This window comes from Maritimibacter alexandrii (assembly GCF_005871115.1).
Lineage (GTDB): Bacteria > Pseudomonadota > Alphaproteobacteria > Rhodobacterales > Rhodobacteraceae > Maritimibacter > Maritimibacter alkaliphilus.
Genome location: NZ_SWKQ01000011.1, coordinates 444,607 through 551,029 on the forward strand (window position 1 = coordinate 444,607; position 106,423 = coordinate 551,029).

The following is a 106,423-nucleotide window of genomic DNA, read 5'->3' on the forward strand; positions in this document are numbered from 1 at the left end:
AAGCCCGCCTCGCCAAGCCCGGCGAGAAGATGGCGCTCACGCGTTTCTACCTCGACATCGACTGGGACGGCTCCGAGATGCTTCTGCAAAGCCGCGCCCATGACGAAACCGGCTATGTCCAGCCCACCAAGGCGCAATTGCGCGATGTGCGCGGGCTGAACTCGGTCTACCACAACAACTGCATCCAGACCTGGCATGTGAATACCGACGGGAGCGCAGAAAATGTCGAAGTTTCCTAAGTTTATCGCGGGAACGGCGCTGGCCACCCTGATCGCCGCACCCGCCGTCGCGGACGTCTACGGCCTTGGGCGCGAGGCTTTGCCTGAAGAAATCGCGGCGTGGAACGTCGACATTTCCCCGGACGGTTCGAACCTGCCCGAAGGGTCGGGATCGGTCGAGGACGGCGAGATCCTGTTCTCGGACAACTGTGCGGCCTGTCATGGCGAATTCGCCGAAGGGGCGGGTAACTGGCCCAAGCTCGCAGGCGGCGACGACACGCTGGCCAACGACGATCCGGTCAAGACCGTGGGCAGCTACTGGCCCTATCTGTCGACGGTGTTCGACTATGTGCACCGGTCCATGCCCTTCGGCGCGGCACAGACGCTGTCCTACGACGACACCTATGCGATCACGGCCTATATCCTGTATTCCAACTTCCTCGTGGACGACGATTTCGTGCTGTCGAAAGAGACGTTCATGGATGTCGAGATGCCCAATGCGGACGGGTTCATCATCGATGACCGGGCCGAGACGGAATACACGCAGTTCACAGAAGCCAACGCCTGTTACGAGAACTGCAAGGACAGCGTCGAAATCACGATGCGGGCCACGGTGCTCGACGTGACGCCGGAGACCGAGGAAGAAGCCTCGGTTCAGGAGGCGTCGGAGGAGGCGCCGGTCGAGGCGGCGGCGGCCGAAACCGAAGCTCCGGCAGAGGAGGCCGCAGCCCCCGCAATGGCCGAACCCGACCCGGAACTGGTGGCGGCGGGTGAAAACGTCTTCAAGAAGTGCAAGGCCTGCCACAAGGTCGGCGAAGGCGCCAAGAACGGCACCGGGCCGATGCTGAACGGGATCATCGGCCACCCCGCCGGTGCCGTGGAGGGCTTCAAATATTCGAGCGGCCTTCAGGATGCGGCGGCGGGTGGTCTGGTCTGGGATCAGGCTGCGATGACGCAATTCCTGACCAAGCCGCGTGACTTCATCAAGGGAACCAAGATGTCCTTCGTGGGCCTCAAGGATCAGGAAGATATCGACGCGGTGATCGCGTATCTCTCGACCTTCGAATAGGTCGGATGTATCCTCCCGACGGTCGGCGTTGCACGGAATGTCGTGCGGCGGCGGCCGTTATTTCATTTCATATTGCGATTTAAATACAAACACTTACGATCCATCGCTCATGCAAAAATCGTTGTGCGATCAAGTGTCGCAGAGTAAGCTGAGATCGTGATGAAACGATTGTCTCTTTTCTGCGCGGCGACCGCGATCCTCATCGCAACGGGCGCGCAAGCCAACGAATTCGGCGATGCCGAGGACGGGGCGAAAATCTATCGCAAATGCCGGGCCTGCCACATGGTCGGGTCCGAGGCGTTCAACCGGACCGGCCCGCAGCTGAACGGCATTTTCGGGCGCGCGGCGGCGTCGGTCGATGGCTTTCGCTATTCCGATGGCCTGACCCGCATGGGCAACGACGGCCTTGTCTGGGATTTCGACACGCTGGACGCCTATATCGAGAACCCCAAGGCCTTCGCCTCGGACACGCGCATGAACTTTCCGGGGGTCAAGGACGCAGGAGAACGCGCCGATCTGCTCGCCTTCCTGCGCCAGTATTCCGACAAGCCGCGTGACATCCCCGAAGCCGCGCCGACCGCCACCCCGCGTGAGGTCGACCTGTCGGACGAGATCCTCGCCATCGTCGGCGACCCCGAATACGGCGAATACCTCGCCTCCGAATGCACGACCTGTCACCAGCTCGACGGCGATAACGACGGGATTCCCGCGATCGTCGGCTGGCCGGAGGAGGATTTCGTGGTCGCGATGCACGCCTACAAGGAAAAATTCAGGCCGCATCCCGTCATGCAGATGATGGCGGGTCGGCTCTCGAACGAAGAGATTGCCGCACTGGCGGCGTATTTCGGAGGGCTCGAATAGCCCTCGTTTTCAGGGAGGAGAACGAAAATGGCTTTGAACAGAAGGACTTTCATGGGCGCCACGGCGGGCGCCGCCGCAGCGACATTGGCCGCGCCTCATGTCTATGCCGCGAGCCACGGCGGCAAGCCCAAGGTCGTCGTCGTGGGCGGCGGGGCAGGCGGTGCGACGGTGGCGCGCTATCTGGCCAAGGACGCGGGCGACGCGCTCGACATCACCTTGGTGGAACCGACGCGGGTCTATTACACTTGCTTTTTCTCGAACCTTTACCTGGGCGGCTTCCGCACGATGGAAAGCCTTGCGCATGACTACGGCAACATCGCCTCGGCGGGGGTGAACGTGGTGCACGACTACGCCGTGGGCGTGGACAGGGATGCCAAGACCGTCACGCTCGCCAGTGGCGATACGCTGATGTACGACCGACTGGTCCTGTCGCCGGGGATCGACTTCATCGACGGCGCGGTGCCCGGATGGGACGTGAGCCAGCAGAACAAGATGCCCCATGCCTACAAGGCCGGGAGCCAGACCGAGCTTCTGAAAGCGCAGATCGAAGCGATGCCCGAGGGCGGCACCTTCGCCATGATCGCCCCGCCGAACCCCTATCGCTGCCCGCCGGGGCCGTATGAGCGGATTTCGATGGTCGCGCACATGCTCACCCAGATGAACCCGACGGCCAAGATCCTTGTCGCGGACCCGAAAGAGAAGTTCTCGAAGCAGGGCCTGTTCGAGGAAGGGTGGAATACGCATTACTCCGGCATGATCGAGCGGATCGGACCGGACTTCGGCGGCAACAACGTCTCGGTGGACCCGGATGCGATGACCATCGACATCGACGGGGCGGTCGAGAATGTGGATGTGTGCAACGTGATCCCCGCGATGAAGGCGGGCGTCATCTGCGAACGGGCCGGGCTGAACGACGGCAACTGGGCGCCGGTGGACGGGGCCACGATGCAAAGCCGGATCGACGAGAACGTGCACCTGCTGGGCGATGCCTGTGCCCAAGGAGACATGCCCAAGTCGGGCTTTTCCGCCAACAGTCAGGCCAAGGTGGCGGCGATGGCCGTGCGCGCGGCCCTGACCGACAGCCGGATGTTTCCCGCCAAGTTCTCGAACACCTGCTGGTCGCTCATCGCGCCCGACGACGGGGTCAAGGTCGGCGCAAGCTACGAGGCGACCGAGGAAAAGATCGCCTCGACCGACAGCTTCATCAGCCAGACCGGCGAAGATGCGGCGCTGCGAAAGGCGACCTACGAGGAAAGTATTGGCTGGTATGCCGGTATCACCTCTGATATATTCGGATAATCGAATGTATGGCGCGGGCTGGCATCATGTCGGCCCGCCACACAGCGGGAGGACCCCATGAAACGCATTCTGATCGCGGCCATCGCCGCCGTCTTTGCCGCCACCGCAGCGCAGGCCGAAAGCCACGCGGGCGGTCAGGCGACGACCTATACCTATGACGGCAGCTTCGACGATGCGGCCTTCGCCGTCGAGAACGCCATCGTGGGGCAGGGGCTGGTCATCGACTACACCTCGCACACCGGCGAAATGCTCGCGCGCACGGCGGTCGACGTCGGCTCGGACGTGGTGCTGTTCGAAGAGGCGGACGTCTACCTGTTCTGCTCGGCGGTGGTCAGCCGCAAGGTGATGGAAGCCGATCCGATGAACATCGCCCACTGTCCCTACGGAATCTTCGTCGCCGAACGCGAGGGCGAGGTGATGATCGGTTACCGCAACTACCCCGAAGGCCCGATGCAGGAGGTTCAGGCCCTGCTCGACAGCATCGTTCAGGACGCACTGGGCAACTGACGCGACCGGGTACCGGCGGAACACTGTTCTCAGGCCGGGGGTTCTTCCGGCCTGAGGTGGAACAGTTTTGGTTTCTGCGCGCTTACTGACGGGACGACGTTCCGTCTTGGCGGCCAAAACCACAAAATAATCATTTTTTTGAATGTTTACTTGCGAACCGCGGGCTGGCCGAATAGCTAGACCCTTCAAGACGACATGAACGAGTGAGGCGAACATGGAAGTCATCGAAACGGCCTTTACCCCCTGGGCCTCTCTCATCGGGGGACTACTGATCGGACTGGGCACCGTGCTGCTCATGGCCGTGCGCGGCAACGTGCTGGGCGCGACCGGCATTCTGGCGGGGTTCATGACGCCCTCGTCCTCGTCCGACTGGGCGTGGCGGGCGGTGATGATCCTTGGCATGATCTCGGCCCCCATCGCGATCCTTCTGGCGACGGGCAGCTTCCCGACCATCGAAGTGCCCGTGAACCGCTGGATGATGATCATCGGCGGCATCATCGTGGGCGTGGGCGTGACCTATGGCTCCGGCTGCACCTCGGGCCACGGGGTCTGCGGCATCGCGCGGCTGTCGCCCCGGTCGATCACAGCCACGATCAGCTTCATGCTGACCGCCGGCATCACCGTTTACATCCTGCGCCACGTGATCGGAGGCTGAGCCATGGAAAAGCTGCTTGTCTACATTTCCGGCCTGCTCTTCGGCCTCGGCGTGTCCATCGGTGGCATGGCGAACCCGGCGAAAGTGCAGAACTTCTTCGACGTCGCGGGGGCGTGGGACCCGTCCCTGATCCTCGTCATGGGCGGCGCGCTGGCCGTGACCGCGCCTGGTTACTGGTTCCTGTTCAAGCGCGGCAAACCGATGTTCGCGAGCGCGTTCAGCGTGCCGACCAACCGGACCATCGACACCAAGCTCGTCGCCGGGTCGGCGGTGTTCGGGATCGGCTGGGGCATTGCGGGCTTCTGCCCCGGTGCGTCGATCCCGGTGCTCTCGACGCTGAACCCCGACGTGCTGATCTTCACCGCATCGCTCATCGGCGGCGTGCTGATCGCCAAGGGCGCGATGAAGATGACCGCGAACCGCAAGGCCGCCGCTCAGGCCGCCTGACGGGTCCACACAGACCAGACGAAAGGCCGCGTCCGCCGGGCGCGGCCTTTTTCGTGCCTCGGACCTAGGCCGAGCCGGTGCAAACGGGCCGCAAAACATGCGCCCCAGAAAAATAAATTCAAAAAAACGAATGTGAGGGGTTTACGCATCGCTCAGGTCCGCCTATCTCATCTTCAACGGCTTGAATGCGTGCATCGAACGCGTATTCAGGGCAAACTGGACCCGCCGGGGCTGGGCATGGCTCCCCCGGTCAATTCTGGAGGGAGTTATGAAGGACATGACCCAGAGCTATCCCGTGGACACCTCGGTCAAACCGGACGTGAAAGCGTTCTTCGATCCGGCGACGAACACGATTTCCTATGTGGTGAAAGATCCGAACTCGAACGCCTGTGCGATCGTCGACAGCGTCATGGATATCGACTATGCCGCAGGGCGCATCACCTACGACAACGCCGACGAGATCATCGCCTATGTGCAGGATCAGGGGCTCGACGTCGAATGGCTGATCGAAACCCACGTTCACGCCGACCACCTGTCCGCCGCGCCCTATATCCAGAGCAAGGTCGGCGGCAAGATCGGCATCGGCGAGAATATCGTCGTGGTGCAGGACGTGTTCGGCAAGGTCTTCAACGAAGGGACCGAGTTCCAGCGTGACGGCTCGCAGTTCGACCGCCTGTTCAAAGAGGGCGACACCTACCAGATCGGCGGCATGACCGCCTTCGCGATGCACACGCCGGGCCACACGCCCGCCTGTATGACGCATGTGGTGGGCGACGCGGCCTTTGTCGGTGATACGCTGTTCATGCCCGACGGCGGGTCGGCCCGTGCCGATTTCCCGGGTGGCGATGCCGGTGTCCTTTATGACTCGATCCAGAAGGTGCTCGCCCTGCCGGACGAAACCCGTCTGTTCATGTGCCACGACTACGGCCCGAATGGTCGCGATATCGAGTGGGAAACCTCGGTCGCTGCCGAGAAAGAGCACAACATCCATGTCGGTGGCGGCAAGTCGAAGGAGGACTTCGTCAAGTTCCGCACCGAGCGCGATGCGCAGCTCGACATGCCGCGTCTCATCATTCCGTCCTTGCAAGTGAACATGCGGGCTGGCCAGATGCCCCCCAAGGACGAGCAGGGCGACGTTTTCTTCAAAGTGCCCGTCAACAAGCTCTGATCGGGACATGAGGAGAACCGCGCGATGCATATGAACAAGCTCGACGACAAGGTGACCGTGTCGCCGCAGATCGCCGTCACGGACGTGGCCGAGATCGCGGCGCAGGGCTACACCGGCCTGATGTGCAACCGCCCGGATGGTGAGGATCCGGGCCAGCCGACATGGGCCGAGATCGAGGCGGCTGCCAAAGAGGCCGGTCTCAAGACCTATTTCCTGCCGGTGCAAAGCCGGCCGGAAGCCGAAAGCGCAGCCGAAGGGTTCGCCGCGGCGATGGACGAGAACGACCAGCTTTTCGCCTATTGCCGCAGCGGCACGCGCTGTCAGCTGATCTATCAGGCCGCCAAGGCGCGGGCCTGACCGGGCAGGGGCCGGATCGACCGGCCCCGCCGCACCGGGTTTCCGACAAAAAGGGGGGCAGCGCATGGCGCGTCTCGCATCCAAAAGCCGGGCGGCATCGATCCGGCGTTTCTTTCCTATTCTCGATTGGGGTTCGGAGTATTCGAAGGACACGTTCCTGTCGGACTTCGTGGCCGCCCTGATCGTCACGATCATGCTGATCCCGCAGTCGCTCGCCTATGCGCTGCTCGCGGGTCTGCCGCCCGAGATGGGGCTTTACGCCTCGATCTTGCCGCTGGTGGCCTATGCCATCTTCGGCACGTCGCGGGCGCTGGCGGTCGGCCCGGTCGCGGTCGTGTCGCTGATGACGGCTGCCGCCATCGGCAAGCTGGGCCTTGCCACGCCCGCCGAATACGCCGCCGCCGCGATCACGTTGGCCTTCCTGTCCGGTCTCATCCTGACCGTGATGGGGGTGTTCCGGCTGGGCTTCCTCGCCAACTTCCTGTCGCATCCGGTCATCGCCGGGTTCATCACCGCCTCGGGCCTGCTCATCGCGACGTCGCAGATGAAGCACATCCTGGGCGTGCCGTCGCATGGCGAGGCGCTGTTCGACCGGCTCGCGACGCTTATCAGCCATGTGGGCCAGACGAACCTCATCACCTTCGCGGTCGGCGCGGCCTCCATCGCGTTCCTGTTCTGGGTGCGCAAAGGGATGAAGCCGCTCCTCATCAAGCTGGGGCTGAAGCCGCGCCTTGCCGATATTCTCGCCAAGGCCGGGCCGGTGGCCGCCGTGGCCGTGACCACACTTTTGTCCTTTGCCTTCGATTTCGCGGGTCATGGGGTGTCCATCGTGGGTGACGTGCCGCAGGGCCTGCCGCCGCTGACGTTCCCGAGCTTCAACCTCGATCTCGTCGGCCAGTTGATCGGCCCGGCGATCCTGATCTCGATCATCGGTTTCGTGGAATCGATCTCGGTTGCCCAGACGCTTGCCGCCAAGCGCCGTCAGCGGATCACGCCGGATCAGGAACTCGTCGGTCTGGGCGCATCGAACATCGCGGCCTCGCTGTCGGGCGGTTATCCGGTCACGGGCGGGTTCGCGCGTTCGGTCGTGAACTTCGACGCCGGGGCCGAGACGCCCGCCGCCGGGGCGTTCACCGCCGTGGGGATCGCGCTGGCCGCGCTGCTTCTCACGCCGCTGCTTTACTTCCTGCCGACCGCCACTCTGGCAGCGACGATCATCGTCGCTGTCCTGAGCCTTGTCGATTTCGGTATCCTCAAGCGGACGTGGAAATACTCCAAGGCCGATTTCGCCGCCGTCGCCGCGACGATCCTGCTGACACTCACCTTCGGGGTCGAGGTCGGCGTGTCCTCGGGCGTCGTGCTGTCGATCGTGCTGTTCCTTTACAAGACCTCGCGCCCGCATATCGCGGAGGTGGGGCTGGTGCCGGGAACCGAGCACTTCCGCAACATCGACCGCCACCACGTGCTGACCCACCCGGAGCTTCTGAGCCTGCGTCTGGACGAAAACCTCTATTTCGCCAACGCCCGCTATATCGAGGACTACATCCTCGACCGGCTCGCCAAGGGCCAGCCCGTGAAGCACGTGGTGCTCATGTGCTCGGCGGTGAACGTGATCGACCTGTCGGCGCTCGAAAGCCTCGAGGAACTCAATCGCCGGATGGACGACATGGGGATCAGGCTGCACCTTTCCGAGGTGAAGGGGCCGGTGATGGATCGGTTGCAGAAGACCCATTTCCTCGACGACCTGACGGGACAGGTGTTCCTGTCGCAATACGGGGCGATGAAGGCGTTGGGGCCGGTGGACGGGTTGAAGCCCAAGCTGGCGGCGGAGTGAGGCCGCACCACGCCATGAGGGGCGAAGGGGGACACCTCTTCGCCCCTTTGCCTGTCCCTCCCCGCCGCAACCTGCCAGTGGCGCGCCACGCGCCGTTGGGCTAAGGGAAGGCGAAAGAAGGGGACGGGAATGGATATTGCGACACTGGCGTTGATGGGCGGTCTGCTTCTCGTGATCGGGGCGGTCGCGGGTATCCTTGCCGGGCTTCTGGGCGTGGGCGGCGGGATCGTTCTGGTCCCCGCCTTCTATTATGCCTTCGCCGGATTGGGATACGACGGGCCGGAACTGATGCAGGTCTGCCTTGCCACGTCGCTGTCCACGATCATCGTGACCTCGATCCGCTCGGTGTCTTCGCACAACAAGAAGGGCGCGGTGGAATGGCCGATCCTCAGGGCCTGGGCGCCGGGGATCATGATCGGGGCCGTGATCGGCGTGCTCGTCGCCTCCGGTCTGCGCACGCCCACGCTACAGGTGATCTTCGGCACCATCGCCATCCTCGTGGCGTTCTACATGCTGTTTTTCAAGTCCGAATGGCAGATCGCGGATCGGATGCCGGGGCTGATCGGCAGGTCGATCCTGTCGCCTCTGGTTGGCTTTCTCTCGGTCCTCATGGGGATCGGCGGCGGCAGCTTCGGGGTGCCGATCATGTCGCTGCATGGCGTGGCGATCCATCGCGCGGTGGCGACGGCGGCGGGCTTCGGCCTTATTATCGCGGTGCCGTCTGTCATCGCCTTTCTGTTCGTCGATGTGGCGGGCGCGCCGCCCTATACCATCGGCGCGGTCAACCTGCCCGCCTTCCTCGTCGTGATCGCGATGACCACGCTGACCGCACCGCTGGGCGTGAAGCTTGCACATGCGATGGACCCGAAGCCGCTCAAACGGATGTTCGGCGTGTTCCTGTTGCTCGTCGCGCTCAACATGCTGCGCAAGGCGCTGATGGGCTAGGGCGCGACACCCCGGCGCATGGCGATGCCGCCCGCCGGGGCGCATAGGAACCGAAGCAAGGAGTAGCCCGATGCAACCGCCCAATTTCGGTGTCCCACCCAAGAAACCCGGCCTCTGGCGCCGCACGCCGCCCGCGCTTTTCCCGCCGGTCTTCGGCCTCTTTGGTCTGGCTGTCGCGTGGCGTCGCGCGGCGGACGCTTTCGCGATGCCCTACTGGCCGGCTGAATTGCTGTTCGGCGCGGTGACGCTGCTCTACCTTTTCCTGCTGGTGGCATACGGCGTTAAGGTCGTGCGCCGTCCCGGTGTGGTGGTCGAGGATCTGCGGGTTCTGCCCGGACGTGCTGGGCTCGCCGCGATGTCGCTGTCGGGGATGCTGATGGCGCTGGGCCTGGTCGCGCTGAACGAAACGCTCGCCGCCGTCGTCCTCACCCTTGCCGTCGGCCTCCATGCCGTTCTGCTGTTGCTGGTCGTGCGCGGACTGCTGACGGGGCCTGCCGAGGGGCGGGTGGTCACCCCCGTCTGGCACCTGACGTTCGTGGGGTTCATCATCAGCCCCATCGCGGGCGTTCCGCTGGGCTGGGATCTATGGTCGACAGTGGTTTTCTGGGTCTCGCTCGTTATCGCCGCGGCGATCTGGGGGACGTCTCTGTCGCAGTTCGCCCGCCGCGACGTGCCTGCGCCGCTGCGCCCGCTGCTCGCGATCCATCTGGCCCCTGCAAGCGTGCTCGGCTCCGTCGCGCTGCTTCTGGGCTATCACACGCTGGCGCTGGGGCTGGGCGTGCTCGCGATCCTCATCCTCGTGGCCTTGCTCGCCCGTCCGCGCTGGCTTTTGGCCTCCGGGTTCTCACCGCTCTGGGGGGCCTTCACCTTTCCCATCGCCGCCTTTTCGTCGCTCATGCAGATGCTCGGCTCGGTCGGCGACGGCGAGGTGTTCCGCATCCTCGGCGGCCTCGCTCTGGTCGCGGCCACGCTGGGCATTCCAGTGGTGATGTGGAAGGTTGTCCAGCTTTGGGGCAAGGGCCAGCTTGCGGTCAAGACCAACGCCGCCGAGGCGTGAGGGCTTACCCCAGCGCGGCCTGCACCTTTTTCGGCAGTTTCGCGCGGATCGTGTCATAGGACACGGCAAGGCGGTGGCGAAACTCCTCCTCGCTCGTCGCCCCGAACGGCAGAAGCACCCATGATTTATGGAAATACGCGGCCTTTTGCGCGACGCCCGCATCCTTGAGCATGTCCGCCGTTTCCACATCGGGGCATTTCACCGCGACCCCGGTGCCCATCGCGCCGATGCAGGCGAACATCTTGTCGCCCACCTTCCACGCGTCATGCCCGCCGCCCCACGGGTCCGACACTTCGGCCCCGGCAAAGTCCTTGCAAATTTCGTTGACCAGTTCACGCGACATGGGGGCGAGGCTAACACGCTTGGCACACCGCGCGAAGCCTGCTATCCAGCGCATATGAACGACAACCGCAACATCATCATTTGCTGCATTACCTGCTGACATCGTCAGGCGGGCCGTTCTTCTATTCCTCATCCAGATCGAAGCTGCTAGGTCCGCCGCGGGAGAAGTGCGCGCGAGGACGCCATGGTAGAGATCAAGTTTCACAACACCGCCACCCGGTCGAAAGAGGTGTTCACGCCCATCGACCCGGACAACGTGCGGATGTACGTCTGCGGGCCGACCGTCTACGACCGCGCCCATCTGGGCAACGCGCGCCCCGTGGTGGTGTTCGACGTGCTTTACCGGCTGCTGCGTGAGGTTTACGGGCCGGACCACGTGACCTATGTGCGCAACTTCACCGACGTTGACGACAAGATCATCGAACGCGCCAACCGCGACGGCAAAGAGATCGACCAGATCACGTCGGAGACGACGCAGTGGTATCTCGATGACATGGCCGCTTTGGGGGCGTTGGAGCCGACCGCGATGCCCCGCGCGACGCAGCATATCGGTGACATGGTGACGATGATCGAGGGGCTGATCGACAGCGGCCACGCTTATCCCGAGCAGGGCCACGTACTTTTTTCCGTCGAAAGCTACGACGATTACGGCAAACTGTCGGGCCGTTCGGTCGACGACATGATTGCTGGCGCACGGGTCGAGGTCGCGCCCTACAAACGCAACCCGATGGATTTCGTGCTTTGGAAGCCCGCCCGCGAAGGCGAGCCGGGGTGGGACAGTCCGTGGGGCCGGGGTCGGCCCGGCTGGCACATCGAATGCTCGGCCATGTCCTACGAGTTGCTGGGAGAGAACTTCGACATCCACGGCGGCGGCAACGACCTGATGTTCCCGCACCACGAGAACGAGATCGCCCAGTCGAAATGCGCTCATGCGGGGGCCGGTTTCGCGAATGTCTGGCTCCACAACGAGATGCTTCAGGTCGAGGGCAAGAAGATGTCCAAGTCGCTGGGCAACTTCTTCACCGTGCATGATCTGCTGGAACAGGGCGTGCCGGGCGAGGTGATCCGCTTCGTGTTCCTTGGGACGCACTACCGCAAGCCGATGGACTGGACCGAGAAGAAGCGGGAGGAGGCGGAGGCGACACTCGGCAAGTGGCACCGGATGAGAGGCTCCAACAAGCCGGGAGCGGTGCCAAAGGCAATCGTCGATGCAGTCGCAAGCGATCTCAATACTCCCGAGGCGATTTCTGTGCTCCACAAGTTGGCAAACATTGGAGACATTGAGGGGCTGTTGGGCGGTCTCGACTTCTTGGGGCTGAAAACTATCGACACTGAAATGCTCGATCTTATTCGAGAGGGAGAACAGGAAAGGCTTTCAGAATTGGAGGCAAAGCTCACTCAACTGCGCATCGGGGCGATGGATACTAAGGACTTCTCGCAGGTGGACGCGATGAAGTCAGCTTTGATTGCGGCGGGTGTCGAAGTGCGCATGTCCAAGGCTGGGATAGAACTTGTGCCCGGAGCCGGATTCGACCGAGCCAAGCTGGAAGGGCTGTGATGGTAACGGTCTTCCCGACAGAGGGCAGCGCATGGCCGCGGGTGGGCGCATCTGCCGCCCGTGGTCGCCCGTTTATCTCAACGCCTCATCGAACCTCAGGCCGCACGCTTACGGCAACGAAGCGCCCGGCCGTCGGGGCGGCCGTGCGCTGCCCGGGCCGCGTGCGCGGCTGTTCCGGGCGGGTGCGCCGCTCGACCGTTTCCAGACAACGCGCTTCCGTCGATTGTCAGTTCAAAGGACAGGCTCATGACTGAACGTCTCTACCTCTTCGACACCACGCTGCGCGACGGGCAGCAGACGCAGGGCGTGCAGTTTTCGACGCCGGAAAAGATGGCCATCGCCAAGTCGCTCGACGAGTTGGGCATCGACTATATCGAAGGCGGCTGGCCCGGCGCGAACCCGACCGACAGCGAATTCTTTCACGTCCGCCCACAGACCCGCGCGACCTTCACCGCCTTCGGGATGACCAAGCGGGCAGGGCGCTCGGCTGAGAACGACGACGTTCTGGCGCAGGTGATGCAGGCCGATACGCCCGCCGTCTGCCTCGTCGGCAAGACGCACGATTTCCACGTGACCACGGCGCTCGGGATCACGATGGAGGAGAACCTCGAAAACATCTCGGCGAGCGTCGCTTATCTGAAACGCGAGAACCGCGAGCCGCTGTTCGATGCCGAGCACTTCTTCGACGGCTACAAGGCGAACCCCGACTATGCGTTGTCCTGCGTCTTGGCGGCCTATGAGGCGGGGGCGCGCTGGGTCGTGCTCTGCGACACCAACGGCGGGACGCTCCCGAAAGAAATCGAAGCGATCACGCGGGCGGTGATCGACGCGGGCATCCCCGGCGATCATCTGGGCATCCACACCCACAACGACACTGGCAACGCGGTCGCCAATTCGCTGGCCGCCGTCGATGCAGGCGCGCGCCAAATTCAAGGGACTTTGAACGGGCTGGGCGAACGCTGCGGGAACGCGAACCTCATCACGATCATTCCGACCCTGATGCTCAAGGAACCCTACAAATCGGCCTATGAGATCGGGGTGCCGCAGGAGGCGCTGATCTCGCTCACCCGCGTGTCGCGGCAGTTGGACGACATCCTGAACCGTGTGCCGACCAAGAGCGCGCCTTATGTGGGCGGATCGGCCTTCGTCCACAAGGCGGGGCTGCATGCCAGCGCGATCCTGAAAGACCCGACCACCTACGAACACATCGACCCGGCGCTCGTGGGCAACGAGCGCGTGGTGCCGATGTCCAATCAGGCCGGTCAATCCAACCTGAGGGCGCGGCTGCAAGCCGTTGGGATCACGCTTGAAAAGGGCGATCCGCATCTGTCCGAAATCCTCGACGCCGTGAAGGAGCGCGAGGATCAGGGTTATGCCTATGACAGCGCGGAAGCGTCGTTCGAACTCGTGGCGCGCGGTATCCTCGGCACCTTGCCCAATTACTTCGACGTGGAACGCTACCGCGTGATTTCCGAGCGTCGGCGCAACGCGAAGGGCCGCATCGTCGTGGAATCCGAGGCGATGGTGACGGTGCGCTATCCGGACGGGGTCGAAAAGACCTCGTTCTTCAAGAACGAGCACCCGCAGGAAATGTCGGACGATGGCCCGGTCAATGCGATCTGGCTGGCGTTGCAGGCGGACCTCGGCCCTTATCAGGCGTCGATCGAGCCGGTGAAACTGACCGACTTCAAGGTGCGCATCACCCAAGGCGGGATCGAGGCGGTCACGCGCGTCATCATCGACTTCACCGATGGCGAAAAGCGGTGGTCCACGGTGGGCGTGTCGTCGAACATCGTCGACGCGAGCTTCGCCGCCCTCCTCGATGCGCTGGTCTGGAAGCTTCTGGATGACGGTGTGCGTCCGGCGTGAACGGGGGCGTCGTTCATATCGGGCAGGTTTCGCGCCGCGAGGTCGCTGAATGACCGTTCAGGAATGCGCAGAGATCGTCGAGCGCGGCGACCCGGATCGGCTTGTGGCCGCGATGAGCGCGCCGGTGCCGGACCGCGAGGTGCTGTTTCCGCTTTACGCCTTCAACCTCGAAATCGCGCGTGCCCCGTGGCTGACGCAGGAGCCGTTGATCGCGGAAATGCGGCTACAGTTCTGGCGCGACGTGCTGGACGAGATCGAACAGGGCAAGACCCCGCGCGCGCATGAGGTGGTGGCACCGCTCGGCGCTGCGATCCATGCCCGCGCGATCCCGCTGGCCCCGCTGCGTGCGATGATCGACGCGCGGCGCGCCGACATCGCGCGGGAGCCTTTCGTCGCCCCTGCCGACCTGTGGGATTACATCAACGCGGGCGCCGGGTCGCTCATGTTCGCCTCGGTCGCCGCATTGGGGCGCACGGACGAGGCCGAAGCGCGGGTGTTGGGCCGGGTGCAGGGGCTGGCCGCGTGGCTCGAGGCGCAGCCGGAGCTGCTGGCCCACGGCTGGCGGGCCTTCGACGCCGGGTTCTATCCCGAAATGATCGACGTGGCGCTGGCCGACCTCAGGTCGATCAGGGGGCACGACTTCGGCAAGGCGACGCCGGCCGCGCGGGCCGCGAGCCGGGCGGGCGCGATCCTGAAACGGGCGAAAGCCGACCCCGATGCGATCATCGAAGGCCGGCTTTCGGAAAGCGAATTCGCCCGGCGGGGTCGGTTCCTGTGGAAGACCCTGCGCGGGCGATGGTGACGCCTACTTGGTCGCGTTGATATAGATCTGGCCTTCCTGCGCGCTGCCGTTCTCGCTCAGCGTCGATTGCGTGCCGAACCCGTTGAGCGTGGTGCCGCCATAGACCTTCACCCCGTCCGCATCCGCGCCGACGAACTGGCCCGCGCCTGTGCCGCCGACCTCGATCGTGTCGCCGTCCTGCGTGAGCGTGCCGGAAAATCCGACGGTGAAACGCTCGCCCGTCGAGGTGTCGGCGGTCACGTCGATCGTGCCGTCGACCGGCGAGAAATCGGCGAGTTGGGTTTCGATGTCCGCCACCGTGCCGGTGTAGATCGCCGCGTTGAACGCCTGCATATCCACGTCCTTGGCCCCGACGAAGTTCTGAAGCGTTCCGCTGACCGCTCCGCCAGCCGCGCTGAAGCGCGCGTCGAGCGTCGCTTCGCCCGCCATGACGCGCTGGTTCGCATCCGTCGCGCTGTCGGCCATCTGGATCAGCGCCGATCCGGTGTAGCTGGCCGTGCCGGAGGTGGGCATGGTCGTCGTCTCGTTCTCGAATTCGCCGACCTCGGTGATCGAGTTATAGACGACTTCGGCCAAAGACCCCTGCAATCCGGTGCCCTTGAGGCAGCCGGACAGGGCGAAAGCGGCGCAGAGCGTCAGGCCAGCGCGCAGCATCGGTTTGGTATTCATGGATAAATCCCTCGTTAGATGTGAGGGTTTTAGTCCCGACTCCCGGTCCGGGCGTATCCCCCAAACGGGGGGTCAGTCCTCATTCGGTCGCAGCACCAGCCAGATCAGCGCCGCACCGGCAAGCGCGAGGAACGGCACCATGGCAAGGTTAACGGCGGTCCAGCCGTCCTGCGGCGTGCCGCCCGAACAGTTCATGAGACCGCCGGAGGCCAGCGAGGCGAGCGTGACGCCACCGAAGACGATCATGTCGTTCATGCCCTGAATGCGGCCCCGCTCATGCGCTTGGTGCGCGCCCGCGAGCATGGTCGTCGCGCCGATGAAGCCGAAGTTCCAACCGATGCCCAAAAGCACGAGCGCGATGAAGAAGTTCTCGAGTTCCACGCCCTGTAGCCCCACGACGCCCGCCGCGGCGAGAATGACGAGGCCGGTCGCCATGATCTTGCGCACGCCGAAGCGCGCGATCAGGTGGCCGGTGAAGAAGGACGGAATGAACATGGCGAGGACGTGGGCCGAGACCACGTCGGCGGCGGTCGAGCTTTCGAAACCACAGCCCACCACCGCGAGCGGGGTCGAGGTCATGACGAGGTTCATGAGCGAATAGCTGACCATGGCGACGATGATCGCCACGGCGATGGTCGGGGTCGTCAGCATCTCCCACGTCGTGCGTCCGCGCGGGGCATCGTGGCTGGGCACCGGCGGTTTCGGGATGTCGAGCGCGAGGAAGAGGAGCGAGCCGACCACGTTGATCGCGACGATGGCGGCATAGACCCCGAGGAAGGGAATGACGCTGACGTCCACCGTGGCCTTGACCAGTTGCGGGCCGATGATCGCCGAGACGAGGCCGCCCGCCATGACGTATGAGATCGCCTTGGGCCGGAAGCTGTCCGATGCCGTGTCGGCGGCGGCGAAGCGGTAAAAACCTTGCGCGGACATATACATGCCGGTGAAGGCCGAGCCGACGATGAACAGCGTGAAGCTCGCCTGACTCAGGCCATAGGCGGCAATCGCGGCGCCGATTGTTCCGCCCAATGTGCCGGTCCAGAACCCGGCGCGGCGGCCAAAGCGCTGCATGATCCAGCTCATCGGGTTGGCCGAGAGCATCGACACCAGCACGATGGCCGAGATCGCCAGCGTCGCGAAACAGGGGTTCGGGGCAAGCGACTGACCCGCCAGCCCGCCGACGGTGAAGATCATCGGCATTTGCGCGCCAAGGAGCGCCTGCGCGATGACGAGGATCGCCACGTTGCGCTTGGCCTTGCGGTCGTCGGTCTGGGAATAGGTCGCGTCAGTCATGCAAGATCGCTTATATGTTCTGCGGGCCGCAGAAAAGGGGTCATGCGATGATATGGGCGAACGACCCGGCGACGCGCCCTTGGATCAGGCCCATGGCGGGCAGCGTGGCCCCCTCGGCATCCTGCGCGTCGAACAGGGGCGCACCGTCGGCGGCGAGCGTGGTGGCGTAATGGAACTCATGCGCCATATGCGTGCCGGGCAGGGCGGACCAGTGGCTCGTCAGGCGCCGGTAGCCAAGGTGAAGCTTGCGTTGGGCGAAGGATGTGGCGAGGCCCAGAAGCCCGGCCATCCTGTGAACCGCACCGTCCGCGTCGGTGAGCGTTTCGCCCAGCACCATATAGCCGCCGCATTCGCCGTAGATGTCGGTGGTGCTGGCGGCGTCGCGCAGACTGCTGAGGAAGGTCTGGTTCGATGCGATCCGGGCTGCGTGCAATTCGGGGTAACCGCCGGGAAGATAGACGAAATCCGCCTCCGGCACCGCCTCGTCCGCGAGCGGGGAGAAAGGAAGGATCGTGCTGCCTGCGCGGTCCCATGCCGCCAGTTGGTGCGGATAGACGAAGCTGAAAGCCGCGTCGCGTGCGATGGCGATGCGTTTCGGCGCGGAGGGCGCTGCGCGCGGCGGGGCGGTGGCCGTGTCGCGGGCCAGCGCCACCAGCGCGTCCAAGTCGAGGCGCGCGCGCACCACGTCGGCGGCGCGATCGAGAAACCCGGTCAGGTCCGGGTGCTCGGCGGCCTGCACCAACCCGAGGTGTCGGTCGGGCAGGGCGAGGTTCGGATCACGCGGCAAAGCCCCCAGCACCGGAAGACCGAGCGGCGACAGGGCGCGGCGCAGCATCGCCTCGTGCCGGGGGGAGCCGACGTTGTTCAGGATCACACCCGAGACGCGGACCTCGGGGTCATGGCTCGCGAACCCGCGCACAAGCGCGGCGACCGAATGCGACATGCTGGCCGCGTTCACCACCAGCACGACAGGCAATCCGAGGATCCGGGCGAGGTCTGCGGTTGCCCCGTCGCCATCGGGCGGCGCGCCGTCGAACAGACCCATCGCGCCCTCGACGACAAGCAGGCCGTCACCCTTGGCCAGAGATCGAATCTGATGTTTCGGCATCGCCCAGGCGTCGAGATTGACCGACACCTGCCCGCAGGCGGCATCGTGAAACCGGGGGTCGATGTAATCCGGGCCGGATTTGGCCCCCCGGACCGCGACGCCGCGCTGGCTGAGGGCCCGCAGGATGCCGAGCGTCACGGTCGTCTTGCCGCTGCCCGAGGTCGGTGCGGCGAGGATCAGACCCTTGCCGCTCATCCGTCCTCCACCGGGCGCCCGATGGCGAGCGGGTCTAGGTTGCGCATCGGGCGACCCATGGCGAGCGATTGCCAGTCGAGCGCCTGCCGCAGAAGCGCCGCGCGGCCCACGCAGATCACGGCGGGGGCGCCGATCCCGCTGTCCCGCGCATCCGCCGCGCAGGTGGCGAGAGTGGTTTCCAAGACCTGCTGGTCGGGCAGGGTGGCCTGCGCGACGATCGCCACCGGCTCCTCCGGTCCGCGTCCGGCGGAGATGAGGTCGGCGGCGATAGCGGCGAGGTGCTTCATCCCCATGTAGATCACGATGACGCCCGACCCTTTGGCGACGCTGGCCCAGTCCACGCCGCTCGCATTCCCGGTGCGGTCGTGCCCGGTGACGAAGGTGACCGCTTGGTTCACATCGCGATGCGTGACCGGGATGCCGGCGTAGGCCAGCCCGCCGATCCCCGCCGAAATGCCGGGAATGATGCGGATCGGCACGTTGTGCTGCACCAGCGTCTGCCCTTCCTCGCCGCCGCGCCCGAAGACAAAGGGATCGCCGCCCTTGAGGCGCAAGACCTTCTTGCCCGCGCGGGCGAGGTCGACCAGTTGCAGCGAAATGTCCTTTTGCTTGGCCGACGGCTTGCCGCCCCGCTTGCCCGCATAGATCAATTCGGCCGCCGGACCCGCCCAGCCGAGGATGCGGTCGTCCACCAGCGCGTCATGCACGATCACGTCGGCCTGCCTGAGCGCATTCAGGGCATGGAGCGTCAGCAGACCCGGATCGCCCGGACCCGCGCCGCACAACCAGACCCAGCCGGGCTGCATGTCGGGCCAATCGCCGGGGGGAAGGGGTGTCGAGTCGCTCATGCGCGCGTTATGCACCCCGTGACGCATGATGAGAAGCGGCGGGTTTCCTTGTCGGGTCTGGTGCCTATAGTCGCCGCGACCGGGGGCACGCCCGCCTCACCGAACGAAAGACCGAGACCGCCGCGATGAAAATCCTCCTCCTTGCAGGCACCTATGAGGCGCGCCAGATCGCGCTCAGGCTCGGTCGTGACGGGCGGATCGACCTCACCGCCTCGCTCGCCGGGGCCACCCGCGCACCTTTGCCGCTGGATGGCGAGGTTCGGGTCGGGGGGTTCGGCGGGCGGCAGGGCCAGCAGGATTTCATGGCGGCGGAGGGCTTCGACGCGGTGATCGACGCGACGCATCCGTTCGCGCACCGGATTTCCTTTCGCACGCACTCGATCTGCGCCGCGCTCGGCGTTCCGTATCTTCAGGTTCTGCGCCCCGGATGGGCGGCGACCGGGGCGGATGATTGGACCTTCGTGGCGGACGAAGCAGGGGTCGTCGCCAAGGTCGCCGCGAACATGACCGTGTTCCTCGCCACGGGGCCGGGGTCGCTCGCCGCGATCGGCCCGCTGCCCGCCGCCCGCGTGCTCTGCCGGGTGATCGACGCGCCGGAGGGGCCGTTTCCGTGGGAAAACGGCGCATGGCGCCGTGGGCGGCCACCGTTTTCGGTCGAGGACGAGGTGGAGTTCCTGCGCGACGAGGGCGTCGATCTGCTCGTGACCAAGAACGCGGGCGGGCGCGGCGGCTGGGCCAAGCTGGAGGCAGCGCGAACGCTTGGCCTGCCGGTCGTGCTGATCGACCGCCCGCCGCAACCGCCCGGAGAAAAGGCGAAGAGTGTCGAAACCGCGTTCGACTGGATCGAACGGCTGTGAGTGTCGGGCGGATCATCCACGGGCCCGAGGACGTGGCCGAAGGGGCGGCATGGCTGGCCGAGTGCGACCCACGATTCGCGCGGGCGCTGGCCGAGACCGGGGCCCTGCCGCTTCGGCGCAAACCGCAGGGCTTCGACCAGCTTCTGTCGGCCATCGTGAGCCAGCAGGTCTCGACCGCCTCCGCCGCCGCGATCTGGGCGCGGGTCGAAGCTGCGGGGCTGACGACGCCCGAGGCTGTGGCCCGCGCCAGCGAGGACGACCTGCGCGCCGTCGGCCTGTCGCGCCCCAAGATGCGCTATGCCCGTGCGCTGGCCGAGGCGGGGATCGACTATGACGCGCTCGCGCATCTGCCGGATGACGAGGTGATCGCGACCTTGGTCGCCGTGCCGGGCATCGGGCATTGGACCGCCGAAATCTACGCCATGTTCTCGCTCGGCCGGGCCGACGTATTCGCGCACGGGGATCTGGCCTTGCAGGCGGCCGCGCGCATCCTGTTCGACCTGCCGGAGCGCCCGCGCGAAAAGGCGATGCGCGAGATCGCGCGGGACTGGTCGCCGTGGCGTGGCGTTGCGGCCCGGCTGCTCTGGGCCTATTACCGGGTGGCGAAGAACAGGGAAGGGGTGCGTTGATGGCACGCGAGTTGCAGTACAAGAGCCGACCCGCCAAGTCGGGCGAGACGAAATCGGTGGTCGTGTTCCTGCACGGCTACGGCGCGGACGGGGCGGATCTTCTGGGACTGGCCGATCCGTTGTCCGTCCACATGCCCGACACTGCCTTCTATGCGCCCGACGCGCCCGAGAAATGCGCGGGCAACCCGTTCGGTTTCCAGTGGTTCCCGATCCCGTGGCTCGACGGTTCGTCGGAAGAGGCCGCGCGGGCCGGGGCGGATCTGGCGCATGAGGATATCGACGCCTTCCTCGACATGGTGATGGCGCAGGAGGGGATCACGCCCGACCGCCTGATCGTCTATGGGTTCAGTCAGGGGACGATGATGTCGCTGAAAGTGATCCCGCAGCGCGATACCGAGATCGCGGGGATCGTGGCCTTTTCCGGTCGCATCCTTCAGCCCGAGACCTACGGCGAGCACGTCAAGGTGCGTCCGCCCGTCTTGCTGGTCCATGGCGATGCGGACGAGATGGTGCCGGTCGCGCATTTTCAGGAGGCCGGTCAGGTGCTGAACGACTCGGGCTTCGCCGTCTACGGCCACATCCAGAAGGGCACCGGGCACGGGATCGCCCCCGACGGGCTGTCGGTCGCGCTGTCCTTCATGGCCGATCGGCTGGGAATCGCCCCGTCGGCTGGGTAGGGCCGTTTCGCCCACATCGCTTGCGTATTCGGGAGGTTCGGATCGGGTGAGCGTGACGGGAATGCCGCGCTTCGCGGGGCGACCGGCGCAAGTCTGCCAGCGGTGTGGTGATGTGCGTTCCGGCTGTAGCCTCCGGTCACAGGCGCGGTGCTCAGACGGGGATGACCCTTGGTGCGGACGTCAATGAACGAAAGGGCGGGAGTGCCGGATGCAAAGGCGCTCCCAGCACCGAGCGTGTCTGGAAAAATCTATTTATTTCAGACAGTAAGGTCGCGAGATCGGCGGGGCACTGGCGGTCGATGCGCGTCTCGGTCCGGCTTGTCGCGATGGCATGGAGGCACCTAGCGTAAGGCGGTGGGCGACGAGTGGAGCGGAACCGTTTTCCGTGGTCGCGCGGTCCTCAACGGCCCTCAGCGAAGAGAACGTAGAGCGAACATTCGCGGATGTTCGATTCGTCACAAGCCTGACACGTATGTCCGACAAGCTGCGCCCAGATCGTGGGGCTTGTCAGAGGTTCTGACCCATATATAGTCCTAGATTAGAAACAGACGGGGCGGGTTCCCCGCCCTGCGAGCGAGGCACAGGGCGAGGGCGGAGTCACTCCGATGGACGGCGATTTCAGGACACATTTCGTACGAGAACACAGCAACCCGAGGTCGCATCCGGCGCTCGTGTTGAACGCGGACTTCCGCCCGCTTTCCTACTACCCCCTGTCCTTATGGCCCTGGCAGGAGGCGATCAAGGCGGCCTTCCTCGACCGGGTGAACATCATCGCCGAATACGACGAGGTGGTCCGAAGCCCGAGTATGGAGATAAGGATCCCCTCGGTCGTCGTTCTGAAAGATTACGTCAAACCCCAGAAGCGCGTGGCTTTCACGCGCTTCAATCTTTTTCTGCGGGACGAGTTTCGCTGCCAGTACTGCGGATCGAAGGGCGATCTGACCTTCGATCACGTGGTGCCGCGGGCGCGGGGCGGGGTGACGAGTTGGGAAAACGTGGTCGCGGCTTGTTCCAAATGCAACCTGCGCAAGGGGTCCAAGCACCTGCATCAGTCGGGCCTGTCGTTGCGCAAGCCGCCGCGCCAGCCGGGGGCCGAGGAGTTGCGCAACATGGGGCGCAAGTTCCCGCCCGGCTACCTGCATGAAAGCTGGATGGATTTCCTGTACTGGGACGCCGAACTGGAGGCGTGACGGTCAGGGATCGAGGGATCGAACGGTGCGCGCCCTAGGGCGCGCGCTTTCGTTTGAGCGTGAGGCTTCGGGGCACGCCAAGGCCGGGATCAGGCCCGTTTTGCCAGATGCGCGGGCAGGGCGCGGGGGCGGTGGCGCGCGCCGGACCACGTGAGCGGCACGGGGGCCGTGGCAGGCGGGTGCAGCTGACCTGTGGCGAGGGCCGCGCGCGTCTCGGCCGTCGTGAGCATCAGGCGGGCGGGCGGCGTTCCGGTGACGCGGCCGCCAAGGGCGCCGATGCGCATCCAGTCCGCGCGTTCGATGCCATCGAGGCTCGCAAAGGCTTCTGGCCCCGGAAACAGGCTTTCGACCGCGATCCCGTCCGCGATGATGACCTCGTGCCGGGGCATGAGCAGGTTGAAATAGGTGATCTCACGCCGCCCGGTCAGGCGGCGGACGCGCGGCAGATGGGTGAGCGCCTTGGCGGGCGCAAGGGCGCCGAGCGGGTCGTGCAGCGCATGGCAGGGCGCGGTCTGCATGAGGACGCGGTGGTTGGGGGACAGGATCAGATCGCGGGTCGGCAGGCCCGGACCGAAGGCGCCTTTGGCGATCTGCACCGGCTGCCCCGGATGGGGGCGCGGATCGAACCGAATGCGCCGTTTTCCGATCCAGCGGATGGGCTGCGGCCCGCTGTCGAGCGTCAGAACCGCGTCCCCCCGGCGCAGGCGGTCGGTGCGCACCGGGCCATCCGGCGTCGCGACCATCGCGCCCGCGGTCAGGCAGACGAAATCGAGGTCGTCTTTCGAGTGTTGAATGACCCCGTCGAAGTTGGTCGAATTGACGGAGGTGAAGGTTACACTTTCGATCCCCTGACTTGCCAGTTCCGGCTGGGTGTCGCGCACCAGCAAAAAGGCGTTTCCGACGGTGTCCTGAACCACCAGAAGTTCCGAGGTCCATGTCGCCCCGTCATTGAAAGTCACGGTGCCGTTCAGGCTGGCGATACTGTCGATCTTGGTGGTGGCCAAGCCTGATCCGAGGTCGTAGTGGATCACGTCGCCCGTCCAGGGCGTATCGGTGCTGACCACGTCGTCGAAGGCGCCCGCATCGGTCTCGATCGTGACGATGTTCTGGTAAAGCGAATTCCCCGGCCCGCCGCCGAACGTTGTGAGAAGCGGAGAGGTATTCTCCATCCCCACGAACAGTTCGTCGTAGTCCATGTCCGGCAATGTTCCCAGAAACAGACTCGACCAGGTTACATTGTCGGCCAAGGCCACGACCCCCAGTATACCGGTTCGGGTCGGGATAGCAGCGATTGGTTAGGATCGGGTGAAGGCCGCTCAGGCCGAGCAGGAGGCCCCGCCCAGAACGCAGAATTTCGCGCAATGGGGATGGTTCAACGCGACCGGGCGCTCGGCATCCGCCAGTGTCGGGCCAAGGTCGAAGGCCTGTTCATAGGGCAGGAGCGTGCAGGACACGACCGATGGGTGCTGCCCTTTGCGTTTCACCACCATGCGGGACGAGGCGCACATGACGTCGCGCGGCGACTTGTCGAGGATGCCCCAGCAGGCCGTGGTGATTTCCGGCACTTCGACCGTCACGTCCATTTCCGGGAAAATGACGAGCTGGCCGGGGTTCTCGGCATCCACCGGGTATCCGTGTTCGGCAAACAGGGCGCCGTAGCCAGCGCGCGCCTCGGCTTCGCTTTCCTGCCAGCGTGCGCGGCCCGCAATCGCGATTTTCGCGCCCTCGTCGCGCAGCCAGTCGAGCCCCTTGAGCGTCGCGGCGAAGCTGCCCTTGCCGCGCACCGCGTCATGGCCCTCGGCGGTCCAGTGATCCATCGACACCCGCAGGGTGATCCGGCCTGCGAACCCCTTGAGAAGCTGGGCGAGTTTCGTGCGCACGAGGGGCCGCATCATCGGGGCCATCGCGTTGGTCAGCACCAGCACCTCGTAGCCCGCCGACAGGGCATCGCGCATCATGGCGGGGAAATCGGGGTTCATGAACGGCTCGCCGCCGGTGAAACCGATCTCGGTCACCGGCCATCCACGCGCCTTGATCTGGTCGAGGTATCCCGCGACCTCGCCCCGGGTCATATAGGCCAGCGCATCGTTGGTGGGCGAGCTTTCGATGTAGCAGCCCTCGCAGGTGATGTTGCACAGCGTTCCGGTGTTGAACCACAGCGTTTCGGGATGGGTCAGCGCCACAGTGGCCCGCGGGCTGCCGTCCGCCGTCACCTTGGGGTCTTCGAACTTGCCCTGATTGGCAAGCGGCACGCGTTGATCCATTCCGATACCTTTCCTTTCATTTTGGCTAAACTATCGCGTGTGAAAGAAAAAGGTCGCAGGCGCAGCGCGTGACGCAGTTGTGATGTGTGCCAACAGTGCTAGACTCGCCGCCATAGGGAGGCTATCAACCGGGCGCAGTTGGGTTAGCGCTAACAATCGGGTCTGCGGCGGGGCCGACGGACCGGAACGGAGACACAGATGGTATCGCGCGTCATTCCGGTCGACCCTTTCGACCTCGTCATTTTCGGCGGCACCGGCGATCTTGCCCGCCGCAAGATATTGCCGGGGCTCTATCGCCGGTTCTTCGATGGTCAGATGCCGGACGAGGCGCGGATCATCGGCGCGGCGCGCTCCGAAATGGACGAAGCCGGGTATCGCGATTTCGTGCGCGACGCGATCAAGGAGTTTTCCGGAAAACGCAACGATCCCAAGATGGTATCGGCGTTTCTTGAGAAGCTGTCCTATGTCGCGGTCGATGCCACCGGGACCGACGGGTGGAAAGATCTGGCCAAGACGATGCGCGCCGACGTGGTCAAGGCCTATTACTTTTCCGTGGGACCGAGCCTTTTCGGTGCCATTGCCGAACGCCTGCACAAATACAAGATCGCCGACGATGCCGCGCGGATCGTGGTCGAAAAACCCTTCGGTCACGACCGGGAGTCGGCCCGGGCGCTCAACGCCACGTTGGCCGAGCATTTCGACGAGACGCAGATCTACCGCATCGACCACTACCTTGGAAAAGAGACGGTGCAGAACTTGATGGCGGTGCGCTTCGGCAACATGCTGTTCGAGCCGCTGTGGAACGCGCAATACGTCGACCATATCCAGATCACCGTGGCCGAAACCGTGGGGGTCGGCGGGCGCGGCGAATATTACGACCGCTCCGGCGCCATGCGGGACATGGTGCAGAACCACCTGATGCAACTTCTGTGTCTGACCGCGATGGAGCCGCCGTCGAAATACGATCCCGACGCCGTGCGCGACGAGAAGCTCAAGGTGATCCGGGCGCTGGAGCCGGTGGAGCACTCCGAAATCGTGCGCGGGCAATACAAATCCAAAAGCGAAAGCTACCTGAAGGACGTCGAGAACCCGGAGTCGCTGACCGAAAGCTATGTCGCGATGAAGATCAGGATCGCGAACTGGCGCTGGAACGGCACGCCGTTCTACCTGCGCACCGGCAAGAAGATGAAAGCGCGTGTGTCCGAGATCGTCGTGCGCTTCAAGGAGCCGCCGCATTCGATCTTCGAAGAGGATACCGGCCAAAGCGCCAACGAACTGACGATCCGGCTTCAGCCGAACGAGGGCATGGATCTGACCGTGACCATCAAGGAACCGGGGCCGGGGGGGATGCGGCTGATCGACGTGCCGCTCGACATGACCTTCGCCGAGGCGCTGGGCGAAGAGGCGGCGGATGTGCCCGACGCCTATGAACGCCTCATCATGGACGTGATCCGGGGCAACCAGACGCTGTTCATGCGCGGGGACGAGGTGGAAGCGGCCTGGGCCTGGACCGACCCGATCATCGACGGCTGGACGGAACGCGAAGACCGTCCGTTTCCTTATGAGCCGGGGTCGACAGGGCCGGAAGAAGCCCTCATCCTCATGCACCGCGACGGACGACGATGGCGGGAGCTGCGCGCATGACTTATGAACTCAAGGAATACCCGGACCGCGAGTTGATGATGATGGACCTCGCGGACCGAATCGCATCGGAACTGCGGGGCACCTTGGCGCATGAGGATCGCGCCTCGCTCGCCGTGCCGGGGGGCACCACGCCGGGGCCGATCTTCGACACGCTTTCGGCCCTGCATCTCGACTGGGACCGGGTCGATGTGATGCTGACGGACGAGCGTTGGGTGCCGATGGGCAGCGACCGCTCGAACACGCGGCTTCTGCATGACCGGCTGTTTCGCGATCAGGCCGCCGCAGCCCATCTGATCCCCCTATACGGCGAGACCGCGACCCCCGAGGACTCGCTCGACAGGTTGTCGGCCGGGGTCGAGGCGGCGCTGCCGCTTTCCGTCGTGCTGCTCGGCATGGGGGCCGACATGCATACGGCGAGCCTGTTTCCCGGTGCCGACCGGCTGGCGGAGGGGCTTTCCCCCAAAGCGCCCGCCGTGTTGCCCATGCGTGCCGACGGGGCGCCCGAACCACGGATGACGCTGACGGCGCGGGTCTTGAATGGTGCAATGTCGAAACACCTCGTCATCACCGGCGCGGCCAAGCGCGAGGCGCTTGAAAAAGCGTCGAAAACCAAGGATGTGATGGCGGCACCCGTCAAATCCGTGCTCAAAGGGATGGTTGTTCACTGGGCGGAATAGGCGTTAGCCTGCCGAGGATGAGGCAACCATAACCAGCCGGACCGAACGGGCGGACGGCGGACACATGAGGTGGGGAATGTCCTGGACATCGCTGAAATCGCATCGCGCGATGCAGGGAAGCGTGACGATCGCGGATCTGTTGCAGGATCCGGCGCGCGCCTCCGGCTTTTCCGTCCGCATGGACGACATGCTGTTCGACTATTCCAAGACCACCATCGACGCCGAAGCCCGCGATCTGCTGCTCACGCTGGCCGATGAGGCGGGTGTCGCGCACCGGCGCGAGGCGATGTTCGCGGGCGAGAAGATCAACGAGACCGAGGGGCGGGCGGTGCTCCACACCGCTCTGCGCGATCCCGGCCCGCACGGTGCGACCGTCGACGGGGTCGAAGTCCTGCCGGGCGTGCACGACACGCTCGACCGGATGGAGGAATTCGCCGAGGGTCTGCGCACCGGCAAGGTGCGGCCGGTGAACGGTGGGCGCTTCACCGATATCGTGAACATCGGGATCGGCGGCTCCGACCTTGGCCCCGCGATGGCCACGCTGGCGCTTGCCCCGTATCACGACGGGCCGCGCGTGCATTACGTGTCGAACGTGGATGGCGCGCATATTCACGACACGCTTGCCGATCTCGACCCGGACACGACGCTGGTGATCGTCGCCTCGAAGACCTTCACCACCATCGAAACCATGACCAACGCCGAAACCGCGCGAAGCTGGCTGAAACGCGCGATCGGCGAGCAGGCGGTGGGCCGTCATCTGGCGGCGCTGTCTTCGGCTGTGGACAAGACGACGAAATGGGGCATCGACCCCTCGCGCGTCTTCGGGTTCGAGGATTGGGTCGGCGGGCGGTATTCGATCTGGGGGCCCGTGGGCCTTGGCCTGATGATCGCCGTGGGGGCCAAACGGTTCCGTGAATTCCTTGCCGGCGGACACGACATGGACCTGCATTTCCGCGAAGCCGAGGGGGCGGACAACCTGCCGCTCATGCTCGCTCTCGTGGGCATCTGGCATCGTCAGGTCTGTGGCTATCCGACACGGGCGGTTCTGCCGTACGACCAGCGGCTTTCCCGCCTTCCGGCCTATCTCCAGCAGCTTGAGATGGAGAGCAACGGGAAGTCGGTCGCGATGGATGGCACAGGGCTTGAGGTGGTCTCGGGCCCCGTGGTCTGGGGCGAGCCGGGGACGAATGGTCAGCATGCGTTCTATCAGCTCATCCATCAGGGGACCGAGGTGGTGCCGTGCGAATTTCTTGTCGCGGCCAGAGGGCACGAGCCGGAGCTTGCGCATCAGCACGCGCTGCTCGTCGCCAACTGCCTTGCCCAGTCCGAGGCGTTGATGCAGGGCCGGTCGCTGGACGTGGCTATGGAACTGATGGCCGAAAAGGGCCTGTCCGGGGCCGAGCAGGAGCGTCAGGCGCGCCACCGGGTGTTCCCCGGCAATCGCCCCTCGACGACGCTGATCTACCCGCTTCTGACGCCGCGTGTGCTGGGCCGGATCATCGCGCTCTACGAACACCGCGTGTTCGTCGAGGGCGTGATCCTCGGCATCAATTCCTACGACCAGTGGGGCGTGGAACTGGGCAAGGAACTGGCGGTCGCGCTGGCCCCGGTTCTGGCCGGGGAGGAGGACGCCGGGTCGAAGGACGCCTCGACCCGCGCGCTCGTGGACTATGTTCAGGCGCACCGCGACTGAGCACGCCGCGCCGTCGCGCCCTACGCCGGTTTGACCAACCCGTCGAGCCGCGCCTTGGCTGCCACGAACTCCCGTTCCAGACGTGCGACGACCTGGGCGGCGGGCGGCACGTCGCGGATCGCGCCGATCCCCTGACCGGCGCCCCAGATATCGCGCCAGGCCTTTGATTTCTCGCCTGCCGCGACCTTGGAGACGTCGCCTTTCTCGCCGCCAAGCGCCGTCGGGTCCATCCCCGCGGCCGTGATCGACGGGATCAGGTAGTTGCCGTTCACCCCGGTGAAGTGGTCGGTGTACAGGATGTCTTCGGCCCCGCTGTCGCAGATCATCTGCTTGTAGCCGTGCGGGGCGTTCGCCTCTTCGGTCGCGATGAACATGGAGCCCGCGTATCCGCCGTCCGCCCCCATCGCGAGGGCTGCGAGCACAGCGTCGCCGGTCGCCTGTGCACCCGATAGAAAAAGCGGCCCGTCGAACCATTCGCGGATTTCCTGCACCAGCGCGAAGGGCGACCATGTGCCCGCATGACCCCCTGCGCCCGCCGCCACGGCGATCAGGCCGTCGGCCCCTTTCTCGATGGCCTTGTGGGCGAATTTCACGTTGATGACGTCGTGCAGCACGACCGCGCCGACCGAATGCGCGGCTTCGTTGATCTCGGGTCGTGCGCCGAGCGAGGTGATCCAGATCGGCACCTCGTGCTTCATCAGGATCTCCACGTCCCGTTGCAGCCGCTCGTTCGTCCGATGCGCGATCAGGTTCACGCCGAAGGGTGCCGAAGGCGTATCGGGGTGGACCGCGTCATAATCGGCCAGTTCCGTCTTGATCCGCGTGAGCCATTCCTCGAGCTGGATCGGTTCCCCGTCCTTTTCACGGGCATTGAGCGCCGGAAAGGTGCCGACGATCCCCGCCTTGCACTGGGCGATGACCAGTTCGGGGCCGGAACAGATGAACATGGGCGCGCCGATCAGGGGCAGGCGCATGGTGTCGAAGATCGCGGGAAGGGTCATGTCAGGTGCCTGTGAAGTTCGGTTTGCGTTTCTCGAAGAATGCCGCGACGCCCTCGCGCGTGTCGGCGGCGGCGGCGAGGGCCGTCTGCTCGGTCGCCTCGGCCCCGATGGCGTCGGCATAGGACATGCCGTCCATCGACCTCAGAAGCCGTTTCGCGGCGGCGGTGGCCAGCGGCGGACCGGCGGCGATGCGGGTGGCGAGCGCCGTGGTCTCAGCCGCCAGATCGTCGTCCGGGTGCACCGCGTTGGCGAGGCCCAGTTCGACCGCTTCGCCTGCGGGGATCTTGCGCCCTTCGAGGATCGCCTGAAGCGCGCGCTTGTAGCCAAGGCCCCGGTGCAAAAGCCACGTATTGCCGCCATCCGGGATCAGGTTGATCGCGGCGAAGGCCATGTAGATGTTGGCGCTTTCCGCCATCACCATCATGTCGCAGTTCATCGCGACCGCCGCGCCGATCCCTGCTGCCGAGCCGTGGACCTGCGAAATCCAGATCTTTGGCGAGGTGGCGATCATGGCGAGGATCGGACGGTATTCCTGTTCGAGGAACATGCCCGTGTGGCGCGACAGCCCTTCTTTCAGGTCGGTGCCGGAGCAGAAGCCGCGTCCGTTGCCCGACACGATGATCGCGCGCACCGCGTCGTCTTCGTGCACTTTGAGGATCGCTTCGCGGAACCCGGCGCGCAGTCCGGGGTCCATCGCATTGAAGGCGTCGGGACGGTTGAAGGTGATGCGGGCGATGGGCCCGTCGGTCTCATACAGGATCGGTTCGGTCATCTGGTCCTCTCAGGTCAGAACGCCTGCGTCGCGTAGGCGCGCGATTTCGGCGTCGTCATAGCCCAGCCCGCGCAACACCGCGTCGGTGTCCGAGCCGGGGGCCGGGGGCGCGGCCACGTTGTCGGGCGTCGAGCGGCTGAAGCGTGGGGCGGGCGCCGCCTGCGTCACGCCGCCGACTTCGGTGAAGGTGCCGCGCGCGGCCATGTGGGGATGCATCGGGGCCTCGGACCACGTCATCACGGGTGTCACGCAGGCGTCGGAGCCGTCGAAGATCGCGGCCCATTCGTCGCGCGTTTTCTGTCTGAACACCCCGGCATAGGCGTCGCGCCGGTCGGGCCAGTCTTTGGCCGACATCTGCGTGGCGAGGTGATCCTCGGGCAGCCCGGCAAGCCTGACCAGCTCCGCATGGAACTGAGGTTCGAGCGGCCCGACGGCCATGAACTTGCCGTCCGCGCATTCATAGGTCCGGTAGAACGGCGCGCCGCCGTCCAAGAGGTTGGCCTGACGCTCCTCGCTCCAGTGACCGCGCGCGATGAACGTGTGGATCAGCGCCATCATCGCGCTCGCCCCGTCGACCATCGCGGCGTCCACCACCTGACCCTTGCCCGAGGTCTGGCGTTCGTAAAGCGCGGCCATGATCCCGAACAGAAGGAACATGGTCCCGCCGCCGTAATCCGCCCCGATGTTGAGGGGCGGGGGCGGGCTGCGGTCGGCCTCGCCGGTCGCGTGGAGGAAGCCGGTCAGACCCAGATAGTTGATGTCGTGCCCCGCCGTCATGGCGAGCGGACCGTCCTGACCCCAGCCGGTCATGCGGGCAAAGACGAGCTTGGGGTTCACCGCGTGACATGCCTCGGGCCCCAGTCCCATGCGCTCCATCACGCCGGGGCGGAAGCCTTCAATCAGCACGTCCGCCGCTTCGATCAGCGCAAGCGCCGCCGCAACCCCTTCGGGCGCCTTGAGGTTCAGCGCGACCGAGCGTTTGCCCCGGTTGTTGATGTCGGTCTTGTCGACGGGGCCGGATTTGCGGGTGACGAGCACCACCTCCGCGCCGAGGTCGGCAAGGAACTGGCCCGCCAGCGGGGCGGGGCCAAGCCCTTGCATTTCGACGACGCTCAGACCTTTGAGGGGTCCGCTCATGCCGCCTTGGCCTCGGTCTCGCGCAGGCGGTCGTACATGGCATCGGGCACGGCGAAGCGGTCGCCGTATTTGTCTGCGAGTTCTTTGGCCCGCGCCTTGAACCTGTCGATCCCTTCGCCCTTGATGAACTGGATCGCGCCGCCCGTGTGATGCGGGAAGCCGATGGCCATGATCCCGCCGAGGTTCGCCTCGACTTCGGTCATCAGCACGCGTTCGTCGAGGCAGCGCAGGGTTTCGATGGCCTGACGGTAAAGGATGCGGTCGATGGCGTCTTCGACGGGGATGTCGGCGTTGCCCTTGGCGAACTGGCCCAGACCGTCCCACAGCGTGCGATTGCCCTCGCCGTCGTAGTCGTAGAACCCGCCGCCGTACTGACGCCCGCCGCGCCCCATCTCGATCATCGGATCGGTGACGGCGGTGGTGGCGGTGTTGTGGTGGCCGAAGTTGCTTTCGACCCCCAGCCGCTTGTCCAGCGCCTCATGTGTCTTGCGCACCTTCTGGCTCAGGATCAGCGACACCTCGTCGAACACCTGAAGCGGGCCGACCGGCATACCGGCGAGCCATGCGGCGCGTTCGATGGCGGACGGTTTCATCCCGTCCACGAGGAGCTGGCAGCCCTCGTCCATGAAGGTGCCGAACACGCGGGACGTGAAGAACCCGCGGCTGTCGTTCACGACGATGGGCATGTAGCCGATCTGCTGGACGTAGTCATAGGCCTTGCGCAGCGTGTCCTGCGAGGTCTTTTCGCCCATGATGATCTCGACCACCTTCATCTTGTCGACGGGCGAGAAGAAGTGGAGGCCGATGAACCGCTCGGGCTCGGGGCAGCTTTCGGCGAGGATCGAGATCGGCAGGGTCGAGGTGTTCGAGCCGTAGATCCCATCCGCCGACAGCATCGGCCAGGTGTCCGCGATCACCTTGTCCTTGAGGTCGATGTCTTCGAACACCGCTTCGATGATGATGTCCACGCTGCCGGGGGCGGCGTTCTCGGTCGCCGGTTCGATTCGTGAAAGAAGCGCGTTTTTTGCGTCTTCGTCCATACGCCCACGTCCGATGGCCTTGTCGCAGAGCTTCTCGGAATAGCCCTTGCCCTTTTCGGCACTGGCCAATTCGGTATCTTTCAAACGGGTCTTCAGCCCGCGTTTGGCATGGGCATAGGCGATACCGGACCCCATCATGCCCGCGCCCAATACGGCGGCGGATGTCGCTTTCCAACGATCCCCCTCGGGGCGGACCTTGCCCGACTTGATCGCGTTCATGCCGAAGAAGAAGGTGCTGATCGCCGCTTTGGATTCCTTCGACGCCATCAGCCCGATGAACCGACGCGTCTCCATCCGAAGCGCCGCGTCGAAGTTCATCTTCATCGAGGTCACGGCCACATCGAGGATCTTTTCGGGCGCAGGCAGCAACCCACGTGTCTTTTGGTACAGCATGGCCGACGCGCCGATCATGGTCTGACGGATGCGCGGGTGCAGCGCGTCGCCGCCGGGATAGCGAAAGCCCTTTTGGTCCCACGGCTGGGTATGGCTGTCGGGGTTGGCCTTGATCCACGCCTTCGCAGCCGGGATCAAGTCGTCACGGGTCGCGACGATTTCGTCCACCATGCCGATCTTGAGCGCCTCTTGCGGTTTGACCTGACGGCCCTCCAGCAGCAGCGGCAGGGCGGTTTCCAGCCCCAGCTTGGCGGTCATGCGGACGACGCCGCCTGCGCCGGGCAGGAGGCCAAGGGTCACCTCGGGCAGACCGACGATGGCCTTGGGATCGTCCACCACGACGCGGTGATTGCACGACAGGCACAGCTCATACCCGCCGCCAAGCGCGGCCCCGTTGATCGCGGCCACGACCGGGACCGGAAGCTTTTCAAGCCGCCGATACGTGGCCTTGGAGTTCTCGATCAACTCGAATTCACGCTGGCCCGCTTCCATCGTCGCCAGAATGTCCTTGAGGTCGCCGCCCGCGAAGAAGGTGGATTTGGCGCTGGCGAAAACCACGCCGGTCAGACCCTCTTCGGCCTCCAGCTTGTCGCAGAGGTCGCGCATCCCCGGCTCGAACCGCGCGTTCATCGTGTTCGCGCCCTGACCTTGCATGTCCATCGTCACGGTGACGATACCGTCGGCGTCTTTCTCGTAGATGAAATCTTCCATGTCTTTCCCCCCTCAGAGCCGTTCGATGATGGACGCGATGCCCATGCCGCCGCCCACGCACATGGTGATGAGCGCGCGCTTCAGGTTCCGCCGTTCCAGCTCGTCCAGCATGGTCGAGACAAGGCAGCCGCCGGTCGCCCCCAACGGGTGACCCATGGCGATGGCCCCGCCGACGACGTTCAGCTTTTCGTCCGGCACGTCGAGGTCGCGTTGCAGGCGCAGGGCGACCGAGGCGAAGGCTTCGTTGATCTCAACAAGGTCGATGTCGTCCATAGTCAGCCCCGCCTTGGCGAGCGCCTTTTTCGACGCGGGGCCGGGGCCGGTGAGCATGATGGTCGGGTCGGTCGCCGTCAGGGCGATGGCCAGCACGCGGCCGCGCGGGTCCAGCCCGATATCCTTGCCGATCTTCTCGTTCCCGACCATCACCAGAGAAGCACCGTCCACGATGCCCGACGAGTTGCCAGGGGTGTGGACGTGGTTGATGCGCTCGACCTCGGGGTATTTCGCAAGCGCCACGGCGTCGAAGCCCATCTTGCCCGGCCCCTCGAACGAGGCGCGCAGGCTGCCCAGCTTCTGCATGTCGGTGTCGGGTTTGATGAAGTCGTCCTTTTCAAGCACGATCAGCCCGTTCTCGTCGCGTACCGGCACGACCGAGCGGTCGAACCAGCCGCTGTCGCGGGCGTGCGCCGCGCGCTTCTGGCTTTCCAGCGCGAAGGCGTCCACGTCGTCGCGGCTCCACCCTTCGATGGTAGCGATCAGGTCGGCCCCGATGCCCTGCGGCACGAACCCGGTGTCGAGTGCGGTTTCCGGGTCTTCGGCAAACGGGCCGCCGTCCGCCCCCATCGGGACGCGGGACATCGATTCGAACCCGCCCGCACAAACGAGGTCTTCCCAGCCCGAGGCGACTTTCGCCGCCGCCGTGTTGAACGTGTCCAAACCGCTCGCACAGAAACGGTTGAGCTGCGCGCCCGGAACTTTCTCGTCCCAGCCCGCTTTTTGCAGCGCGATCTTGGGCAGCACCGCGCCCTGTTCCATGACCGGGGCCACGCAGCCCAGCATCACGTCGTCCACCAGCCCGGTGTCGAAGTCGTGGCGCGCCGTCATCTCGTTCAGAAGCGTGGTGACGAGGTGAATGGGCTTCACCTCATGCAAAGTGCCGTCCGCCTTGCCCTTGGAGCGCGGCGTGCGAATCGCATCGTAGATATAGGCCGTTTCAGCCATAGGTCTCTCCTCCCAGTATCCCGCCCGGTTCAGGCCGCGTCGAACACGGCCAGTCGGGGCAGGGGGTCCAGTTCCGTTTGAGTGATGTCTCTTGCTTCGGCCCGGTCAATACCGACGCCACGTAGTATGACCTCGGCGGTGTCGGAACCGGCCTGTCGCCAGGTCCGTCGCCCGTCGAGGACAAGGCTCATCGCGCCGAATGTCGCGCCCCCCGCCGTGGCGGTGATCGAGGCGACCTGATCGCGGTGAAAGGTGAATCGGCCCGAAATCAGGCCGCGCCGCAACTCTTCGGCGGGCATTTCGGCCCAGAAGCTGCCAAGGCTCGGCTCCATCATCGCGTATCGCGCGATGAAGCGGCCCCAATGCGGGTCGTCGTGGACCCGGCGCACGCAAAGGCGAATCGAGGCCGACACCTTCTCGGCCGGGTCGTCCATGTGGTCCGTCGCGGCCTTGATCGAGTCGCGGAATTCGGCGGCCACGGTCTCACACACCGATGTGAACAGGCTCTGCGGGTCATCGAGGTTATTGTAGATCGTACCGCGCGACAGACCTGCTTCGCGGGCCAGATCGCTCACGGCCACAGTGGTTCCGCCTTCCACGGCGAAGATCCGCATGGCGGCCTGATGAATGCGCAGCGTGGCGGTGTTCATTTTTCCGGCGGTCCCTCGAAAAAACGTTGTTGACTGAAATTGAACACGAGTGTTTAAATCGTGTCAACAGCGTTCATTGCCGATGGGAGGAGACGGCCATGAAGGACTGCATGAGGGGCGCGATTGCGTCCGGGCTTCGCTGATGGAGCTTTTGCAGCTTATTATCGGAGGGTTGGCAAACGGCTGTATCTACGGCCTCGTCGCCCTCGGTTTCGTGCTCATCTACAAGGCCAGCGAAGGCGTGAACTTCGCCCAAGGCGACATGATGATGCTGGGCGCCTTCGTGGCGCTTGGGTTCGGCAACTCGGATCAGATGGGGCTGCCCTTCGGGGTCGCCATGATCCTGGCCATGGTCGTCATGTTCGGCGTCGGCTACGGGGTCGAGCGGGTTGTGGTGCGCCGCATCTTCGGCCAGCCGCAATTCGCGCTCGTCATCCTGACCATCGCCATGGGCTTCGTGTTCCGCTTCGTCGCCGGGTCGATCTGGGGCTACTCGCCATTGGTGCTGGAAACGCCCTTCGCCGGGCGCAACCTCTACCCCGGCGGGATCGTCGTGGGCCTTGCCGACCTCGTGACCATCGGTGTGACCATCGCGCTGACGCTCGCGCTCTGGGCGTTCTTCGCTTTCACCAAAATCGGATTGGCGGCGCAGGCGGCAAGCCAGAACCAGATGGCGGCCTATATCGTCGGCGTGCCGGTGATGCGGGTGAACAGCCTGATCTGGGGGCTCTCCGGCGTTGTCGCGACCGTGGCGGGCGTGCTTTACGCCACCAAGGGCGCGATCGACCCGAACATCGGGCTCTTGGGCATCAAGGCCTTCGCGGCGGCGGTCATCGGCGGCCTCGGCTCGCTGCCCGGCGCGCTTCTGGGCGGGCTGATCATCGGGGTCGTCGAACCCATCGCGGGGCGCTATGCGCCCGGTGAACTGGCCAAGATGTCGCCCTACATCATCATGCTCGTCGTGCTGGTCACGCGCCCCGGCGGGCTGTTCGCGCAGATCCAGATGAAAAAGGTCTGATCCATGCGCATCGTGTTCAAGAAAAGCTACGACCGCGACATCGACCTGCACGAACATGGCTGGAGCCGCGCCAAGATCGCGGTTCTGGCGGGGATCATGATCGTGCTGCCGTTTCTCGTGGGCGAATACTATCTGGCCGAGGCGACCAACACCCTGATCTGGGCGCTGGCGGGCATGGGCCTGATGGTCGCCGTGGGACATACGGGGCAGGTGAGCCTCGGCCACGCCGCTTTCCTTGCCATCGGGGCCTATGCCGACTCGGCGCTGATGAACGCGGGCCTGCCGTTTCTGCTGAGTTTCCCGATTGCGGGCCTCATCACCGGTATCTTCGGTGCGATCATCGCCATTCCGGCGGTGCGCATGTCGGGCATCTATCTTGCCATCGCCACCCTCGCGGTTTTCGTGATCGTCGAAGAGATGGTCATCATGCTGGAGCCGATCACCGGCGGCGTCGGCGGGATCATGGCGCCCTCCATCCAGATTTTCGGGATCAGTTTTGACCGCTACGGCGCGCTTCAGAACTTCTACTGGTTGATCCTCGGTGTCGTCGCGCTGGTCGCTTGGGGGTATGCGAACCTCATGCGCAGCCCGACCGGCCGATCCTTCCTTGCCGTGAGGGACAGCGAAGTCAGCGCGCGGGCGCTGGGGATCAACGTCACGCGGACCAAGTCGCTGGCCTTCGGACTGTCGACCGGCGTGACGGGCTTGGCGGGTGCGCTGATGGGGCACTACATCGGGTTCTATAACTACGAGCTTTTCTCGATCTTCATCTCGATCAACCTGCTGCTCGTGGTGACCATCGGCGGCCTTGGCTTCATTCAGGGGGCGTTCCTCGGCGCGATCCTCATCACCGCCGTGCCGCAGGCCATCGCCATCGCGCGCGACGGGTTGAACGCGAATTTCGGCATCGACCTGGGGTCGGTTCCCGGCCTCGACACGATGATCTTCGCGGTGATCCTGATCCTGTTCATCATCTTCGAGCCGACCGGGCTTTATGGCCGCTGGCTCAAGATCCGGGTCTGGTTCGAGATCTTCCCGCTCGCCCGGCGTGACATGTTCCGCCGCCAGAAGAGCTATCTGAAAACGGAGCGGATGAAATGAGCCTGCTCGACGTCAACGATCTGGCCGTTCACTTCGGCGGCGTGAAGGCGGTGGACGGCGTGTCCTTTTCGGTCGATCCCGGCGAGGTCTTCGCGATCATCGGCCCGAACGGGGCAGGGAAGTCCACGATCTTCAACCTGATCTCGCGCATCTACGAACCCACGCGCGGCACCATCCGCTTCGACGGGCAGGACATCACTGGGCTCAAGGCGCATGATATCGCGCAGCTTGGCATCGCGCGCACGTTCCAGAACATCGAGCTTTTCGATCACTCGACGGTGCTGGCGAACCTGCTCATGGGCCGGCACACGCACAAGTCGACCAACTTCGTGCAGGACATCCTGTTTCTGCCCAAGGTCCGGCGCGAGGAGCGTGAGCATCGCCATCGGGTCGAAGAGGTGATCGAGTTTCTCGAACTCGAAGCCTACCGGAACAAGATGATCGCCGGGCTTCCTTACGGCGTGCGCAAGGTGGTCGAGATCGGGCGGGCGCTGGCCTTGGGGCCGAAGCTGATCCTGCTGGATGAACCTGCAAGCGGTCTGTCGGTCGAGGAAACGCAGGACGTGGCGTATTGGATCGAGGACATGCGCCGGGACATGGGGCTGACGGTTCTGATGGTCGAGCACGACATGAGCCTCGTCAATCAGGTGTCCGACCGGGTGCTGGCCGTGGCCAACGGCAAACCATTGGCGATGGGCACGCCGCAGGAGGTGCAGGCGCACCCGGACGTGCAGGCCGCCTATCTGGGCACGGCCGTGGGGGATGCGGCATGACCGTTCTGTCCGTCCGCAACCTCGAAACCTTCTACGGCGCGATCATGGCCCTGCGCGGGGTCTCCATCGACGTCGAGCAGGGCGAGATCGTCACGATCCTCGGCGCCAACGGGGCCGGGAAAACCACGCTGATGAAGACCATCGCGGGGCTGATGGACCCCGAAAAAGGTCAGATCACCTTCATGGGCGACGCCATCGCCGGGCTCGACCCCGACCGCGTGGTGTCCAAGGGCATCAGCCTCGTCCCCGAGGGGCGCGAGGTGTTCCCCTATCTCTCCATCGAAGAGAACTTGAAACTCGGCGCGTTCACCCGCCGGGGCGATCTGTCGAACGATCTCGACCTCGTCTACACCTATTTCCCAATCCTCAAGGAGCGCAGGCGTCAGGCCGCGGGGTTCCTGTCCGGCGGGCAGCAACAGATGCTCGCCATCGGTCGGGGCCTCATGGCCGAACCCAAGCTCATGATGCTGGACGAGCCGTCGCTTGGCCTCTCGCCGCTTCTCACGCAGGAGATTTTCGGGATCATCGCGCGGCTCAATGCCGAGGAGGGCGTGACCATGCTCCTCGTCGAACAGAACGCGCATATCGCACTGGAAACCGCGCATCGGGGCTATGTCCTGGAGATGGGTCGGATCGTGATGACCGGGCCGTGCGAACAGCTCAAGGCCTCGGACGACATTCAGGAATTCTACCTCGGGCGCACCGAGGAAACCGAGCGCGGGCAGAAACGCTGGAAGAGGCGCAAGACATGGAGATGAGCCGGATCAAGACGGGCGACCCCATCGCATTCGAGGGCTTCGACACCATCGTCAAGCTCTGGGCGGACCGCTGCGCGAAGTATGGTGACCGGACCTGCCACCGCGAGAAAGAACTGGGCATCTGGAAAAGCTATTCGTGGCGCGACTATTACGAGACCACGAAGAAGATCGGCCTCGCGCTCATGGACCTTGGCGTGCAGAAGGGCGAGCCGGTGCTGATCCTGTCCGAGGACCGGCGGGAGTGGATCTATTGCGACATCGCCGCCGCCGCGATCGGTGCGATCCCGTCCGGGGTCTACACGACCGACAGCGCGGGCCAGCTTGCCTATCTGTCGAACGACAGCGGGGCGCGGGTGCTTTTCGTCGAGAATGACGAGCAACTGGACAAATGGCTTCAGGCGCGCGGGGACATGCCGGGGATCGAGCATGTCATCGTGTTCGACCGCGAGGGGCTTGCGACGTTCCGAAACGACAAGGTCATGTTCCTCGACGAATTGATCGAGATGGGGGGCAAGGCCGCCGACCCGAACCGGTTCGAGACGGCATTGGACGCGGTGAAGCCCGAAGACCCCCGGATGCTGATCTATACCTCGGGCACCACCGGGCCGCCCAAGGGCGCGATCCTCACGCACCGCAACATGGTCTATCAGCTTGTGGCGGGCGAGCAGATGCTCGACTTCCACGAGACCGACAATCAGCTGTGCTTCCTGCCGCTCTGTCACGTGCTCGAAAGGCTCGTCTCGGTCGATGCGCCCATTGCCAACGGCTGCACGGTGAATTTCGCGGAAAGCCCCGAGACGGTGTTCGAGAACTTGCAGGAGGTCGCGCCCGATACTTTCGCGGGCGTGCCGCGCATCTGGGAAAAGATTTATTCCCGCGTGACCATCATGCACTCGGAAGCCGGACCCATCGGCGCACGCGCCTTCGACGCCGCGATGGCCATCGGGCACCGCTATTCGAAAGCGGACAAGCCCGGTCTTGGGCTGAAGGCGGCGCATTGGCTGGCGCAGGTTACGGTGCTGCGCAACCTGCGAAGGATGCTGGGGCTGGGCAACGCGCGGCGCGTGACCTCGGGTGCTGCGCCGATTTCGCCCGATCTCATCGACTGGTTCTGGGCGCTTGGTGTTCCGCTCGTCGAAGGTTTCGGCATGACCGAGACGGGGGGCGTCGCGACCGTGAACACGGTGGACGACAACGCCATCGGCACGGTGGGCAAACCGCTTCCGGGTGTCGAGCTTCGCTTGGCCGACACGGGCGAATTGCTGGTGGGTGGGCCGTGCGTGTTCGGGGGCTACTGGAAGAAGCCGGAAAAGACCGCCGAGACCATCGACGACGACGGCTGGCTGCATACGGGCGACATCGGGCGCATCGGCAATGACGGCACGCTCACCATCACGGGCCGGATGAAGGACATCATCATCACCGCTGGGGGCAAGAACATCACGCCCGCCGAGATCGAGTCGAAGCTCAAGTTCTCGCCTTACATCTCGGACGCCGTGGTGATCGGGGATCGGCGCAAATACCTGACCTGCCTCATCATGATCGATCAGGAGAATGTCGAGAAATTCGCGCAGGACCGCCAGATCCCGTTCTCGGACTTCGCCTCGCTCACCCGCGCGCAGGAGGTGCGCGATCTGATCGGGCAGGTCGTGGCGGACACCAACAAGCAGTTCGCACAGGTCGAACAAATCAAGGATTTCCGACTGATCGACATCCTTCTGACGGCGGAGGACGAGGAATTGACGCCGACGATGAAGCTCAAGCGGAATTTCGTCAACGAACGCCACGCGGCGCTCATTGACCAGATGTACTGAAGACAACAGTTCAAACAGGGAGGAAAGACATGAATAAAGTCAAAGCCTTGGCAGCCGTTGCTGCCATGACGGTGCCGGGGGCCGCGTTTGCGCAGACCGCCGGTGTCACTGACGACGAGATCAAGATCGGCGGGGCGCACGACTTGTCGGGCATCTTCGCGCCGTTCTCGGTTCCGGCCGTGACCGCCGCCAACCTCGTGTTCGAGGAAGTGAACGCGAACGGCGGCATCCACGGGCGCAAGATCACCTATATCGTCGAGGATCACGGCTATCAGGTGCCCAAGGCCGCGCAGGCCGCCAACAAGCTCATCAACCGTGACGAAGTGTTCGCGATGCTCCTGAACCTCGGGACGCCGCACAACCTCGCCATGTTCCAGCTGATGGAGCCGAAGGGCATCCCCAACGTCTCGCCCATCACGGCGGCGCGCCAAATGATCGAACCGCCCGCACCGTGGAAATTCGCGGGCACCTCGTCCTACTACGACGCGATCAAGGCGACGGCGGAATACATGGTGGCCGAAGAGGGCGCCGCGAAATTCTGCCTGATGATCCTGCCCACCGACTTCGGCAAGGAAATCGAAGCGGCGGTGCATGAAATGGCCGAGGCCGGGACCATCGAAATGGGGGCCGAGATCGCCCACAAACCCGATGAATCCGACTTCACCGGCGCGCTGGGCAAGGTCAAGGAATCGGGCTGCGACACGGTCGGCATGGCGCTGGGCGTGAGCCAGCAGATCAACGCGATCACCACGGCGAACAAGCTGGGCATGGACGTGCGCTTCATGCTGTCGGGCGCGGGCTTCCACACCGTCGTCGCCAAGGGCCTTGCCGCGCAGGGCGTCATGGGCGGTGTCTATGCCGGTGCGGGCTGGCAGGACCTCGAAGCAAGGGCCGGGCAGCCGGAAGTGCAGGAGTGGATCGCCTCCTACAAGGAAGCGACCGGCGAAGACTTCCCCTCGACTGGGGCGCTGCTGGGCTATGGCGGGGCGACCACCATGGTCAAGGCGCTGGAAGCGGCCGGGCCGGACCTTACCCATGAAAGCTTCATCGCGGCGATGGAGAGCCTCGACTACGAAGACCCCATCGGGGGCAACCGGGTCGACTATTCCGCCGACGACCACGTGGGTGCCGACGAAGTCTTCGTGAGTCGCATCGAAAACGGCTCATGGGTTCTGGTTCAGACGCTCGAGTGATCTGACCGACGGCGGGGCGCCAGTCGCCCCGCCAACACATTGACCTTACAACCGAAAATCAACCAATCAGCCGGAGGGTCCGATGCTGAAACGCACGATCTATGACGAAGAGCACGAAATTTTCCGCAAGAGCGTTCGGGCCTGGGCCGAGAAAGAGGTCTTTCCGAACTCCGAGAAATGGCGCGAAGAGGGCTGCGTCAGCCGCGAGATCTGGAAGCGCGCGGGGGAAGAGGGCTTTCTGTGCATGTATGCCGACGAGAAATACGGCGGCCTCGGGCTTGAAGACTTCCGCTACGACATGATCCTGATCGAAGAGATCGGGACGCGCGAGGCGGGGTTCTTCCTTGGCCTGCACAACCGGATCGCCGGACCTTACATGCAGCACTACGCAAACGACGAACAGCGTGACCGCTACATGCCCGGCATCGTTTCCGGCGACACGATCCTCGCCATCGCCATGACCGAGCCGGGCACCGGGTCGGACCTTGCCGGGATCAAGACGCGGGCGGTCGAGATGGACGATCACTGGGTACTCAACGGGTCCAAGACCTATATTTCCAACGGGTTCCTCGCCGGGCTGGTGATTGTCGCCGCCAAGACCAACCCGGATGCGAGCCACGAGGTCGGCCTGTTCCTTGTCGAGGATGGGATGGAGGGCTTTTCGCGGGGCCGGAACCTTAAGAAAATGGGGCTGGAAAGTCAGGACACGGCCGAGCTTTTCTTCGACGATGTCAAAGTGCCCAAGGCCAATGTGCTGGGCGACCCCAAAGGCGGGTTCAAGACGATGATGCTGAACCTTGCCGAGGAACGCCTGAACGGGGCCGTCGGCTTCGTCGCGCGTGCCGAGCGGGCGTTCGAGATCACGATGGAATTCATCATGGAACGCCGCGCTTTCGGCAAACCCATCGGCACCTTCCAGAACTCCCGCTTCAAGATGGCCTCGATGCGCACCGAGATCGACGCCGCGCAGGCATTGGTGGATCATTGCGTGCGCGAGCACCTGAAGGGCGAGTTGTCCGCCGAGATGGCCTCCGAAGCCAAGCTTTTCACCTCCGAGGTCGAGGGGCGCGTCGTGGACGAATGTGTGCAGCTTCACGGCGGCGCGGGGTACATGGAAGAGTACGAAATCAGCCGCCTGTATCGCGACGCCCGGATCAGCCGGATCTATGCAGGCACCTCGGAGATCATGCGCGAGATCATCGGGCGGGGCCTGGGGCTGGACGACCGCAAGCGTAACTGAGGGGGTGGCCGCAGGCTTGCGCCCGCGCGGACCGGGTGGGGGAGGCATGCCTTCCCCACACCGCCCCCCGGGGTGTTTTCGGTCCGAAGAAAGGGTCAGCGCCGGAGCGACAGGGCGACGCCGCCGATCACGAGGACGGTGGCCGCGAGATAGAGGGGTGTGAGCGGTTCGCCCAGAAACAGGATACCGCCCGCCATCGCGATGATCGGGACCGAGATTTGCGCAATGGCCGCCGTTGTGGTCGCCAGATGCGGCAGCACCGAATACCAGACGGCGTAGCCCAGCCCGGAGGTGACGGCGCCCGACAGGATGGCGAGCATGACACCATAGCGGGTGACGAGCATGGTCTGGTCGAACAGAAGCGGGGCGAGGGCGAGGAGGATGCCCACCGGGGCGGCCAGCACGAAACTCGTCATCGTCGCGCCCAGCGCATCCGTCGCGCGCCGCCCGTTCAGGGTGTAGAATCCCCAGCCGATCCCGGCCACGACAAGCCCGGCGGCGGCCACGAGGGAAATGTCGATCGCGCCGGAGGGCCAGAGGACCAGTCCGAGCCCGAAGAGCGCAAGGGCCGCGCCGAGTTTGCGTCTGGTCGAGACCGCTTCGCCGCCCCGGATCGCGGCGGTGAAAAGGGTGATCTGTACGGTGCCGAACAGGATCAGGGTGCCGAGGCCCGCGTCGATGGACACGTAACCCAGCGAGAAGCCGAAGACATAGGCGAGGAGCGCGGCGACCCCGACCCAGCGCCCTGTGCGGGTGAGCCGGACCCCGCCGCGCGTGACCGCGACGATCAGGGCCAGCATGACCGCGCCCGATGCCAGCCGGATCGCACCGAAGCTGATCGCGTCGATGGACACGGCGGCCAGCGCCATGCGGTTCAGGATGGAATTCGCCGCGAAAGCGACCATGGTGAGGGCGGTGGCAAGGAAAAGGCGCATGATCCGACAGGGACCCCGGCAAGCCGCCGCTGTCAATCGGACCTTTGCGCCCCTGTCGTTGCGTATGCAACGATTATTTGATAGGTGTGCCGCAGCGAACAGGAATCGGGAGGACCGCAATGACCCGTCACGACCTACCCCAAGGCATGGTGCGCGCGCCCGACCGGGCCGGCACGACCGAGGGCTACATGCCCGGTTTCGGCAACGACTTCGAGACCGAGGCTCTGCCGGGCGCTCTGCCGCAGGGCATGAACAGCCCGCAGAAATGCAACTATGGGCTTTATGGCGAGCAGCTTTCCGGCACCGCCTTTACCGCGCATCCGCCCGAACGGACCTGGACCTACCGCATCCGGCCTTCGGTCAAGCACTCGGCGCGGTATGACCGTATCGACCTGCCGTATTGGAAGACCGCGCCGCATGTGCCCGAGGGTGTGACCTCGCTGGGCCAGTATCGCTGGGACCCGGTTCAGGCCGAGGGCGACCTCACATGGCTGACCGGTATGCGCACGATGACCACGGCGGGCGACGTGAACACGCAGGTCGGCATGGCGAGCCACGTCTACCTCGTCACGAAATCGATGGTGGACGAATATTTCTACTCCGCCGACAGCGAGCTTTTGGTGGTGCCGCAGCAGGGGCGGCTTCGTTTCGCCACCGAACTGGGCGTGATCGACGTGGAGCCGCAGGAGATCGCGATCCTTCCGCGCGGCCTCGTCTACCGCGTCGAGGTTCTGGACGGCCCGTGCCGTGGCTTCGTCTGCGAGAACTACGGCCAGAAGTTCGAGCTTCCCGCCCGTGGCCCCATCGGGGCCAATGCACTCGCCAACCCGCGCGACTTCAAGGCGCCCGTGGCGGCCTTCGAGGACCGGGAGGTGGCTTCGACCCTGACGATCAAATGGTGTGGGCAGTTTCACGAGACCAAGATCGCGCAAAGCCCGCTCGACGTGGTCGCGTGGCACGGCAACTACGCGCCCTACAAGTATGATCTCAAAACATATTGTCCCGTCGGCGCGATCCTGTTCGACCACCCGGACCCGTCGATCTTCACCGTCCTGACCGCGCCTTCGGGCGTGCCGGGAACGGCGAATATCGACTTCGTCCTGTTCCGCGACCGCTGGATGGTGGCCGAGAACACGTTCCGCCCGCCGTGGTATCACAAGAACATCATGTCCGAGCTGATGGGCAACATCCACGGCCAGTATGACGCCAAGCTGACCGGTTTCGTGCCCGGCGGCATGTCGCTTCACAACATGATGCTGCCGCATGGCCCCGACCGGGATGCCTTCGAGGGCGCGTCGAATTCGAACCTCGGCCCTCATAAGCTCGAGAACACCATGAGTTTCATGTTCGAAACCCGGTTCCCGCAGCATCTGACGGAATTTGCGGGCAAGGAGGCGCCGCTCCAGGACGATTACATCGACTGCTGGGACAGTCTCGAGAAGAAGTTCGACGGGACGCCGGGGACCAAGTAGGTTTCGCCCGAAGCGAGGCTTCGGGCGACCGGGCGGGGGCCAGCCCCCGCACCCCCGAAGTATTTTTGAAACGAAGAAGAGGGCGGTGGCCCCTATGGAGGTGCCTTTTGGCATTGATGAGAAGCTGGGTGGAGAGCGCGAACTCTGCCGATTGTCCGTTTCCCCTGAACAACCTGCCATATGGCGTGTTCTCGGTCGGTGATAGCGACGAAGGGCGGTGCGGCGTGGCGGTCGGCGAGATGATCCTCGACATGACGCGGCTTGAGGAAGACGGGCATATCTCACTCGGTGAGCATCCGGTGTTCGACTGCGAAAGCTGGAACGATTTCATGGAGTTGGGGGCCGACGTCTGGGCCGAGTTCCGGGTCTGGCTGATCGAGTCGCTGGGTGAAGGCTCGGAGAAGGCCGTGACCTTCGCGGACTACCTCGTGGCGCAGACGGACGCGACCATGCACCTGCCGCTCGAGGTGATGGAATACACCGATTTCTACGCGGGCAAGAACCACGCGTTCAACGTCGGTTCGTTGTTTCGCGGGCCGGAGAATGCGCTGCCGCCGAACTGGCTGTCGATCCCCATCGGCTATAACGGGCGCGCGTCCTCGGTCGTCGTTTCTGGCACCGATGTGCGTCGCCCGCTGGGCCAGTTGAAGGGCCCGAACGATGATCTGCCGCGTTTCGGCGCCTCGCAGCGCTTCGATCTGGAGCTTGAGTTCGGCGCCATCGTGGGCCGGGCCTCGGACGACATGATTTCGGTGCAACAGGCCGACGACGCGATCTTCGGCTACGTGATCCTGAACGACTGGTCGGCGCGCGACATTCAGGCGTGGGAATACCAGCCGCTCGGGCCATTTCAGGCCAAGGCGACCGCGACGACGATTTCCCCGTGGATCGTGACCAAGGCGGCGTTGGAGCCGTTCCGCACCTCGACCCCGGAGCGGGAGCGCGAACTGCTGCCTTACCTGCGCGAACCCGGCCCCATGTCCTATGACATCGCGCTCGAGGTCGCGCTGGCCCCCGAGGGTAAGGCCGCGACCACGATCAGCCGGACCAATTACGACCAGCTTTACTATTCCGCCGCGCAGCAGCTCTGCCACCACACGACGAGCGGCTGCCCGATGAACGTGGGCGACCTGCTCGGCTCCGGCACGATTTCGGGGCCGACGAAAGACAGCCGCGGGTCGCTTCTGGAGTTGAGCTGGAGCGGGCAGGAGCCTGTGAAGCTGGACACGGGCGAGGAGCGCAGCTTCCTCGAAGACGGAGATACGCTGACCCTGCGCGCCAATGCGCGGGGCGAAGGATACACGATCGGGTTCGGCGATTGCGTGGGTAAAGTATTGCCCGCGAACGATATTCCCGACTGGGCGAAGGAGTAAGACATGGCCAAGGCATTCGCGTCGCAAGGCGACATGGAAGAAAAGAAGATCAGCTTCACGCAAGTGGGCGAGGGGCTTTATGCCTTCACCGCCGAGGGTGATCCGAACACCGGCGTCATCATCGGGGACGACAGCGTCATGATCGTCGAGGCGCAGGCGACGCCGCGTCTGGCCCGCAAGGTGATAGACTGCGTGCGCTCGGTGACCGACAAGCCGATCAGCCATCTGGTGCTGACGCATTATCACGCCGTGCGTGTGCTGGGGGCCTCGGCCTATGGCGCGCGTGAGATCATCATGACCGACACCACCCGCGCGCAGGTCGTCGAGCGCGGGCAGGAGGATTGGGATAGCGAATTCGGCCGCTTCCCACGTCTTTTCCAGGGCCACGAAGAGATCCCCGGCCTGACCTGGCCGACCACCACCTTCAAAGACAAGATGACCGTTTATCTGGGCAGCCGGAAGGTCGAGATCATGCATCTGGGCCGCGCCCACACGGCGGGCGACGCGGTGATCTATGTGCCGGATCAGAACGTCATGTTCACCGGCGACATCGTCGAATATCACTCGGCCTGCTATTGCGGTGACGGGCATCTGGCCGACTGGCCCGCGACGCTCGACGCGATCCGGGCCTATGACCTCGACGCCATCGCGCCGGGGCGGGGTGATGCGCTCGTTGGGCGCGAGATGGTGAATGCCGCGCTCGATAACACCGCCGAATTCGTGACCTCGACCTTCAAGCCTGCCCTGAAGGTGGCCGCACGGGGCGGGACGCTCAAGGAAACGTGGGATGCGATCCGCGCCGAATGCGACCCGAAATTCGCGGACTACGCGATCTATGAGCATTGCCTGCCGTTCAACGTGGGCCGCGCCTATGACGAAGCGCGCGGCATCGACACGCCCCGCATCTGGACCGCCGAGCGCGATCAGCAGATGTGGAACGATCTTCAGGGCGACTGATGGCCTTTGTGAACCCATGGATCAGCTTCGCGCTGAACAACGCCTATGCGAACCGGGTGCTCTACGGGGCACTCGGCGAGCTTGATAGCGACGCTTTCACCGCGCCGCGTCCGGGGTTTTTCGGCAGTCTCGCGGCGACGATGAACCACATCTACGAGGTGGATCTTTACTACCTCGACGCGCTGGAAGAGGGCGGGCTGGGCCTGACCGTCTATGATCGCGATCCGGTGGAGGATGTGGCGGCGCTCGGCCAGCTTCAGGCCGAGGCCGACATGCGGTTCGCGAGCTTCTGTTCCAAACTGGACGAAGCGGCGCTTACGCGGGAGGTGACGACTCACCGCCCCGAAGGCGCGCGGTTGGAGGCGGTGGGGGCGATCCTGCCGCATCTCGTTCAGCATCAGGTGCATCACCGGGGGCAGGCGCATGTGCAACTGTCCCACGCCGGGATCGAACCGCCGCAACTGGACGAATTCTTTCTGGATTACGACCGTGCCGAAATGGCGCAGGCCTATCACGGGTGATGGCCTGACCGTCAATATCGTTGCAAGTGCAATGAATTGAGATTATGGTCCGCGAGACTACGGAGGAGGTGACCATGAACGCGATTTTCGAAACGCCGCTCTACCCTTACACGCGCCACGCGGATCAGGACGCCGAAACGCCCGTCCGCCGTAAGGTGGTGATCGTGGGGGCCGGGCCCGTTGGGCTCGCCATGGCGCTCGATCTGGCCCAGCAGGGGATCGAGGCGGTCATCCTCGACGACAACGACAAGGTGTCCTTCGGCTCCCGCGCGATCTGTTTCGCCAAGCGGCCGCTGGAGATTCTCGACCGTCTCGGCGCGGGCAAACCGATGGTCGACAAGGGCGTGGTCTGGAACTTGGGCAAGGTCTTTTTCGACGAACGCAAGGTCTATGACTTCAACCTCCTGCCGGAGGAGGGGCACCAGTTCCCGGCCTTCATCAACCTTCAGCAATATTACTTCGAGCAATTCCTCGTGGATCGCCTGCGCGAGATCGAGGCCGAGGGCGCGCCGGTCGAATTGCGGGGCGGGAGCCGGGTGTCGTCGGTCGAGGACAAGGGCGACCATGTGGCCCTGACCGTCGAGACGCCCGAGGGGCCATACCCACTCGAAGCCGACTGGCTTATCGCCTGCGACGGGGCGGGGTCGCCCGTGCGTTCGATGATGGGGCTGGATTTCGTGGGCCGGGTGTTCGAGGACAACTTCCTGATCGCCGACGTGGTGATGGAGGCCGACTTTCCGACCGAACGCTGGTTCTGGTTCGATCCGCCCTTCAACCGGGGGCAGTCCGCGCTACTGCACAAGCAGCCCGACGGGGTGTGGCGGATCGACCTGCAACTGGGCTGGGACATCGACAATGAAGAAGAGAAAAAGCCCGAGAACGTGATCCCGCGGCTCAAGGCGATGCTGGGCGACGATGTGGACTTCGAGCTGGAGTGGGTGTCGATCTACACGTTCCAGTGCCGCCGGATGGAGGAGTTCCGTCATGGCCGGGTGCTTTTCGCAGGCGACAGCGCGCATCAGGTGTCGCCTTTCGGGGCGCGGGGCGCGAATTCCGGGCTTCAGGATGTCGACAACCTTGGCTGGAAACTGAAGCTGGTGATCGACGGGACCGCGCCCGAAAGCTTCCTCGACACCTATGATGTCGAACGGGTGCAGGGCGCGGACGAGAACATCCTGAATTCCTCGCGCTCCACCGATTTCATCACGCCCAAGTCCGAAACCAGCCGGATCTTCCGGGATGCCGTGCTGGACCTGTCCGAACATTACGAATTCGCGCGGCCCTTGGTGAATTCCGGGCGCCTGTCGGTGCCTTGCGTGCACGATGGATCGCCCTTGAACGGCGTCGATGCCCTGCCGGGCGGCCCCGCCCGCACGCGTCCGGGCGCGCCTTGCCCGGATGCGCCGGTCGGAAACGGCTATCTGCTCGCCAAACTCGGCGGTCGGTTCACGCTTCTGACATACGAGGCAGACGCGCCGGACACCGTTACGGCAGGTCCGATCACAGCGCATCGCGTGGCGCTAACCGCCGAAGACGACACCACCGGCGCGATCCGCGAACGTTTCGTGGGGACGGGCGGTTCAGCCGTCTACCTGATCCGACCCGACCAGCATGTCGTCGCCCGGTGGGACGCCTTCGATCCGGCAGCGGTGGCCGAAGCGTTGAAACGCGCCAGCGGACAGGAGGTGTGACGATGGCCGATCTGACACTGACCCCGAACATCCCCGGTGGCGATGACTTCTACGCCGATCTCCTCGCCGCGCATGAGAGGCTGACGAAAGAGCAAAGCGATGCCTTCAACGCCCGTCTGATCCTCATCCTCGCCAACCACATCGGCGACCGCGAGGCGCTGTCGCAGGCTTTGGACGCGGCGAAGGCCAAGGCCTGATCAGCCGGTCTGCATTCGGATATAGACGGCCAGAGCGACGACGAGCACCAGCGAGCTGTATCCCAGCGCGACCAGAACGCCATCGCGCGCGAAAAGGCCGAAGGCGAACAGCCCGATCGGCACGCCCATCAGCGGCGTCGCGATGGGAATCGCGCCGATCACGAGCAGCGACAGGCCCGACACCATCAGGATCAGCGAGATCAGGACCATCGAGGCGCGACCGCGCGACAACAGCTCCCACCGGATACGCAGCCGGTGACGCAGCCATTCCGCGCCGGGCCTGATCCGCTCGACCAGACCGCGCACCCGGTCGGCGGGCAGTTCGCGTTTCCCGATGAATTCGGGCAGGAACACGCCCTCGCGCTTGGTAATCATCTGAAGGCCGACGATGGCGACCAGCAGGCCGAGCGCGCCGCCGATACCGGGGATAAGTCCCGTGGGCAGCACCATGAACACGGCCGCGACCAGCAGCAGGGGCGCGTGACCCTGCGCGCCGATGGTGCGCGCGATGAGGTCGAGCGAGATGCGCTCGCGCCCCTCGGTCAGTGCGATCAGGCGGTCGACCAGCACGGGCATCGCGTCCGGCCCCTCGAGCCTGCGCCGCTTGCGCCGCCGATGGCGGCTCGGGCGTTTGGCCTGACCGGAATCCAGATGTGGTTGTGTCCGGGTCGCGGACACGGTCATCCGACGGACGGGCCGCCCAAGCGGGTCCGGGGTCGTTATGGGATCGGTCCCCGGGTCCGAGGCGGCCGGGATCGTCGGGCGAAACATCTGGGTCAGTCCTTGGTCGCTATGGGGCAGAAACGACGATGGGGCCGGTTTCGTTCCGTCCGGTCCGACGCGCCGAGGTTTGCCGGGAACGGTTTCGCCTGATAAGGGACGCGCTCAGACTTGGATGACGACCATGACCACCTCTTCGCCCGACCTCTCCCGCGCCGCGCGCCTGTCCGTCGCGCCGATGATGGACTGGACCGACAGCCATTGCCGCGTGTTCCACCGGATGATGAGCCGCGAGACGCTGCTTTATACCGAGATGGTGACGGCGCCCGCGCTGGTGCGGGGCGGGGCCACGCATCTGCTGGATTTCGACCCCTCGGAGCATCCTGTCGCGTTGCAACTGGGCGGCTCTGACCCGGAGGAACTGGCCGAGGCGACCCGCATGGCGGTGGATCGCGGGTATGACGAGGTGAACCTGAACGTCGGCTGCCCGTCGGACCGGGTTCAGTCGGGCACCTTCGGCGCGGTGCTGATGAAAGACCCGGACCTCGTCGCGCGCTGCACGGCGGCGATGATCCGCGCGGCAGGCCCGGTCGAGGTCACGGTGAAATGCCGGATCGGCGTCGACGATCAGGACGCGGAAGCGGTGCTGCCCGATTTCCTCGACCGCGTCTCGGACGCCGGGGTGCGCCGGTTCACGATCCACGCCCGCAAGGCTTGGCTGCAAGGTCTGAGCCCCAAGGAAAACCGCGATATTCCGCCGCTCGACTACCCGCTGGTCCACCGGATGAAGGCCGAGCGGCCCGACCTGCACCTGTCGATCAACGGCGGTATCACGTCAATGGATCAGGCCCGCGAACATCTGGCAGCCGGGATGGACGGGGTGATGATCGGGCGGGCGGCCTATCAGCAGCCGGCCGATATCCTCCTGAGTGCCGACAGCCGCATATTCGGCGCCGCGGACCCGATGCGCGATCCGGGTGAGGTCGCGTTGGCCATGATCCCGCATATCGAGCGGCACCTGTCGAACGGCGGCAAGCTTTCGCAGGTCACGCGCCATATGCTCGGCCTGTTCGCAGGCCGTCCGGGCGCGCGCCACTGGCGGCGTGTTCTGTCCGAAAACGCCCACAGGCCCGACGCCGATGCGCGACTGATCGAGGAGGCGATGGCGGAACTGGCCTGACCGCCCCTCAGCTTCTGAGGCCGGTTTCCTCCAACAGCCCCATGCGCTTGGCTTCGTAGTAATACCCACGGGCATACCAGCCCATCGCGCCGTCGATGTCGCCACCGGAGACGAGATAAGCGCCGCGCAGGTACTTGCCCGCGTATTTCAGGTTCACATCGGCTTTCAGAAGATCCGAAGCCGGGCCACGATGCCCCATGGTGCGCGCCGTCTGCGGGTGGATCTGGAGCAGGCCGTAGTAGGGGCCATTGCGGGCCGCCGGATTATGCGTGCTCTCACGGATTGCCTGCCGGTGGATCAGTTCGCGGGGGATTTCGTAGTGGTCGGCCCATTTGTTGATGAGCGCGCGCAGTTCAGGCGTTTCGTTCGGGTAGAGCGGCGGGTTGAAGCCCTTTCGGCTGCCGCGCGACATCGTGCCGGCGGTAATCCCGACCTGCGCACAACCCGCCAAGGCCATGAGGCCAAGACCAAGGGCCGCGCGGCGCGTGAAACTGTGCATGGTCGTCTCCGAATGTCCCGTCCGGAACAATGCGACGATTCCCCAAGCGGTGAAAGCGACCCCGCGAAAATGCCGCGATGACAGCGGTTTGGCGCCTACCTGATCGACACGGGCAGGCGGGTGAAGCCCCGAAATCGCGCGAGCGGCAGCCGTTCCCGTTCTCCGGCCTGCGCGAGGCGGGGGAACCGTGACACCAGCTTGCCGATGGCGATGCGCCCCTCGATCCGGGCAAGCGTCGCGCCGAGGCAGACGTGGATGCCGGTGATGAAGGCGATCTGGCGATTGGGTTTGCGGCCAAGGTCCACGCGGTCGGGGTCGTCGAACTGCGCGGGGTCGCGGTTCGCCGCCGCGATGGAGGTGTGCACATAGGTGCCCTTGGGCAGCACGCGATCCGTCAGTTCGATGTCGTCGCCCGCCAGCCGGTTCCCGATCTGAAGCGGGCTTTCCACGCGCAGGAATTCCTCGACCGCCGTGGTGATGAGGTCGGGGTCGTCGATCAGGCGGCGATGCTCGCCGGGGTAGTCCAGAAGCGTGCCGACCGCGTTCCCGACAAGCGAGGTGGTCGTCTCATGCCCGGCGTTCAGAAGGAAGATGCAGTTCTGGATCAGCTCGTCCTGGCTCAGGCGCACGCCGTCGTGTTCGCCGAAGATCAGGGCCTCCAGCACCTCGCCCTGCGCGGCGCCGTCGGGGTTGGCGCGGCGGCGGTCGATCAGGTCGTTCAACACCGCTGAAAACTCGGTCACGGCGGCATTGCCCGCATCCAGCCGCTCCTGCGGGACCACTGGGTCAAGCGCGCCCAGAATGGCCAGCGAGTAGCCGCGCAACTGAGGCCGGATGTCCTCGGGCACGCCCAGCATGAACGAGATGATCTCGGTCGGCAGCACCTTGGCGAAATCGTCGATCATGTCGAAGCTGCCCATATCCTCGACCCGGTCCAGAAGCCGATCCACGATCCGGTCGATCAGGGGGTCGAACTCGGCCAGTTTGCGGGGGGTGAAGGCTCCGGCGAGCAGTTTGCGCACCACGGTATGCTTGGGCGGATCGTTGAAGACGAGCGAGGTGGTGTGGTGGGTGTGAAGCGGGCATTTCCCGAACTTCTTGCCGAATTCCACGGTCTTGTCCGACAGCATGTCGCGGCTTTGATAGACCTTCTGCACATCGGCATATCGCGTCAGAAAAACCGACCCGTCAGCGTTTTCATGCACCGGGCTTTCGCGGCGCAGACGAGCGAGCGTGGGGTAGGGGTCGTCGATGAAATCGCGGCCGATTTCGTTGATGTCGAACCGCAGGTCTGCGCCGTCCATGCCCGTCTCCTCCTCTGGTCCGGCGACCCTACGCGCGGGGCCACGGCCGGGCAAGGCGACTTAGCGGGCGAGCGAACGAACGATCACGGCGGACAATTCGCGCAACGCCGCGCTCGACGCGGCGGCGATGGTGCCGGGTTTGGTATCGGCCAGCGGGACCGAGACGGCGAAGGGTTCGATCCGTTCGCGCACCACGTAGCCATAGGACGAAATCGCGAACTGGCCGCGCAGATCGAAGCTCCCGCTGGCGCTCGCGACCATTTCGGACACGCGAACATGCACGGCGGCCTGCGGCGGGCTTTCCAGCGGCCAAGGCTCGGCGGCGGTCGTCGCGGTCGAGGTGCGCCCGATCTGGTCCACCAGAAGTTGCGTGATCGCGCGGCCGGGATCATCGGCCCAGAGCGCGTTTTTCACCGGCGACAGCGCCCCGTTGCCATCCTCGACCATGATCTCGGCATCCTCGGCATAGGTGGGGAGCGATACGTCCATCACTTCGAGCGTCCCGGCCTTGACGCGGGTCTTGGCGGCCTCGTCCACCGGGGCCCGGTCCAGCAGATAGCGCGGGCCATTGCTGCCACAGGCCGCCAGAAGCACGAGAACGAGGGGGAGAAGCCGATACATATACCTACCGTCCGAAGAGGATTGAGTTGGGATTGCGCTCGAGCGCACGGGCGAGTTTCGACAACGCCTCGGCAGCATTCTGGATCTCGCGCAGCGAATTGAGCGTTTCGCGGTTGAAGTTGGAATTGGTGCCGTAGCTTGCCACGACCGACCGGGTTTCGTTCACGAGAAGGTCGATCCGGTTCGCGATCTCGGGCAGCGATCCGGCGGCTTCCTCGACGGCTTCGGCGGCGTCTCCCGCCGAGGCGAGCGTGGCGTTGATATTCTCGACCGCGCCACCTTCGCGCAGGTCCGCCAGCGCCCCGCGTGCCTCGTCCAGCGCCGCCGTCAGGCTGGCGGGCAGGTCGCGGGTGGCATCGCTGTCGATCAGCCGGTCCGCGCTTTCCACGAGTTCACGCGCCGAGGTCAGGAATTCGTTCAGTTCCAGTTTGTTGGCCTTGTCGGTCAGCGCCTGCAACCGTTTGATAAGCTCCGTCACCTCGTCGGCCGCGCCGCTCACGTCGCCCGCGAAGGCCGTGACCGAATTGGCGGCATCGTCGACCGATTTGAAAGCCGAAAGAACCTGATCGACCGCGCCGGCCTGTTCCATCGTCGAGATGATGGTGCGCAGATCGCTGACGGCCGCGTTGATCTCGCCCGGCAGCGCCTGAATGTCCTCGCTCCCCACCAGCCCGCGCGCGTCGTCCAGCAGCGACACGAGCGCATCCGGCGCCTCGCGCAAGCCCTCGTCCGCCGCGAAGGTTTCGATGGCCGCCATGGTGGCGATGGCCTGATCCAGAACCTCCTCGACCGGAAGGTTGTCGATCCGGGCCAGAAGGCCCTCGGCCGTTGCGCCGAGGTTCGGCAGTTCCGACTGGACCGACGGGATCTGCGGCGGCAGGTCGGGCAGAAGGACGAGCGCGGCAGGCTCGGCCTCGGGCACGCGCACCAGTTCGACCACCAGCGCCTGACTGAACAGGCTCTGGAATCCAAGCCGCGCGCGCAGCCCTTCGCGCACCGCTTCGGACAGGAAGTCGATCACCGTCGTCTCTTCCACATCGTCGTCACCCAGACCAAGCCGGCTGGGGTCGATCGACAGGGTGGCCCGCAGCCGCACCTCGCGCCCGTTGTCGCCTTCGCGCACGATGGCGTTGATGGCCGAGACCGAGCCGATCCGCACGCCGCGCAGGTTCACGGGCGACCCGGCGGACAGGCCACTGACCGAATCCTTGAATTCGACCACGAGTTCGACCGCGTTTTCGAACGGGTTCGAGAAGGCGCTCGACCGCGCGGCATCCTCGCTTTCGTAAAGTTCGAACACCTGACCCTCGGTCACCGGCACACCGCCGGAAAAAACCGTGTCAAACGACAGACCGCCGCGCACGAGGTTGGCGAGAGAGCCCACCGACAGGTCCAGACCGCCGGTGCCCAAGCTGAGGGAAAAGCCGGAGGTCAGCCAGAACCGCGTCGCCGAGTTCAGAAGCTCGTTGTAGGGTTCTTCGATGAAGGCGTCGAACACCACGCCGTCGCGGGTGAACAGAAGCTCGGGCTGCTCGATCCGCCCGACCTCGATCCCCTTGTGAAAGATCGGCGCGCCTGCGGTCAGTTGGGCCGCGTCGTCGGTGCGCAGGGTGATCGTGGTGCCCGCCGTGCCGGGGGCGACGAGCGGGGCCTGCTTCAGCCCCACGAACCGTTCCGCCTGCGCGCCCGGAGACGGCTCGAACGCCGCCTCGATATAAACGCCGGACAAGACGGTGGTGAGGCCGGTCACGCCGGAGGTCGAGACCTCGGGCCGCACGACCCAGAACCGCGCATTCTCGGGCAGCGAATCGGCGATGGTGCGGTCCACACGCACCGTGACCACGATAGACGAGAGATCGGCCACGAATCCGACGCGTTCGACCGACCCGATGACCACGTCGCGGTAGCGCACCGTGGTTTCGTCGGCGACGACACCGCTTGCGTTTTCGAACACGATTTCAATGGGCCGCCCGCGATCCGCCCATGTTTTCCACGCCACGCCAAGCGTCACGGCAAGGGCGGCAAGCGGCACGAGCCAGACCCACGACAGGTTCCGCCACGCCGAACGGGTCCGGGTCTCAATCTCGAGGTCGGAGGGTCCGCGATCACTCATATTGGGGTTGTTGCTCACTCATCATCTATATTTGGTGTCCCAAATCAGCCTTGGGTCGAAACTCAACGCTGAAATCATGGTAAATGCAACCGACAAGGCGAAACTGATCGCCGCAATGCCGGGGCGGATGGTCGCTGCGAAATCGAGCGTCACCAAGGACGCCAGAATGGCCACGACGAAGACGTCGATCATCGACCACCGGCCGATGAACTCGACGATCACGAAGGTGATATGGCGCGCGTGCGGCCCCATACGGACCTTTCGCGAAACCGCCAGCGCGAGATAGGCGATGGCGGCGAATTTGCCGATCGGGATCACGATCGAAGCGATGAACACGACCAGCGCGACGCCGTAATCGCCGTGCCGGGCCAAGTCGAGGGCGCCGCCGACGATGGTGTTGTCCGTGGTCTGGCCAAGCGTCGTCGTCCGCAGCATCGGATAGACGTTGGCGGGCACATAGACCACCAGCCCCGCGACGAGCCAGGCCCAGACCTTTTGCAGGCTCTTGCCGTCGGGCGCATGCAGGGTCGCCCCGCACCGCGCGCACCTGTCGGTTCCGGTCCGGTGGACCTTGCCGCAACTGGTGCAGCCGATCAGCCCCGCCTCGTGCGCGGTCAGGACGGGCGTCTGGCTTCGAGCGTTTTCCACACCGTGACCCTGCTCATGAAATTGTCCTTGAAGACGGTGACGATCACCAACGCGACGAAGGCCCAGAACGCCGGGCCGATGGTGATATGCGCAAGTCCCGCCACCTTGACCAGCGCCACCGCCACGCCGACCATGAATATCTCGATCATCGCCCACGGCCTGAGCGCCTCGACCAGGCGAAAGACCGGAATCGCGTGTTTCAGGGGCGCCCAGCCGAAGGCCATCGGCGCCAGCACGTAAACCAGCGACACGAAGCGCACGAGCGGCAGAAACACGATCAGCGCTCCCATCAGCAAGGTGAGCGGCGCGGTCAGCCCGCCCGAAAAGGCGGCGATGGTGTCAAGCAGCGTCGTATGGCGCATCATCCCGGCGGCCTGAAGTTCTAGAAACGGAAAGAACAGCGCCGCGAACAGCAGAATGAGCGCCGCAAACGACAACATGATGATCCGCGTCATGGCGAGCGGCCGCGGCGCCTCGATCACCGTATGGCACCGGGGGCAGGCCGCAATCTCGTTCGCCGCCACGTTCCGGTCGTTCAACAGCATGTCGCAGGACGGACAGGCCAGAAGGCCCTCCAGATCCTCGAACTGAGACTCAGGGTGTGACACGGCAGACATGCGGTTACCCTGACGGGTTTTGCCGGGGATGAAAAGTTACCCTTGGGGCGAGGTCGCAATTGTGAACGCCGGAGGCGGATGGTGGACTGGCGATGGGATGGGGACGGAGCGCGGCGAGATATGCCTCGGCGCGGCAAGGCAGGTCGCCAAAAGTCTGAGATATCAGGGATTTTTGGCTCCGGCGGTAGGGATCGAACCTACGACCAATTGATTAACAGTCAACTGCTCTACCGCTGAGCTACGCCGGAACACGGGGGCGCATATAGCAACGGTGTTTTGGCCCGTCCAGAGGAAATCGTCACAAAATTTTCGTCTTACGTCAGCGTGAACATCGCGCTCGGGGACAGGGTCGGGGTGGCCGTGACCTTTTGGCGGGTCCACAGGTCGATGAGGTGGGCGAAGACGTTGCGTTCGGCGGCGGGGAGGAGCGCGGGGGGCGTGTCGGTGTAGATCGCGCGAGTGAGCGTCTCGGGTGTGGCGGGTGCGGTGGCGAGCTGGGCCAGAATGCTCGCTTCGCGACCCTTGCGGTGCTCGATAAGCCAGCGCAGGCGCGCTTTCGGGTCGTCGATGGCCGGGCCGTGGGCCGGGTAGTGTATGCGCGCATCGCGGGCCATAAGGCGTTCGCAGGACGCCATGAACGCCGTCAGGTCGCCGTCGGGCGGCGAGACCAGCGACGAAGCCCAGGCCATGACGTGATCGCCGACGAGGATGACGTCGCCCACGGCGAAACTCAGGTGGTTCGAGAAATGGCCGGGGGTCCAGATCGCCTCGACCGTCAGACCGCTGCCGATGTCGAGCCTGTCGCCATCCGCCATCTCTTCGTCGGGCACGAAATCCGCGTCCACGCCTTCGCCGCCCGATGTCATCCCCTGCGCCACGAGGTCGGCCATGACCTGCGACCGTCCGGCGAGCGACGTGCCGAACGCGATCACCGGCGCCCCTGTCGCCTGCGACAGACCGCGCGCGAGTGGCGAGTGATCGACGTGGCTGTGGGTGACGAGAATTCGGGCCACGCGTTCGCCGGGCGCGAGACCGCCGAGAATCGCCTCCAGATGCGCCGCATGGTCGGGACCGGGGTCGACCACCGTGACATCGCCTTCCCCGAGGACGAAGGTGTTGGTGCCCCTATAGGTCATGGGCGACGGGTTCGGGGCGATGATCCGGCGCAGACCGGGTTCCATCACTTCCATCACCCCGTGGGCGGGCATATCGGCGGGCGTTTCCATGCCGGGCACGAAACCCCGCAACCCGCCGTTTGGCAAGGCCCGGATGCCCGAACCCGGTTCGCGATGGCCGCGCCGGGCAGGGTGGAGTCCAGAACAGGCGGACAAGCCTCGCGGGGGAAACTTAGGTGTTGACCTAATTAAGATACCGAATTTAGTTAGGCATATGCCTAATCAAAGCCGCTCCATCGAATCGTCCTTCGCCGCGCTGTCCGATCCCACGCGTCTGGCCGTGATCGCGCGGCTCTGTGCGGGGCCGGCGACGGTTTCCGACCTCGCGCGGCCCTTCGACATGGCGCTGCCGTCCTTCACCCAGCACCTCGGCGTGCTGGAAAAGGCGGGTCTCATCACCTCGCGACGGAAGGGCCGGGCGCGCCACGTCTCGCTCAATGCCGAGGCGCTCAGGGCGGCGGAGGACTGGCTGGCACACGCAAGGCGGGAGTGGGAGGCGCGGTTCGACCGGTTTGAGGCGCATCTGGCCCGCACACAACAGGAGAATGAGGATGACTGAAGGTTTCGTTTCCGCGTGGCCCGCGGCCCAGCTCGACAAAGAGGTCATCGTGACCCGCGTGGTGGCCGCCGGCCTCGACCGTGCGTTCGCGGCCTGGGCCGATCCCGCGCAGATCGTGCAGTGGTTCGGGCCGGAGGGCTTCACGCTCGACACCCATGAGATCGACATTCGTCCCGGCGGGCGCTGGCGCTTCGACATGATCGCGCCGGACGGCACGGCGTTTTCCAACCGGATCACCTTTCTTCGGATCGAGCCGTCGCGGCTGATCGAGGCCGATCACGGCACCGATGCCGACGACGATCCCGACCGGTTCCGTCTGCTCGTCACATTCGACGCACAGGACAACGGCAAGACCGTCGTGACCCTGCGCCAGATGCATCCCACGCCCGAACGGCGCGGAATCGTCATCGGATTCGGGGCGGTCGAGTTCGGTGGCCAGACGCTCGACAAACTCGCGCGGCACGTCGAACGCTGAAGGGTGGAGGTGTCTGGTAGGCCCGGCAGGACTTGAACCCGCAACCAAAGCGTTATGAGCGCTCTGCTCTAACCAATTGAGCTACAGGCCCACCGTGGCGATTTGAGTAGTCGGGGCGGCGCGGGGCGTCAAGCGCCGTTGCCTTTCCCGCGCCGCTGCGCTAGGCGCGAGGCAACCAGACGGGGGCTGCCATGACGGACGGGAAGAACGGGATCACCTATGCGGATGCGGGCGTCGATATCGACGCGGGCAACGCGCTTGTCGAGCGGATCAAACCGGCGGCGAAACGGACGAACCGCCCCGGCGTGATGGCCGGGCTGGGCGGTTTTGGGGCGCTCTTCGACCTCAAGGGGGCGGGCTACACCGACCCGATCCTCGTCGCGGCCACCGATGGCGTGGGCACAAAGCTGCGCATCGCGATCGACACCGGCAACGTGGACACGATCGGGATCGACCTTGTCGCCATGTGCGTGAACGATCTGGTCTGCCAAGGTGCCGAGCCTTTGTTTTTCCTCGACTATTTCGCGACCGGCAAGCTGGCGGTCGATGACGCGGCGCGCATCGTCGAAGGCATCGCGGAAGGCTGTCTTCAGTCGGGCTGCGCGCTGATCGGCGGGGAAACGGCGGAAATGCCGGGCATGTATGCCGATGGCGACTTCGACCTCGCAGGCTTCGCGGTCGGCGCGATGGAGCGTGGCACGGACCTGCCTAAAGGCGTGTCCGAGGGCGACGTGCTGCTCGGCCTGACCTCGTCGGGCGTCCATTCCAACGGCTACAGCCTCGTGCGTAAGCTGGTCGAGGTGTCGGGCCTTGGCTGGGATGCGGCTTGCCCCTTCGAGACGAGCGAGGGCGACGGTACGCTGGGCGAGGCGCTGCTGGCCCCCACCAAGCTTTACGTCAAACCGGCGCTCGCCGCGATCCGGGCGGGCGGTGTGCACGCGCTGGCACATATCACGGGCGGCGGTCTGACCGAAAACCTGCCGCGCGTATTGCCTGCGGGCGGACAGGCGATGGTCGACCTCGACGCATGGGATCTGCCGCCGGTGTTCAAGTGGCTCGCCGAGACCGGCGGGATGAGCCAGTCCGAGATCCTCAAGACCTTCAATTGCGGGATCGGCATGATCCTCGTCGTCGACGCGGCCAGTGCGCGCGAGGTGACCGAGGCGCTGGAAGCGGCAGGCGAAGAGGTCGTCCAGATCGGCCGCATGGGGCTGGGCGAGGGCGTTCAGTTCTTGGGGTCCATCGTGTGAAGCGCGTCGCCATCCTGATTTCCGGCTCCGGCTCGAACATGGTGGCGCTGGCGGACAGCATGACGGGCGACCATCCGGCGCGCCCTGTTCTGGTTCTGTCGAACGTCGCCACAGCAGGCGGGATCGCCAAGGCGCAGGCGATGGGGATCGCGACGGCGGTCGTCGAGCACAAGCCGTTCGGTCGGGATCGCGAGGCTTTCGAGGCCGCCCTGATCGAAACGCTGGACGCGGCCCGGCCGGATATCATCTGTCTCGCCGGGTTCATGCGCATCCTGACGCCGACCGTCATCAACCACTTCGCCGGACGGATGCTGAACATCCACCCGTCGCTCCTGCCCAAATACAAGGGCCTCGATACCCATGCCCGCGCGATCGAGGCGGGGGACGACGAAGCGGGCTGCTCGGTCCACGAAGTGACGGCGGAACTCGACGGCGGGCCGATCCTCGGTCAGGCCCGGGTGCCGATCCTGCCGGGGGATACGCCCGACGATCTGGCCGCCCGCCTGCTGCCGATGGAGCATCGGCTCTACCCGGCCGTGCTCGCCCGCTTCGCCACGGGCGACCGGACCCCGGTGGTTTTGCCCTGACCCCTTCCTATCGGGAAAATTTCCCGATAGACGGGAGGGCGACGCGCCAAACAGACAAGCAGAATGAAAACGATTACAACGACCGAAGCGCTTGCCGATTACTGCCGCCGCGCTGCAACCTTTCCCTACGTCACCGTCGATACCGAATTTTTGCGGGAACGGACCTATTACTCGAAACTCTGCCTCGTTCAGCTCGCCGTGATGGGCGACGACGACGAGGTTGACGCGGTGCTGGTCGACCCCTTGGCCGATGGCCTGTCGCTCGAACCGCTCTACGAGCTTTTCCGCGACGAAGGCGTGGTCAAGGTGTTTCACGCCGCGCGTCAGGACCTCGAGATCTTCTACGTCGATGCGGGGCTGATCCCGTCGCCGCTTTTCGATACGCAGGTGGCCGCGATGGTCTGCGGCTTCGGCGATCAGGCCGGCTACGAGACGCTGGTGCGCAAGATCGCCAAGGCGCAACTCGACAAATCCTCGCGCTTCACCGACTGGTCGCGCCGTCCTCTGACCGATGCGCAGAAGAAATACGCCATCGGCGACGTCACGCATCTGCGTGTGATCTACGAATTCCTCAAGGCCCAGCTCGAAGAGACCGGCCGCGCCAAGTGGGTGAAGGAGGAGCTTTCGGTCCTCACCGACCCCGACACCTATACCGTGGACCCGGACGAAGCCTGGAAACGGGTCAAGACCCGGACCAACTCGGCCCGGTTTCTGGCCATCGTGCGCGAGCTCGCCCGCTTTCGCGAGACCTATGCGCAAGAGCGCAACATCCCCCGCAGCCGCGTCTACAAGGACGATGCGCTGATGGAACTGGCCTCGACCAAGCCCAAAGACATGGGCGAACTGGGCCGCTCCCGCCTGCTTTTGCGCGAAGCGCGCAAGGGCGAGGTGGCCGAAGGTATCCTCGCCGCGGTGCAGGCCGGGCTCGACTGCCCGCAGGAAGATTTGCCGAAGGTCGAAAAGGACGGGCGCGACAAACTGCAGGTGAACCCGGCGCTCGCCGATCTGCTGCGCGTGCTCCTGAAAGCGCGTTGCGAAGAAACCGGCGTCGCCCAGAAGCTCATCGCCTCCGCCGCCGACCTCGACCTGCTCGCCGCCGGAAAACGCTCGGTTCCCGCGCTCAAGGGCTGGCGGGCGGAGGTGTTCGGCAAGGACGCCCTGCGCCTGTGCGACGGCGAACTCGCACTCGGCGTGAAGGGCCAGTCGGTTCAGGTCATCGAAACCTGATGGCTTCTCTGTTTTAGGAAACCTCGGAGGGTGAATTGCGCCTCCGGCGCAAGGGGGAGGCTGGCCTCCCCCATCGCGACGACCCGCCGCAGGCGGGACGGCGCAAACCCTGTGCGGGCGTCAGCCCGCTCCGTTATCGCGATCAGGGCCGGGCGGTGACCGAGTTGTTCGCGCCGACCACGCGGATCGACCGGGCGCCGCCGAGTTTCACGTCGGACACGTAATGCGCGACGTGAATCTGCCGGGCCTGCGGGCGCGAGGTCGCGGTGGCCCAGGGCGGGGGGGCGACCATGAAATTGTAGGTCATCACGCCCTTCACCGGCACTTCGTCGTTCTCGGGGACCAGTTCGGCCTCCCAATATCCCAAGCGCGGCGGGTTGCCGACCGCGCGGATGATGTAGCCGCCCGAGGCCCGCTCCACACTCAGTCGCGTGACCTGCGCGATGGGGCCGCGATAGTCGTAATCGACCGCATCCCAGCCGTCCTTCGGCTCGAGCGTCACCAGTTCAATATCGTCCTTGGGGCCGAACCAGTCGAGCGGGTTCAGGCTGGCGCCGGAACACCCCGTCAGAACCACCCCTAGTAGACATGAGCCGATGATGCGGAAAATCATGTGCGTCCCCCTGTGCTTGCCTTGGGTTAGCCGAATCCGCGCGCTTTGAAAACCCGGATCGTCATGTCGCGCCCAAGGGGCTGGACCTTTGTGGCATGCGCGCCTAGGTGGAGGGCAAAGGAGAGGCCGATGGCAACCGAAGCATTCGAAGACATCGTGGAAGATTTCGAGTTTCTCGACGACTGGGAAGACCGCTATGCCCATGTCATCGATCTGGGCCGCGCCATGGACCCGCTCGAAGACGCGCTGAAGGTGCCCGCGACCAAGGTCGAAGGCTGCGCGAGTCAGGTCTGGCTGATGCCCGAGATCGAAGGCGGCACGTTCCGGTTCCGGGGCGATTCCGATGCGCTGATCGTGCGCGGGATCATCGCGGTGCTGTCGGCGCTCTACAACGGGGTCGCCGTCTCCGACGTGCCGAAGATCGACGCCAAGGCCGAGCTCGGGCGACTTTCGCTGGAGGAGCATCTGTCGGCCCAACGCTCCAACGGGCTCAAGGCCATGATCCAGCGGATCAACAAGCTGGCGGTCGAAGCCGCCTGACCCCCGCTCCCAAGCGGTGCGGGCTGGCGCCCGCGCAGGTTTTGCGCCGTCCCGCCTGCGGCGGGCCGTCGCGGTGGCAGGCGGCCGGAGCCGCCTCTGGAGGGCTAGCCCTCCAGACCTCCCAAAGTATTTTCGAAACAGAGAAGATCAGAGGCGCGACAGCGTGGTTGCGAGGTCGCCGTAGCCGGTGAACCGGCGCTCGTAGGCGAGGCCGAGGTCTTTCGCGGCCTGTCGGGCCTTTGCGTCGAGTGCGGCGTCGTCGGTCTGGGCGAGATAGACCAGCGTTTCGTAATTGCCGAAATAGGCGTCGCGCAGTTCGGGGTGACGGTCGAGGCCCAGAGGTTTGGTCACGAAGGCGTCGAACTGGCGGGCCAGGAAATCGGTCAGGTAGAAAGCCGTCACCTCGCCGCGCGCGGCGAAGGCGGCGTTGCCTTCGAAGAAGCTGTAGCAATGCGGGCCCGCGATCATCCCGATCCCTTCGCGCGCGCACAGGTCGGCCACGGCTCCGCCGGTTCCGCAGTCGGCATAGGCGACGAAGAGGTGGTCGTAGGTGTTGCGATGGGCAGCGATGGCCGCTTCCAGTGCCGGGGCGATCCGGTCGGGCCGGTTGTGCAGGATCGCGGGCAGGCAGGTCAGGTCGACGTGATCCATGCGGTTCAGGCGGAGGATGGCGAGAATTTCACGCGCCAGCGCGCCGCAGCCGATGATGAGCACGCGGCCCGCGCCGGTCGGGGGCAGGCCGGTTTCGGTCAGCGCCGCGTCGTCGGGGATCACCTGAATTTCACCGCCGTGCCATAGGCGAGGATTTCGCTCGCCGCCTGCGCGATGGTCGAGGTTTCGAGCCGCGCCGCGATGATCGCATCGGCACCGAGGCCGCGCGCCTCGGCGATCATCCTGTCCATCGCCTGCTCCCGCGCGCCGGCCAGAAGGGCCGCGTATTCCTTGACCTCGCCGCCGACGAGGTTGCGCAGGCCCGCCACGATGTCCGAGCCGATGTGTTTGGCGCGCACGGTGGAGCCGCGCACCATGCCGAGCGGTTCGACCTCGCGCCCCGGAAAGGTGTCGGTGGTCAGGACGATCATTTTTCGATCCTGTCGTAGTGGTCGTCGTCGGAATTGTTCAGCCGGTCCGAGATCACGCGCCAGACCACATAGCCGATCAGGGCCACGGGGATCACCGAAAGCCAGCCTGCAGGAATCTGCGCCGAGGCGGCGATCATTGTGCCGAGCCAGACGGTGACGCCTGCGGCGGCGATCACGATCACGAGGATCAGGACGAAACGGTCGAGGGGCATGGCGATCTCCTTTGACGAGAAGATGGGGGTCGGGCCGGGATCACGCAAGTTTTCGCGCGAGGATGGCGAAGCGGCCGGGCAGAAGCGGGCAGGGGCCGTAGCTTGCCAGCAGGTCGCAGGAAAACCCGGCATCGGCGACGAGGCGGGTGACCGCCCCGGGGTCGAAGATCTGTTGTTCGTGGGTTTCCTGGGTCGTGCCTTGTGGCGTGGTCACGGTGATGTCGCGGGTCAGTCGGGCGCCCGAGATCCGGGTCTTCGCCACGATGGTCCATCCGTTTCCGTGCCGCTCGGTTTCGCCGCCTTCGACATCGGGGCGGATCAGGTCGAACAGGAACAGACCGTTCGGGGGCAACGCCTGTGCCGCCGCCTGTGTCGCACCGGTAAGCCCGGCAGGGGCGTAGGCCAGCACTTCGCCAAGGGCCGTGATGGCACTCGTCCCCCGCGGAACCAGCGGGCGCGCGGCATCGCCAAGAGTGACGGCGAGTTTGCGGGCGAGGGCGAGGTGCACGAAGGCCTCGGAGGCGTCCAGACCCGCACCGGGGATGCCGTGATAGCGGGCGAAATCGAGCCAAGCTCCATCGCCGCAGCCCAGATCGAACAGGCGGGCGGGGCGCGGTCCGGCGTAGACCTGTTCGGTCAGCCAGTCGAAAGCAGGGCGAAATGTGTCGGAAAAGGCCTCGGCATGGATCAGGGCGAGTGCAGGGCCATACATCCGATCAGTCGCGTTTGTTGGTGAGCCCGTTCCAGGCAACGGAGAACAACAGGACGAGGGGCAGAATGGCGTAGAACACCTGCTGCGTGAGGTGATCGGTGATGATCGCCTCGACCAGCACGTAAAATGCAAGGCCCGCTGTGGCGAGGGCCATGAGGGCCAGGAAAATGCGGCGTGGGGTCATGTAGGACACTCCTTGAAGACCCTGAACCTAAGCGTGCCCGCGCCGGGTTGCCAGACCCAGCGGCGGGGTTCGTGGCGGAGCGTCGGCCAAACTCAGCCCGCGTTGGGCTGGTTGTGCTTGCGCGCCATCATCTGTTTCGCGGTTTCGACGGCCACAGCCGCGTCACGGCAGTAAGCATCGGCCCCGATCGCCTTGCCGAATTCCTCGTTCAGCGGCGCACCTCCGACGAGGATGATGTAATCCTCGCGCACGCCCTTCGCGACCATCTCGTCGATGACGATTTTCATATAGGGCATGGTGGTGGTCAGCAGCGCGGACATGCCGAGGATGTCGGCCTTTTCGGCTTCGAGCGCGTTCAGGTATTTCTCGGCTTCGCAGTTGATACCCAGATCGACGACCTCGAACCCGGCGCCCTCCATCATCATCGAGACGAGGTTCTTGCCGATGTCGTGAATGTCGCCCTTCACCGTCCCGATCACCATGCGCCCGATGGTGGGCGCGCCGGTTTCGGCCAGAAGCGGCTTCAGGATCGCCATGCCAGCCTTCATCGCGTTGGCCGCAAGCAGCACTTCGGGCACGAACAGGATGCCATCGCGGAAATCGTGCCCGACGATGGTCATGCCCGCGACCAGCGCCTTGGTCAGGACGTCATAGGGCGCCCACCCACGGTCCAGCAGGATATGGGTCGCTTCGCTGATCTCTTCGGCGAGACCGTCGTAGAGGTCGTCCATCATCTGAGCGACGAGTTCCTCGTCGTCGAGTTCGGACAGGATGATGTCGTCGTCTTCCTCGGCCATAGGCCTTTCCTTTCAGGCGGTTCGCGCAGATTTACCGCCTGAATGCGCCATTTTCGCCGTTCGGTGCAGACCATTTGCGACATCTGGAAATATCGAAGCGACCTTTGCAGGCGCGGAATAATGTTCTACTAATGTTCTCATCATGGAAGAACGACCGCAGATTCAAGCTGACCGGCGCCGGGGGCGGGCGGCCACGACCAACGCCTCGGGGCGCTACGAACGTCATGCGCGGGTCGCGGTCGACGATGGTTGGTGGCAGGAGCCGGAGCAGGCGATCCGCACCGATGTCAGGCTGGAAGCGCCGCGCTCGGCGATCACCCGGAATTCCTCGCCCGATGTGCCCTTCGATCGCTCGGTGAACCCCTACCGGGGGTGCGAACATGGCTGCATCTACTGTTTCGCGCGACCCAGTCATGCCTGGCTCGGCCTGTCGCCGGGGCTGGATTTCGAGACACAGCTCGTGGCGCGGCCCGGCATCGCGGCGGTTCTGGCGCGGGAGTTGTCGCGCAAGTCCTACAAGCCCGCGACCATCGCCATCGGCACGAACACGGACCCCTATCAGCCGATCGAGGGCAGGTTCCGGGCGATGCGCGAGGTGCTTGAGGTGCTGCGTGAGTTCCGCCATCCGGTCGGGATCGTGACCAAGGGCACGCTGATCGAACGCGACATCGACATCCTGTCCGACATGGCCCGTGACGGGCTGGTGCATGTCGGCGTTTCGGTGACGACGCTGGACCCGAGGCTCGCCCGTCGGATGGAGCCGCGTGTGCCTGCGCCCGCTCGTCGTCTCGCCACGATCCGGGCCTTGTCCGAGGCCGGGGTGCCGGTGCGGGCGATGCTGGGGCCGGTCATTCCCGGCCTGTCGGACAGCGAAATGGAGCGGATCATGGAGGCCAGCGCCGCGGCGGGGGCCAAGGCGGCAAGCTGGATCATGCTACGCCTGCCGCGCGAAGTGGCCGATCTGTTTCAGGACTGGCTCGTCGAGCACTACCCGGACCGGGCCAACCGGGTGCTGGGTCACCTGCGCGACATGCACGACGGCAAACTCTACGTCAGCGATTGGGGGCGGCGGATGCGGGGCGAGGGGCCGTATGCCGAAATGCTCGATATGCGGTTCCGGGTCGCGCTGAAACGGCTGGGGCTGAACAAGCACCTGCCGGACCTGCGCACCGACCTGTTTCGCGTGCCGCCGAAAGCGGGCGACCAGCTCGACCTGTTCGCCTGAGGGTCAGCCCCGGCGCCGGCCGCGCCGTTCACGTGGGGCGGGGCCTTTGTCGTCGGTCCCGTCCGAGGCCGAAGAGAAGGCGCCCAAGGTCTCGGCAATCCGTTCGAGGGCGGGCGCAGCGCCCGGCGCGCGGGTTTCCAGCGCCTCGCGCATCGCGACAAGGTGCTCGGGCGTCGTGCCGCAGCAGCCGCCGATGATCCGGGCACCGCAGTCGCGGGCCATCACGGCATAGTCGGCCATGAGTTCGGGCGTGCCGTCATAATGGATGTGGCCATGGACGTATTTCGGGATGCCCGCGTTGCCCTTGGCGATCACCGGACGCTCGGTTCCGGTCTGTTTGAAGCCGAGGATCGTGCGCAGCAGGTCGGATGCGCCCACGCCGCAGTTCGCGCCGAAGCCGATGGGCGGGTTGGGCAGCGTTTCGACCAGCTTGGCCATCGCGGCCGAAGTCACGCCCATCATGGTGCGTCCGGCGGTGTCGAAGCTCATCGTGCCGCACCACGGCATGTCGGCCAGCGCGGCCGCCCGCGCGGCGGCCTTGTATTCGTCGGGCGACGAGATGGTTTCGACCCACAGGACATCGACACCGCCCGCCTTCAGCGCCTCGGCCTGTTCGTGGAACATCTCGACCGCGGCATCGAAGGACAGCGGGCCCATCGGCTCCATGATCTCGCCCGTCGGTCCCATCGACCCGGCGACGATGACGGTGCGCCCGGCCTTGTCGGCCACTTCGCGCCCCAGTTCGGCGGCGATCCGGTTGAGTTCGCCCACCCGGTCCTGTGCGTTGTGAAGCTTCAGGCGCGACGCGGTGCCGCCGAAGCTGTTGGTCAGAAAGATGTCCGAGCCCGCATCGACCGGCCCCTGATAGAGCGCGCGCACGCGATCCGGGTGGTCCACGTTCCACATCTCGGGTGCATCACCCGAGGTGAGGCCCATGTTGAAAAGCGTCGTGCCGGTGGCACCGTCGGCGAGCAGCCAGTCGCGTTCTGAAAGGAGTGTTGAAAGCGCGTCCTGCGACATGATCCGGGCCTTTGTCCGTTTGGTTCGCCGTGATGTGCCACGAAATGCGGACCCGTGCCAAGGGGGGCGCGGCGCGCTCAGGCGTCGCGCAGAATCTCCCGCGTGATGTCGAGGGCGCCGAGGGCGAGGGCCGTGCGCGTGGGGGCGGCGAGGTAAAGCGTTTCCCATTCCGGGGCGAAGGCGGACTTGAACTGTCGCAGTCCCGCAGCACCCGTGGCATGGTCGAGCAGGGCGCGCAGCCGGGTGAAAAGCGCAGGTTCGCCCGCGATTTCGCCGGTCGGCACGGCGGCGAGGGAAAAGCGCGGCACGCTCGCGACGGCAGCGCCCTTGATGGCATGGGTGACGAGAAGATGCATCAATCCGTCCACTGCGTCGTCGCCCTGCCGCATCAGGTCGAGCGTATGTTCGCGCCGGTTCGCGTGGACCGTGACGAACCCCTGCATCCGCCCGTCACCGTCCCGCGCGATGTAGATGGCGGCATTACGCATCGTGGCCGGGCTCCAGACCCCCATGGAAAACCCACGTTCGCCGCCCCGCGCAGCGGACCATCGGGCGGCGAGCGCGTCCATCTCGTCGAAGGGGATCGGGACCGGGTCGCCGGGGTCGATGGCCGATACCGTGATCCCGGCGCCTTCGGCCTTGCGAAGCTTGCGCCTCAGTTGGCGGCGCGTCGGCCCATCGGTGGAAAAACGGCCCGGATCGACCCAACCTTCCCGCGCGACGGGGAGGAGCGCCCAACCCTTCTTGCGGGCGAGAACGCCAAGACGTGCGCCGCATTTGTAGATCACTGGGCTGGTCAGTGTGGCGCGGGCGCGGTCGGCAAGGTCCGACACCACGTCGTCCGCGCGCCGATCCGGGGTCAGGGGATCACCCAGCATGATGAGCGACTGACCGGACCGCGCGACAAGGGCGGCGGGCCAGAGACGGGCGTTGGCGAGAAGTTGGAAGCGACCGTGGCGAAGCAGTGCCGCCTCGGCGCGCGGCGCGGTCGCCAGTGCGGCCTCGACCACGAGGGGAAGGTGGTCGTGATCGACAGGGGCAAGTGCCGCGCGGGCCGGTTCGGGGGCAGGGGCGCTGTCGGGACGGCGCAGCAGGACCAAGCCGCCGATCAGCGCGGGGAGCGCGTAGTAGATCGCGCGATAGGCCAGAACCGCCGCCAAAAGCGGCTCGTCGGGCACTGTGGGCAGCAAGGCGAGCAGCGCGACCTCGAACGGGCCGACCCCGCCGGGGGTGGTCAGGACCAGCCCGGCACCGAGCGCCAGCAGGTAGGCGGTGATGAGCGTGCCGGGGGCGATCTGCACCTCGTCTGGCAGCATGACCCACAGCACGCCCCCCGCCGCGAGCGTGTCGACGGCGGTGAAGCCAAAGACCAGCCCCATCGCCTTCAGCGGTGGCAGCGGCCAGCGGGCGAGGCGACCTGGACGCCACAGGGACAGAAGCGCGAGGGCGAGGGCAGCGGCGAGCACGAGACCGGCCAACAGGGCGGAATGGGGCAGGGTCGCGCCGAACGTCAGCACGGTAAGGGCCGTGACCACCGCCCAGGCCGCGAAGAACGAGACGGTCACGATGGCCGAAATGCGTGTGGCGTCGCCAAGGCCGAGGCCCGGCAACAGCCGCCAGCGAACGAAGGTGCCGGTGAGAGCGCCCATTCCGACGGTCTGACCGACCGCGATGGCGGTCATCCCGGTGATCGCGGCGCGTTTCGGCTCCGTATCGCGCCCGATCAGCCGATGGACGACCACGTCGTAGCGCCCGAGGGCCCAGAAGCTGACGGCGGTCAGCCCAAGCCCCAACGCCCACTGCACCGGGCCGACCGTGGCGAGCGCCGAACGGATATGCGCGATGTCGAGTTCCGCGATCCTGTGGCGCAGGACGAGTGCGAGCAGGGCGAAGACGCCGAGCGGCACGAGCTGGCGCGCCAGCACACGGCCCACCGCCAGCCGTGGTATATCCGTCGTCAGCGCGGCGGTCCGGTTTCCCGGTTCGCGGTCGTGTCCCCTCATGCCTCACCCCTCATGTTCGGAGGGGCGAGACTAGAACTCGACCCCATAAGGGGCGATTAACAGTTCAAATCGCGCGCAAATTGGGCAACAGGCCCGATTTCGTTCAAGCTGGTTAACGCGTCTGCGGGATAAGGGCCGCGCCCTGCGGGGCCTCCCGGTCGTCCAGAAACAGCATGAAGTCGCAGATGAACGGGCTGATGTGATCCGGCTGTTCGGCGTGGATCATGTGGCTCGCATAGGGAATGACCCCGAGGTGCGCGTTCGGTATGGCGCGGTAGATCTCGATGGTCTCGTCCACCGATACGAGGTGGTCGTGTTCGCCGCCGAGGATCAGCGCGGGGCAGCGGATCTGCCGGATGCGCTCGCCCGGATAGTTCCCGTCGGCCACGTTGCGCCACATGCCCGAAAGCTGGGTGAAGAAACGATCGAAGTTGCCGTCCGGGTTCATCGCCTCGTAGTCTTCGACGCTGCCGGGGAACCTGTGGCGCCAGAGGGTCGGGGTGATGCGGCCCAGGAAGGTCTCGAACACGCGGTCGCTGGGGCGCCATGCGTTCGCGCCGAGGGTGATGATACCCGCAAGCTCGGTATGTGCGCGCGAGGCAAGCTCCAGCGCGACCGTGCCGCCGTCGCTGTGGCCGAACACCACCGGGCGGTCGAGGTCGAGGTGGTCGATCACCGCTTCGATGTCGTCGGCGAGGCGCGAATAGGACATGGTCGCGCGCCCGAGGGTCGAGCGACCGTGACCGCGTGTATCCACGAATACGCAGTGGAATTCGTCGAGCGCAGGAAAAATCGCCTCGAAATCGGCGAGGGACCCGCCCCCGCCATGAAGGAAGAGAAGCGGCCGGGCGTCGGGATCGCCCATCGTCTGGACGTGTAGCGCCGCCCCGCCGACATGTACTGTCTGGCCAGCCGTATGCATTGTTTCACTCCAATTCTCAGTTGGAGTTACAACGCGATCACCGGCCCGAGGTTTCCAAAAACCCGGTTTCGTCACGTCACATGATGCAAGAAAGGCACCCCGAAACGAGGTGCCTTTCCGCAAATTCTTCTTGGAATGTGAGGGACTTAAGCCTCGCCCATCAACTGCGACTTGGCTTCGGCCAGCATGACGACCCGCTGCGCGCGCACTTCGTCGGCCGAGCTTTTGTCGCCCAGATCGCCCGCGACCTTGCGCACCACGTCCTCATGGCCCGCTTCTTCGAAATCGGCCTTGATGACGGCGGCGATGTAGGCGTCGAGGTCCGCACCGGTCTTGCCCATCAGGCCCGCGGCCCAGATCGCGAGAAGCTTGTTCGCGCGGGCTTCCGCCTTGAACTTCATCTCTTCGTCGTGGGCGTACTTGTTTTCGAAAGCGTTTTCGCGGTCGTCGAAAGTGGTCATGTTCCCGTGGTCCCAGATATGGCCTGTTTTCTTTCATATGCCCGCTCGCCGCCCATCCCGCAACCCCTGTGCACAGAGCGCGCGCGCCGTGCGGGCGAGATCGGGATAGCGCCTTGCGCATCCTTGCGGGACAGGGGCCGATGCACTATAGCGCGACAAATGGCGGGCAGTTGGCCCGCTGCCGGAAAAGGCCCACACGCATGGCACGACGCAAGAAGCTCTACGAGGGCAAGGCGAAGATTCTCTACGAAGGCCCGGAACCCGGGACGCTCGTCCAGTATTTCAAGGACGATGCGACCGCCTTCAACGCGCAGAAGAAGGACGTGATCGAGGGCAAGGGCGTGCTGAACAACCGCCTGTCCGAATTCTTCATGACCGGATTGACCGCGATCGGGGTGCCCAATCACTTCATCAAGCGGCTCAACATGCGCGAGCAACTGATCCGTCAGGTCGAAATCGTGCCGCTGGAAGTGATCGTGCGCAATTTTGCCGCAGGGTCGATGGCCAAGCGTCTGGGTCTGGAAGAGGGCACCGCGCTGCCGCGCCCCATCGTCGAGTTCTCCTACAAGGACGACGCGCTGGGCGATCCGCTGGTCCCGGAAGAATACATCATCGCCTTCGGCTGGGCGAGCCAGCAGGATCTGGACGATATCGTGGCGCTGGCGCTCAGGGTCAACGATTTCATGGCCGGTGTCATGCACGGTGTCGGGATCAAGCTGATCGACTTCAAGATCGAGATCGGGCGCGTCTGGGACGGCGATTTCATGAGGCTGATCGTGGCGGACGAGATCAGCCCGGATTCCTGCCGCCTGTGGGATATCGAAACCGGCCGCAAGCTGGACAAGGACGTGTTCCGTCAGGATCTGGGCAGCCTGTCCGACGCCTATACCGAGGTGGCCAAGCGTCTGGGCGTGCTGCCCACCAATGTGACGCACGCCACCAAGCCCACGCTTATCAACTGAAAGGGACACCTGCGATGAAAGTGCGCGTCGACGTGATGCTGAAAAACGGTGTTCTGGACCCGCAGGGCGAGGCTGTGCGTCACGCGCTGGGCAACCTTGGCTTCGAGGGGGTCGAAGGCGTGCGTCAGGGCAAGGTGATCGAACTGGACGTGGCCGAGGGCACGAGCGAGGACACGATCCGGGACATGTGCGAAAAGCTGCTCGCCAACACCGTGATCGAAAGCTATCAGGTTCATATGGGCTGAGGCCCGGCCTTTCCCGATTACCAGTCAGAACCGAAGATGCGCCTGATCCGAAAGGGTCAGGCCAAGTCCTTTGTGTAGATCGTGCTGTTTTGGGACGACAGGGCCGGGTCGCGTGCAAATCCGGCCTTCTCCAAAACCCGCGCCGAGGCCGGGTTGGCCGGGTCCACGCCGCCGATCAGCCGGACCGGGGCAGAGGCCCGTAGAGATTGCACAAGGCCCGTGACGACCTCCGACGCGGCACCCCGACCCCAAACGGATTTCGCGAACAGGTAGCCGAGGTGGACGGTCGGCAAGGCCGCGTCCGGGTCTTGGGCGAGAATGACCAAACCGATCAATTCCCCGTCCCGCGCGGTCGTGACCGTCAGGACATCGCTTTCGGCCTCCCGCGCGTCGATCCAATCCGCGACGCGATCGCCGGGGCCGAGCGTGAGGGACGGCGGCAGGTGGGCGAGCACCTCGGGTGTCAGGATGCGCGCGAGAGCGGTTTCGAGGTCGGCGCGCGCGGCGGGGTCCGAAAGCGCGCTGCGCCAAGGGCGGACGGTGTAGCGGTCGGTCGAAAAGGATGTGATCTGCACGGCGCGCCCCTTTCAGGATTTGCCAGCGATCATAGGGCCTTACCGCCCGACCTCAAAGCGGAATGGTCAGGCGGGCAGCGGTGCCTGTGCGGTCGAGCAAAGGCTCCCATGCGCCGCCCAGTTGCGCGACCGAGGCTTCGATCACCGCCAGCCCGATGCCCGAGGTGTGTGAGATCGGCCCCATCCCGACGCCGTCATCCGACAGGTCGATCACCAGCGAGCCGCCCTTGCGTTTGCCGGAGAACCGGACAAGCCCCATGCGCCCCTCGGGAAAGGCGTGCTTGATCGAGTTCGAGGCGAATTCGTTCAGGATCACACCGATGGCCGACGCCTGTTCGGGATCGACGCGCACGCGGTCGAAAGCCACCTGCACCTCGATTTCCGGCGGGCTCGTGCCGTTCAGGATCGCGCCGACCTTGCCTGCGAAATCGGCCAGATCGACGTCGTGCGTGGCCGACGAGCGATAGAGCTGTTCGTGAAGGGCCGCGACCATCTCGACCCGCGCCTGCACCTGTTTCAGCGCCTCGCGGACCGCTGGTTCCTCGGCTTTGCGGGCCTGAATACGGGTCAGCGCCGAGATCGACTGGAGCGAGTTCTTCACCCGGTGGTCGATTTCCTTGCGCAGGGTCTCGGCATTGGCGAGCGCCTGCTTCAATTCCATCTGGGCGACCACCTGATCGGCCAGCACGATCAGGGTTTCGCGTTGGATATCCGTGAGTTCGCGGGGTTTGACGTCGATGGCGCAGAGCGCGCCCATGACCTGACCGTCCGACAGGCGCAGGGGGGCGCCGGCATAAAACCTGATGCCGTCCGTCTGGGCCACCAGCGGATTGCGGGCGGTCCGCGGGTCCTGCGTCAGATCGCGGATTTCCAGCAGGTCGTCCTCGAGCACCACATAGGCGCAGACCGAGCTTTCCAGCGCCGTCTCGGGCTCGTCGAATCCCTTGGCAGACTTGAACCACTGCCGGTCCCGGTCCACCAGCGACACGAGCGAGGTGGGGACGTCGAGCGCACGGCAGATGAAGGCGGTCACGCTGTCGAACCCCGCCTCGGCAGGGGTGTCGAGCAGGCCGAGCGCGCCGAGCGCGGCCAGCCGTTCCTCGTTATGCGCCGGGGTCGGCGGCAGCGGTGGCCTGTCGGTCATGGTGGGAGTGATCGTCCAGATACTGATTTCGGATACACGTTATGTGCGGTGGTCGTGCCATGCAATTGCGAAATGAGACTCAGGCACCGTTTCGCCTGTGCTTGACCCTCGGGGGGCCTGCGACTATGAGCGAAACCAACCGCGCCAGAGGGATTTTTCACCATGAAAGCCGCCGTTCTCGTCTTCCCCGGATCCAACTGCGACCGCGACATGGCGGTGGCCTTCGAACGGGCCGGGGCCAAGGTGACGATGGTCTGGCACAAGGACACCGCGTTGCCCGGAGACGTGGATATCGTGGGCGTTCCGGGGGGCTTTTCCTTCGGTGACTACCTGCGCTGCGGCGCCATCGCGGCCCGCTCGCCCATCACGGCCTCGCTCAAGGCTCATGCCGAACGCGGCGGCTATGTTCTGGGTGTCTGCAACGGCTTTCAGGTGCTGACCGAAACCGGCCTTCTGCCCGGTGCCCTGATGCGCAACGCGAACCTCAAGTTCGTGTGCCGGGCGCTCGACCTGCGTGTCGAGACCTCGCAGTCGGATTTCACCAGCGGCTACAACGCGGGCGACATGATCTCGATCCCGGTCGCCCATCACGATGGTAATTATACCGTCGATGACGAGACGCTGGCGAAACTGCGCGCCGAGGATCGGATCGCCTTCACCTACGACCAAAACCCTAACGGGTCCACCGCCGACATCGCGGGCGTTCTGTCGGAAAACCGCCGCGTGCTCGGCATGATGCCGCACCCGGAACGGGCCGTCGACGCGCAGCATGGCGGCACCGACGGGGTGGCAATGTTCCGCTCGCTCACCGCCTCGCTCGAAACCGCCTGACTTGAGCGCACGCCGCGCGGGGCGTAAAACCGATCCATGACGAACGACGACACCAACGGCGAGGGGCACCGCCCCCCGCGTTCTCCGGCATTCGGCCTTGTGGGCCGCGTGGTGCTGGTGCTGTTCGTCGCCGCGGCCATCGCGGTCGTGTGGATTTCGAACCAGTGGCTCACCCAACGCTACACCGAAAGCACCCGCTCGCGGGCCGAGCTTCGCATGGCGCTCTACACCGGGAACCTGATCTCCGAGTTGCAGCGAAATTCGGTTGTGCCGCTCTTGCTGTCGCGCGACCCGGCGTTCATTTCGGCCCTGAATTCAGAGGATTACGTCAATTCCTCGCAACGCCTTATCTCGTTTCGGGACGAGATCGGGGCGCAGTCGCTTCTGCTTCTCGACCAGACGGGGCGTGCCGTGGCCTCGACCGACCGGGAGAGGTTGGGGTCGAACCACCGCGCGCAGCCCTATTTCGTGAACGCGCTCCGGTCGTCCGACACCGTCTTCACCGTCTCGCAGACCGAGGCGGGGGGGTATGACTTCACCTATGCGCGCAAGATCCTGAACGGGGGCGAATTGATCGGCGTCATCGTCGTCGTCGTGGATCTCGCCAAGTTCGAGCAAAGCTGGGCGCGGATTTCCGATGCGGTCTACGTGACCGACAGCGAAGGCCGTGTGATCCTGACGACCGAACCGCGCTGGCGCGGGCTGCCGGAAGGCGATGCGATGAACACGCTGCCCCCCGCGACCGCGATCGAACGGGCGTTGGAGCGCACGGCGCAATGGGCGGCCCTGCCGTCCGAGGCGTTCTTCGCCGGCGACGACGTGATCCGCCAGACCAGCCGGGTGCCGTTCCAGGGCTGGCAGATGACCAGCTTCACCACCTATGCCTCGGTCCGCGAGCGGGTGAACGGCGTTCTGGCGCTTGAAATCATGGGCTTCGCGATCCTGCTGACGGTCGGTTTCTACGTGGTCAGCCGCCGCGCCACCACGGCGAGCCGGTTTTTCCAGCGCGAAAGCGCGCAGTTGCGTGAGCTGAACGACGCCCTGAGCCGCGAAGTGGCCGAGCGGCAGAAGGCCGAGAAGAACCTGCAAGTGGCCGAGCAGACGCTGGCGCAATCTTCGAAACTGGCCGCTCTGGGCGAGATGTCGGCGGCGGTGAGCCACGAACTCAACCAGCCGCTCGCCGCGATGAAAACCTACCTCGCGGGGGCCAAGCTGCTTTTGCAACGCAAGCGGCCCGAAGAGGCGCTTTCGTCGTTCCAGCGCATCGACGACCTGATCGAACGGATGGGGCTGATTACGAAACAGCTCAAATCCTATGCCCGCAAGGGCGGCGACGCGTTTCAGCCGATGGATGTGCGCCAGTCGGTGTCGATGGCGCTGTCGATGATGGAACCGCAGCTCAAACGCCGTCAGGTGCGCATCACGCGCAACGTGCCGCGCGAGCCGGTGATGATCATGGGCGACAACGTGCGGCTGGAGCAGGTTCTCATCAACCTGCTGCGCAACGCCATCGACGCGACCAAGTCGGTGGACGATCCGCAAGTGGACATTCTGCTCACCGGCGGGGAACAAGTCGTGATCTCCGTGCGTGATAACGGGCCGGGTGTCGAAGACCTCGATCAACTGTTCGAGCCTTTCTACACCACCAAGGCACCGGGGGACGGCGTGGGACTTGGCCTCGCCATCTCGTCGGGGATCGTCGGCGACTTCGGCGGGCGCCTGACCGCGCGCAACGGAACCGCCGGGGGGGCTGTATTCGAGGTGGAACTTCCTATCTACAAGGAAGCGACCAAAAACAAATCATCGGGCGTCGAAGCCGCAGAATAGCGGCACGCGCACGACCGGACGGGATAGGTCCGGTACTGAATTGGCCCGAAAGGGGGGCCGGAGGGTACATCAAGAATGGCACAGGCAATGAAAATCGCGATCGTCGATGACGAACAGGATATGCGCCAGTCGATCAGCCAATGGCTCGCACTGTCCGGGTTCGACACCGAAACCTTTCCCTCCGCCGAAGAGGCGCTGAAGAACGTCGGCACCGACTACCCGGGTGTGGTCATTTCCGACATCCGGATGCCCGGCATGGACGGAATGCAATTCCTGAAGAAACTGATGAGCGTCGACTCGGCACTTCCCGTCATCATGATAACGGGGCACGGTGACGTGCCGATGGCGGTCGAAGCGATGCGGGTGGGTGCCTACGATTTCCTCGAAAAGCCGTTCAACCCGGACCGGATGACCGAACTCGCCAAGAAGGCCACGCAATCGCGCCGGGTGACGCTCGACAGCCGCATCCTGCGCCGCGAACTGGGCGACGGCACCACGATCATGAAGAAACTCGTGGGCGCTTCGCCGCTGATGGAGCGGCTGCGTGAGGACATTCTCGACCTCGGCCAATCCGACGGACACGTCCTGATCGACGGTGAAACCGGCACGGGCAAGACGCTGGTGGCCCACGCACTGCACGCGGTCGGGGCCAAGGCCGGGCGCAAGTTCGTGGTGATCCGCTGTGCGGGGCAGGACGAAGACGACCTCAGCCGCCGCATCTTCGGCCCGATGGAAGAGGGCGGGCGTCTGCCCGCCGTCGAAGAGGCACGGGGCGGGACGCTGGTGCTCGAGGACATCGAGGCGCTGCCGGACGGGTTGCAGGCCAAGCTTCTGGGCTGGATCAACGATCAGGGCACCCCGCCCGAGACCCGCGTGATCGCGGTGTCGAACCTTCAGGAAGCCGGCAAGACCTGCGAGGACGCGCTGCGCCCTGACCTGTTCTATCGCCTTGCGACCATGACGATCACGCTGCCGCCGCTGCGCCAGCGCGGCGAGGACATCCTGATGCTGTTCACGCGCTTCGCCGACCAGTTCGCCGAGGAATACGGCTGCGCCGCGCCCAGCGTCACCGCACAGGAGGCCGCGCAACTGTTGCAGGCCCCATGGCCGGGCAACATCCGCCAGCTCATCAACATCGCCGAACGCGCCGTGCTGCAAAGCCGTCGCGGCACGGGCACCATCGCCTCGCTTCTGATGAACGACCACGACGACGTGCAGCCGGTGGTGACGACGGAGGGCAAGCCGCTCAAGGAATACGTCGAAGCCTTCGAGCGGATGCTCATCGACAACACGATGCGCCGCCACAAGGGCTCGATCGTGGGGGTCATGGAAGAGCTGTCGCTGCCGCGCCGGACGCTGAACGAGAAGATGGCGAAATACGGGTTGCAGCGGGCGGATTATCTCTAATTTCGAATGACGCTTTTGCGTCATCCGACCAAGCGGGGGGCCAGCCCCCCGCACCCCCCGGGATATTTCGGACCGGAAAGAGGGGCGCGGGCCGAGGGGTTCGCGCCTTTTCGCGTGTCAGCGGGTGCGGGCGCGGCCGCCCCGGCGCTTGGCGATCATGGGCGCGCGGTCGGGCAACGTTTCCATGATCTCGCGGCGTTCCATGTCGGTGAGGCGCGACCATGTGGCGATCTCGTTGATCGTCCTGTAGCAGCCGATGCAGATGCGCATTTCGGGATGGATCTGGCAGACCTTGTTGCAGGGCGACAGCGGCTCGTCGCGGGTCCAGACGTCGTCGGTCACAGGTGCCTCATGCGGTCGAGCGCGCCTTGCAGGATGTAGCCTGCGGCCACGTGGTCGATCACGCCGGATCGTTTGGCGCGTGAGGTGTCGGCTTCGAGGAGGGCGCGTTCGGCGGCCACCGTCGACAGGCGTTCGTCCCAGAAGGTGATCGGGCGGTCGGTCAGGCGCGACAGGTTGCGCGCGAAGGCGCGGGTTTTCTGGCAGCGCGGGCCTTCGGTGCCGTCCATGTTGCGCGGCAGCCCGAGGACGAGGCCGGAGATCGCGCGTTCGTCGAGGATCGCCATGAGCGCCTCGGCGTCCTGCGTGAATTTCTTGCCGCGCCGAATGGTGTCGAGCGGCGTCGCCACCTGGCGCATCCCGTCGGATACGGCCACGCCGATGGTCTTGTCTCCGTAGTCGAGGCCGGCGAGCGCCGTCATCGCGGGCAGGGCGGCGGCGAAATCGGCGATGTCGTCGAAGATCACTCGGCCACCCCCGCGTCACGGGCCGCCGCGCGCACGATGTCGAGTTCGCCGGGCTGACCTTCGAACCGCGCCTGCGCCTCGGCCCAGATCGCCTGCGCCTGTCCCATGTCGCCCAGCACGCCGAGCGCCCGGATGAGGCGGGCCCAGTCCGAGGCCGGGCCGCCCTCGGTCGCCAGACGGTCGGACAGGCCGGCGACCATGCCCCGGATCATGTCCTGCCGCTCTTCCTCGGTCATTTCGGCGGCATTTTCGATGTCCTGCGCCGAGGGGCCGCGGGGGGCCGCCCCGCTTTCGGCCAGGGTGTAGTTGACGCCCGCGGCTGAGGCGAGAAGTTCGATGCGCTCGCGGATCGGGCCGACCCACGGATCTTCCGGCGCCGAGCTTTCGAGCAGCGCGCGCCACATGCGGAAGGCGAGGTCGGGGCGGTCGTTCTGGGCGAACATCAGGCCCGAATAGTAGCGCGCGACCTTGTTGCCCGGTTCGATCTGGAGCGCGCGCGAGAGGGCGGTTTCCGCCTCGGGCGAGACATAGCCACCGGCGGCGAGGATCAGAAGCTCGGCGAGGTCGGAATAGTCGTTCGCCGTCGCCTCATCCCCCTTGGCCTGAATAAGCGACCATTGCGCGTTGTGGGCGGCGCGGTAGTTGCCGAGCTGCGCCTCGTGCTGGGCCAGCAGGGCGAGGCCCTGAACATCGCCGGGGCGGCGCGCCACAGCGGTGCGCAATTGGGCGACGAGTTCGACGTAATCCTGCGGCACGTCGGCGGCAGGGCCTTCCCACGCGGGCATCTCGGCCTCGGCGGCTTTCTGGTCCGGGCGGTTTTCGCGTGCTTCGGCGGCGAGGCTCTTGCGCAGGTCCAGCGGCAGGTCCGGGTAACCCGGCGCGCCCAGATCGGAATAGAGATACCAGCCGCCCCCGACCAGCAGCACCGCGATCCCGGCGACGGCGGCGATGCTGGCGGAGCGGGGCGCGCGGCCCGCGCCGCTTTGCGCCTGCGCGGCCCGGTCGGCTTCCAGCAGACGGCGCGAGATTTCGATCTTCGTGCGCTCGGCATCCGCTTCGGACACGACACCGCGCGCCACGTCGCGGTCGAGTTCCTTGAGCTGGTCGCGGTAGACCGCCATGTCGAATTCCGCGCTGGCGCGGGCCGTCGTGCGGGCGGGCGCGAACAGCGCGTAGCCCAGAATGAGCACGATGAAGATCGCGGCGAGCGCCGCCAGCATCCAGAACCCCATGGTCCCTCCCGAAAAGTTCCCCCTCATCTACCCATTTGCCGTGTCCTGCAAAACCCCCTGCGACATCGCGTGTCGGAAACCGACGACAAGTTGATGTCGCATTTGGTGCAGGTGGTGCCGTTCGCCGCATTGGCGCGGATCGTCGGGTTGATATGAACGGGGCGAACCACGACGTCGGGGATTCGCATGAAACGATATTCGGCCTTTGCCATCGCGCGTGAGGCGCTGCGCTACCACACCGGGTGGGAGCGCGCCTGGGGCAATCCGGAACCCAAGAAACGCTACGATGTCGTCATCGTGGGGGCCGGGGGCCACGGGCTCGCCACCGCGTTCTATCTGGGCAAGAACTTCGGCATCACCAATGTGGCGGTGATCGAAAAGGGCTGGCTCGGCGGCGGGAACACGGGCCGCAACACGACGATCATCCGGTCGAACTATCTGCAGGACCCCTCGGCGGCGATCTATGAAAAGTCGCGCTCGCTTTACGAGACGATGAGCCAGGACGTGAACATGAACGTCATGTTCTCGCCGCGCGGCGTCATCATGCTGGCCCAGACCCATCACGAAGTGCGCGGGTACGAGCGTACGGCCCATGCGAACGCGCTTCAGGGGGTCGATACGACGTTCATCGGGCCGGAGAAGGTCAAGGAGCTGGTCCCGATCATCAACATCGACGGCCCGCGCTATCCGGTGCTGGGTGGGCTGTGGCAGCCGCGCGGCGGCACCGCGCGTCACGATGCGGTGGCCTGGGGCTATGCGCGGGCCTGCGCGGGCATGGGGATGGACATCATCCAAAACTGCGCCGTTCAGGGGGTCGAGACCGAGGGCGGTCAGGTCAAGGCGGTGAACACGACCAAAGGCCGGATCGAATGCGGCAAGCTTGCGCTGGTCGTCGCGGGGCATTCCTCGGATCTGGCCGAAATGGCCGGGTTCCGACTGCCGATCGAGTCGGTCGCGCTTCAGGCGCTGGTGTCGGAGCCGATCAAGCCCTGCATGGACGTGGTCGTGATGGCCAACACCGTGCATGGCTACATGAGCCAGTCCGACAAGGGCGAGATGGTGATCGGCGGCGGCACCGACGGGTTCAACAACTACACCCAGCGTGGCAGCTTCCACCACATCGAAGAGACCGTGCGCGCGCTGGTCGAAACCTTCCCGATGATCTCGCGGCTGAAGATGCTGCGCCAGTGGGGCGGGATCGTGGACATGACCGGGGACCGCTCGCCCATCATCTCGAAAACGCCCGTGGGCAATATCTTCGTCAATTGCGGCTGGGGCACCGGCGGGTTCAAGGCGATCCCCGGCTCCGGCTGGGCGATGGCCGAGCTTGTGGCCAAGGGCGAGCCGGGGCCGCTCGCGGCCGAGTTCGGCGTGGATCGCTTCCGCGAGGGGCGCTTCATCGACGAGTCCGTCGCCGCCGGGGTGGCGCACTGATGCGGGCGGTTGGAAACATGCATCCGAAAGTCAAAAAAACCGTGCCGGTCGCGTGCGTTACGCGAGTGATGCCTCACTTGGCGGGGGCTTGGAACCTCGCTGCCGGACAGCGCGTTGGCTGTGCAACTGAGAATTGCACAGGAGATCGAAAATGGCAGATCGGAGCGACACGCCCCCTGACCACACCGTCGTGCAATCCGGCGGTGGTAATACCGGACTGGCCTTCGTCGTCGGCATCCTTGTCGTCGTCGTCGCCGTCATCGCATGGTTCGTCTTCGCGGGCGACCCGTCCGGTGCGGGCGATCAGGTCAACGTCACCATCGAAGGCGCAGGGGACAACGGCGCAATCGAGGGTGCGGAAAACCGGATCGGCAGTGCCACCAGCGACTTTGGTGAAAGCGCCGAACCCGCAGCCGAATAATACGACCATCACAACCAGACTGACCGGCCTGCCGCCTTTTGGCGTGCGGGCCGGTCGCATGCGTGGCGCCTCTGCCACCCTGACCGGAGGTGCGACATGCTGATCCTCACCTGTCCTTATTGCGGCGTGGAGGCCGACGAAACCGAACTGGCACCGGGGGGCGAAGCGCATCTGAAGCGTGCCACCGTGGGCGACAGCGACGAGGCGTTCGAGGCCTACCTGTTCGACCGGGCGAACCCCAAGGGCGTGCATTTCGAGCGGTGGCGTCATGCCTATGGCTGCGGGAAATGGTTCCTCGCGGCCCGCCACACCGTGACGCTGGAGGTCTACGGGACTTACAAGGCCCAGACGCCGGAACCGACGAAAGAGATCGTCGCCGCCATCAAGAAACGCCTGCCGGAGTGGGAGGGTCGGGGATGAGCCATCGTCTCGACGGAAAGGGGCGGCTGATCGACCGTTCCAAAAAGCTGCGCTTCACCTTCAACGGTAAGGCCATGACGGGCTATGCGGGTGACACGCTCGCCTCGGCGCTGCTCGGATCGGGCCAGTCCGTGATGGGGCGAAGCTTCAAGTATCACCGTCCGCGCGGCGTTGTGGCTTCGGGCGTGGAAGAGCCGAATGCGCTCATGAACCTCGGCGAAGGCGGGCGGTTCGAGCCGAACCAGCGCGCCACCACGACACCGCTTTTCGACGGTCTGACCGCGACCAGCCAGAACCACTGGCCGTCGCTGGAGTTCGACATCGGCGCGGTGAACGATCTGGCCGCGCGGTTCCTGCCGGCGGGGTTCTACTACAAGACCTTCATGTTCCCGCGTTTCGCGTGGAAGCACCTGTTCGAGCCGTTCATCCGTCAGTCGGCGGGTCTGGGTCAGGTGCCGAAGGAGCCCGATGCGGACCGCTATGAGCATGTCTATCACCACACGGACGTGCTGGTGATCGGCGGCGGTGTCGCGGGTCTCGCGGCCGCGCGGGCCGCTGCGGCGGGCGGCGCCAAGGTCATGGTGCTGGAGCAGACCGCGTATTGGGGCGGGCGTGCCCCGGTCGATGGCGGGCAGATCGACGGTCTCGACCCCGAAACATGGGTGAACAACGCGGTCCAAGAGCTTGAGACCGCTGAAAATGTGACGCTGCGCCTCGGCACGATGGGTGCGGGCGTCTATGACCACGGATATGTGCTGGGGTATGAGCGTGTGGCCGACTCGACGCCGGGCGACGACCGCCCGCGTCACCGCCTGTGGCGCATCCGCGCCAAGCAGATCGTGACCGCGACCGGCGCGATCGAACGCCCGCTGTCTTTCCCCGGCAACGATGTGCCGGGCGTGATGCTGGCCTCTGCCGTGCGCGACTACGTGGTGAACTGGGGCGTCGCGCCGGGCCGGCGCACGGTGATCGTGACGAACAACGACGATGCCTACCTGACCGCGCTCGCGTTGAAAGAGGCGAAGCTGGAGGTGCCCGCGATCATCGACGTGCGCGCCACCCTCGTGGGGCCGCTCGCGGACCGGGCGCGCAAGGCCGGGATCAAGCTGATACATGGCAAGGCCGTGGTCGGGGTGAAGGGTAAGAAACAGGTCACGGGCGTCATGGTCGCCGACCTCGACGGCAAGTCGACGCCGGACGCCATCGAATGCGATGCGGTCGCCATGTCGGGCGGCTGGTCGCCTGTGGTGCACCTGTGGTCGCACTGCGGTGGCAAGCTGAACTGGGACGATGCCGAGGCGATGTTCAAACCCGATCCCGCACGTCCGCCACTGGGCGCGGACGGGCAGGGGTTCGTCCTGACAGCCGGGAACGCTTCGGGCGCCATGGGGCTGGCCGAGGCGCTGGCGGACGGGCATGAGGCCGGGCGTCAGGCGGCCAAGGCCGCAGGCGGCACGCTGACGCGCAAAGCCGCACCCAAAGCGCCCGAGACCGAGCGCCAGCCGCTCAAACAGGTCTGGATCATGCCGACGGCGGCAGGCCCGGACAAGCGGATGAAGATGTGGCTCGACTATCAGAACGACGTGAAAGTGTCGGACGTGCAGCTTGCCGCACGCGAAGGCTATGCGAGCGTCGAGCACACCAAACGCTATACCACGCTCGGCATGGCGACGGATCAGGGGAAACTGAGCAACATCAACGGTCTGGCGGTGTTGTCCGATGCGCTGGGTCAGGCGATCCCGCAGACCGGGACGACCACCTTCCGCCCGCCCTACACGCCGATCAGCATGGGGGCCATCGCGGGCGAAGCGCGGGGCGAGCTCTTTCAGCCGATCCGCCGCACGCCGATGCATTCGGCCCATGACGCCGCCGGCGCGGTGTGGGAGCCGGTGGGGCATTGGCGCCGTCCCTTCTGTTTCGCGCGCACGGGCGAGACCGACATGGAGGCGGTGAACCGTGAGATCGTGAACACCCGCGAAAACGTCGGGATGCTCGACGCCTCAACGCTGGGCAAGATCCTCGTGACCGGACCCGATGCGGGCAAGTTCCTCGACATGCTCTACACGAACGTGATGTCGAGCCTGCCGGTGGGCAAATGTCGCTACGGCCTGATGTGCACCGAAAACGGCTTCGTCACCGACGACGGCGTGGTCGCGCGTATCGACGAGCAGACGTGGCTCTGCCACACAACTACGGGCGGCGCGGATCGGATCCACGGCCACATGGAAGACTGGCTCCAGTGCGAATGGTGGGATTGGAAAGTCTATACCGCCAACCTGACCGAGCAATACGCGCAGGTCGCCGTCGCGGGCCCCAAGGCGCGCAAGGTGCTTGAGGCTCTGGGCGGCATGGACGTCTCGAAAGAGGCGATGCCGTTCATGACATGGGCCGACGGAACGCTCGCGGGCATCCCGGCGCGCGTCTACCGGATCAGCTTCACCGGCGAACTCAGCTATGAAATCGCGGTCCCAGCGAACCGGGGGGCCGAGCTTTGGGCGAAGGTGGCCGAGGCGGGGGCCGCGCATGGCATCCAGCCCTACGGCACGGAAGCCATGCACATCATGCGGGCCGAAAAGGGGTTCGTGATGATCGGGGACGAAACCGACGGCACCGTGATTCCGCAGGACCTGAACATGGGCTGGATCATCTCGAAGAAGAAAACCGACTACCTCGGCAAGCGCGCGCAGGAGCGGTCGCACATGGCAAGCCCGGATCGCTGGCGGCTCGTGGGGCTCGAAACGCTCGACGGGTCCGTGATCCCCGATGGGGCCTATGCGGTGGGCGAGGGCTTTAACGCCAACGGTCAGCGCAACATGATCGGGCGTGTCACCTCGACCTACTACTCCCCCACGATCCGCAAGGGGATCGCGATGGGTCTGATCCAGCACGGGCCGGACCGGATGGGCGAGGTCGTGGATTTCGCCACGCTGGACGGCACCGGCACGGTCATCAAGGCGAAGATCGTCGAGACCTGTTTTTACGACAAGGAAGGAGCCAAGGCCGATGTCTGATGCGGTTTCCGTTCTGAATGGCGCGGCCTTCGACGGCTTCGCGCAGGTCTCCGACACCGGCCCGCGCGGAATGATTACCCTGCGTGGCGCGCCGGAGGTGCTGGCGAAAATGGCAAAGGCGCTTGGGCTTGCGGTGCCGGAGACGCTGGGTCTGACGAGCAAGGGCGACCTGTCGCTCGCGTGGATGTCGCCGGACGAGGCGATGGTGCTGTGCGACTATGCCGACGCGCCGGGGCTGGCGGAGAAGGTGCAGGGGGCCGTCAAAGGCGATCACGCGCTGGTCGCCGTGGTCTCCGACGCCCGCGCGGTGTTCCGGGTGAAGGGGGACAAGGCCGATCAGGTGCTGCGCAAGCTCACCCCCGCGCCGCTCGACGGCTTCGCGCCCGGACAGGTCCGGCGCACGCGGCTCGCCCAAGTCGCCGGCGCGTTCTGGATGACGGATGCACAGACATTCGAAATCATGTGCTTCCGCAGTCAGGCGCAATACGTGTTCGACCTTTTGTCGAATGCGGCGCGGCCCGGCTCGGAACTCGACCTGTAAACCCATAGGCGGCCAGTACGTTGCGACCGAAAGCGGGCCGGAATGCCCCGCTTTTTGTTTTCCACGTCGCGGCCCGATAGCCGTGACGCCAGCCCAAAAGCGACAACGCGCCCGCGCGCAGACGGGTTCCGTGCACATCCCGTGTGCCGCTCATTATTCGCCGCAAACCCGGAAACCCGGCCTGCGCCCCTTGACCTCGGGCGCGACCAAGGCCCATCTAAGCGGCAACTGACACCAGAAGAACAGGGGGATATCCCAATGGCTTTCGAACTTCCCGACCTTCCCTACGCCCACGACGCGCTCGCCGATCTCGGCATGTCGAAGGAGACGATGGAGTATCACCACGACATCCACCACAAGGCCTATGTCGACAACGGCAACAAGGCGATTGCCGGCACCGAGTGGGAAGGCAAGTCGGTCGAAGAGATCATCAAGGGCACCTATGACCCGAAAGCGGTCGCCCAATCCGGTATCTTCAACAACGCCTCGCAGTATTGGAACCACAACCAGTTCTGGGAAATGATGGGTCCGGGCGAAAAGAAGATGCCGGGCGAGCTGGAAAAGGCGCTCACGGAAGCTTTCGGCTCGGTCGACAAGTTCAAGGAAGACTTCTCGGCCGCGGGCGCCGGCCAGTTCGGCTCCGGCTGGGCCTGGCTCGTGAAGGACACCGACGGATCGCTCAAGGTGACCAAGACCGAGAACGGTGTGAACCCGCTGTGCTTCGGTCAGACCGCGCTTCTGGGCTGCGACGTGTGGGAGCATTCCTACTACATCGACTTCCGCAACAAGCGCCCGGCGTATCTGACGAACTTCCTCGACAACCTCGTGAACTGGGAAAACGTCGCCTCGCGCATGTGATCCGACGCCCGAATGATGTGAAATGGTGGCCGCCCCAAGGGGCGGCCGCTTTGTTTTCATCGCCACATCTGCGGGGCAGATGAAGCGATGCGGTGGGGGCTCGGGCTCACCAAAGCAAGCGCCGGAGCCGCCATCCCCCGATCCCGCGCCTGACAGCCGCCGGCCCGCCCTCCAAGGACAATAGCCGTATCCCCACCTGCGGCGGGGCCCCTCGGCGATTCTCCTTGGCGTTCGGACCGCCGACCGTCCTGCGGGTCTCAGGCGACGGCGGCTCCTAAGCAAGCTTCGGTCGGAAGGGGCGTTCCGGTGGGTTGGTCCTTGGGCGCGAAGGGGCAGGGGCACTGCGCCTGCGGTTTCGAGTGTCGCGGTCTTTTGGCTTCGGACGTCCTTTTTCTGCGTGTCTGCCACTGCAAAGGAACAGCGGGCGGCGTGCGGGCGTTTTTCGGGAAACGGCAAACAGGAGGACGATATGGCCGAGCGCAAACGCTCCAAAGACGGGCACAGCGAAACCGAAGAGATCCTTGGCGGAAAGCCCGAAAAGCTGCATGAGACGGCGCAGGAAGGCGCGTCGGGTGGAAACCTTCAGCGCAAGGTCGGCACCCGTGACGAAGAAAAGCGGGTCGACGAGACCTCGGCGGGCAACACCCGGCCGCTCGCGCAGGATCGGAACGGGTCGGGCGACAAGGAAAAGGTCTGACCCGCGTGCGGAGGGCCCTGCGAACGCGGGGCCTTTCGTCAGTCCGGGTGGATGTCTCGCGGCGTGCACCCGGCATCGAGGATCACGGCGATCCAGTTCACATCGGCTTTCAGACCGAGTTCGGCCAGCCACGCCGACTGCGCCCGATAGGCGCCCTCTTCCTGCGCCGCCGGGCAGTAGAAATGGCGCGGGGCCTGTCGGTGGTGGACGAGTTCGTGCAGCAGCACGGACAGGTCTTCGGGGTCGTCGGCGGCCCAGGGGTGGACGAGATAGATCGTTTCGGACTGGGCATCGTAAAGCCCGCGCGTGGCGCCGTGGCCGCGACCGGGCAGACCCGCGATCAGGGCCGCCTGTTGCGCGGACACGACCCTGATTTCCGGCAGATCGGGGCGCGGGGGCAGGTCCGTGTTCGCATCCAGCCAGTGCTCCAGCATCCCCAGAACATCGCTGCCGACGATGGGCGGCTCGGCGGCAGCCACGGGTGCCTTGGACAGGGACAGGCAAAGCGGGATTGTTGCCAGCCAGCGGCCGGCTTGGGACAGGAGGTGCATCAGATCACTCCGGATAGCGTGGATTTGGTTGTGAGCCTGAAATCATGCTAGGATCTGAAGGCACCGGTCGCAAAAGACGGTTCTTCAACTGCCGATGAACGGGATTCATGCGCGATGAGCCGCAAGTTGCCCCCTTTCGCCGCCGTTCGCGCCTTCGAGGCCGCCGCGCGGCTCTTGAGCTTCAAGGACGCAGCGGACGAGCTGTGCCTGTCGCCGTCCGCGGTCAGCCATCAGGTTCGCGCGCTGGAGGAGTTCCTCGATACCAAGCTGTTCGAGCGGCGCGGGAACGCGATGCACTTGACCCTGACGGGGGAGACCTATGCGGGGCGGCTCGAAACCCTGCTCGACGGGATCGACGGGGCCACGCGGGCGGCGCGGGCAGGGGCCGAACCCGAGGTTCTGCGGGTGCTCTGCACGCCGGGCTTTGCCGCGCGCTGGATGGTGCCGCGCATGGGGCGGTTCGCCCATGCCGACCGGCTGCGCCTGCGGGTGTCGGTCGGTGCGCCCTCGACGGACTTCGCCACGAACGATGCGGATATCGTCATCCATTGGGCCGATGCCCCGGTCGCGGGTGTGCTGGTGGAACCGCTCATGGCCTCGGCCCGCTATCCCGTGATCCGGCCCGATCTGAAGGCGCGGCTGGGGATCGAGACACCCGCCGATCTGGCGCGCGCCACGCTCATGCATGACGAGACGATGGATATGTGGGCGGAATGGTTCGAACTTGCCGGATGCCCGCCACCGCAGATGCCCGCAGGCCCGGAATTTCCCAATTGCGAACTCGCCACCACGGCGGCGGAGCAGGGCGGCGGTGTGGCGCTGGCCTATGACATGATGGTGCGCGACACGGTGGCGTCGGGTCGGCTCATGCGACTATTCGACACCGTGACAATGCCTTTCGTGATCTATTCAGTCGCCTGCGATGAAGCCCGCATGGACGAGCCGATGATCGCCGCGTTTCGGACGTGGGTGCAGGCCGAGGTGGCCGAGGATGGACGGCCCGCCACCGCGATCCGGGTCGCCGAGTAGGCGGGAACCCCCGCCAAGTTCCGGGCGTTTCTTCCTAAATCACTGACACTTAAGGAGGATATGCAATGGCACAGATCGATACCGGGACCTGGGTTCTGGTCGCCGACAGCGAAAAGGCCCTGTTTCTCGAGAATGTCGCGGATGCCGAAAATCCGCATCTGGTGGTGACCCGTGAAGAGCATCAGGACAACCCGTCCGACCGCGAACAATCGGCCAACCGTCCGGGCCGGATGCAGGACACCGGGGTGGGCCAACGCTCCGCGCTGGACGACACCGACTGGCACGAACTCGCCAAGGAACGCTTCGCCTCGCAACTGGCGGACATCCTTTACAAGAAGGCGCATCGCGGCGAGTTCGAGAAGATCGTCATCGCCGCCTCGCCGCAGGTGCTGGGCGCCCTGCGCGACGAATTGCATCAGGAGGTCACCAAGCGGATCGTGGGCGAGGTCGACAAGACCCTGACCAACCACCCGCTCGACAAGATCGAGAAGATCGTCAAGGAAGACCTCGAAGCGGCCTGACAGATCGGGCGAGGCGCGCGGCCTTGACCCCGCCGCGCGCCTCTGCCACCCCCGGTCCGAAACGGCAGGAGCGGACAGGGATGAGCGAGACGGGCAAAGGCATCGCGGCCATCGCGGGTGCCTGCGTGATCTGGGGTCTGTCCTCGATCTATTACAAGGCTCTGGCGCATGTGCCGCCGGAAGAGGTGCTGGCACATCGCACCCTCTGGTCATTCGTCTTCTTCGCGGGCGTTCTGGCGGTGCAGGGGCGGCTTGGGGCCTTGCGCGGACTTATCGGGTCGCGGCGCGTCTGGCAGGTGCTGCTGGCCGCCGTCATGATCTCGACCAACTGGTTCTTCTTCATCTATTCGGTCCAGACCGGCCGGGCCTTGGGGGCATCGCTGGGCTATTACATCTTTCCGCTCGTCGCCGTGCTTCTGGGCGTGGTCATTTTCCGCGAACGCTTGCGGTTCGGGCATGGGGTCGCGGTGGTCATGGCCGCGCTCGCCGTCGCGATCCTGACCTGGGGACTGGGGGCGGCGCCTTGGATCTCCCTCCTTCTGGCGACCACGTTCGGGTTTTATGGCGTCGTGAAAAAAGGGCTGGACGCAGGGCCGGTGGCCAGTGTGACGGCCGAGGTCACGCTTCTCCTGCCGCTGGCGGTCCTGTGGCTCGTCGGGGTCCACGCGTTCGGCTGGACCGGGATCACGGGCCGCAACCTCGCCGTGTTCGGTGACGACCTGCGCGACAGCCTGCTGCTGGCTTTCTCGGGCGTGCTGACGGCCACGCCGCTGATCCTGTTCTCCTACGCCGCGCGACGGCTGGGATACGGGCTGCTCGGCTTGATGGAATACATCAACCCCACGCTGCAATTCCTTGTCGCATCGATGATTTTCGGCGAGCTCGTCACCCGCTGGCACATGATCGCGCTGCCGATCATCTGGGTCGCGCTTGCGCTTTACTCATGGGTCAGCCTGCGTCAGGACAGGGCGGAGTCCAGCCTCGCGGCGAGGGTTTCGACGTCGGGCACGACCTGAACGAAATCCAAGAGCGACCGATCCGCGAACCCCTGATCGATGGTATGCTCGATCAGCGCGATGAGCGGGTCCCAATACCCCTGCGTGTTCAGCACGATCAGCGGTTTGTCGTGGAGGCCCAACTGGCGCCACGTCAGCACCTCGAAGAACTCGTCCAGCGATCCGGCCCCACCGGGCAGGACCACGACGGCGTTCGAATTCATGAACATGACCTTCTTGCGTTCGTGCATATTCTCGGTGACGACGAAACTGGTCAGGTCGCGCTTGCCTACTTCCATCGACAATAGGTGCGTAGGGATCACGCCGAAGGTCGCGCCGCCAGCCTCCTGCGCCGCACGGGCGACGGTGCCCATGAGGCCCACGTCCCCTGCGCCGTAGACCAATTGCCAGTTACGCGAGGCCAGAAGGGCGCCGACGGCGCGCGCCTCGGCCTCGTACTCCGGCTTGGCCCCGAAGCGTGAGCCGCAAAAGACACAGACGGAAGCTTGTGGCGCGGGCATGGGTTAGCCTTTCGGGAAAGTGTTTTGACCCGTGATAACCGCGTTGTTAATGTCCCTCAAGCCTTGGGGATACGGGGCGTTTGGGGGACGGCGAAAGGGTAAGAATGATCGGCTTGCTGAGAGGTTGGCTGGGCTGGGCGCTTGGTGCGGTTGCAGCAGGTGTCGCAGTCGTGGCTGCTGTCGTGACGACCGGGGATTTCCCACGGTCCGATGCCGAGGTGCCCGAGGCACCCGCCGAGGTCGCGGCTTTGCCCGAGACGTCTGAGGAGACGCCGGGCGACGAGACGGCCGAGGCCGCCGGGGACGAACCAGCCGAGGCGGCCGGGGAAACGCCTGCGCCTGCCGAAGCGGCAGAGGCTGACGAAGCGGACGGCCCGGAAAGCGCGCCCGAGACGGAAAGCGCATCGGAGCCCGATGCAAGCGAGGGCGAGGTGGCGGCGCTTCCCGACGCCGAGCCGCAGCCTGAACCCAAGACGGACGAGACCGCGGAAACCACGTCCGAGCCGGGTGCCGAAGAGGCGACCGATACCGACACGCCCGCGATGGCCCCGCCCGAATTCGACGTGGTGCGGGTCGACCCGAACGGATCGGCCCTGATCGCGGGTCATGCCGCGCCCGGATCGGACGTGACCGTCATGGTCGAGGGCGAGAGGATGATGACCGTCACCGCCGATGCGGGCGGCAATTTCGTCGCGATGTTCGACCTCCCGCTCTCGGATACGCCGCGCATCATGCAACTGATGGCCGCCTTGGGTGGCGAGGACATGATGTCGGACAAATCCGTGATCGTCGAGCCGCGCGACCTGCCGGTTCAGGTCGCGGAGGCGGACACCGGGACGCCGACGAGCGAAGCGCCGTCTGAGACGACGGAAGTCGCGGGGGACGAGGCCACGACGACCCCGGACGCGCCAACCGAGACCGCCGAGGCGGACGCGGAAGTGGCGCAAGCGGCTGAGGATACGGCCCCGGTGGACATGGCCGATGCGGCGCAGGCTATGGACGAAGCGCCGGAAACCGCGCCCGAACCCGTCGAAACGCCGACCGAGGTCGCGCAAGCGCCGGAGGTTTCCGCGCCGGATGCGCCCGAAGCGGGCGAAAGCGCGGACATGGCCGAAGCCGACGCGGCGCCGGAAACGCCCGAGGTCACCGCCGAGGCCGAGGCGCCACGGGTTCTGCTTGCCGACCGTGACGGGATCACCGTCTTGCAGGACGGCGCGGCGCCCGACCTGTCGCTCGATGCGATTGCCTATGACGACGCGGGCGAGGTCACGATTTCGGGTCGCGGTCAGCCGGGCGGCACCGTCCGGCTCTATCTCGACAACGGGCTGGTGGGCGACGTGCCGGTCGGTCCGGCCGGCCAGTGGCGCATGACCCTGCCCGAAAGCGTCGAGGCGGGGATCTACACCCTGCGGGTCGACGAGGTGGCCGAGGACGGCACCGTCATGGCGCGCGTCGAATCTCCCTTCAAACGCGAGGACCGCGAGATGCTCGCCGCCGCTTTGGGCCGGGCGAGCGAGGCGCGGGAAGGCGAGGCTGCGGCGCAGGATGAGGTCGAGGTGGTCGAGGCGGACATGGCGGACCCGGCGCCGACCCCTGCGACCGAGGATATGGCGGCAGCGGACGAGACCGGGGCCGACCCGGAACCGACGCCTGAGCCTGCGGAAACCGCTGCGGCGGTGACCGGTACCGTCGTCGACGACGAGGCGCCCGCAATGCCCGCCGAGACCGCAGACGCGGCGCAGACGGGCGAGGCTCCGAGCGTGCCGGATACACCCGCGGCGGAGGTCGGCGTTGAAAGCGAGGCCGCGACGTCGGCGAATGCAGGAGACGCCCCGGAGGCCGCCGAGGCGCCGATGGAGGCCGCGCCGGATGCCCCTGAGGTGGGCGATACCGTCACGGCGGCGATGGACAGCGATGCGCCCGACACGGCCTCAGCGCCGGATATGCCCCCGGCGGACAGCGACCCCAAGGCTCCGGCAGCCGAGCCGATGATTTCGGCCATCACCGTGCAGCCGGGGTCGACCCTCTGGGCGATCTCGCGCGAGCGCTACGGCGACGGGCTCCTTTACGTGCAGGTGTTCGAGGCGAACCGCGACAAGATTCGTGACCCCGACCTGATCTATCCGGGTCAGGTGTTCGAGCTTCCGGCCGATGTGAGCGGCAACTAGGCCACTGGCCTTTTCCGGTCCGAGACCCTAGGTGATAGGGCCTTAGGGAAAGGGAACGGCATGAGACGTGGCGGACAACGGACGGTGAGCGATGCGCGGGCGTCGGGGGCGCATGAGGGCACCGGGCTACGCACGATTCAGCGCGTTATTCCCTACCTCTGGCCCAAAGGCGACCGCGACACGCAGTGGCGCGTCGTCGTCGCCATGTCGCTCCTCATCGGGGCCAAGCTGATCGCGGTCGCGACGCCGCTGTTCTACAAGGCCGCCGTCGATGGTCTGACCGGCGAGGCGAGCGACAGCGCGGCCTGGATGCTGGCGCTTGGTGCGGTGAGCCTGACGGTGGCCTATGGTGTCGCCCGGTTCCTGTCCGTGGGCTTCCAGCAATTGCGCGACGCCGTGTTCGCCAAAGTGGCGCAGGGCGCGCTGCGGTCGATGGCGCTTCAGACGTTTCAGCACATCCATGCGCTGTCCCTGCGCTATCACATCACGCGCAAGACCGGGGGCCTCAGCCGGATCATGGAGCGCGGGGTGAAGGGCGTGGAATTCCTGCTGCGCTTCCTTCTGTTCAACATCATCCCGCTTTTCATCGAGCTGGGTTTGGTCTGCGTGATCTTCTTCGTGCTCTTCGATGTCTGGTATCTGGCCGCCGTCGTGGCGACCATCGCGGTCTATATCCGCTTCACCTTCGCCGTGACCGAGTGGCGGGTGAAGCTCCGCAAGCTGATGAACGATCAGGATACGGATGCGAACCAAAAGGCCATCGACAGCCTTCTGAACTTCGAGACCGTGAAATACTTCGGCGCCGAAAAGCGCGAGGCGCGGCGCTATGACGGTGCGATGGAGGGCTACGAGGGGGCCGCGATCAAGACGTCGCAGTCGCTCGCGTTCCTGAACGCGGGCCAGAGCTTCATCATCACGGCGGGTCTGGTCGCGGTCATGGTCATGGCGGCCATCGGGGTGCAGAACGGCACGCTGTCGACCGGCGATTTCGTCATGGTCAACGCCTACATGATCCAGATCACCATGCCGCTGAACTTCCTCGGTTCGGTGTATCGCGAGATCCGGCAGGCGCTGGTGGACATGGCCGAGATGTTCGACCTGCTCGAACAGCCCGCCGAAGTGACGGACAAACCGGGGGCCAAGCCGCTGGACATGAAGGGCGGCAAGGTCGAACTGGATGCGGTCGAGTTCGGTTACGATCCTGCGCGGCCCATCCTGCACGGGGTCACGATCACCGCCGAGGCGGGCGAGACGGTGGCCATCGTCGGCCCGTCGGGGTCGGGCAAATCCACCATCGGGCGGCTTCTGTTCCGGTTCTACGACGTCACCGGGGGCGCGATCCGCATCGACGGGCAGGACCTGCGCGACGTGACGCAGGAAAGCGTGCATGACGCCATCGGCGTGGTGCCGCAGGACACCGTGCTGTTCAACGACACGATCCGCTACAACATCGCCTACGGGCGCGATGGCGCGACCTTCGGCGAAATCGAAGCGGCGGCGAAGGCAGCCAAGATCCATGACTTCGTGATGAGCCTGCCCGAAGGCTACGACACGCAGGTCGGCGAACGCGGGCTGAAGCTGTCTGGTGGCGAGAAGCAACGGGTGGGGATCGCGCGCACGCTGCTCAAGAACCCGCCGATCCTGCTTCTGGACGAGGCGACGAGCGCGCTGGACACCGAAACCGAGCGCGACATCCAGATGAGCCTGAAGGCCATGGGCGTGGGGCGCACCGTCATCACCATCGCGCACCGGCTGTCCACGATTGCCGATGCAGACCGGATCGTCGTCTTGCAGGACGGCGAGGTGATCGAAGAAGGCCGTCACGACGCGCTTTTGACCAAGGGCGGCAAATACGCCTCGATGTGGGCGCGCCAGCTTGCCGAGGAAGAGGACGAAGCGGCGTGACCTGATCGTGCGGGTGTGCGCCCGCGCAGGGTTTGCGCCGCCCCGCCGCTGGCGGGTCGTCGCGGTGGGACGCGGCCGGGGGCGCGTCTGGAGGGCGCTGCCCTCCAGACCTCCCGAGGTATTTTGAGACCGAAGAAGAGGGGCGCGGTTATTCGGCGGCCTTGATGTCCGGGCCTCGACGGGTTTCGTCGTGTTCATCCTCGGCCTCGGCCGCCTCTTCGGCCACGTCCGCGTCGATCCCGTCGCCTGCCGAGCGGCGGGCGGTAAGCAGGTAGTCGAGTTCGTCGGCTGTGGGCTCCGCTTCGCCCTCGTCCTCTTCGATGGCCGGTGCATCGAAGTCCCACACGAATTCGTCCACGCTGGTCTTTTTCGCCTGTTTCTGAAGCGCGAGGTCGCGGGCGGTGCGTGAGCCGCGGCCCCAGGTCATCGCCTTGAGGCCCGCTGCACTCCGGTAGGCGCCGACGCCGACCCAGACGCGCAGGGCCAGCATAGAAGGGGTGAAGACCAGCGTGAGGATCGTCGCGATGCCGAGGCCGAAGACCACGGCGGTGGCGAGTTGCACCCACCAGAGCGCGGTCGGGGCGTTCACCGAATAGCCGCCCCCGATGAAGTCGAGCGACAGGCCGAACATCATCGGCGCAAGGCCCGCCATCGTCGTGATCGTCGTCAGCAGCACCGGGCGGATGCGATCCTCGGCGGTGCGGGTGATCGCCTCGATCCGGGGCATGTAGCGGGCGTATTCCTGATAGGTGTCGATGAGCACGATGTTGTTGTTCACCACGATGCCCGCAAGCGCCACGACCCCGGTGCCGGTCATGATGACCGAGAAGGACTGGCCCATCACCAGCATCCCGAACAACACGCCCGCGGTGGACAGGACCACGGCCAGCAGCACCAGCACGGCGTTGTAGAACGAGTTGAACTGGGCCAGGAGGATGATGAACATCAGAAACAACGCGCCCGCGAAGGCTTTGCCCAGGAACGCCGTGGATTCCGATTGATCGGCGAAGTCGCCCGCCCATTCATAGTCGATGCCGGTCGGAAGGTTGCCCGCTTCGAGCCATTCGGTGATCCGTTCGATCCGTTCGGTCGAGGTCACGGGCGTCTTTCGGAAGTCGTCCGGATTGGCGGCGTTCGCGATGATCCGGTCGGCCTCGGCCACGGCAAGCGTCCGGGTGTCGCCCGAGGGGCCGGTCAGCACCACCAGCCCGGGGTCCACGGCGGCCTTGACGTCGAAATAGCGGGACTGGTCGATCCGGTCGATCTGGGCGAGGGTCGGGACCGCTTCACGGGTGACGAAATTCGACAGCGGCACGAGGCCCTGCGCGGTGCGGACCTTGAGCGTGTCGAGGGTCGACAGCACGCGGTCCTCGGCCGGGAACCGCACCCGGATTTCGATCTCCTCGTCATTGCCGTCGACGCGCATCGTGTCGAGCAGAAGCCCGGTGGTCACGAGTTGCACCATGCCGCCCACGGTGGCGACGTCGGTGCCGTAGCGCCCGGCCTCTTCCACGTCGATGTTGAGCTGCCAGTCGATGCCGGGCAGGGGGCGCGTATCCTCGACCTGCGCAAGGCCCGTCAGACCCTCGAAGAACTGGCGGGTGGTTTCGGTGGCGGCCAGAAGCGTGTTCCAGTCGTCGCCCTTGAGGCGCAGGTTCACGGGTTTAGTGGAGGCTGGGCCGCCGGCGATGCCCGCGACCTCGGTCGGGATGCCTTCGAGCCCGGCCAGATCGCGTTTCAGCCGCTCGACCACGACTTTGCCGTCGTAATCTGCGTCCCGCACCGTGCGGGTGTAGGGGATGATCCCGAGAAGCTTGTCCTCCACATCGTAGGAGGGGCGATCCTCGAAGGTGGCGATTTCGATCTGGACCTGTCCGATGGTGTCGCGCGGGCCGGCCGCGCCGCCGGTGTTCTGGTTCAGACCGCCTTCGCCGGCGAAGGAAAACGCGTTCTTCACTCCCGGCACGGCGCGCACGACCTCTTCGACCCGGCGCACCATGTCGTCCTTCTCTTCGATCGATAGGTTGCCGCGCCCCCGGACATAGACGATTGCCTGTTCCGGCGCGGTGTCGGCGAAGAAATCGACGCCCTGATTGTTGCGCCCGTAATCCATGCCGATCCCGGCGACGAGCGCCATGACGCCCAGAATGGTCACGATGGGCATGACCGGATTGCCGACGATGGCGTTGATGATGACGCCGAAGCCGGTGCGCCGGTAGGTGCCCGTCACCTTCTTCGGCTTGCGCTTGGGTTTTGTCGCGTCGAGCAGGATGGTGGTGACCAGCGCCATGACGACGAACAGCACGATGCCGGGCAGCATGGCCACGGCGCCATCCAACGGGTTCGAACCCCGCCCGAACAGGAAGTCGGGATTGGCGATCTGAAGCGCGGCCACGAACAGAAGCGCGAAGGCCGGGAGGACCAGCGCGGCGCGCACCACCCACGGCCAGCCCCGCAGCCCGTGCGAGGCGCGTTCGAGCGAGCGTGACAGCCGGCCCGCAACGCCGCCCATGACGGGCAGGTAGATCAGCGCGACCAGCAGCGACGCGGTCAGCGTGTAGATCAGCGTCTTCGGCAGCATTTCCATGAATTCGCCGGGGATGCCGGGCCAGAAGAGCATCGGCAGGAAGGCGCAGAGGGTGGTGGCGGTGGACGAGATGATCGGCCAGAACATCCGCTTGGCGGCCTCGGTATAGGCCGACATCGGGCCGACGCCATCCGAGATGCGTTTGTCGGCGTATTCGACGACCACGATGGCCCCGTCGACCAGCATCCCCACGGCGAGGATCAGGCCGAACATGACGATGTTGTTGATCGCCACGCCAAGCACCGCGAACAGCGCGAAGGTCAACAGGAACGAGGTCGGGATCGCGAAGCCCACAAGCAACGCCGAGCGCATCCCGAGCGAGGCGAGCACGACGATCATCACCAGCGCGATGGCGGTGATGACCGAGCCTTCAAGCTGGCTGACCATAGACGAAATGACGTGGCTCTGGTCGTTGGAATACCGGACCTCGACCGCCTGTTTCAGCTCGTCGGGCCATTCCTCGGTGGCGGCTTCGACCACCTCCTTCACTTCGGCCACGGTGTCGATCAGGTTGAAGCCCTTGCGCTTGACCACCTGTAGGGCAACGGTCGTATCGCCGTTGAAGCGTGCCGTGCCTGCGCGATCCTCGAACGCCAGACGGATTTCGGCCAGATCGCCCAGCGTCACGACGCGGTCGCCGTTCACCTTGACCGGAAGGCCGTAAATGTCCTGCACATCGTCGAAGGACGATGGGATCTTGATCGATGTGGCGCCGGACGGGGTGGTGATCTGGCCCGCCGCGATCAACTGGTTGTTGTTGGTGACGACCTGAATGAGCTCGCCCGCCGTCACGTTGTAGGCTTCGAGTTTCAGGGGGTCGATCAGGACCTCCATCATCTCGTCGCGCGCGCCGGTCAATTGCGCCTCGAGCACGGGCTCGATGCCCTCGACCTCGTCCTGCACCTCGCGGGCCAGCCGCACAAGCATCCGCTCCGGCACCGCGCCGGTGAAATTCACCACCAGAATCGGGAATTCCGAGAAGTTGATCTCGTTGACCGAATATTTGTCGGCCCCCGACGGGAATTTCGCCTCGGCGGCGTTCATCGCGTCGCGCACATCGGCGATGACCTTGGTGCGGTCCCAGCCGAACTCGAATTCGAGCGCGAGACCCGCATAATTCTCGGCCGCCGTTCCGGTCATGGTCTTGAGACCGTCTATATCCGCAAGCTCCTGCTCCATCGGGCGCACGAGCAGGTTCTCGCTGTCCTCGGCGGAAATGCCGGGGAAGGGAACCGAGACGAACAGGGCGGGGATTTCGATGTCCGGCTCGCCCTCTTTCGGCAGGCCGACATAGGCGGCGATCCCGGCGGTCAGCGACAGGATGATGAAGGCGAGGACCATCCTCGCCCGTGAGGCCGCCCAATCGACGACGCCGTTCATGTGCCGGACTCCCGATAGGTCGGGTCGATGGCGACACCGTCGATCACATAGTCCTGTCCGACGACGATCACCGCCGTCTCGTCCGGCAGGCCCGCGACCCAGACCCCATCGGTCGAATCGCGCACGAGGTCGACGGGCATGAAGCGGGCCACGTCGCCTTCGCCCACCACCCGCACGCCAAGATCGCCCGCGTCGTTCAGGGTGAGCGCGGATTGCGGCAGAAGGTGCGCGGTGCGCCCGGCCGACTGGATCAGGATTTCGGCGGTCTGGCCGTCGCGGATCGCAAGATCGGGATTGGCCACCTGCGCCTCGACGCGGAAGGTGCGCGTGACCGGGTCGGCGGCGCGACCGATGAAGGTGATCCGGCCCTGCACCTGATCGCCGGTGGCAAGGCGCGCGCCGACCGGGGCGCCCATCGACACGCGGTTCACGTCAAGCTCGGCCACGTAGCCGACGAGTTTCAGGGGGTCGAGTTGAACCACCGTCGCGCAGGGGCTGCCGGGTTGCAGAAGCGCGCCGATTTCGGCGGGGTCGTCTTCGATCAGGCCCGAGAACGGCGCGCGGATGTCGAGGTCGTCGAGCGCGGCCTCGGCCTGTTCGACACCGCTTTGCGCGGCCTCGAACGCGGAACGGGCGGACAGAACGCGCGTCTCGGCGGCGAACCCGCCCTCCGACAGCTTTTCGGCGGCATTGAGGTTCTGCTCCGCCTCGGTCAACTGCGCCTGCGCCTGTTTCAGCGCGACTTCGCGGGTGCCGGGGTCGAGGCTGCAAAGCACGTCGCCTTCCGCAACCGCATCGCCCTTGGCGACCGGGGCGGCGATCACCCGGCCCGAGGCTTCGGACATCAGCGTGACCGAACGCGTCGCCTCGGTCTCGCCCCGCACCACCACGGCGCTGTCGATCTCCTGCGCGGCCGAGCGCATGGCGATCACCGAAATACGGGAGGCGTCAGTGGTCTCTTCGGTGGGGGCGTCTTCCTCGACCGCGGCTTCGGCATCGCTGCCGAGCCCGACGAAATCGCGCACCATTTCGCGCTGAAAGACCAGCATGAACAGCACTGCGACCGTCAGCAGCGCCGTCAGGATCGGAATGGGTCTCATGCTGTCCTCATGTCCCAAGTCGTTAATTCGTTTCACATAGCCCGCAGCACCCTTTGCAACAAGGGTTTGGCATCACTCTATGCGTATATGACAAGATATTGGATCACTTTTGCCGCGCCCCTTGGCAAACCTCGCGCCTTTCCGGTAAAGAAGTGGTCAAAAGTGACGCAAAAAGGCGCTGGGGGCCGAGCACGTGAGCAATCCCGATAGTTTCATCGACGAGGTGACCGAAGAGGTTCGTCGCGACAAGCTCTTTGCGCTGTTTCGCAAATGGGGCTGGGTCGGCGTTCTGCTGGTCGTCGTCATCGTCGGCGGGGCCGCCGTGAACGAATTCCTGAAAGCGCGCGAACAACGTCAGGCGCAGGCGACCGGCGACGCGGTTCTCGCCGCGCAGGATGCCGACGGGGCCGAGGCCCGGCTGGCGGCCCTCGACGGTGTGGCCGCCGAGGGGGATGCGGCCGCGGTGATCGGGCTCATCAAGGCGGCGGAAGCCGAAGCGCCGGAGCGCGCCGACGAACTGCTGGCGGCGATCGAGAGCGACACGAGCTATCCCGCGCTCTATCGCGACCTCGCCACGCTCAAGCGCGTGATGCTGCCGGGCTCGCCGATGACGGCGGACGAAAAGGTCGCCGCCCTCGATCCGCTGCTCGGGCCGGGTGCCCCGTTCCGGGTGCTGGCCGAAGAACAACTGGCGCTGGCCGAGATCGAGGCGGGCGACGCCGAGGCCGCCCTTGCGCGGCTGAATGCATTGATGGACGATGCCGAGGCAGGGGATTCCCTGCGCGAACGGGCGTCGCAACTGATCGTGGCGCTCGGCGGCACGGTGGAATGACAGTGCGGGCGCGGTCTGACCGCGTGCGCGAAAAGAACGGGCAGATCTTGGGGGACACGCGCGTGACACGCAAAGGTTTGATCGCACTGGCACTGGTGGGGGCCGTCGGCGCCCTGAGCGCCTGCGACAGGGACGTCATCTTTCAAGGCAAACGCGAAAACATTTATTCGCCGGACCCGGCAATCGTGGGCGAGGACGCTGCCGCCGCCTTCGTGCGTGAACAGGCCGAGGCCGAGGCGAACGTCACCCGCGCGGTGTCCCTGCCGGGGATGAGCTCGCTGGGGTCGTGGACGCAGGTCGCCGCGAACGCCCAGAACAACGTGCCGCATGTGGCCTTTTCTTCTGCGCCGCAGGTGATCTTCAACACCGATTTCGGACAGGGCAGCACCCGCAAATACAAGATCACCGCCGAACCCGTCATCGCGGGCGGGCAGGTCTTCGTCATGGATTCGCAATCCACCGTCGCCGCGCTCACCACGGGGGGCGAACGGCTCTGGACCTCGGACCTGACACCGCCGGGCGAGCGGGCCGGGCAGGCATCGGGCGGCGGGCTGGCCTATGCCAACGGGCTTGTGCTCGCCTCGACCGGATACGGTGAACTCGTCGCGATCGACGCAGGCTCGGGCGCGGTCCGCTGGCGTCAGGATCTGGGCTCGCCGGGGTCCGGCGCGCCGACCGTTTCGGGCAACACCGCCTATGTCATGTCGACCGCGAACGTGGGCTACGCCGTCAATATCTCGAACGGGCGCCTCGTCTGGCGCCTTCCCGGCACGCCGCAGGCGCCGGGCGTGATCGGGGCCTCGTCGCCCGCCGTTTCGGGCAACACCATCGTGATGCCGTTCTCGCTTGAAAGCCTCGTCGGCGTCGATGCGAACAAGGGCGAGCCGAGTTGGGTCGTGCCCGTGAAGGGCAAGCGCAACGGCCAGGCCTATAACATCCTGTCGGAAATCACCGGCGCGCCGGTCGTGAACGGCTCTATGATCTACGCCGGCACCGTGGCCGGGGCCAGCGTGGGCGTGTCGACCAACGGTCAGCTGCGCTGGACCGCGCTCGAAGGGGCGACCGGGCCGATGGTCGTGGCTGGCGGCTCGCTGTTCATGGTGGGTGACAACCTCGAACTCGTGCGGCTCGACGCCTCGACCGGCAAACGGGTCTGGGGTGTGCCGCTGCCGGGCTACGAGAACGAGAAACCGCGCCGGTTCAAGGCGATCTATCCGAGCTACGGGCCGACGCTGGCCGGTGGTCGGCTCTGGGTCGCGTCGGGCGACAAGATGCTGCGCGCCTTCGACCCGGCCAGCGGGTCGCTCGTCGGGGCCGTCGAATTGCCCGCCGGAGCCGCCTCGCGCCCCGTGATCGTTGGCGGGATCGCTTATATCGTCAGCGAAAAGGGCTCGCTGATGGCCTTGCGTTGAGGGCGCGAAATCTCTATGCGGGCGCCTTCACGTCCGGAGAGTTGAAATGACCTTCACCCTCGCCATCGTTGGCCGCCCCAACGTCGGCAAATCCACGCTGTTCAACCGGCTCGTCGGCAAGCGCCTTGCGCTCGTCGACAACCAGCCCGGCGTCACGCGCGATCTGCGCGAGGGCGAGGCGCGGCTGGGGGAGATGCGGTTTACCGTGATCGACACGGCCGGGCTCGAAGATGCCACCGACGACTCGCTCGAAGGGCGGATGCGCCGCCTGACCGAACGCGCGGTCGAGATGGCCGATGCCTGCCTGTTCCTGATCGACGCGCGGGCGGGCGTGCTGCCCACGGACGAGATTTTCGCCGACATTCTGCGCAAGAAGAACGCCCATGTGATCCTCGCGGCCAACAAGGCCGAAGGGAAAGCGGGTGAGGCCGGGATGATCGAAGCTTGGGGCTTGGGGCTGGGTGAACCCATCGCGCTTTCCGCCGAACATGGCGAGGGGATGGGCGATCTGGCGGCCGCGCTTGCGCCCGTGGCCGAAGAAATGGCGTCGCGCCCGTCGCCCGAACCCGAAACGGACGTGGACGTGGACCAAGGCGCGCCGCGCATTCCGACCCGCGAGAAGCCCTTGCAGGTCGCCGTGATCGGGCGGCCCAACGCGGGCAAATCGACGCTCATCAACCGGCTGATCGGCGAGGAACGGCTTCTGACCGGACCCGAAGCCGGGATCACCCGCGACTCGATCTCGCTCGCCTTCGACTGGGAAGGGACGCCGACCCGCATCTTCGATACCGCCGGGATGCGCAAGAAGGCCAAGGTGCAGGAGAAGCTTGAAAAGCTGTCGGTCGCGGATGGTCTGCGCGCGGTGAAATTCGCCGAGGTGGTCGTCGTGCTGCTCGACGCCGCGATCCCGTTCGAACAACAGGATCTGCGGATCGCGGACCTGGCCGAGCGCGAGGGGCGCGCGGTCGTGGTTGCCGTGAACAAGTGGGACGTCGAAGCGGAAAAACAACAAAAACTCAAGCACCTGCGCGACGGTTTTGAGAAACTGCTTCCACAGTTGCGCGGCGCGCCCCTGGTGACGATTTCCGCCAAGACGGGTCGGGGCATGGACCGGCTCCATGCTGCCGTGATGCGCGCGCACGAGGTTTGGAACCGTCGCATCCCGACCGCCAAGCTGAACGACTGGCTGGCCGAAATGATCGCCCAGCACCCGCCGCCCGCGCCGTCGGGCCGCCGGATCAAGCTGCGCTATATGACGCAGGTGAAGACCCGCCCGCCCGGCTTCGTCGTCATGTGCTCGAACCCGGAAAAGCTGCCCGATGCCTATTCGCGCTACCTCGTGAACGGGTTGCGCGAGAATTTCGACATGCCGGGCACGCCGATCCGGCTGCACATGCGGTCGCAGGCCGACAAAAACCCCTACAAGAACAAGACGAAATCGACGCCCTCACGTCTGCGCAAGCATCTCGGCAAGGGACGCGCCGACGAATAGGTCTTCTCTGGTCCGAAAATACCTCGGGGGGTCCGGGGGGCAGCGCCCCCCGGTGGGGCGCCCGGCTTTGCCG

Annotated in this window: 105 protein-coding genes and 2 tRNA genes (1 of these 107 cut by a window edge); 63 read left to right on the plus strand and 44 right to left on the minus strand. The window is 65.4% G+C overall.

Translation table 11 applies throughout. The features are described from left to right. From soxC to FCT00_RS10340, 12 genes are all read left to right on the plus strand, one after another. Nucleotides 1–239 carry the end of a sulfite dehydrogenase gene (gene soxC, locus FCT00_RS10285; protein ID WP_138422953.1) on the plus strand. Its footprint begins 1,039 nt before the window's first position, so the window shows 239 of its 1,278 coding nt (coding positions 1,040–1,278); the start codon falls outside the window, past its left edge; its stop codon occupies nucleotides 237–239. Then, nucleotides 223–1,287, plus strand: coding sequence for a c-type cytochrome (locus FCT00_RS10290; RefSeq protein ID WP_138422955.1), 1,065 nt, complete (start codon nucleotides 223–225; stop codon nucleotides 1,285–1,287). The genes soxC and FCT00_RS10290 overlap by 17 nt, the downstream gene beginning before the upstream one ends. Nucleotides 1,288–1,446: 159 nt before the next feature. Next, nucleotides 1,447–2,148, plus strand: a complete 702-nt coding sequence (locus tag FCT00_RS10295; RefSeq protein WP_008328099.1) for a c-type cytochrome — start codon at nucleotides 1,447–1,449, stop codon at nucleotides 2,146–2,148. Between the two features lie 27 nt (nucleotides 2,149–2,175). Continuing rightward, nucleotides 2,176–3,447, plus strand: a complete 1,272-nt coding sequence (locus FCT00_RS10300) for an NAD(P)/FAD-dependent oxidoreductase (RefSeq protein WP_138422957.1) — start codon at nucleotides 2,176–2,178, stop codon at nucleotides 3,445–3,447. A gap of 57 nt (nucleotides 3,448–3,504) precedes the next feature. After that, a complete protein-coding gene (locus FCT00_RS10305) occupies nucleotides 3,505–3,954 on the plus strand; it encodes a DUF302 domain-containing protein (protein WP_008328101.1) in 450 nt (149 codons plus the stop codon). Between the two features lie 214 nt (nucleotides 3,955–4,168). Further along, nucleotides 4,169–4,609, plus strand: coding sequence for a YeeE/YedE family protein (locus FCT00_RS10310; RefSeq protein WP_138422961.1), 441 nt, complete (start codon nucleotides 4,169–4,171; stop codon nucleotides 4,607–4,609). A gap of 3 nt (nucleotides 4,610–4,612) precedes the next feature. Further along, on the plus strand, nucleotides 4,613–5,056 hold the full coding sequence (locus tag FCT00_RS10315) for a DUF6691 family protein (protein ID WP_008328103.1): 444 nt from the start codon (nucleotides 4,613–4,615) through the stop codon (nucleotides 5,054–5,056). Nucleotides 5,057–5,324: 268 nt separating this feature from the next. After that, nucleotides 5,325–6,224, plus strand: a complete 900-nt coding sequence (locus FCT00_RS10320; protein ID WP_407943654.1) for an MBL fold metallo-hydrolase — start codon at nucleotides 5,325–5,327, stop codon at nucleotides 6,222–6,224. Between the two features lie 24 nt (nucleotides 6,225–6,248). Next, entirely contained in the window at nucleotides 6,249–6,581 is a 333-nt protein-coding gene (locus FCT00_RS10325; protein ID WP_008328107.1) for a TIGR01244 family sulfur transferase, read from the plus strand. A gap of 64 nt (nucleotides 6,582–6,645) precedes the next feature. Beyond that, nucleotides 6,646–8,415 carry a SulP family inorganic anion transporter gene (locus tag FCT00_RS10330; protein WP_008328108.1) on the plus strand — a complete coding sequence of 590 codons (1,770 nt, stop codon included), beginning with the start codon at nucleotides 6,646–6,648 and terminating at the stop codon, nucleotides 8,413–8,415. A gap of 129 nt (nucleotides 8,416–8,544) precedes the next feature. Further along, nucleotides 8,545–9,360: a sulfite exporter TauE/SafE family protein gene (locus FCT00_RS10335; RefSeq protein WP_138422964.1), complete on the plus strand. Its 816-nt coding sequence runs from the start codon at nucleotides 8,545–8,547 to the stop codon at nucleotides 9,358–9,360. Nucleotides 9,361–9,430: 70 nt separating this feature from the next. Next, entirely contained in the window at nucleotides 9,431–10,417 is a 987-nt protein-coding gene (locus FCT00_RS10340; RefSeq protein WP_138422965.1) for a TDT family transporter, read from the plus strand. Nucleotides 10,418–10,421: 4 nt separating this feature from the next. Here the strand turns inward: FCT00_RS10340 and FCT00_RS10345 are convergent, their stop codons facing one another. Then, nucleotides 10,422–10,760 (minus strand): MmcQ/YjbR family DNA-binding protein, encoded by a 339-nt coding sequence (locus FCT00_RS10345; protein WP_138422966.1) that lies wholly within the window; start codon nucleotides 10,758–10,760, stop codon nucleotides 10,422–10,424. A gap of 183 nt (nucleotides 10,761–10,943) precedes the next feature. Here FCT00_RS10345 and cysS point away from each other — a divergent pair, with 183 nt between their 5' ends. The 3 genes from cysS to FCT00_RS10360 all read left to right on the plus strand — a co-directional run bounded on the left by cysS (nucleotide 10,944) and on the right by FCT00_RS10360 (nucleotide 14,988). Further along, on the plus strand, nucleotides 10,944–12,317 hold the full coding sequence (cysS, locus tag FCT00_RS10350) for a cysteine--tRNA ligase (RefSeq protein WP_138422967.1): 1,374 nt from the start codon (nucleotides 10,944–10,946) through the stop codon (nucleotides 12,315–12,317). 246 nt (nucleotides 12,318–12,563) lie between these two features. Next, complete coding sequence (gene cimA / locus FCT00_RS10355; protein WP_138422968.1) at nucleotides 12,564–14,186, plus strand: citramalate synthase; 1,623 nt, start codon at nucleotides 12,564–12,566, stop codon at nucleotides 14,184–14,186. Between the two features lie 49 nt (nucleotides 14,187–14,235). After that, complete coding sequence (locus FCT00_RS10360) at nucleotides 14,236–14,988, plus strand: squalene/phytoene synthase family protein (RefSeq protein WP_138422969.1); 753 nt, start codon at nucleotides 14,236–14,238, stop codon at nucleotides 14,986–14,988. Between the two features lie 3 nt (nucleotides 14,989–14,991). Here FCT00_RS10360 and FCT00_RS10365 read toward each other — a convergent pair whose 3' ends face one another. The 4 genes from FCT00_RS10365 to cobA all read right to left on the minus strand — a co-directional run bounded on the left by FCT00_RS10365 (nucleotide 14,992) and on the right by cobA (nucleotide 19,101). After that, a complete protein-coding gene (locus FCT00_RS10365) occupies nucleotides 14,992–15,657 on the minus strand; it encodes a hypothetical protein (protein WP_138422970.1) in 666 nt (221 codons plus the stop codon). Nucleotides 15,658–15,729: 72 nt separating this feature from the next. Further along, nucleotides 15,730–16,950, minus strand: coding sequence for an MFS transporter (locus FCT00_RS10370; RefSeq protein WP_008328117.1), 1,221 nt, complete (start codon nucleotides 16,948–16,950; stop codon nucleotides 15,730–15,732). Between the two features lie 40 nt (nucleotides 16,951–16,990). Then, nucleotides 16,991–18,253: a cobyrinate a,c-diamide synthase gene (locus FCT00_RS10375; protein WP_138422971.1), complete on the minus strand. Its 1,263-nt coding sequence runs from the start codon at nucleotides 18,251–18,253 to the stop codon at nucleotides 16,991–16,993. Then, complete coding sequence (gene cobA / locus FCT00_RS10380; protein WP_138422972.1) at nucleotides 18,250–19,101, minus strand: uroporphyrinogen-III C-methyltransferase; 852 nt, start codon at nucleotides 19,099–19,101, stop codon at nucleotides 18,250–18,252. The genes FCT00_RS10375 and cobA overlap by 4 nt, the downstream gene beginning before the upstream one ends. A gap of 125 nt (nucleotides 19,102–19,226) precedes the next feature. Here cobA and FCT00_RS10385 point away from each other — a divergent pair, with 125 nt between their 5' ends. The 4 genes from FCT00_RS10385 (at nucleotide 19,227) to FCT00_RS10400 (ending at nucleotide 22,454) form a co-directional block, all read left to right on the plus strand. After that, nucleotides 19,227–19,958 (plus strand): cobalt-precorrin-6A reductase, encoded by a 732-nt coding sequence (locus FCT00_RS10385; RefSeq protein WP_138422973.1) that lies wholly within the window; start codon nucleotides 19,227–19,229, stop codon nucleotides 19,956–19,958. Beyond that, complete coding sequence (locus FCT00_RS10390; RefSeq protein ID WP_138422974.1) at nucleotides 19,955–20,587, plus strand: DNA-3-methyladenine glycosylase family protein; 633 nt, start codon at nucleotides 19,955–19,957, stop codon at nucleotides 20,585–20,587. The genes FCT00_RS10385 and FCT00_RS10390 overlap by 4 nt, the downstream gene beginning before the upstream one ends. After that, on the plus strand, nucleotides 20,587–21,264 hold the full coding sequence (locus FCT00_RS10395; RefSeq protein WP_138422975.1) for an alpha/beta hydrolase: 678 nt from the start codon (nucleotides 20,587–20,589) through the stop codon (nucleotides 21,262–21,264). Before FCT00_RS10390 ends, FCT00_RS10395 begins: the two co-directional genes overlap by 1 nt. Nucleotides 21,265–21,869: 605 nt before the next feature. Then, on the plus strand, nucleotides 21,870–22,454 hold the full coding sequence (locus tag FCT00_RS10400) for an HNH endonuclease (RefSeq protein WP_040884289.1): 585 nt from the start codon (nucleotides 21,870–21,872) through the stop codon (nucleotides 22,452–22,454). A gap of 89 nt (nucleotides 22,455–22,543) precedes the next feature. Here FCT00_RS10400 and FCT00_RS10405 read toward each other — a convergent pair whose 3' ends face one another. Both FCT00_RS10405 and FCT00_RS10410 read right to left on the minus strand, forming a co-directional pair. Continuing rightward, the gene (locus tag FCT00_RS10405) at nucleotides 22,544–23,650 is read right to left on the minus strand and encodes a Hint domain-containing protein (protein ID WP_138422976.1); all 1,107 of its coding nucleotides are present in this window, start codon (nucleotides 23,648–23,650) and stop codon (nucleotides 22,544–22,546) included. 120 nt (nucleotides 23,651–23,770) lie between these two features. Then, the gene (locus FCT00_RS10410; RefSeq protein WP_138422977.1) at nucleotides 23,771–24,718 is read right to left on the minus strand and encodes a radical SAM protein; all 948 of its coding nucleotides are present in this window, start codon (nucleotides 24,716–24,718) and stop codon (nucleotides 23,771–23,773) included. A 198-nt stretch (nucleotides 24,719–24,916) separates the two neighbouring features. On the opposite strand from FCT00_RS10410, the gene zwf reads away from it, so the two are divergent. From zwf to pgi, 3 genes are all read left to right on the plus strand, one after another. After that, nucleotides 24,917–26,362: a glucose-6-phosphate dehydrogenase gene (gene zwf, locus FCT00_RS10415; RefSeq protein ID WP_138422978.1), complete on the plus strand. Its 1,446-nt coding sequence runs from the start codon at nucleotides 24,917–24,919 to the stop codon at nucleotides 26,360–26,362. Continuing rightward, nucleotides 26,359–27,039, plus strand: coding sequence for a 6-phosphogluconolactonase (gene pgl, locus FCT00_RS10420; protein ID WP_138422979.1), 681 nt, complete (start codon nucleotides 26,359–26,361; stop codon nucleotides 27,037–27,039). Before zwf ends, pgl begins: the two co-directional genes overlap by 4 nt. Nucleotides 27,040–27,115: 76 nt before the next feature. Then, nucleotides 27,116–28,732 (plus strand): glucose-6-phosphate isomerase, encoded by a 1,617-nt coding sequence (pgi, locus tag FCT00_RS10425; protein WP_138422980.1) that lies wholly within the window; start codon nucleotides 27,116–27,118, stop codon nucleotides 28,730–28,732. Between the two features lie 20 nt (nucleotides 28,733–28,752). Here pgi and FCT00_RS10430 read toward each other — a convergent pair whose 3' ends face one another. The 6 genes from FCT00_RS10430 to FCT00_RS10455 are packed head-to-tail and all read right to left on the minus strand — an operon-like array spanning nucleotide 28,753 to nucleotide 35,657. Further along, entirely contained in the window at nucleotides 28,753–29,733 is a 981-nt protein-coding gene (locus FCT00_RS10430; protein WP_138422981.1) for an NAD(P)H-dependent flavin oxidoreductase, read from the minus strand. 1 nt (nucleotide 29,734) lies between these two features. Continuing rightward, nucleotides 29,735–30,505, minus strand: coding sequence for an enoyl-CoA hydratase/isomerase family protein (locus FCT00_RS10435; RefSeq protein ID WP_138422982.1), 771 nt, complete (start codon nucleotides 30,503–30,505; stop codon nucleotides 29,735–29,737). Nucleotides 30,506–30,514: 9 nt separating this feature from the next. Further along, the gene (locus tag FCT00_RS10440) at nucleotides 30,515–31,642 is read right to left on the minus strand and encodes a CaiB/BaiF CoA transferase family protein (RefSeq protein WP_138422983.1); all 1,128 of its coding nucleotides are present in this window, start codon (nucleotides 31,640–31,642) and stop codon (nucleotides 30,515–30,517) included. Further along, nucleotides 31,639–33,786 carry a 3-hydroxyacyl-CoA dehydrogenase NAD-binding domain-containing protein gene (locus FCT00_RS10445; protein WP_138422984.1) on the minus strand — a complete coding sequence of 716 codons (2,148 nt, stop codon included), beginning with the start codon at nucleotides 33,784–33,786 and terminating at the stop codon, nucleotides 31,639–31,641. Before FCT00_RS10445 ends, FCT00_RS10440 begins: the two co-directional genes overlap by 4 nt. A 12-nt stretch (nucleotides 33,787–33,798) precedes the next feature. After that, nucleotides 33,799–35,007 (minus strand): acetyl-CoA C-acetyltransferase, encoded by a 1,209-nt coding sequence (locus tag FCT00_RS10450; RefSeq protein WP_138422985.1) that lies wholly within the window; start codon nucleotides 35,005–35,007, stop codon nucleotides 33,799–33,801. A 29-nt stretch (nucleotides 35,008–35,036) separates the two neighbouring features. Beyond that, on the minus strand, nucleotides 35,037–35,657 hold the full coding sequence (locus FCT00_RS10455) for a TetR/AcrR family transcriptional regulator (protein ID WP_008328149.1): 621 nt from the start codon (nucleotides 35,655–35,657) through the stop codon (nucleotides 35,037–35,039). A gap of 142 nt (nucleotides 35,658–35,799) precedes the next feature. Here FCT00_RS10455 and FCT00_RS10460 point away from each other — a divergent pair, with 142 nt between their 5' ends. From FCT00_RS10460 to FCT00_RS10490, 7 genes are all read left to right on the plus strand, one after another. Continuing rightward, nucleotides 35,800–36,675, plus strand: a complete 876-nt coding sequence (locus tag FCT00_RS10460; RefSeq protein WP_040884292.1) for a branched-chain amino acid ABC transporter permease — start codon at nucleotides 35,800–35,802, stop codon at nucleotides 36,673–36,675. A gap of 3 nt (nucleotides 36,676–36,678) precedes the next feature. Further along, nucleotides 36,679–37,776, plus strand: coding sequence for a branched-chain amino acid ABC transporter permease (locus FCT00_RS10465; protein WP_008328153.1), 1,098 nt, complete (start codon nucleotides 36,679–36,681; stop codon nucleotides 37,774–37,776). Then, nucleotides 37,773–38,549, plus strand: a complete 777-nt coding sequence (locus FCT00_RS10470) for an ABC transporter ATP-binding protein (RefSeq protein ID WP_008328155.1) — start codon at nucleotides 37,773–37,775, stop codon at nucleotides 38,547–38,549. The genes FCT00_RS10465 and FCT00_RS10470 overlap by 4 nt, the downstream gene beginning before the upstream one ends. After that, entirely contained in the window at nucleotides 38,546–39,307 is a 762-nt protein-coding gene (locus FCT00_RS10475) for an ABC transporter ATP-binding protein (RefSeq protein ID WP_008328157.1), read from the plus strand. Before FCT00_RS10470 ends, FCT00_RS10475 begins: the two co-directional genes overlap by 4 nt. Further along, entirely contained in the window at nucleotides 39,304–41,121 is a 1,818-nt protein-coding gene (locus tag FCT00_RS10480) for an AMP-dependent synthetase/ligase (RefSeq protein ID WP_138422986.1), read from the plus strand. Before FCT00_RS10475 ends, FCT00_RS10480 begins: the two co-directional genes overlap by 4 nt. A gap of 29 nt (nucleotides 41,122–41,150) precedes the next feature. Then, nucleotides 41,151–42,314 (plus strand): ABC transporter substrate-binding protein, encoded by a 1,164-nt coding sequence (locus FCT00_RS10485; protein ID WP_138422987.1) that lies wholly within the window; start codon nucleotides 41,151–41,153, stop codon nucleotides 42,312–42,314. A gap of 82 nt (nucleotides 42,315–42,396) precedes the next feature. Next, complete coding sequence (locus FCT00_RS10490; RefSeq protein ID WP_171042959.1) at nucleotides 42,397–43,554, plus strand: acyl-CoA dehydrogenase family protein; 1,158 nt, start codon at nucleotides 42,397–42,399, stop codon at nucleotides 43,552–43,554. A 95-nt stretch (nucleotides 43,555–43,649) separates the two neighbouring features. Here the strand turns inward: FCT00_RS10490 and FCT00_RS10495 are convergent, their stop codons facing one another. Then, entirely contained in the window at nucleotides 43,650–44,489 is an 840-nt protein-coding gene (locus FCT00_RS10495) for a DMT family transporter (protein WP_138422988.1), read from the minus strand. A 119-nt stretch (nucleotides 44,490–44,608) separates the two neighbouring features. On the opposite strand from FCT00_RS10495, the gene hmgA reads away from it, so the two are divergent. The 6 genes from hmgA (at nucleotide 44,609) to FCT00_RS10525 (ending at nucleotide 50,700) form a co-directional block, all read left to right on the plus strand. Next, nucleotides 44,609–45,961 carry a homogentisate 1,2-dioxygenase gene (gene hmgA, locus FCT00_RS10500; protein ID WP_138422989.1) on the plus strand — a complete coding sequence of 451 codons (1,353 nt, stop codon included), beginning with the start codon at nucleotides 44,609–44,611 and terminating at the stop codon, nucleotides 45,959–45,961. A 107-nt stretch (nucleotides 45,962–46,068) separates the two neighbouring features. Further along, nucleotides 46,069–47,334 carry a fumarylacetoacetase gene (gene fahA / locus FCT00_RS10505; RefSeq protein WP_138422990.1) on the plus strand — a complete coding sequence of 422 codons (1,266 nt, stop codon included), beginning with the start codon at nucleotides 46,069–46,071 and terminating at the stop codon, nucleotides 47,332–47,334. A 3-nt stretch (nucleotides 47,335–47,337) separates the two neighbouring features. Beyond that, complete coding sequence (locus tag FCT00_RS10510) at nucleotides 47,338–48,291, plus strand: MBL fold metallo-hydrolase (RefSeq protein WP_138422991.1); 954 nt, start codon at nucleotides 47,338–47,340, stop codon at nucleotides 48,289–48,291. Next, on the plus strand, nucleotides 48,291–48,812 hold the full coding sequence (locus FCT00_RS10515; RefSeq protein WP_138422992.1) for a DinB family protein: 522 nt from the start codon (nucleotides 48,291–48,293) through the stop codon (nucleotides 48,810–48,812). The genes FCT00_RS10510 and FCT00_RS10515 overlap by 1 nt, the downstream gene beginning before the upstream one ends. A gap of 74 nt (nucleotides 48,813–48,886) precedes the next feature. Further along, on the plus strand, nucleotides 48,887–50,503 hold the full coding sequence (locus tag FCT00_RS10520; protein WP_138422993.1) for an FAD-dependent oxidoreductase: 1,617 nt from the start codon (nucleotides 48,887–48,889) through the stop codon (nucleotides 50,501–50,503). A gap of 2 nt (nucleotides 50,504–50,505) precedes the next feature. Continuing rightward, on the plus strand, nucleotides 50,506–50,700 hold the full coding sequence (locus FCT00_RS10525; RefSeq protein ID WP_138422994.1) for a DUF2783 domain-containing protein: 195 nt from the start codon (nucleotides 50,506–50,508) through the stop codon (nucleotides 50,698–50,700). On the opposite strand, the gene FCT00_RS10530 is transcribed toward FCT00_RS10525, so the two are convergent. Next, on the minus strand, nucleotides 50,701–51,471 hold the full coding sequence (locus FCT00_RS10530; protein WP_138422995.1) for an exopolysaccharide biosynthesis protein: 771 nt from the start codon (nucleotides 51,469–51,471) through the stop codon (nucleotides 50,701–50,703). A 133-nt stretch (nucleotides 51,472–51,604) separates the two neighbouring features. Here FCT00_RS10530 and dusA point away from each other — a divergent pair, with 133 nt between their 5' ends. Continuing rightward, nucleotides 51,605–52,600 (plus strand): tRNA dihydrouridine(20/20a) synthase DusA, encoded by a 996-nt coding sequence (gene dusA, locus FCT00_RS10535; protein WP_138422996.1) that lies wholly within the window; start codon nucleotides 51,605–51,607, stop codon nucleotides 52,598–52,600. A 7-nt stretch (nucleotides 52,601–52,607) separates the two neighbouring features. On the opposite strand, the gene FCT00_RS10540 is transcribed toward dusA, so the two are convergent. The 8 genes from FCT00_RS10540 to FCT00_RS10575 all read right to left on the minus strand — a co-directional run bounded on the left by FCT00_RS10540 (nucleotide 52,608) and on the right by FCT00_RS10575 (nucleotide 59,628). After that, nucleotides 52,608–53,099, minus strand: coding sequence for a lytic transglycosylase domain-containing protein (locus FCT00_RS10540; RefSeq protein WP_171042960.1), 492 nt, complete (start codon nucleotides 53,097–53,099; stop codon nucleotides 52,608–52,610). Between the two features lie 95 nt (nucleotides 53,100–53,194). Then, the gene (locus FCT00_RS10545; protein ID WP_138422998.1) at nucleotides 53,195–54,403 is read right to left on the minus strand and encodes a cytochrome P450; all 1,209 of its coding nucleotides are present in this window, start codon (nucleotides 54,401–54,403) and stop codon (nucleotides 53,195–53,197) included. 60 nt (nucleotides 54,404–54,463) lie between these two features. Next, nucleotides 54,464–55,024: a PqiC family protein gene (locus FCT00_RS10550; protein WP_138422999.1), complete on the minus strand. Its 561-nt coding sequence runs from the start codon at nucleotides 55,022–55,024 to the stop codon at nucleotides 54,464–54,466. Between the two features lie 4 nt (nucleotides 55,025–55,028). After that, nucleotides 55,029–57,137: an MlaD family protein gene (locus FCT00_RS10555; protein ID WP_138423000.1), complete on the minus strand. Its 2,109-nt coding sequence runs from the start codon at nucleotides 57,135–57,137 to the stop codon at nucleotides 55,029–55,031. Between the two features lie 21 nt (nucleotides 57,138–57,158). After that, nucleotides 57,159–57,785: a paraquat-inducible protein A gene (locus tag FCT00_RS10560; RefSeq protein WP_008328190.1), complete on the minus strand. Its 627-nt coding sequence runs from the start codon at nucleotides 57,783–57,785 to the stop codon at nucleotides 57,159–57,161. Beyond that, nucleotides 57,752–58,402 carry a paraquat-inducible protein A gene (locus FCT00_RS10565; RefSeq protein ID WP_008328192.1) on the minus strand — a complete coding sequence of 217 codons (651 nt, stop codon included), beginning with the start codon at nucleotides 58,400–58,402 and terminating at the stop codon, nucleotides 57,752–57,754. Before FCT00_RS10565 ends, FCT00_RS10560 begins: the two co-directional genes overlap by 34 nt. A gap of 173 nt (nucleotides 58,403–58,575) precedes the next feature. Then, nucleotides 58,576–58,650, minus strand: a tRNA-Asn gene (locus tag FCT00_RS10570). Nucleotides 58,651–58,716: 66 nt separating this feature from the next. Further along, entirely contained in the window at nucleotides 58,717–59,628 is a 912-nt protein-coding gene (locus FCT00_RS10575) for an MBL fold metallo-hydrolase (protein ID WP_138423001.1), read from the minus strand. Between the two features lie 163 nt (nucleotides 59,629–59,791). Here FCT00_RS10575 and FCT00_RS10580 point away from each other — a divergent pair, with 163 nt between their 5' ends. Together FCT00_RS10580 and FCT00_RS10585 are read left to right on the plus strand one after the other, a co-directional pair. Next, nucleotides 59,792–60,136, plus strand: a complete 345-nt coding sequence (locus tag FCT00_RS10580) for an ArsR/SmtB family transcription factor (RefSeq protein ID WP_138423002.1) — start codon at nucleotides 59,792–59,794, stop codon at nucleotides 60,134–60,136. Further along, on the plus strand, nucleotides 60,129–60,611 hold the full coding sequence (locus FCT00_RS10585) for an SRPBCC family protein (protein ID WP_008328198.1): 483 nt from the start codon (nucleotides 60,129–60,131) through the stop codon (nucleotides 60,609–60,611). The genes FCT00_RS10580 and FCT00_RS10585 overlap by 8 nt, the downstream gene beginning before the upstream one ends. A gap of 14 nt (nucleotides 60,612–60,625) precedes the next feature. Here FCT00_RS10585 and FCT00_RS10590 read toward each other — a convergent pair. Continuing rightward, nucleotides 60,626–60,702: transfer RNA gene (locus FCT00_RS10590), tRNA-Ile, on the minus strand. Nucleotides 60,703–60,802: 100 nt separating this feature from the next. Here FCT00_RS10590 and purM point away from each other — a divergent pair. The 3 genes from purM to rnd all read left to right on the plus strand — a co-directional run bounded on the left by purM (nucleotide 60,803) and on the right by rnd (nucleotide 63,675). Further along, the gene (gene purM / locus FCT00_RS10595) at nucleotides 60,803–61,861 is read left to right on the plus strand and encodes a phosphoribosylformylglycinamidine cyclo-ligase (protein ID WP_138423003.1); all 1,059 of its coding nucleotides are present in this window, start codon (nucleotides 60,803–60,805) and stop codon (nucleotides 61,859–61,861) included. Continuing rightward, nucleotides 61,858–62,448, plus strand: a complete 591-nt coding sequence (gene purN, locus FCT00_RS10600) for a phosphoribosylglycinamide formyltransferase (protein WP_138423004.1) — start codon at nucleotides 61,858–61,860, stop codon at nucleotides 62,446–62,448. The genes purM and purN overlap by 4 nt, the downstream gene beginning before the upstream one ends. Nucleotides 62,449–62,511: 63 nt before the next feature. Then, nucleotides 62,512–63,675, plus strand: coding sequence for a ribonuclease D (gene rnd / locus FCT00_RS10605; RefSeq protein ID WP_008328204.1), 1,164 nt, complete (start codon nucleotides 62,512–62,514; stop codon nucleotides 63,673–63,675). 142 nt (nucleotides 63,676–63,817) lie between these two features. Here the strand turns inward: rnd and FCT00_RS10610 are convergent, their stop codons facing one another. Continuing rightward, entirely contained in the window at nucleotides 63,818–64,288 is a 471-nt protein-coding gene (locus tag FCT00_RS10610; RefSeq protein ID WP_138423005.1) for a hypothetical protein, read from the minus strand. A 129-nt stretch (nucleotides 64,289–64,417) separates the two neighbouring features. Here FCT00_RS10610 and FCT00_RS10615 point away from each other — a divergent pair, with 129 nt between their 5' ends. Continuing rightward, entirely contained in the window at nucleotides 64,418–64,828 is a 411-nt protein-coding gene (locus tag FCT00_RS10615; protein ID WP_138423006.1) for a SufE family protein, read from the plus strand. A gap of 147 nt (nucleotides 64,829–64,975) precedes the next feature. On the opposite strand, the gene FCT00_RS10620 is transcribed toward FCT00_RS10615, so the two are convergent. The 6 genes from FCT00_RS10620 to FCT00_RS10645 form a co-directional block, all read right to left on the minus strand. Next, nucleotides 64,976–65,602 (minus strand): DUF1638 domain-containing protein, encoded by a 627-nt coding sequence (locus FCT00_RS10620; RefSeq protein WP_138423007.1) that lies wholly within the window; start codon nucleotides 65,600–65,602, stop codon nucleotides 64,976–64,978. Further along, complete coding sequence (locus FCT00_RS10625; RefSeq protein WP_138423008.1) at nucleotides 65,599–65,910, minus strand: YbjQ family protein; 312 nt, start codon at nucleotides 65,908–65,910, stop codon at nucleotides 65,599–65,601. Before FCT00_RS10625 ends, FCT00_RS10620 begins: the two co-directional genes overlap by 4 nt. Beyond that, nucleotides 65,907–66,122 (minus strand): hypothetical protein, encoded by a 216-nt coding sequence (locus FCT00_RS10630; protein WP_138423009.1) that lies wholly within the window; start codon nucleotides 66,120–66,122, stop codon nucleotides 65,907–65,909. Before FCT00_RS10630 ends, FCT00_RS10625 begins: the two co-directional genes overlap by 4 nt. 40 nt (nucleotides 66,123–66,162) lie before the next feature. Beyond that, nucleotides 66,163–66,834 (minus strand): methyltransferase domain-containing protein, encoded by a 672-nt coding sequence (locus FCT00_RS10635; RefSeq protein WP_138423010.1) that lies wholly within the window; start codon nucleotides 66,832–66,834, stop codon nucleotides 66,163–66,165. A 4-nt stretch (nucleotides 66,835–66,838) separates the two neighbouring features. Beyond that, a complete protein-coding gene (locus FCT00_RS10640) occupies nucleotides 66,839–67,018 on the minus strand; it encodes a hypothetical protein (RefSeq protein WP_138423011.1) in 180 nt (59 codons plus the stop codon). A 92-nt stretch (nucleotides 67,019–67,110) separates the two neighbouring features. Then, nucleotides 67,111–67,815, minus strand: a complete 705-nt coding sequence (locus tag FCT00_RS10645; RefSeq protein WP_008328218.1) for a corrinoid protein — start codon at nucleotides 67,813–67,815, stop codon at nucleotides 67,111–67,113. 142 nt (nucleotides 67,816–67,957) lie between these two features. Between FCT00_RS10645 and FCT00_RS10650 the strand changes: the two genes are divergently transcribed. Then, nucleotides 67,958–69,040: a PA0069 family radical SAM protein gene (locus FCT00_RS10650; protein WP_138423012.1), complete on the plus strand. Its 1,083-nt coding sequence runs from the start codon at nucleotides 67,958–67,960 to the stop codon at nucleotides 69,038–69,040. 3 nt (nucleotides 69,041–69,043) lie between these two features. Here FCT00_RS10650 and bmt read toward each other — a convergent pair whose 3' ends face one another. The 4 genes from bmt to FCT00_RS10670 form a co-directional block, all read right to left on the minus strand. Then, nucleotides 69,044–70,060, minus strand: a complete 1,017-nt coding sequence (gene bmt / locus FCT00_RS10655; protein ID WP_138423013.1) for a betaine--homocysteine S-methyltransferase — start codon at nucleotides 70,058–70,060, stop codon at nucleotides 69,044–69,046. Between the two features lie 77 nt (nucleotides 70,061–70,137). Then, nucleotides 70,138–72,063 carry a phosphatidylglycerol lysyltransferase domain-containing protein gene (locus FCT00_RS10660; RefSeq protein WP_138423014.1) on the minus strand — a complete coding sequence of 642 codons (1,926 nt, stop codon included), beginning with the start codon at nucleotides 72,061–72,063 and terminating at the stop codon, nucleotides 70,138–70,140. Between the two features lie 112 nt (nucleotides 72,064–72,175). Next, a complete protein-coding gene (locus FCT00_RS10665; RefSeq protein ID WP_171042961.1) occupies nucleotides 72,176–72,928 on the minus strand; it encodes an alpha/beta fold hydrolase in 753 nt (250 codons plus the stop codon). Between the two features lie 203 nt (nucleotides 72,929–73,131). After that, on the minus strand, nucleotides 73,132–73,446 hold the full coding sequence (locus FCT00_RS10670; protein WP_008328223.1) for a DUF1476 domain-containing protein: 315 nt from the start codon (nucleotides 73,444–73,446) through the stop codon (nucleotides 73,132–73,134). A 200-nt stretch (nucleotides 73,447–73,646) separates the two neighbouring features. Between FCT00_RS10670 and purC the strand changes: the two genes are divergently transcribed. Together purC and purS are read left to right on the plus strand one after the other, a co-directional pair. After that, on the plus strand, nucleotides 73,647–74,408 hold the full coding sequence (gene purC, locus FCT00_RS10675; protein WP_008328224.1) for a phosphoribosylaminoimidazolesuccinocarboxamide synthase: 762 nt from the start codon (nucleotides 73,647–73,649) through the stop codon (nucleotides 74,406–74,408). A 14-nt stretch (nucleotides 74,409–74,422) separates the two neighbouring features. Further along, nucleotides 74,423–74,653, plus strand: a complete 231-nt coding sequence (gene purS, locus FCT00_RS10680) for a phosphoribosylformylglycinamidine synthase subunit PurS (RefSeq protein WP_008328225.1) — start codon at nucleotides 74,423–74,425, stop codon at nucleotides 74,651–74,653. 56 nt (nucleotides 74,654–74,709) lie between these two features. On the opposite strand, the gene FCT00_RS10685 is transcribed toward purS, so the two are convergent. Further along, complete coding sequence (locus FCT00_RS10685) at nucleotides 74,710–75,228, minus strand: GNAT family N-acetyltransferase (protein ID WP_138423016.1); 519 nt, start codon at nucleotides 75,226–75,228, stop codon at nucleotides 74,710–74,712. Nucleotides 75,229–75,280: 52 nt separating this feature from the next. Next, nucleotides 75,281–76,372, minus strand: a complete 1,092-nt coding sequence (locus tag FCT00_RS10690; RefSeq protein ID WP_008328244.1) for a sensor histidine kinase — start codon at nucleotides 76,370–76,372, stop codon at nucleotides 75,281–75,283. 162 nt (nucleotides 76,373–76,534) lie between these two features. Between FCT00_RS10690 and purQ the strand changes: the two genes are divergently transcribed. From purQ to FCT00_RS10705, 3 genes are all read left to right on the plus strand, one after another. Then, a complete protein-coding gene (purQ, locus tag FCT00_RS10695) occupies nucleotides 76,535–77,203 on the plus strand; it encodes a phosphoribosylformylglycinamidine synthase subunit PurQ (RefSeq protein ID WP_008328269.1) in 669 nt (222 codons plus the stop codon). A gap of 36 nt (nucleotides 77,204–77,239) precedes the next feature. After that, on the plus strand, nucleotides 77,240–79,030 hold the full coding sequence (locus tag FCT00_RS10700) for a sensor histidine kinase (RefSeq protein WP_008328271.1): 1,791 nt from the start codon (nucleotides 77,240–77,242) through the stop codon (nucleotides 79,028–79,030). A 75-nt stretch (nucleotides 79,031–79,105) separates the two neighbouring features. Beyond that, the gene (locus tag FCT00_RS10705; protein WP_040884304.1) at nucleotides 79,106–80,437 is read left to right on the plus strand and encodes a sigma-54-dependent transcriptional regulator; all 1,332 of its coding nucleotides are present in this window, start codon (nucleotides 79,106–79,108) and stop codon (nucleotides 80,435–80,437) included. Nucleotides 80,438–80,554: 117 nt separating this feature from the next. Here the strand turns inward: FCT00_RS10705 and FCT00_RS10710 are convergent, their stop codons facing one another. Genes FCT00_RS10710 through ccmI form a run of 3 tightly spaced genes read right to left on the minus strand, consistent with a single transcriptional unit; the run spans nucleotide 80,555 to nucleotide 82,475 of the window. Next, the gene (locus tag FCT00_RS10710) at nucleotides 80,555–80,779 is read right to left on the minus strand and encodes a DUF1289 domain-containing protein (RefSeq protein ID WP_138423017.1); all 225 of its coding nucleotides are present in this window, start codon (nucleotides 80,777–80,779) and stop codon (nucleotides 80,555–80,557) included. Then, complete coding sequence (gene ruvX, locus FCT00_RS10715) at nucleotides 80,776–81,243, minus strand: Holliday junction resolvase RuvX (RefSeq protein ID WP_138423018.1); 468 nt, start codon at nucleotides 81,241–81,243, stop codon at nucleotides 80,776–80,778. The genes FCT00_RS10710 and ruvX overlap by 4 nt, the downstream gene beginning before the upstream one ends. Further along, nucleotides 81,240–82,475 (minus strand): c-type cytochrome biogenesis protein CcmI, encoded by a 1,236-nt coding sequence (gene ccmI, locus FCT00_RS10720; RefSeq protein WP_138423019.1) that lies wholly within the window; start codon nucleotides 82,473–82,475, stop codon nucleotides 81,240–81,242. Before ccmI ends, ruvX begins: the two co-directional genes overlap by 4 nt. A gap of 186 nt (nucleotides 82,476–82,661) precedes the next feature. On the opposite strand from ccmI, the gene FCT00_RS10725 reads away from it, so the two are divergent. The 7 genes from FCT00_RS10725 to FCT00_RS10755 all read left to right on the plus strand — a co-directional run bounded on the left by FCT00_RS10725 (nucleotide 82,662) and on the right by FCT00_RS10755 (nucleotide 89,857). Beyond that, nucleotides 82,662–83,909, plus strand: a complete 1,248-nt coding sequence (locus FCT00_RS10725; protein WP_008328282.1) for a sarcosine oxidase subunit beta family protein — start codon at nucleotides 82,662–82,664, stop codon at nucleotides 83,907–83,909. 151 nt (nucleotides 83,910–84,060) lie between these two features. Further along, nucleotides 84,061–84,330, plus strand: a complete 270-nt coding sequence (locus FCT00_RS10730) for a hypothetical protein (RefSeq protein ID WP_008328285.1) — start codon at nucleotides 84,061–84,063, stop codon at nucleotides 84,328–84,330. A gap of 96 nt (nucleotides 84,331–84,426) precedes the next feature. Beyond that, the gene (locus FCT00_RS10735) at nucleotides 84,427–84,750 is read left to right on the plus strand and encodes a sarcosine oxidase subunit delta (RefSeq protein WP_008328287.1); all 324 of its coding nucleotides are present in this window, start codon (nucleotides 84,427–84,429) and stop codon (nucleotides 84,748–84,750) included. Further along, the gene (locus FCT00_RS10740; protein WP_138423020.1) at nucleotides 84,747–87,761 is read left to right on the plus strand and encodes a sarcosine oxidase subunit alpha family protein; all 3,015 of its coding nucleotides are present in this window, start codon (nucleotides 84,747–84,749) and stop codon (nucleotides 87,759–87,761) included. The genes FCT00_RS10735 and FCT00_RS10740 overlap by 4 nt, the downstream gene beginning before the upstream one ends. After that, a complete protein-coding gene (locus FCT00_RS10745; protein WP_008328291.1) occupies nucleotides 87,754–88,302 on the plus strand; it encodes a sarcosine oxidase subunit gamma in 549 nt (182 codons plus the stop codon). The genes FCT00_RS10740 and FCT00_RS10745 overlap by 8 nt, the downstream gene beginning before the upstream one ends. A 258-nt stretch (nucleotides 88,303–88,560) precedes the next feature. Beyond that, on the plus strand, nucleotides 88,561–89,160 hold the full coding sequence (locus FCT00_RS10750) for a superoxide dismutase (RefSeq protein ID WP_008328293.1): 600 nt from the start codon (nucleotides 88,561–88,563) through the stop codon (nucleotides 89,158–89,160). Between the two features lie 469 nt (nucleotides 89,161–89,629). Next, a complete protein-coding gene (locus FCT00_RS10755; protein ID WP_138423021.1) occupies nucleotides 89,630–89,857 on the plus strand; it encodes a hypothetical protein in 228 nt (75 codons plus the stop codon). 38 nt (nucleotides 89,858–89,895) lie between these two features. On the opposite strand, the gene FCT00_RS10760 is transcribed toward FCT00_RS10755, so the two are convergent. Further along, the gene (locus FCT00_RS10760) at nucleotides 89,896–90,408 is read right to left on the minus strand and encodes a DUF6647 family protein (protein ID WP_138423022.1); all 513 of its coding nucleotides are present in this window, start codon (nucleotides 90,406–90,408) and stop codon (nucleotides 89,896–89,898) included. A gap of 114 nt (nucleotides 90,409–90,522) precedes the next feature. Between FCT00_RS10760 and FCT00_RS10765 the strand changes: the two genes are divergently transcribed. From FCT00_RS10765 to rarD, 3 genes are all read left to right on the plus strand, one after another. Then, on the plus strand, nucleotides 90,523–91,437 hold the full coding sequence (locus FCT00_RS10765) for a LysR substrate-binding domain-containing protein (RefSeq protein WP_138423023.1): 915 nt from the start codon (nucleotides 90,523–90,525) through the stop codon (nucleotides 91,435–91,437). A gap of 65 nt (nucleotides 91,438–91,502) precedes the next feature. Further along, nucleotides 91,503–91,958: a host attachment family protein gene (locus FCT00_RS10770; RefSeq protein ID WP_008328302.1), complete on the plus strand. Its 456-nt coding sequence runs from the start codon at nucleotides 91,503–91,505 to the stop codon at nucleotides 91,956–91,958. An 80-nt stretch (nucleotides 91,959–92,038) separates the two neighbouring features. Next, nucleotides 92,039–92,974, plus strand: coding sequence for an EamA family transporter RarD (gene rarD / locus FCT00_RS10775; RefSeq protein WP_138423024.1), 936 nt, complete (start codon nucleotides 92,039–92,041; stop codon nucleotides 92,972–92,974). Here the strand turns inward: rarD and FCT00_RS10780 are convergent. Beyond that, on the minus strand, nucleotides 92,917–93,474 hold the full coding sequence (locus FCT00_RS10780; RefSeq protein ID WP_138423025.1) for an LOG family protein: 558 nt from the start codon (nucleotides 93,472–93,474) through the stop codon (nucleotides 92,917–92,919). The genes rarD and FCT00_RS10780 overlap by 58 nt on opposite strands. 104 nt (nucleotides 93,475–93,578) lie before the next feature. Here FCT00_RS10780 and FCT00_RS10785 point away from each other — a divergent pair, with 104 nt between their 5' ends. Then, nucleotides 93,579–95,642, plus strand: a complete 2,064-nt coding sequence (locus tag FCT00_RS10785; RefSeq protein ID WP_138423026.1) for a LysM peptidoglycan-binding domain-containing protein — start codon at nucleotides 93,579–93,581, stop codon at nucleotides 95,640–95,642. 60 nt (nucleotides 95,643–95,702) lie between these two features. Beyond that, complete coding sequence (locus FCT00_RS10790) at nucleotides 95,703–97,547, plus strand: ABCB family ABC transporter ATP-binding protein/permease (RefSeq protein ID WP_138423027.1); 1,845 nt, start codon at nucleotides 95,703–95,705, stop codon at nucleotides 97,545–97,547. Nucleotides 97,548–97,695: 148 nt separating this feature from the next. On the opposite strand, the gene FCT00_RS10795 is transcribed toward FCT00_RS10790, so the two are convergent. Together FCT00_RS10795 and FCT00_RS10800 are read right to left on the minus strand one after the other, a co-directional pair. Further along, nucleotides 97,696–101,514, minus strand: coding sequence for an efflux RND transporter permease subunit (locus tag FCT00_RS10795; protein WP_138423028.1), 3,819 nt, complete (start codon nucleotides 101,512–101,514; stop codon nucleotides 97,696–97,698). Then, entirely contained in the window at nucleotides 101,511–102,614 is a 1,104-nt protein-coding gene (locus tag FCT00_RS10800; RefSeq protein ID WP_138423029.1) for an efflux RND transporter periplasmic adaptor subunit, read from the minus strand. The genes FCT00_RS10795 and FCT00_RS10800 overlap by 4 nt, the downstream gene beginning before the upstream one ends. Before the next feature lie 193 nt (nucleotides 102,615–102,807). Here FCT00_RS10800 and FCT00_RS10805 point away from each other — a divergent pair, with 193 nt between their 5' ends. From FCT00_RS10805 to der, 3 genes are all read left to right on the plus strand, one after another. After that, on the plus strand, nucleotides 102,808–103,446 hold the full coding sequence (locus tag FCT00_RS10805; protein WP_008328315.1) for a hypothetical protein: 639 nt from the start codon (nucleotides 102,808–102,810) through the stop codon (nucleotides 103,444–103,446). A gap of 62 nt (nucleotides 103,447–103,508) precedes the next feature. Then, nucleotides 103,509–104,858: a PQQ-like beta-propeller repeat protein gene (locus FCT00_RS10810; RefSeq protein ID WP_040885390.1), complete on the plus strand. Its 1,350-nt coding sequence runs from the start codon at nucleotides 103,509–103,511 to the stop codon at nucleotides 104,856–104,858. 46 nt (nucleotides 104,859–104,904) lie between these two features. Beyond that, a complete protein-coding gene (gene der, locus FCT00_RS10815; RefSeq protein ID WP_138423031.1) occupies nucleotides 104,905–106,350 on the plus strand; it encodes a ribosome biogenesis GTPase Der in 1,446 nt (481 codons plus the stop codon). The last annotated feature ends 73 nt before the right edge of the window (nucleotides 106,351–106,423 follow it).

Coding starts and splice junctions, on each gene's coding strand:
- FCT00_RS10615 (WP_138423006.1), top strand. CDS start 64,418: ATGGCAACCGAAGCATTCGAAGACATCGTGGAAGATTTCGAGTTTCTC.
- FCT00_RS10495 (WP_138422988.1), bottom strand. CDS start 44,489: ATGCGCCTTTTCCTTGCCACCGCCCTCACCATGGTCGCTTTCGCGGCG.
- FCT00_RS10640 (WP_138423011.1), bottom strand. CDS start 67,018: ATGACCCCACGCCGCATTTTCCTGGCCCTCATGGCCCTCGCCACAGCG.
- FCT00_RS10430 (WP_138422981.1), bottom strand. CDS start 29,733: ATGACCCTTCCCGCGATCTTCGACACCATGCGCCTGCCCCTGATCGGC.
- FCT00_RS10395 (WP_138422975.1), top strand. CDS start 20,587: ATGGCACGCGAGTTGCAGTACAAGAGCCGACCCGCCAAGTCGGGCGAG.
- FCT00_RS10800 (WP_138423029.1), bottom strand. CDS start 102,614: ATGAGACCCATTCCGATCCTGACGGCGCTGCTGACGGTCGCAGTGCTG.
- FCT00_RS10455 (WP_008328149.1), bottom strand. CDS start 35,657: ATGAACACCGCCACGCTGCGCATTCATCAGGCCGCCATGCGGATCTTC.
- FCT00_RS10480 (WP_138422986.1), top strand. CDS start 39,304: ATGAGCCGGATCAAGACGGGCGACCCCATCGCATTCGAGGGCTTCGAC.
- der (WP_138423031.1), top strand. CDS start 104,905: ATGACCTTCACCCTCGCCATCGTTGGCCGCCCCAACGTCGGCAAATCC.
- FCT00_RS10770 (WP_008328302.1), top strand. CDS start 91,503: ATGGCACAGATCGATACCGGGACCTGGGTTCTGGTCGCCGACAGCGAA.
- FCT00_RS10400 (WP_040884289.1), top strand. CDS start 21,870: ATGGACGGCGATTTCAGGACACATTTCGTACGAGAACACAGCAACCCG.
- cysS (WP_138422967.1), top strand. CDS start 10,944: ATGGTAGAGATCAAGTTTCACAACACCGCCACCCGGTCGAAAGAGGTG.
- hmgA (WP_138422989.1), top strand. CDS start 44,609: ATGACCCGTCACGACCTACCCCAAGGCATGGTGCGCGCGCCCGACCGG.
- FCT00_RS10765 (WP_138423023.1), top strand. CDS start 90,523: ATGAGCCGCAAGTTGCCCCCTTTCGCCGCCGTTCGCGCCTTCGAGGCC.
- FCT00_RS10555 (WP_138423000.1), bottom strand. CDS start 57,137: ATGAGTGATCGCGGACCCTCCGACCTCGAGATTGAGACCCGGACCCGT.
- FCT00_RS10785 (WP_138423026.1), top strand. CDS start 93,579: ATGATCGGCTTGCTGAGAGGTTGGCTGGGCTGGGCGCTTGGTGCGGTT.
- FCT00_RS10370 (WP_008328117.1), bottom strand. CDS start 16,950: ATGACTGACGCGACCTATTCCCAGACCGACGACCGCAAGGCCAAGCGC.
- FCT00_RS10650 (WP_138423012.1), top strand. CDS start 67,958: ATGGAAGAACGACCGCAGATTCAAGCTGACCGGCGCCGGGGGCGGGCG.
- cimA (WP_138422968.1), top strand. CDS start 12,564: ATGACTGAACGTCTCTACCTCTTCGACACCACGCTGCGCGACGGGCAG.
- FCT00_RS10760 (WP_138423022.1), bottom strand. CDS start 90,408: ATGCACCTCCTGTCCCAAGCCGGCCGCTGGCTGGCAACAATCCCGCTT.
- FCT00_RS10340 (WP_138422965.1), top strand. CDS start 9,431: ATGCAACCGCCCAATTTCGGTGTCCCACCCAAGAAACCCGGCCTCTGG.
- FCT00_RS10745 (WP_008328291.1), top strand. CDS start 87,754: ATGTCTGATGCGGTTTCCGTTCTGAATGGCGCGGCCTTCGACGGCTTC.
- FCT00_RS10320 (WP_407943654.1), top strand. CDS start 5,325: ATGAAGGACATGACCCAGAGCTATCCCGTGGACACCTCGGTCAAACCG.
- FCT00_RS10365 (WP_138422970.1), bottom strand. CDS start 15,657: ATGAATACCAAACCGATGCTGCGCGCTGGCCTGACGCTCTGCGCCGCT.
- FCT00_RS10345 (WP_138422966.1), bottom strand. CDS start 10,760: ATGTCGCGTGAACTGGTCAACGAAATTTGCAAGGACTTTGCCGGGGCC.
- FCT00_RS10580 (WP_138423002.1), top strand. CDS start 59,792: ATGCCTAATCAAAGCCGCTCCATCGAATCGTCCTTCGCCGCGCTGTCC.
- FCT00_RS10315 (WP_008328103.1), top strand. CDS start 4,613: ATGGAAAAGCTGCTTGTCTACATTTCCGGCCTGCTCTTCGGCCTCGGC.
- FCT00_RS10440 (WP_138422983.1), bottom strand. CDS start 31,642: ATGAGCGGACCCCTCAAAGGTCTGAGCGTCGTCGAAATGCAAGGGCTT.
- FCT00_RS10435 (WP_138422982.1), bottom strand. CDS start 30,505: ATGACCGAACCGATCCTGTATGAGACCGACGGGCCCATCGCCCGCATC.
- FCT00_RS10330 (WP_008328108.1), top strand. CDS start 6,646: ATGGCGCGTCTCGCATCCAAAAGCCGGGCGGCATCGATCCGGCGTTTC.
- FCT00_RS10305 (WP_008328101.1), top strand. CDS start 3,505: ATGAAACGCATTCTGATCGCGGCCATCGCCGCCGTCTTTGCCGCCACC.
- FCT00_RS10625 (WP_138423008.1), bottom strand. CDS start 65,910: ATGATCGTCCTGACCACCGACACCTTTCCGGGGCGCGAGGTCGAACCG.
- FCT00_RS10630 (WP_138423009.1), bottom strand. CDS start 66,122: ATGCCCCTCGACCGTTTCGTCCTGATCCTCGTGATCGTGATCGCCGCC.
- pgl (WP_138422979.1), top strand. CDS start 26,359: ATGACTTATGAACTCAAGGAATACCCGGACCGCGAGTTGATGATGATG.
- FCT00_RS10460 (WP_040884292.1), top strand. CDS start 35,800: ATGGAGCTTTTGCAGCTTATTATCGGAGGGTTGGCAAACGGCTGTATC.
- FCT00_RS10550 (WP_138422999.1), bottom strand. CDS start 55,024: ATGTATCGGCTTCTCCCCCTCGTTCTCGTGCTTCTGGCGGCCTGTGGC.
- FCT00_RS10565 (WP_008328192.1), bottom strand. CDS start 58,402: ATGTCTGCCGTGTCACACCCTGAGTCTCAGTTCGAGGATCTGGAGGGC.
- FCT00_RS10405 (WP_138422976.1), bottom strand. CDS start 23,650: ATGGACTACGACGAACTGTTCGTGGGGATGGAGAATACCTCTCCGCTT.
- purC (WP_008328224.1), top strand. CDS start 73,647: ATGGCACGACGCAAGAAGCTCTACGAGGGCAAGGCGAAGATTCTCTAC.
- FCT00_RS10750 (WP_008328293.1), top strand. CDS start 88,561: ATGGCTTTCGAACTTCCCGACCTTCCCTACGCCCACGACGCGCTCGCC.
- FCT00_RS10545 (WP_138422998.1), bottom strand. CDS start 54,403: ATGGACGGCGCAGACCTGCGGTTCGACATCAACGAAATCGGCCGCGAT.
- FCT00_RS10410 (WP_138422977.1), bottom strand. CDS start 24,718: ATGGATCAACGCGTGCCGCTTGCCAATCAGGGCAAGTTCGAAGACCCC.
- FCT00_RS10300 (WP_138422957.1), top strand. CDS start 2,176: ATGGCTTTGAACAGAAGGACTTTCATGGGCGCCACGGCGGGCGCCGCC.
- FCT00_RS10360 (WP_138422969.1), top strand. CDS start 14,236: ATGACCGTTCAGGAATGCGCAGAGATCGTCGAGCGCGGCGACCCGGAT.
- FCT00_RS10335 (WP_138422964.1), top strand. CDS start 8,545: ATGGATATTGCGACACTGGCGTTGATGGGCGGTCTGCTTCTCGTGATC.
- FCT00_RS10525 (WP_138422994.1), top strand. CDS start 50,506: ATGGCCGATCTGACACTGACCCCGAACATCCCCGGTGGCGATGACTTC.
- FCT00_RS10575 (WP_138423001.1), bottom strand. CDS start 59,628: ATGGAAACGCCCGCCGATATGCCCGCCCACGGGGTGATGGAAGTGATG.
- FCT00_RS10700 (WP_008328271.1), top strand. CDS start 77,240: ATGACGAACGACGACACCAACGGCGAGGGGCACCGCCCCCCGCGTTCT.
- FCT00_RS10510 (WP_138422991.1), top strand. CDS start 47,338: ATGGCCAAGGCATTCGCGTCGCAAGGCGACATGGAAGAAAAGAAGATC.
- FCT00_RS10780 (WP_138423025.1), bottom strand. CDS start 93,474: ATGCCCGCGCCACAAGCTTCCGTCTGTGTCTTTTGCGGCTCACGCTTC.
- FCT00_RS10310 (WP_138422961.1), top strand. CDS start 4,169: ATGGAAGTCATCGAAACGGCCTTTACCCCCTGGGCCTCTCTCATCGGG.
- FCT00_RS10450 (WP_138422985.1), bottom strand. CDS start 35,007: ATGGCTGAAACGGCCTATATCTACGATGCGATTCGCACGCCGCGCTCC.
- FCT00_RS10730 (WP_008328285.1), top strand. CDS start 84,061: ATGGCAGATCGGAGCGACACGCCCCCTGACCACACCGTCGTGCAATCC.
- FCT00_RS10635 (WP_138423010.1), bottom strand. CDS start 66,834: ATGTATGGCCCTGCACTCGCCCTGATCCATGCCGAGGCCTTTTCCGAC.
- FCT00_RS10530 (WP_138422995.1), bottom strand. CDS start 51,471: ATGTTTCGCCCGACGATCCCGGCCGCCTCGGACCCGGGGACCGATCCC.
- rnd (WP_008328204.1), top strand. CDS start 62,512: ATGAAAACGATTACAACGACCGAAGCGCTTGCCGATTACTGCCGCCGC.
- FCT00_RS10670 (WP_008328223.1), bottom strand. CDS start 73,446: ATGACCACTTTCGACGACCGCGAAAACGCTTTCGAAAACAAGTACGCC.
- FCT00_RS10725 (WP_008328282.1), top strand. CDS start 82,662: ATGAAACGATATTCGGCCTTTGCCATCGCGCGTGAGGCGCTGCGCTAC.
- FCT00_RS10490 (WP_171042959.1), top strand. CDS start 42,397: ATGCTGAAACGCACGATCTATGACGAAGAGCACGAAATTTTCCGCAAG.
- FCT00_RS10790 (WP_138423027.1), top strand. CDS start 95,703: ATGAGACGTGGCGGACAACGGACGGTGAGCGATGCGCGGGCGTCGGGG.
- dusA (WP_138422996.1), top strand. CDS start 51,605: ATGACCACCTCTTCGCCCGACCTCTCCCGCGCCGCGCGCCTGTCCGTC.
- FCT00_RS10325 (WP_008328107.1), top strand. CDS start 6,249: ATGCATATGAACAAGCTCGACGACAAGGTGACCGTGTCGCCGCAGATC.
- FCT00_RS10660 (WP_138423014.1), bottom strand. CDS start 72,063: ATGAGGGGACACGACCGCGAACCGGGAAACCGGACCGCCGCGCTGACG.
- FCT00_RS10740 (WP_138423020.1), top strand. CDS start 84,747: ATGAGCCATCGTCTCGACGGAAAGGGGCGGCTGATCGACCGTTCCAAA.
- bmt (WP_138423013.1), bottom strand. CDS start 70,060: ATGTCGCAGGACGCGCTTTCAACACTCCTTTCAGAACGCGACTGGCTG.
- FCT00_RS10515 (WP_138422992.1), top strand. CDS start 48,291: ATGGCCTTTGTGAACCCATGGATCAGCTTCGCGCTGAACAACGCCTAT.
- FCT00_RS10755 (WP_138423021.1), top strand. CDS start 89,630: ATGGCCGAGCGCAAACGCTCCAAAGACGGGCACAGCGAAACCGAAGAG.
- FCT00_RS10295 (WP_008328099.1), top strand. CDS start 1,447: ATGAAACGATTGTCTCTTTTCTGCGCGGCGACCGCGATCCTCATCGCA.
- FCT00_RS10470 (WP_008328155.1), top strand. CDS start 37,773: ATGAGCCTGCTCGACGTCAACGATCTGGCCGTTCACTTCGGCGGCGTG.
- purM (WP_138423003.1), top strand. CDS start 60,803: ATGACGGACGGGAAGAACGGGATCACCTATGCGGATGCGGGCGTCGAT.
- FCT00_RS10375 (WP_138422971.1), bottom strand. CDS start 18,253: ATGAGCGGCAAGGGTCTGATCCTCGCCGCACCGACCTCGGGCAGCGGC.
- zwf (WP_138422978.1), top strand. CDS start 24,917: ATGGTATCGCGCGTCATTCCGGTCGACCCTTTCGACCTCGTCATTTTC.
- FCT00_RS10705 (WP_040884304.1), top strand. CDS start 79,106: ATGGCACAGGCAATGAAAATCGCGATCGTCGATGACGAACAGGATATG.
- FCT00_RS10475 (WP_008328157.1), top strand. CDS start 38,546: ATGACCGTTCTGTCCGTCCGCAACCTCGAAACCTTCTACGGCGCGATC.
- ccmI (WP_138423019.1), bottom strand. CDS start 82,475: ATGGGGTTCTGGATGCTGGCGGCGCTCGCCGCGATCTTCATCGTGCTC.
- FCT00_RS10795 (WP_138423028.1), bottom strand. CDS start 101,514: ATGAACGGCGTCGTCGATTGGGCGGCCTCACGGGCGAGGATGGTCCTC.
- FCT00_RS10585 (WP_008328198.1), top strand. CDS start 60,129: ATGACTGAAGGTTTCGTTTCCGCGTGGCCCGCGGCCCAGCTCGACAAA.
- cobA (WP_138422972.1), bottom strand. CDS start 19,101: ATGAGCGACTCGACACCCCTTCCCCCCGGCGATTGGCCCGACATGCAG.
- FCT00_RS10645 (WP_008328218.1), bottom strand. CDS start 67,815: ATGGCCGAGGAAGACGACGACATCATCCTGTCCGAACTCGACGACGAG.
- FCT00_RS10485 (WP_138422987.1), top strand. CDS start 41,151: ATGAATAAAGTCAAAGCCTTGGCAGCCGTTGCTGCCATGACGGTGCCG.
- FCT00_RS10290 (WP_138422955.1), top strand. CDS start 223: ATGTCGAAGTTTCCTAAGTTTATCGCGGGAACGGCGCTGGCCACCCTG.
- rarD (WP_138423024.1), top strand. CDS start 92,039: ATGAGCGAGACGGGCAAAGGCATCGCGGCCATCGCGGGTGCCTGCGTG.
- FCT00_RS10540 (WP_171042960.1), bottom strand. CDS start 53,099: ATGCACAGTTTCACGCGCCGCGCGGCCCTTGGTCTTGGCCTCATGGCC.
- FCT00_RS10385 (WP_138422973.1), top strand. CDS start 19,227: ATGAAAATCCTCCTCCTTGCAGGCACCTATGAGGCGCGCCAGATCGCG.
- purQ (WP_008328269.1), top strand. CDS start 76,535: ATGAAAGCCGCCGTTCTCGTCTTCCCCGGATCCAACTGCGACCGCGAC.
- FCT00_RS10465 (WP_008328153.1), top strand. CDS start 36,679: ATGCGCATCGTGTTCAAGAAAAGCTACGACCGCGACATCGACCTGCAC.
- purS (WP_008328225.1), top strand. CDS start 74,423: ATGAAAGTGCGCGTCGACGTGATGCTGAAAAACGGTGTTCTGGACCCG.
- pgi (WP_138422980.1), top strand. CDS start 27,116: ATGTCCTGGACATCGCTGAAATCGCATCGCGCGATGCAGGGAAGCGTG.
- FCT00_RS10445 (WP_138422984.1), bottom strand. CDS start 33,786: ATGGAAGATTTCATCTACGAGAAAGACGCCGACGGTATCGTCACCGTG.
- FCT00_RS10735 (WP_008328287.1), top strand. CDS start 84,427: ATGCTGATCCTCACCTGTCCTTATTGCGGCGTGGAGGCCGACGAAACC.
- FCT00_RS10610 (WP_138423005.1), bottom strand. CDS start 64,288: ATGATTTTCCGCATCATCGGCTCATGTCTACTAGGGGTGGTTCTGACG.
- FCT00_RS10665 (WP_171042961.1), bottom strand. CDS start 72,928: ATGGGCGATCCCGACGCCCGGCCGCTTCTCTTCCTTCATGGCGGGGGC.
- FCT00_RS10690 (WP_008328244.1), bottom strand. CDS start 76,372: ATGACCGACAGGCCACCGCTGCCGCCGACCCCGGCGCATAACGAGGAA.
- FCT00_RS10520 (WP_138422993.1), top strand. CDS start 48,887: ATGAACGCGATTTTCGAAACGCCGCTCTACCCTTACACGCGCCACGCG.